This window comes from Rhizobium sp. SL86 (assembly GCF_026672545.1).
Classification (GTDB): Bacteria; Pseudomonadota; Alphaproteobacteria; order Rhizobiales; family Rhizobiaceae; genus Neorhizobium.
Genome location: NZ_JAPPRJ010000001.1, coordinates 2162843 through 2275521, shown reverse-complemented (window position 1 = coordinate 2275521; position 112679 = coordinate 2162843). Strand labels below are relative to the sequence as shown.

The 112679-nt window shown below is 62.1% G+C and carries 115 protein-coding genes (2 of these 115 running past the window's edge); 44 read left to right on the top strand and 71 right to left on the bottom strand.

Annotated elements, in window-relative coordinates; translation table 11 throughout:
* From OU993_RS11205 to lysS, 3 genes are all read left to right on the top strand, one after another.
* Positions 1–1727, top strand: the 3' portion of a protein-coding gene (locus OU993_RS11205) for an SLC13 family permease (protein ID WP_326493830.1). Its footprint begins 46 nt before the window's first position; 1727 of the gene's 1773 nt are visible here — the last part of the coding sequence; its start codon lies off the left edge, out of view; it ends in the stop codon at positions 1725–1727.
* Between the two features lie 114 nt (positions 1728–1841).
* Positions 1842–3299: a glutamate--tRNA ligase gene (gltX, locus tag OU993_RS11200; RefSeq protein WP_268157057.1), complete on the top strand. Its 1458-nt coding sequence runs from the start codon at positions 1842–1844 to the stop codon at positions 3297–3299.
* 161 nt (positions 3300–3460) lie between these two features.
* Positions 3461–4957, top strand: coding sequence for a lysine--tRNA ligase (gene lysS, locus OU993_RS11195; protein WP_268157055.1), 1497 nt, complete (start codon positions 3461–3463; stop codon positions 4955–4957).
* Between the two features lie 86 nt (positions 4958–5043).
* Here lysS and OU993_RS11190 read toward each other — a convergent pair whose 3' ends face one another.
* A complete protein-coding gene (locus OU993_RS11190) occupies positions 5044–6210 on the bottom strand; it encodes a hypothetical protein (RefSeq protein WP_268157053.1) in 1167 nt (388 codons plus the stop codon).
* A gap of 255 nt (positions 6211–6465) precedes the next feature.
* Between OU993_RS11190 and OU993_RS11185 the strand changes: the two genes are divergently transcribed.
* The 4 genes from OU993_RS11185 to OU993_RS11170 are packed head-to-tail and all read left to right on the top strand — an operon-like array spanning position 6466 to position 9935.
* Positions 6466–7350, top strand: a complete 885-nt coding sequence (locus tag OU993_RS11185) for a metal ABC transporter substrate-binding protein (protein WP_268157670.1) — start codon at positions 6466–6468, stop codon at positions 7348–7350.
* A complete protein-coding gene (locus OU993_RS11180) occupies positions 7347–8255 on the top strand; it encodes a manganese/iron ABC transporter ATP-binding protein (RefSeq protein WP_442792907.1) in 909 nt (302 codons plus the stop codon). The genes OU993_RS11185 and OU993_RS11180 overlap by 4 nt, the downstream gene beginning before the upstream one ends.
* Positions 8236–9096, top strand: a complete 861-nt coding sequence (locus OU993_RS11175; protein ID WP_268157051.1) for a metal ABC transporter permease — start codon at positions 8236–8238, stop codon at positions 9094–9096. The genes OU993_RS11180 and OU993_RS11175 overlap by 20 nt, the downstream gene beginning before the upstream one ends.
* On the top strand, positions 9093–9935 hold the full coding sequence (locus tag OU993_RS11170) for a metal ABC transporter permease (protein WP_268157050.1): 843 nt from the start codon (positions 9093–9095) through the stop codon (positions 9933–9935). Before OU993_RS11175 ends, OU993_RS11170 begins: the two co-directional genes overlap by 4 nt.
* A gap of 56 nt (positions 9936–9991) precedes the next feature.
* Here the strand turns inward: OU993_RS11170 and tal are convergent, their stop codons facing one another.
* Positions 9992–10951, bottom strand: coding sequence for a transaldolase (tal, locus tag OU993_RS11165; protein WP_268157048.1), 960 nt, complete (start codon positions 10949–10951; stop codon positions 9992–9994).
* Positions 10952–11117: 166 nt separating this feature from the next.
* On the opposite strand from tal, the gene OU993_RS11160 reads away from it, so the two are divergent.
* Positions 11118–12095 (top strand): sugar-binding transcriptional regulator, encoded by a 978-nt coding sequence (locus tag OU993_RS11160; RefSeq protein ID WP_268157046.1) that lies wholly within the window; start codon positions 11118–11120, stop codon positions 12093–12095.
* On the opposite strand, the gene OU993_RS11155 is transcribed toward OU993_RS11160, so the two are convergent.
* From OU993_RS11155 to OU993_RS11145, 3 genes are read right to left on the bottom strand one after another with little or no spacing between them, the layout of a single operon-like run.
* Entirely contained in the window at positions 12092–12379 is a 288-nt protein-coding gene (locus tag OU993_RS11155; protein WP_268157044.1) for a type II toxin-antitoxin system RelE/ParE family toxin, read from the bottom strand. The two genes, OU993_RS11160 and OU993_RS11155, sit on opposite strands and share 4 nt — an antisense overlap.
* Positions 12380–12385: 6 nt before the next feature.
* Positions 12386–12622, bottom strand: a complete 237-nt coding sequence (locus tag OU993_RS11150; protein WP_268157043.1) for a CopG family ribbon-helix-helix protein — start codon at positions 12620–12622, stop codon at positions 12386–12388.
* A 44-nt stretch (positions 12623–12666) separates the two neighbouring features.
* Positions 12667–13551, bottom strand: coding sequence for a bifunctional helix-turn-helix domain-containing protein/methylated-DNA--[protein]-cysteine S-methyltransferase (locus OU993_RS11145; RefSeq protein ID WP_268157041.1), 885 nt, complete (start codon positions 13549–13551; stop codon positions 12667–12669).
* A gap of 142 nt (positions 13552–13693) precedes the next feature.
* Between OU993_RS11145 and OU993_RS11140 the strand changes: the two genes are divergently transcribed.
* Entirely contained in the window at positions 13694–14347 is a 654-nt protein-coding gene (locus OU993_RS11140) for a uridine kinase (protein WP_268157039.1), read from the top strand.
* Positions 14348–14351: 4 nt separating this feature from the next.
* Here OU993_RS11140 and OU993_RS11135 read toward each other — a convergent pair whose 3' ends face one another.
* On the bottom strand, positions 14352–14846 hold the full coding sequence (locus tag OU993_RS11135) for a DUF2244 domain-containing protein (protein ID WP_268157037.1): 495 nt from the start codon (positions 14844–14846) through the stop codon (positions 14352–14354).
* A gap of 25 nt (positions 14847–14871) precedes the next feature.
* Between OU993_RS11135 and nth the strand changes: the two genes are divergently transcribed.
* Complete coding sequence (gene nth, locus OU993_RS11130; protein ID WP_268157036.1) at positions 14872–15660, top strand: endonuclease III; 789 nt, start codon at positions 14872–14874, stop codon at positions 15658–15660.
* On the opposite strand, the gene OU993_RS11125 is transcribed toward nth, so the two are convergent.
* The 3 genes from OU993_RS11125 to OU993_RS11115 all read right to left on the bottom strand — a co-directional run bounded on the left by OU993_RS11125 (position 15613) and on the right by OU993_RS11115 (position 19548).
* Positions 15613–16359 carry a sulfate transporter family protein gene (locus OU993_RS11125; RefSeq protein ID WP_268157034.1) on the bottom strand — a complete coding sequence of 249 codons (747 nt, stop codon included), beginning with the start codon at positions 16357–16359 and terminating at the stop codon, positions 15613–15615. The genes nth and OU993_RS11125 overlap by 48 nt on opposite strands.
* A gap of 147 nt (positions 16360–16506) precedes the next feature.
* Positions 16507–18354, bottom strand: coding sequence for an ABC transporter ATP-binding protein (locus OU993_RS11120; protein ID WP_268157032.1), 1848 nt, complete (start codon positions 18352–18354; stop codon positions 16507–16509).
* A 30-nt stretch (positions 18355–18384) separates the two neighbouring features.
* Complete coding sequence (locus tag OU993_RS11115) at positions 18385–19548, bottom strand: M20 aminoacylase family protein (RefSeq protein WP_268157031.1); 1164 nt, start codon at positions 19546–19548, stop codon at positions 18385–18387.
* 307 nt (positions 19549–19855) lie between these two features.
* On the opposite strand from OU993_RS11115, the gene OU993_RS11110 reads away from it, so the two are divergent.
* From OU993_RS11110 to OU993_RS11100, 3 genes are all read left to right on the top strand, one after another.
* On the top strand, positions 19856–21559 hold the full coding sequence (locus tag OU993_RS11110) for a peptide ABC transporter substrate-binding protein (RefSeq protein ID WP_268157030.1): 1704 nt from the start codon (positions 19856–19858) through the stop codon (positions 21557–21559).
* A 76-nt stretch (positions 21560–21635) separates the two neighbouring features.
* Complete coding sequence (locus OU993_RS11105) at positions 21636–22646, top strand: ABC transporter permease (protein WP_268157028.1); 1011 nt, start codon at positions 21636–21638, stop codon at positions 22644–22646.
* Positions 22639–23559, top strand: coding sequence for an ABC transporter permease (locus OU993_RS11100; protein WP_268157025.1), 921 nt, complete (start codon positions 22639–22641; stop codon positions 23557–23559). Before OU993_RS11105 ends, OU993_RS11100 begins: the two co-directional genes overlap by 8 nt.
* A 332-nt stretch (positions 23560–23891) precedes the next feature.
* On the opposite strand, the gene OU993_RS11095 is transcribed toward OU993_RS11100, so the two are convergent.
* Both OU993_RS11095 and OU993_RS11090 read right to left on the bottom strand, forming a co-directional pair.
* Positions 23892–24842 carry a sensor histidine kinase gene (locus OU993_RS11095; RefSeq protein ID WP_268157023.1) on the bottom strand — a complete coding sequence of 317 codons (951 nt, stop codon included), beginning with the start codon at positions 24840–24842 and terminating at the stop codon, positions 23892–23894.
* A 352-nt stretch (positions 24843–25194) separates the two neighbouring features.
* Positions 25195–25989, bottom strand: coding sequence for a response regulator (locus tag OU993_RS11090; protein WP_268157021.1), 795 nt, complete (start codon positions 25987–25989; stop codon positions 25195–25197).
* Positions 25990–26156: 167 nt separating this feature from the next.
* Here OU993_RS11090 and OU993_RS11085 point away from each other — a divergent pair, with 167 nt between their 5' ends.
* Positions 26157–26339, top strand: a complete 183-nt coding sequence (locus OU993_RS11085; RefSeq protein WP_268157665.1) for a NepR family anti-sigma factor — start codon at positions 26157–26159, stop codon at positions 26337–26339.
* The gene (locus OU993_RS11080) at positions 26336–26902 is read left to right on the top strand and encodes an RNA polymerase sigma factor (protein ID WP_268157020.1); all 567 of its coding nucleotides are present in this window, start codon (positions 26336–26338) and stop codon (positions 26900–26902) included. Before OU993_RS11085 ends, OU993_RS11080 begins: the two co-directional genes overlap by 4 nt.
* On the opposite strand, the gene OU993_RS11075 is transcribed toward OU993_RS11080, so the two are convergent.
* Positions 26899–27306, bottom strand: a complete 408-nt coding sequence (locus OU993_RS11075) for a hypothetical protein (RefSeq protein ID WP_268157018.1) — start codon at positions 27304–27306, stop codon at positions 26899–26901. The two genes, OU993_RS11080 and OU993_RS11075, sit on opposite strands and share 4 nt — an antisense overlap.
* 65 nt (positions 27307–27371) lie before the next feature.
* On the opposite strand from OU993_RS11075, the gene OU993_RS11070 reads away from it, so the two are divergent.
* Positions 27372–28130, top strand: a complete 759-nt coding sequence (locus tag OU993_RS11070; protein WP_268157017.1) for a Crp/Fnr family transcriptional regulator — start codon at positions 27372–27374, stop codon at positions 28128–28130.
* 38 nt (positions 28131–28168) lie between these two features.
* Here OU993_RS11070 and OU993_RS11065 read toward each other — a convergent pair whose 3' ends face one another.
* The 16 genes from OU993_RS11065 to OU993_RS10990 form a co-directional block, all read right to left on the bottom strand.
* Complete coding sequence (locus OU993_RS11065) at positions 28169–28681, bottom strand: Dps family protein (protein ID WP_268157015.1); 513 nt, start codon at positions 28679–28681, stop codon at positions 28169–28171.
* A gap of 33 nt (positions 28682–28714) precedes the next feature.
* Positions 28715–29107 (bottom strand): hypothetical protein, encoded by a 393-nt coding sequence (locus OU993_RS11060; RefSeq protein ID WP_268157012.1) that lies wholly within the window; start codon positions 29105–29107, stop codon positions 28715–28717.
* 55 nt (positions 29108–29162) lie between these two features.
* Entirely contained in the window at positions 29163–29489 is a 327-nt protein-coding gene (locus OU993_RS11055; RefSeq protein ID WP_268157010.1) for a DUF883 family protein, read from the bottom strand.
* A 142-nt stretch (positions 29490–29631) separates the two neighbouring features.
* A complete protein-coding gene (locus OU993_RS11050; protein ID WP_268157009.1) occupies positions 29632–31026 on the bottom strand; it encodes an amidase in 1395 nt (464 codons plus the stop codon).
* Between the two features lie 26 nt (positions 31027–31052).
* Positions 31053–31871 carry an ABC transporter permease gene (locus tag OU993_RS11045; protein ID WP_268157007.1) on the bottom strand — a complete coding sequence of 273 codons (819 nt, stop codon included), beginning with the start codon at positions 31869–31871 and terminating at the stop codon, positions 31053–31055.
* A complete protein-coding gene (locus OU993_RS11040; protein ID WP_268157006.1) occupies positions 31871–32821 on the bottom strand; it encodes an ABC transporter permease in 951 nt (316 codons plus the stop codon). The genes OU993_RS11045 and OU993_RS11040 overlap by 1 nt, the downstream gene beginning before the upstream one ends.
* 218 nt (positions 32822–33039) lie before the next feature.
* Positions 33040–34572 carry an ABC transporter substrate-binding protein gene (locus OU993_RS11035; RefSeq protein ID WP_268157004.1) on the bottom strand — a complete coding sequence of 511 codons (1533 nt, stop codon included), beginning with the start codon at positions 34570–34572 and terminating at the stop codon, positions 33040–33042.
* Positions 34573–34705: 133 nt separating this feature from the next.
* Positions 34706–35635, bottom strand: coding sequence for a LysR family transcriptional regulator (locus OU993_RS11030; RefSeq protein WP_268157002.1), 930 nt, complete (start codon positions 35633–35635; stop codon positions 34706–34708).
* Between the two features lie 39 nt (positions 35636–35674).
* The gene (locus OU993_RS11025) at positions 35675–36427 is read right to left on the bottom strand and encodes an ABC transporter ATP-binding protein (RefSeq protein WP_268157001.1); all 753 of its coding nucleotides are present in this window, start codon (positions 36425–36427) and stop codon (positions 35675–35677) included.
* Positions 36424–37257, bottom strand: coding sequence for an ABC transporter ATP-binding protein (locus OU993_RS11020; RefSeq protein WP_268156999.1), 834 nt, complete (start codon positions 37255–37257; stop codon positions 36424–36426). The genes OU993_RS11025 and OU993_RS11020 overlap by 4 nt, the downstream gene beginning before the upstream one ends.
* Positions 37254–38183, bottom strand: a complete 930-nt coding sequence (locus OU993_RS11015) for an ABC transporter permease (RefSeq protein WP_268156997.1) — start codon at positions 38181–38183, stop codon at positions 37254–37256. Before OU993_RS11015 ends, OU993_RS11020 begins: the two co-directional genes overlap by 4 nt.
* The gene (locus OU993_RS11010) at positions 38180–39226 is read right to left on the bottom strand and encodes an ABC transporter permease (RefSeq protein WP_442792947.1); all 1047 of its coding nucleotides are present in this window, start codon (positions 39224–39226) and stop codon (positions 38180–38182) included. The genes OU993_RS11015 and OU993_RS11010 overlap by 4 nt, the downstream gene beginning before the upstream one ends.
* 39 nt (positions 39227–39265) lie before the next feature.
* On the bottom strand, positions 39266–40906 hold the full coding sequence (locus OU993_RS11005) for an ABC transporter substrate-binding protein (protein WP_268157663.1): 1641 nt from the start codon (positions 40904–40906) through the stop codon (positions 39266–39268).
* 53 nt (positions 40907–40959) lie between these two features.
* Entirely contained in the window at positions 40960–42015 is a 1056-nt protein-coding gene (locus OU993_RS11000) for a dipeptidase (RefSeq protein ID WP_268156994.1), read from the bottom strand.
* A 91-nt stretch (positions 42016–42106) separates the two neighbouring features.
* Positions 42107–42796, bottom strand: coding sequence for a phosphoribosyltransferase (locus OU993_RS10995; protein WP_268156992.1), 690 nt, complete (start codon positions 42794–42796; stop codon positions 42107–42109).
* A gap of 14 nt (positions 42797–42810) precedes the next feature.
* Entirely contained in the window at positions 42811–43728 is a 918-nt protein-coding gene (locus OU993_RS10990) for a LysR family transcriptional regulator (RefSeq protein WP_268156991.1), read from the bottom strand.
* A 102-nt stretch (positions 43729–43830) separates the two neighbouring features.
* On the opposite strand from OU993_RS10990, the gene OU993_RS10985 reads away from it, so the two are divergent.
* From OU993_RS10985 to OU993_RS10975, 3 genes are all read left to right on the top strand, one after another.
* The gene (locus tag OU993_RS10985; RefSeq protein WP_268156989.1) at positions 43831–45018 is read left to right on the top strand and encodes an acyl-CoA dehydrogenase; all 1188 of its coding nucleotides are present in this window, start codon (positions 43831–43833) and stop codon (positions 45016–45018) included.
* Between the two features lie 193 nt (positions 45019–45211).
* Complete coding sequence (locus tag OU993_RS10980) at positions 45212–46648, top strand: NAD-dependent succinate-semialdehyde dehydrogenase (protein ID WP_268156988.1); 1437 nt, start codon at positions 45212–45214, stop codon at positions 46646–46648.
* Between the two features lie 127 nt (positions 46649–46775).
* Entirely contained in the window at positions 46776–47882 is a 1107-nt protein-coding gene (locus tag OU993_RS10975; protein WP_268156986.1) for a DNA alkylation repair protein, read from the top strand.
* Positions 47883–47887: 5 nt separating this feature from the next.
* Here the strand turns inward: OU993_RS10975 and OU993_RS10970 are convergent, their stop codons facing one another.
* The 7 genes from OU993_RS10970 to OU993_RS10940 all read right to left on the bottom strand — a co-directional run bounded on the left by OU993_RS10970 (position 47888) and on the right by OU993_RS10940 (position 56849).
* Positions 47888–48910: a sulfate/molybdate ABC transporter ATP-binding protein gene (locus tag OU993_RS10970; RefSeq protein WP_268156985.1), complete on the bottom strand. Its 1023-nt coding sequence runs from the start codon at positions 48908–48910 to the stop codon at positions 47888–47890.
* A complete protein-coding gene (cysW, locus tag OU993_RS10965; protein ID WP_268156984.1) occupies positions 48907–49794 on the bottom strand; it encodes a sulfate ABC transporter permease subunit CysW in 888 nt (295 codons plus the stop codon). Before cysW ends, OU993_RS10970 begins: the two co-directional genes overlap by 4 nt.
* A 4-nt stretch (positions 49795–49798) precedes the next feature.
* Complete coding sequence (gene cysT, locus OU993_RS10960) at positions 49799–50620, bottom strand: sulfate ABC transporter permease subunit CysT (RefSeq protein ID WP_268156982.1); 822 nt, start codon at positions 50618–50620, stop codon at positions 49799–49801.
* Between the two features lie 75 nt (positions 50621–50695).
* A complete protein-coding gene (gene cysP, locus OU993_RS10955; protein WP_268156980.1) occupies positions 50696–51682 on the bottom strand; it encodes a thiosulfate ABC transporter substrate-binding protein CysP in 987 nt (328 codons plus the stop codon).
* A 198-nt stretch (positions 51683–51880) separates the two neighbouring features.
* Positions 51881–55033 carry an efflux RND transporter permease subunit gene (locus OU993_RS10950; protein ID WP_268156979.1) on the bottom strand — a complete coding sequence of 1051 codons (3153 nt, stop codon included), beginning with the start codon at positions 55031–55033 and terminating at the stop codon, positions 51881–51883.
* 31 nt (positions 55034–55064) lie between these two features.
* Positions 55065–56201: an efflux RND transporter periplasmic adaptor subunit gene (locus OU993_RS10945; protein ID WP_268156977.1), complete on the bottom strand. Its 1137-nt coding sequence runs from the start codon at positions 56199–56201 to the stop codon at positions 55065–55067.
* 42 nt (positions 56202–56243) lie between these two features.
* Positions 56244–56849, bottom strand: a complete 606-nt coding sequence (locus OU993_RS10940; RefSeq protein WP_268156975.1) for a TetR/AcrR family transcriptional regulator — start codon at positions 56847–56849, stop codon at positions 56244–56246.
* Positions 56850–57030: 181 nt separating this feature from the next.
* Between OU993_RS10940 and OU993_RS10935 the strand changes: the two genes are divergently transcribed.
* Entirely contained in the window at positions 57031–57303 is a 273-nt protein-coding gene (locus tag OU993_RS10935; RefSeq protein WP_268156973.1) for a BON domain-containing protein, read from the top strand.
* Between the two features lie 84 nt (positions 57304–57387).
* Here the strand turns inward: OU993_RS10935 and OU993_RS10930 are convergent, their stop codons facing one another.
* Positions 57388–59733 (bottom strand): glucose/quinate/shikimate family membrane-bound PQQ-dependent dehydrogenase, encoded by a 2346-nt coding sequence (locus tag OU993_RS10930; RefSeq protein ID WP_268156972.1) that lies wholly within the window; start codon positions 59731–59733, stop codon positions 57388–57390.
* Positions 59734–60017: 284 nt separating this feature from the next.
* Positions 60018–60503: a sigma-70 family RNA polymerase sigma factor gene (locus OU993_RS10925; protein ID WP_268157662.1), complete on the bottom strand. Its 486-nt coding sequence runs from the start codon at positions 60501–60503 to the stop codon at positions 60018–60020.
* A gap of 426 nt (positions 60504–60929) precedes the next feature.
* Here OU993_RS10925 and OU993_RS28865 point away from each other — a divergent pair, with 426 nt between their 5' ends.
* Together OU993_RS28865 and OU993_RS10915 are read left to right on the top strand one after the other, a co-directional pair.
* The gene (locus tag OU993_RS28865; RefSeq protein WP_442792946.1) at positions 60930–61298 is read left to right on the top strand and encodes a hypothetical protein; all 369 of its coding nucleotides are present in this window, start codon (positions 60930–60932) and stop codon (positions 61296–61298) included.
* A 175-nt stretch (positions 61299–61473) separates the two neighbouring features.
* Entirely contained in the window at positions 61474–61656 is a 183-nt protein-coding gene (locus tag OU993_RS10915) for a hypothetical protein (RefSeq protein ID WP_268156967.1), read from the top strand.
* On the opposite strand, the gene OU993_RS10910 is transcribed toward OU993_RS10915, so the two are convergent.
* Positions 61657–61989, bottom strand: a complete 333-nt coding sequence (locus OU993_RS10910; RefSeq protein WP_268156965.1) for a hypothetical protein — start codon at positions 61987–61989, stop codon at positions 61657–61659.
* Positions 61990–62162: 173 nt separating this feature from the next.
* Here OU993_RS10910 and OU993_RS10905 point away from each other — a divergent pair, with 173 nt between their 5' ends.
* The 4 genes from OU993_RS10905 to OU993_RS10890 all read left to right on the top strand — a co-directional run bounded on the left by OU993_RS10905 (position 62163) and on the right by OU993_RS10890 (position 63772).
* A complete protein-coding gene (locus OU993_RS10905; RefSeq protein WP_268156963.1) occupies positions 62163–62747 on the top strand; it encodes a cysteine hydrolase family protein in 585 nt (194 codons plus the stop codon).
* A 66-nt stretch (positions 62748–62813) separates the two neighbouring features.
* On the top strand, positions 62814–63035 hold the full coding sequence (locus OU993_RS10900; RefSeq protein WP_268156961.1) for a hypothetical protein: 222 nt from the start codon (positions 62814–62816) through the stop codon (positions 63033–63035).
* The gene (locus tag OU993_RS10895) at positions 63025–63189 is read left to right on the top strand and encodes a hypothetical protein (protein WP_268156960.1); all 165 of its coding nucleotides are present in this window, start codon (positions 63025–63027) and stop codon (positions 63187–63189) included. Before OU993_RS10900 ends, OU993_RS10895 begins: the two co-directional genes overlap by 11 nt.
* Positions 63190–63271: 82 nt before the next feature.
* Positions 63272–63772, top strand: a complete 501-nt coding sequence (locus OU993_RS10890; RefSeq protein ID WP_268156958.1) for a YciE/YciF ferroxidase family protein — start codon at positions 63272–63274, stop codon at positions 63770–63772.
* Positions 63773–63887: 115 nt separating this feature from the next.
* Here OU993_RS10890 and OU993_RS10885 read toward each other — a convergent pair whose 3' ends face one another.
* On the bottom strand, positions 63888–64109 hold the full coding sequence (locus tag OU993_RS10885) for a hypothetical protein (RefSeq protein ID WP_268156956.1): 222 nt from the start codon (positions 64107–64109) through the stop codon (positions 63888–63890).
* A 183-nt stretch (positions 64110–64292) separates the two neighbouring features.
* Here OU993_RS10885 and OU993_RS10880 point away from each other — a divergent pair, with 183 nt between their 5' ends.
* Together OU993_RS10880 and glgA are read left to right on the top strand one after the other, a co-directional pair.
* Positions 64293–64616, top strand: coding sequence for a DUF2934 domain-containing protein (locus OU993_RS10880; protein WP_268156955.1), 324 nt, complete (start codon positions 64293–64295; stop codon positions 64614–64616).
* A gap of 284 nt (positions 64617–64900) precedes the next feature.
* A complete protein-coding gene (gene glgA, locus OU993_RS10875; protein ID WP_268156954.1) occupies positions 64901–66370 on the top strand; it encodes a glycogen synthase GlgA in 1470 nt (489 codons plus the stop codon).
* A 154-nt stretch (positions 66371–66524) separates the two neighbouring features.
* Here glgA and glgX read toward each other — a convergent pair whose 3' ends face one another.
* The gene (gene glgX / locus OU993_RS10870; RefSeq protein WP_268156951.1) at positions 66525–68606 is read right to left on the bottom strand and encodes a glycogen debranching protein GlgX; all 2082 of its coding nucleotides are present in this window, start codon (positions 68604–68606) and stop codon (positions 66525–66527) included.
* 77 nt (positions 68607–68683) lie between these two features.
* Positions 68684–68887 carry a hypothetical protein gene (locus OU993_RS10865; RefSeq protein WP_268156949.1) on the bottom strand — a complete coding sequence of 68 codons (204 nt, stop codon included), beginning with the start codon at positions 68885–68887 and terminating at the stop codon, positions 68684–68686.
* 193 nt (positions 68888–69080) lie between these two features.
* Here OU993_RS10865 and OU993_RS10860 point away from each other — a divergent pair, with 193 nt between their 5' ends.
* Positions 69081–69353, top strand: a complete 273-nt coding sequence (locus OU993_RS10860) for a hypothetical protein (RefSeq protein ID WP_268156948.1) — start codon at positions 69081–69083, stop codon at positions 69351–69353.
* A 222-nt stretch (positions 69354–69575) separates the two neighbouring features.
* Here OU993_RS10860 and OU993_RS10855 read toward each other — a convergent pair whose 3' ends face one another.
* The 5 genes from OU993_RS10855 to coxB are packed head-to-tail and all read right to left on the bottom strand — an operon-like array spanning position 69576 to position 75126.
* Positions 69576–70637 carry a c-type cytochrome gene (locus OU993_RS10855; protein ID WP_268156946.1) on the bottom strand — a complete coding sequence of 354 codons (1062 nt, stop codon included), beginning with the start codon at positions 70635–70637 and terminating at the stop codon, positions 69576–69578.
* Positions 70637–71272, bottom strand: coding sequence for a cytochrome c oxidase assembly protein (locus tag OU993_RS10850; RefSeq protein WP_268156945.1), 636 nt, complete (start codon positions 71270–71272; stop codon positions 70637–70639). The genes OU993_RS10855 and OU993_RS10850 overlap by 1 nt, the downstream gene beginning before the upstream one ends.
* Positions 71269–71652, bottom strand: coding sequence for a hypothetical protein (locus OU993_RS10845; RefSeq protein ID WP_268156943.1), 384 nt, complete (start codon positions 71650–71652; stop codon positions 71269–71271). Before OU993_RS10845 ends, OU993_RS10850 begins: the two co-directional genes overlap by 4 nt.
* Positions 71653–71656: 4 nt before the next feature.
* Positions 71657–74173 carry a cytochrome c oxidase subunit I gene (gene ctaD / locus OU993_RS10840; protein WP_268156942.1) on the bottom strand — a complete coding sequence of 839 codons (2517 nt, stop codon included), beginning with the start codon at positions 74171–74173 and terminating at the stop codon, positions 71657–71659.
* Positions 74170–75126: a cytochrome c oxidase subunit II gene (coxB, locus tag OU993_RS10835; RefSeq protein ID WP_268156940.1), complete on the bottom strand. Its 957-nt coding sequence runs from the start codon at positions 75124–75126 to the stop codon at positions 74170–74172. Before coxB ends, ctaD begins: the two co-directional genes overlap by 4 nt.
* Positions 75127–75412: 286 nt before the next feature.
* On the opposite strand from coxB, the gene OU993_RS10830 reads away from it, so the two are divergent.
* Complete coding sequence (locus tag OU993_RS10830; protein WP_268156937.1) at positions 75413–75610, top strand: hypothetical protein; 198 nt, start codon at positions 75413–75415, stop codon at positions 75608–75610.
* A gap of 23 nt (positions 75611–75633) precedes the next feature.
* The gene (locus OU993_RS10825; RefSeq protein ID WP_268156936.1) at positions 75634–76194 is read left to right on the top strand and encodes a type 1 glutamine amidotransferase domain-containing protein; all 561 of its coding nucleotides are present in this window, start codon (positions 75634–75636) and stop codon (positions 76192–76194) included.
* An 88-nt stretch (positions 76195–76282) separates the two neighbouring features.
* On the opposite strand, the gene OU993_RS10820 is transcribed toward OU993_RS10825, so the two are convergent.
* The 8 genes from OU993_RS10820 to OU993_RS10785 form a co-directional block, all read right to left on the bottom strand.
* Positions 76283–77335, bottom strand: a complete 1053-nt coding sequence (locus OU993_RS10820) for a DNA topoisomerase IB (RefSeq protein WP_268156934.1) — start codon at positions 77333–77335, stop codon at positions 76283–76285.
* A gap of 32 nt (positions 77336–77367) precedes the next feature.
* Entirely contained in the window at positions 77368–79104 is a 1737-nt protein-coding gene (locus tag OU993_RS10815; RefSeq protein ID WP_268156932.1) for a sensor histidine kinase, read from the bottom strand.
* Between the two features lie 207 nt (positions 79105–79311).
* Entirely contained in the window at positions 79312–79506 is a 195-nt protein-coding gene (locus tag OU993_RS10810) for a hypothetical protein (RefSeq protein WP_268157714.1), read from the bottom strand.
* A gap of 195 nt (positions 79507–79701) precedes the next feature.
* Positions 79702–81207, bottom strand: a complete 1506-nt coding sequence (locus OU993_RS10805) for a tripartite tricarboxylate transporter permease (RefSeq protein ID WP_268156930.1) — start codon at positions 81205–81207, stop codon at positions 79702–79704.
* A gap of 10 nt (positions 81208–81217) precedes the next feature.
* The gene (locus OU993_RS10800; protein WP_268156928.1) at positions 81218–81679 is read right to left on the bottom strand and encodes a tripartite tricarboxylate transporter TctB family protein; all 462 of its coding nucleotides are present in this window, start codon (positions 81677–81679) and stop codon (positions 81218–81220) included.
* 150 nt (positions 81680–81829) lie between these two features.
* Positions 81830–82813 carry a tripartite tricarboxylate transporter substrate-binding protein gene (locus tag OU993_RS10795; protein ID WP_268156926.1) on the bottom strand — a complete coding sequence of 328 codons (984 nt, stop codon included), beginning with the start codon at positions 82811–82813 and terminating at the stop codon, positions 81830–81832.
* 209 nt (positions 82814–83022) lie between these two features.
* The gene (locus OU993_RS10790) at positions 83023–84384 is read right to left on the bottom strand and encodes a sigma-54-dependent transcriptional regulator (RefSeq protein ID WP_268156924.1); all 1362 of its coding nucleotides are present in this window, start codon (positions 84382–84384) and stop codon (positions 83023–83025) included.
* A gap of 2 nt (positions 84385–84386) precedes the next feature.
* Positions 84387–86213: a sensor histidine kinase gene (locus tag OU993_RS10785; RefSeq protein WP_442792904.1), complete on the bottom strand. Its 1827-nt coding sequence runs from the start codon at positions 86211–86213 to the stop codon at positions 84387–84389.
* Positions 86214–86399: 186 nt separating this feature from the next.
* On the opposite strand from OU993_RS10785, the gene asnB reads away from it, so the two are divergent.
* The 3 genes from asnB (at position 86400) to OU993_RS10770 (ending at position 88976) form a co-directional block, all read left to right on the top strand.
* Entirely contained in the window at positions 86400–88346 is a 1947-nt protein-coding gene (gene asnB, locus OU993_RS10780) for an asparagine synthase (glutamine-hydrolyzing) (protein ID WP_268156922.1), read from the top strand.
* A gap of 75 nt (positions 88347–88421) precedes the next feature.
* Positions 88422–88637 (top strand): hypothetical protein, encoded by a 216-nt coding sequence (locus OU993_RS10775; protein WP_268156920.1) that lies wholly within the window; start codon positions 88422–88424, stop codon positions 88635–88637.
* Between the two features lie 144 nt (positions 88638–88781).
* Entirely contained in the window at positions 88782–88976 is a 195-nt protein-coding gene (locus tag OU993_RS10770) for a hypothetical protein (protein ID WP_268156918.1), read from the top strand.
* A gap of 71 nt (positions 88977–89047) precedes the next feature.
* Here OU993_RS10770 and OU993_RS10765 read toward each other — a convergent pair whose 3' ends face one another.
* Entirely contained in the window at positions 89048–89554 is a 507-nt protein-coding gene (locus OU993_RS10765; protein WP_268156916.1) for a ferritin-like domain-containing protein, read from the bottom strand.
* 148 nt (positions 89555–89702) lie between these two features.
* On the opposite strand from OU993_RS10765, the gene OU993_RS10760 reads away from it, so the two are divergent.
* Positions 89703–89894 carry a hypothetical protein gene (locus tag OU993_RS10760; protein ID WP_268156914.1) on the top strand — a complete coding sequence of 64 codons (192 nt, stop codon included), beginning with the start codon at positions 89703–89705 and terminating at the stop codon, positions 89892–89894.
* A 149-nt stretch (positions 89895–90043) separates the two neighbouring features.
* Complete coding sequence (locus tag OU993_RS10755; RefSeq protein ID WP_268156913.1) at positions 90044–91462, top strand: phospholipase D-like domain-containing protein; 1419 nt, start codon at positions 90044–90046, stop codon at positions 91460–91462.
* Here the strand turns inward: OU993_RS10755 and OU993_RS10750 are convergent.
* Positions 91436–92377 (bottom strand): UPF0104 family protein, encoded by a 942-nt coding sequence (locus OU993_RS10750; RefSeq protein WP_268156911.1) that lies wholly within the window; start codon positions 92375–92377, stop codon positions 91436–91438. The two genes, OU993_RS10755 and OU993_RS10750, sit on opposite strands and share 27 nt — an antisense overlap.
* A 95-nt stretch (positions 92378–92472) precedes the next feature.
* Between OU993_RS10750 and OU993_RS10745 the strand changes: the two genes are divergently transcribed.
* Entirely contained in the window at positions 92473–93228 is a 756-nt protein-coding gene (locus OU993_RS10745) for an endonuclease/exonuclease/phosphatase family protein (RefSeq protein ID WP_268156910.1), read from the top strand.
* A gap of 57 nt (positions 93229–93285) precedes the next feature.
* On the opposite strand, the gene OU993_RS10740 is transcribed toward OU993_RS10745, so the two are convergent.
* Genes OU993_RS10740 through OU993_RS10730 form a run of 3 tightly spaced genes read right to left on the bottom strand, consistent with a single transcriptional unit; the run spans position 93286 to position 94033 of the window.
* Complete coding sequence (locus OU993_RS10740; protein ID WP_268156908.1) at positions 93286–93531, bottom strand: hypothetical protein; 246 nt, start codon at positions 93529–93531, stop codon at positions 93286–93288.
* 14 nt (positions 93532–93545) lie between these two features.
* The gene (locus OU993_RS10735; RefSeq protein ID WP_268156906.1) at positions 93546–93752 is read right to left on the bottom strand and encodes a hypothetical protein; all 207 of its coding nucleotides are present in this window, start codon (positions 93750–93752) and stop codon (positions 93546–93548) included.
* A 17-nt stretch (positions 93753–93769) separates the two neighbouring features.
* Positions 93770–94033 (bottom strand): hypothetical protein, encoded by a 264-nt coding sequence (locus OU993_RS10730; RefSeq protein ID WP_268156904.1) that lies wholly within the window; start codon positions 94031–94033, stop codon positions 93770–93772.
* A gap of 329 nt (positions 94034–94362) precedes the next feature.
* Here OU993_RS10730 and OU993_RS10725 point away from each other — a divergent pair, with 329 nt between their 5' ends.
* Positions 94363–95808 (top strand): cytochrome ubiquinol oxidase subunit I, encoded by a 1446-nt coding sequence (locus OU993_RS10725; RefSeq protein ID WP_268156902.1) that lies wholly within the window; start codon positions 94363–94365, stop codon positions 95806–95808.
* Positions 95798–96802 (top strand): cytochrome d ubiquinol oxidase subunit II, encoded by a 1005-nt coding sequence (cydB, locus tag OU993_RS10720; protein WP_268156900.1) that lies wholly within the window; start codon positions 95798–95800, stop codon positions 96800–96802. The genes OU993_RS10725 and cydB overlap by 11 nt, the downstream gene beginning before the upstream one ends.
* A gap of 127 nt (positions 96803–96929) precedes the next feature.
* On the opposite strand, the gene OU993_RS10715 is transcribed toward cydB, so the two are convergent.
* Positions 96930–97484 carry a helix-turn-helix domain-containing protein gene (locus tag OU993_RS10715; protein ID WP_268156899.1) on the bottom strand — a complete coding sequence of 185 codons (555 nt, stop codon included), beginning with the start codon at positions 97482–97484 and terminating at the stop codon, positions 96930–96932.
* 101 nt (positions 97485–97585) lie between these two features.
* On the opposite strand from OU993_RS10715, the gene OU993_RS10710 reads away from it, so the two are divergent.
* Together OU993_RS10710 and OU993_RS10705 are read left to right on the top strand one after the other, a co-directional pair.
* A complete protein-coding gene (locus OU993_RS10710; protein ID WP_268156897.1) occupies positions 97586–98947 on the top strand; it encodes an LLM class flavin-dependent oxidoreductase in 1362 nt (453 codons plus the stop codon).
* Entirely contained in the window at positions 98948–100153 is a 1206-nt protein-coding gene (locus OU993_RS10705) for an MFS transporter (RefSeq protein WP_268156895.1), read from the top strand. It begins immediately after the preceding gene.
* Positions 100154–100171: 18 nt separating this feature from the next.
* Here the strand turns inward: OU993_RS10705 and OU993_RS10700 are convergent, their stop codons facing one another.
* The 4 genes from OU993_RS10700 to OU993_RS10685 form a co-directional block, all read right to left on the bottom strand.
* On the bottom strand, positions 100172–100984 hold the full coding sequence (locus tag OU993_RS10700) for an ABC transporter permease subunit (protein WP_268156893.1): 813 nt from the start codon (positions 100982–100984) through the stop codon (positions 100172–100174).
* A complete protein-coding gene (locus tag OU993_RS10695; RefSeq protein WP_268156892.1) occupies positions 100981–101703 on the bottom strand; it encodes an ABC transporter permease in 723 nt (240 codons plus the stop codon). Before OU993_RS10695 ends, OU993_RS10700 begins: the two co-directional genes overlap by 4 nt.
* A 78-nt stretch (positions 101704–101781) precedes the next feature.
* Complete coding sequence (locus tag OU993_RS10690; protein WP_268156890.1) at positions 101782–102564, bottom strand: transporter substrate-binding domain-containing protein; 783 nt, start codon at positions 102562–102564, stop codon at positions 101782–101784.
* Positions 102565–102597: 33 nt separating this feature from the next.
* Positions 102598–103371: an ABC transporter ATP-binding protein gene (locus OU993_RS10685; protein WP_268156888.1), complete on the bottom strand. Its 774-nt coding sequence runs from the start codon at positions 103369–103371 to the stop codon at positions 102598–102600.
* Positions 103372–103558: 187 nt separating this feature from the next.
* Between OU993_RS10685 and OU993_RS10680 the strand changes: the two genes are divergently transcribed.
* The 3 genes from OU993_RS10680 to OU993_RS10670 are packed head-to-tail and all read left to right on the top strand — an operon-like array spanning position 103559 to position 106307.
* Positions 103559–104437 (top strand): dimethylarginine dimethylaminohydrolase family protein, encoded by an 879-nt coding sequence (locus tag OU993_RS10680; protein ID WP_268156886.1) that lies wholly within the window; start codon positions 103559–103561, stop codon positions 104435–104437.
* On the top strand, positions 104434–105078 hold the full coding sequence (locus OU993_RS10675; RefSeq protein WP_268156885.1) for a TetR family transcriptional regulator C-terminal domain-containing protein: 645 nt from the start codon (positions 104434–104436) through the stop codon (positions 105076–105078). The genes OU993_RS10680 and OU993_RS10675 overlap by 4 nt, the downstream gene beginning before the upstream one ends.
* A gap of 14 nt (positions 105079–105092) precedes the next feature.
* Positions 105093–106307 (top strand): pyridoxal phosphate-dependent aminotransferase, encoded by a 1215-nt coding sequence (locus tag OU993_RS10670; protein WP_268156884.1) that lies wholly within the window; start codon positions 105093–105095, stop codon positions 106305–106307.
* A 67-nt stretch (positions 106308–106374) separates the two neighbouring features.
* Here the strand turns inward: OU993_RS10670 and OU993_RS10665 are convergent, their stop codons facing one another.
* From OU993_RS10665 to OU993_RS10635, 7 genes are all read right to left on the bottom strand, one after another.
* The gene (locus tag OU993_RS10665; RefSeq protein WP_268156882.1) at positions 106375–107856 is read right to left on the bottom strand and encodes a pectate lyase family protein; all 1482 of its coding nucleotides are present in this window, start codon (positions 107854–107856) and stop codon (positions 106375–106377) included.
* Between the two features lie 116 nt (positions 107857–107972).
* Positions 107973–108656 (bottom strand): ABC transporter ATP-binding protein, encoded by a 684-nt coding sequence (locus OU993_RS10660; RefSeq protein WP_442792903.1) that lies wholly within the window; start codon positions 108654–108656, stop codon positions 107973–107975.
* Positions 108656–109405 carry an ABC transporter ATP-binding protein gene (locus tag OU993_RS10655; RefSeq protein ID WP_268156880.1) on the bottom strand — a complete coding sequence of 250 codons (750 nt, stop codon included), beginning with the start codon at positions 109403–109405 and terminating at the stop codon, positions 108656–108658. Before OU993_RS10655 ends, OU993_RS10660 begins: the two co-directional genes overlap by 1 nt.
* Entirely contained in the window at positions 109398–110369 is a 972-nt protein-coding gene (locus tag OU993_RS10650; protein WP_268156878.1) for a branched-chain amino acid ABC transporter permease, read from the bottom strand. Before OU993_RS10650 ends, OU993_RS10655 begins: the two co-directional genes overlap by 8 nt.
* A gap of 11 nt (positions 110370–110380) precedes the next feature.
* Positions 110381–111301, bottom strand: a complete 921-nt coding sequence (locus OU993_RS10645) for a branched-chain amino acid ABC transporter permease (RefSeq protein WP_215564919.1) — start codon at positions 111299–111301, stop codon at positions 110381–110383.
* A 9-nt stretch (positions 111302–111310) separates the two neighbouring features.
* Entirely contained in the window at positions 111311–112447 is a 1137-nt protein-coding gene (locus OU993_RS10640) for an ABC transporter substrate-binding protein (protein ID WP_268156876.1), read from the bottom strand.
* Positions 112448–112611: 164 nt separating this feature from the next.
* Positions 112612–112679: the final stretch of an AMP-binding protein gene (locus tag OU993_RS10635; RefSeq protein ID WP_268156875.1), read on the bottom strand. The gene runs 1561 nt beyond the window's last position; the window shows 68 of its 1629 coding nt (coding positions 1562–1629); its start codon lies off the right edge, out of view; the stop codon is at positions 112612–112614.

Sequence of the window (112679 nt, the reverse complement as noted above, 5' to 3'; positions counted from 1 at the left end):
TGGCGGTCTTCATCTGGGACCGTTTCCGGTATGACATCGTCGCCTGCTGCGCGCTCGTTATCGCCGTTGCCCTGGGCGTCGTGCCCTTCGATCGCGCATTTTCCGGCTTTTCCGACGAGATCGTCATCATCGTCGGCAGCGCGCTCGTCGTCAGTGCCGGCGTTGCCCGTTCCGGCGTCGTGGAAACCGCGATCAAAAAACTCTTTCCGAACCTGAGTTCCCTGAAGGCGCAACTGGCGCTGCTGATGATCGTGGTGGCCGTGCTTTCGGCCTTCATCAAGAATATCGGGGCGCTTGCGATCATGATGCCGGTCGCCTTCCAGTTTGCCCGCCGCGCCGGCGTATCACCCAGCCGCTACCTGATGCCGATGGCCTTTTCCGCGCTGCTCGGTGGCCTGATGACACAGATCGGCACCTCGCCGAACATCGTCGTGTCCCGCCTTCGCGCCGAAATGACCGGCACGCCCTTCACCATGTTCGACTTCACCCCGGTCGGCGCCGTTCTGGCGCTGGTCGGCATTACCTTCCTGATGTTCTTCTACTGGCTGGTGCCGGAACGCCGCAAACAGGCGCTCAACATCGAGGAAGCGGTCGAAATCTCCAACTATGCCTCCGAAGCCACCGTCAGCGGGCAATCCACCGTCATGGGCAGGCCGCTCAGCGAACTGCTCAAGCTCGGGGATGGGGAAGTCGTCGCGACCGCGGTTCTGCGCGGCCCGACCCGCATGTCGCCCTTTCCCGATCTCGTGCTGCGCGAAGATGACAGCATCGTGCTGGAGGGGCGCTCCTCGGTTCTCGACCGGGTGATCTCCGGAGCCCGGCTGAAACTCTCCGGCAAGGCGATCCGTGAAGACGGCAAGGCGCAGCAGGACCTGATCTCGATCGAGGCGGTGATCTCCCGCCAGTCTGTTCTGGCCGGCCTGTCGGTGCGCGATCTTGCGCTGTCCTATACGCGGGGCGTCAATCTTCTGGCGGTCAGCCGCCGCGGCGAGCGCCTGCGCGAACGCCTGCGCGACCTTGTGCTGCAGGAAGGCGACGTGATCGTGCTGCAGGGCGGTCGCAAGACCCTGCCCATCGTGCTGCAGGATCTGGCGCTGCTGCCGCTGGCACAGCAGGAGGTGATGCTTGGCACCCAGCGCAAGGCGCTGATCCCGATCATCATCCTGGCACTTGCCATGATCTCGACGGCGCTCGGTTATGCGCCCGTGGCCGTTGCCTTCTTCACCGCAGCGCTCGGCATGGCGATCTTCGGCGCCATTCCCCTCAACGATCTCTACAAATCCGTCGACGGGCCAATCCTGGTCATGCTCGGCGCGCTGATCCCGGTCTCGGACAGTCTGCGCACCACAGGCGGCAGCGAACTGATCGCCGGCTGGCTGGGCCAGGTTGCCCATAGCCTGCCGCCGTTTGGCGCGATCGCGCTGATCATGATCACCGCCATGGCGGTGACCCCTTTCCTCAACAACGCGGCCACCGTGCTGGTCATGGGACCGATCGCCGTCAGCTTTGCGAGTGCGCTGAGCTACAGACCGGAGGCTTTCCTGATGGCGGTCGCAATCGGCGCCGGGTCGGATTTCCTCACCCCGGTCGGACACCAGTGCAACACGCTGGTCATGGGTCCGGGCGGCTACCGGTTTTCCGATTACCCACGCCTCGGCCTGCCGCTCTCCTTCCTGATCGTGATCGTGAGCGTGCCAACCCTCATGTGGTTCTGGCCGCTGCAATAACGCCGCCGCCTCATAATTCTTGACGCTTCCCGCAGAATATGCGCTAAGGCCTGCCAATCCCGAAGATTAAAAACAGCGCATCCCAAGGCGCTTTTCGAGTTGAAGCAGGCCCTCATGAGCACTTCCGGCGTTCGCGTCCGTATCGCACCTTCTCCCACTGGCGAGCCGCATGTCGGCACCGCCTACATCGCGCTGTTCAACTACCTCTTCGCCAAGAAACACGGCGGCGAGTTCATCCTGCGTATCGAGGATACCGACGCCACCCGCTCCACCCGCGAATTCGAGCAGAAGGTGCTTGATGCCCTGCGCTGGACGGGGCTGACCTGGGCAGAAGGCCCGGATGTCGGCGGCCCGTATGGCCCCTATCGCCAGTCCGACCGCAAGGACATGTACCAGCCCTACGCCCAGGAGCTTCTGGACAAGGGCCATGCCTTCCGCTGTTTCTGCACGCCGGAGCGGCTGGAGCAGATGCGCGAAGCACAGCGCGCCGCCGGCAAGCCGCCGAAATATGACGGCCACTGCCTGAACCTGACCGCCGAGGAAGTCACCGCGAAGATGGATGCGGGCGAAAGCTCCGTCATCCGCATGAAGATCCCGACGGAAGGCTCCTGCGACTTTACCGACGGCGTCTATGGCGACGTGTCGATCCCGTGGGATTCGGTTGACATGCAGGTCCTGATCAAGGGCGACGGCATGCCGACCTACCACATGGCAAACGTCATCGATGACCACCTGATGAAGATCACCCACGTGGCGCGTGGCGAGGAATGGCTGGCCTCGGTCCCGAAGCACATCCTGCTCTATCGCTATTTCGGCTGGGAGCAGCCGGTCTTCATGCACCTGTCGCTGATGCGCAATGCCGACAAATCGAAGCTGTCGAAGCGCAAGAACCCGACCTCGATCTCGTATTACTCGGCGCTCGGTTACCTGCCGGAAGCGCTGATGAACTTCCTCGGCCTGTTCTTCATCCAGATCGCCGAGGGCGAGGAACTGCTGTCGATGGACGAACTGGCGGCAAAGTTCGATCCGGAAGCCCTGTCAAAGGCCGGCGCGATCTTCGACATCCAGAAGCTCGACTGGCTGAACGGTCGCTGGCTGCGCGAAAAGCTTTCGCCGGAAGAATTCATCGCCCGCACGCTGACCTGGGCCATGGAAAACGAGCGCCTGACCGAAGGTTTGAAGCTGGCCCAGAGCCGCGTTTCCAAGCTCGGCGAACTGCCGAACCTCGCCGGTTTCATGCTTGCGAGCGATGTCGGCCTGACACCCGCCTCCTTCGGCGGCCTGAAGACCTCTCCGGCCGAGACGCTCGAAATCATCAATACCGTCCAGGCCGATTTCGAAAAGATGCCGGAATGGACCGTCGAGAGCATCGACCAGGAACTGCGTGCCGTGGCCGACAAGCTCGGCAAGAAGCTGCGCGTCGTGACCCCGCCGCTGTTCATCGCCATGTCGGGCAGCCAGCGCTCGCTGCCGCTGTTTGACAGCATGGCGCTGCTCGGCCGCTCCGTGGTGCGCCAGCGCCTGAAGATTGCCGCAACCGTGGTGGCTTCCATGGTGGGTGCAGAGAAGTAATTCTATCAGAGTGCCCCTCATCCGCCTGCCGGCACCTTCTCCCCGCAAGCGGGGAAAAGGGCGCTAGAGGCGCCGCAGCCGTCCCCTCGCCCCGCTTGCGGGGAGAGGGTTAGGGTGAGGGGCTAATCTTCCGGCAGAGACGCCGCGACAGGAACCGACCGATGACCGAACAGAAGACCGAACCCGCCCTCTCCTCCGACGCCACCGAAGTGCGCCGCCAGAAACTGGCACTGCTGCGCGACAAGATCGGCGACGTCTACCCGGCCCATTTCCACCGGACCATGACCAATGCGGAACTGGCGGAAAAATACGAAGGCCTGGAGCCGGACGTCGAGACGCAGGACGTGGTGACGGTCGCCGGCCGGGTCTATTCCTCGCGCAATTCCGGCATGTTCATGGATATCCGTGATGCCTCGGGCAAGGTGCAGATCTTCTCCCACAAGGACACGACCCCGGAGAGCGCCCGCGACATGCTGTCGATGATCGACATCGGCGACATCATCGGCGTGACCGGCCTTGTCCGTCGCACCAAGCGCGGCGAGCTGACGATCAACGCGCATGAGATCACCATGCTGACGAAGTCGCTGCTGCCGATGCCGGAAAAGTGGCACGGCGTCTCCGACATCGAACTGCGTTACCGCAAGCGCCATCTCGACATCATGTCGAACGACGAGAGCAAGCTGCGTTTCCAGCAGCGCTCGAAGATCGTCTCCGGTTTCCGCCGTTTCCTGGAAGGCGAAGGTTTCCTCGAAGTAGAAACCCCGATGCTGCAGACGGTCTATGGCGGCGCGACGGCCGATCCCTTCAAGACCTTCCACAACACGCTGAAGATGGACATGTATCTGCGCATTGCGCCGGAACTGTTCCTGAAGCGCACGCTGGTCTCCGGCCTGTCCGACAAGGTGTTCGAGATCAACCGCAACTTCCGCAACGAAGGCGTCTCGACCCGGCACAATCCCGAGTTCACCATGATGGAGTGCTACTGGGCCTATGCCGATTACGAGGACATGATGGGCCTCGTCGAGCGCCTGTTCGAGACGCTGGCCGTCTCGATCCACGGCACGACGGACGTCACCTTCGGCGACAAGACGCTGTCCTTCAAGGGTCCGTTCAAGCGCGTGCCGATGCCGGATGCGGTGAAGGAAGCAACGGGCATCGATTTCCTCGCGATCAAGACCGACGAGGAAGCCCGCGCCGCCGCCAAGGCCGCCGGTTTCGAAGTGGAGAAGGACTGGACCTGGGGCGAATGCCTTGCCTTCATCTTCGAGGAGAAGGTGGAAGGCACGCTGATCCAACCGAGCCATGTCACGCATTTCCCGAAGGACATTTCGCCCTTTGCCAAGGAAGTGCCGGGCGAGCCGCGTCTGGTCGAACGGTTCGAGACCTATTGCAACGCCTGGGAAGTGGGCAATGCCTTCTCGGAACTCAACGATCCGGAAGAACAGCGCCGCCGCATGGTGGAACAGCTGGAACAGGCCCATTCGCGTGGCGAAAAGGACAAGCAGCTGGACGACGAGTTCCTCGACGCGATCGATCAGGGCATGCCGCCGGCCGGTGGCCTCGGCATCGGTGTCGATCGCCTGATCATGCTGCTGACCAATGCCCCGTCGATCCGCGACGTCATCCTCTTCCCGGCCCGTCGCAACAAGGCGGACTGATCCGCAGATCATCCAATGATTATCGACGGCCCGCTTCGGCGGGCCGTTTTGCGTTCAGCGATGTCAAAGGTTAAAGTCGGCGACGCTCAATGACCGACCTTGGCCGGCGCCTGCGGCTGAGCGGCCTGCGGGGCTGGATCGGACTGAGGTTTGCCATCGGTCGGCGCGGCCACCTTCATTGGATCGATGCCGTCGCCATGTGCGGCCGGTGCTGCACCATGTTCCGCAGGATGACCGTTCGGTCCGGATGGACCGGTGCCCTCGCCGGCCGCCACCTCGGGTTTGTCCGATCCGAAAACCATGGCCTTCAGTCTTGTAAAGATGCCAGGTTCCTCGGTGACCGCCGTATGCTCGGGGCTCGGCACGGAATGATCGACCGCGGCGACCGCATTCGCGCCTTGATCCGCCGGCGCGTGCCCTTCGGCAACGGGTGCCGCCTCGGAGGATTTGCCGAAGATCATGCTCGTCAGCGAGCTGATCAGGCCCTCGCTTTCTGCGCCATGATCTCCCGTTTCCGCCCCTTCGGCCGCGGGTGCTGCATCATGCCCCTTGTCGTCTGCCGGCGCCTTTTCCTCGCCATGTGCATCGCTCTTGCCGTGGCCATCATCCTTGGCGTGGCTGTCGCTGCTGCCATGCGCATCCTTTTTGTCGGTCTTTGCGCCGTGGCCGCTGTCGTGCCCTGCAGCCGCATCGGTGACCGGGGATACGCAATCGGCCGTATCGGTGAGCGATGCCGCCATTGTCTTGACGTCTTCGAGCGGTGGATCGATACGCAAGCCGTAGAAATCGCCGTTCGCAGCAGCCGCACCTTCCACATAAAAGGCCGAATACATCGGGTCGGACGGGTCCGGTGCCTTTGTCGGATCCGGGATATAGACCACCTGGGCGCCGATCGCGCGGCCGCGCATGGCCGCGCGCTGGGTAGGACCGGACTTGTCGAGAACGGTAATCTGCACGAGATCGGCATGTTCAGCCGCCTGGACGGACTTTGCCACGCGCAGCGCCGTCTTCAGCCGTGCCGCCCCATCACCGCCTTCGGTGAAGACGTATTTGCGCACCCAGAACACGTTTTCGCGCTTGATCTTGACGAGCTGCAGGGTTGTGCATTCGAGGCCGTTCACCTCTTCGTAGGAGGGGCCCAGGAGCTTGTCTGCTCCAAAGTAGAGGGCCGCAGCGCCGCTTGCTCCGACGAAGAGAAAGCCGCCAAGCACGATGACGAGAGTCCGTGATAGCCGTATTTTTACGCCCTTCACGCCCGGAACTCCGGCATACGTAACCCCACTCCACGCAAAACATCTCGAGACAGTTCCGCATCCTGCGCGATTACTCTTGAGGAAGCTTTAATTCGGACCCCTGCGCTACCCTTTATTTATGTTTCAGAATGGGACGCCCGCAAGGCGTGCAGCTGAGGAATCAATTGCGAATGATTTGCAATAGCATTGACAACGGCGTTCTGCGCGTTAGCTTAGATTGCGAATGAGTTGCAATAGAGGATAAATTCCGTGCGAATGCGCCTGCTTGCTGCCCTTACCCTTTGCGCCTTCGGCCTTGCCGGTTCGCCGGCCTCGGCTGCCGACAAACCCAAGGTCGTCACCACCTTCACCATCATTGCCGACATGGCGAAAAATGTCGCAGGCGACGCCGCAGAGGTGGAAAGCATCACCAAACCCGGCGCCGAGATCCACAATTACCAGCCCACCCCGCGCGACATCTTGCGCGCGCGTGATGCCGATCTCGTTCTGCGAAACGGGCTTAACCTGGAGCAATGGTTCGAAAAATTCCTCGCCAACATGGGCAAGGTGCCAAGCGTGACCGTGTCGGAGGGCGTGGAGCCGATGGCGATTGCCGGCGGCGCCTATGAAGGAAAACCGAACCCACATGCCTGGATGTCGCCCACGAACGGTCTGATCTACGTGGAAAACATCCGCAAGGCGCTGACCGCGATCGATCCTGCCCACGCCGACACCTATGCCGCAAATGCGAAGACCTATTCCGACAAGATCAAGGCGACGGTCCAGCCGATCCGTGACCTGCTGGCGACGCTGCCGGAGAACCATCGCTGGCTGGTGACGAGCGAGGGCGCCTTCTCTTACCTCGCCCGCGATTTCGGTCTGAAGGAACTCTACCTCTGGCCGGTGAATGCCGACAGCCAGGGCACACCGCAGCAGGTGAAGGCGGTGATCGATGCCATGCGTGCCAACCAGGTGAACGTCATCTTCTCCGAAAGCACCGTGTCGCCCGATCCTGCCAAACAGGTGGCCCGCGAAACCGGCGCCAAATACGGCGGCATCCTCTATGTCGACAGTCTCAGCGATCCGGATGGCCCTGTTCCCACGTATCTGGATCTGTTGAAGGTCACGACCCAGACGATCGCAAAGGGACTGGCAGAATGATGATGGGAAAGGTGAAACCGCAGCCCGAAGGCCTGAAGGTGGAGGACGTGACCGTCTCCTACCGCAATGGCCACACCGCCCTGAAGCATGCGAGTTTCACGATCCCGAAGGGGACGATCACCGCGCTGGTCGGTGTCAACGGCGCCGGCAAATCGACACTCTTCAAGGCGGTCATGGGTTTCGTGCCGCTGTCCGGCGGCTCCGTGGAAATCCTGGGGTTGCCCGCCCGCGAGGCGCTCCGGAAAAACCTGGTCGCCTACGTACCGCAGGCCGAGGAGGTGGACTGGAATTTTCCGGTGCTGGTCGAAGACGTGGTGATGATGGGCCGTTACGGCCACATGAATTTCCTGCGCATTCCCTCCCGCCGTGACCAGCAGATGGTGACCGAGGCACTGCGCCGGGTGAACATGGAAGCCTTCCGCAAACGCCAGATCGGCGAACTGTCCGGCGGCCAACGCAAACGCGTGTTTCTCGCCCGGGCACTTGCCCAGGAAGGCCAGGTGATCCTGCTGGACGAGCCCTTTACCGGCGTCGATGTAACCACCGAAGAACAGATCATCGCGCTTTTGAAGGCCCTGCGCGATGAGGGCCGCGTGATGCTCGTCTCGACCCACAACCTTGGAAGCGTGCCGGATTTCTGCGATCGCACCGTCTTCGTCAAGGGCACCGTGATTGCCCATGGCCGCACGGAAGACACGTTCAACGAACAGAACCTGGAAAAGGCCTTCGGCGGCGTTTTGCGCCACTTCATCCTCGGTGGCGCCGATCTGCATGATGATGACGACACCCGACATGTCCGGGTGATCACCGATGACGAACGCCCCTTCGTCACCTATGGCGACGGCACATCCGGCAGTCTGACGCCGAAGCCGCGGGAAAAGGTCGATGCTCCCGATGCTTCTTGAGCCCTTCACCTACGGTTACATGCTGAACGCCATCTGGGTCAGCACGCTTGTCGGCTGCGTCTGCGGTTTTCTCTCCGCCTATCTGATGCTGAAAGGCTGGTCACTGATCGGCGACGCTCTCTCGCATGCCATCGTGCCGGGTGTGGCCGGTGCCTACATGCTGGGCTTGCCCTTCGCGCTCGGCGCCTTTCTCTCCGGCGGACTGGCCGCCGGCGCCATGCTCTTCCTCAACCAGCGCACCAGACTGAAGGAAGATGCGATCATCGGGCTGATCTTCACCTCTTTCTTCGGCCTTGGCCTGTTCATGGTCTCGCTCTCGCCGACCTCGGTGAACATCCAGACCATCGTGCTCGGCAATATTCTGGCGATCACGCCGGAGGATACGCTGCAGCTGGTGCTGATCGGCGGCATCAGCCTTGTCGTGCTGGCGCTGAAATGGAAGGACCTGATGGTCGCCTTTTTCGACGAAAACCATGCCCGCACCATCGGCCTCAGACCCGACCTTTTGAAGGCCGTGTTCTTCACGCTGCTTGCCGCCTCCACCGTCGCGGCACTGCAGACGGTGGGCGCCTTCCTCGTGGTCGCCATGGTCGTCACCCCCGGCGCGACGGCCTATCTGCTCACCGATCGTTTCGAGCGCCTGATCGTGATGGCCGCCGGCATCGGTGCGGCCACGAGTTTCTCCGGCGCCTATCTGAGCTATTTCCTCAACGGCGCGACCGGCGGCATTATCGTCGTGCTGCAGACCTTGATCTTCCTGATCGCGTTTGTGTTCGCCCCCAAACATGGGCTGCTGGCGGCGAAGCGACGCCGTGCGCAAGCCCTGGAGGAGCCGACATGAGCGAAACCCTGCAACTGCTGGCTCTCCCTTTCCAGCTACCCTTCATGCAGAACGCCTTCCTGGTGACGCTGATGATCGCGGTGCCGATGGCGATGCTCTCCTGTCTGCTGGTGCTGAAGGGCTGGTCGCTGATGGGGGATGCGGTTTCGCATGCCGTGCTGCCGGGCGTCGTGCTCGCCTACATGCTCTCACTGCCGCTCAGCCTCGGCGCTTTCCTGGCCGGCCTCGCCTGCGCACTTGCCACCGGATATTTGAAGGAAAACAGCCGTATCAAGGAAGACACGGTGCTCGGCATCGTCTTTTCCGGCATGTTCGGCCTTGGGCTGGTGATGTTCGTGGCGGTTCAAAGCGACGTCCATCTCGACCATATCCTGTTCGGCGACATGCTGGGCATTGCACCGCAGGATTTGATCGAGACCGGGCTGATCGCGCTCGCAGCCACCCTCTTCCTCGGCATCCTGCGCAAGGATCTTCTGCTGCACGCCTTCGACGCCCAGCACGCGAAGGCCATCGGCCTGCCGGTGCGCCTCCTGCATTACGGTCTGCTGGCGGTGCTCTCGCTGACCGTCGTCGGAGCCCTCACCGCCATCGGCATCATCCTCTCGGTCGCCTTCCTGGTCGCCCCCGGCGCAATCGCCTTCCTGCTGACCCGCCGGTTTCACGCCATGCTGCTGACCGCAATCGCCATCGCCACCGGCTGCAGCCTTTTTGGCATCTATCTCAGCTTCTTCATCGACAGCGCCCCGGCACCGACAATCGTGCTTTTGATGACAGCGGTATTTCTGCTCGCTTTCATCAGGACGACTCTGCAGGCAAAGGCCGCCACGCCGACAGCATAAAAAACGGCCCGCTCTATTCGAGCGAGCCGTTTTCTCATGCGTGACTGTCGCGGAGGTCAGGCGGCAGCCAGTTCCTTCGTCACCATGGTGCGCAGTGCCACGAGATCCTTGGCGAAGGCGCGGATGCCTTCGGACAGCTTTTCCGTCGCCATGGCGTCTTCGTTGAGCATCCAGCGGAAGGTCTTCTCGTCGATCGGCTGGAACGGATCTTCGGTGATGTTGTCGGGCGAGAGCTTGCGCTCCAGCGTGCCTTCGGCCTTGTCCAGTTCGTCGAGCAGCGCCGGGCTGATCGTCAGGCGGTCGCAGCCGGCCAGCGCTTCGATCTCGCCGGCATTGCGGAAGGAGGCGCCCATGACGATCGTGCTGATGCCGTTCGCCTTGTAATAGTTATAAATCTGCCGCACCGAGATGACGCCCGGATCTGTTTCGGACGTATAGTCCTGACCAGTGGACTTCTTGTACCAGTCGAGGATACGGCCGACGAAGGGCGAGATGAGGAACGCCTTGGCGTCAGCGCAGGCAATCGCCTGGGCCTTGGAGAAGAGCAGCGTCAGGTTGCAGTCTATGCCTTCCGTCTGCAGCACTTCGGCGGCCTTGATGCCTTCCCAGGTGGAGGCGAGCTTGATCAGGATGCGGTCGCGCTCAATGCCGCGCTCCTTGTAGGCGGCGATGATGCCGCGTGCCTTGGTGATCGAGGCTTCGGTATCGAAGGAGAGGTCGGCATCCACTTCCGTCGATACACGGCCCGGCACGAGCTCGGCGAGCGCTGCACCGACGGAGATCGCCAGACGGTCGGCAACGGCGGCAACCACCGCTTCGGAAGACCCATTCTGGCTTTTGCCCCAGGTAACGGCTTCCTTGACCCGGTCGGCAAAGACGGGCGTGCCGAGCGCCTTCAGGACGATGGTCGGATTGGTGGTGCAATCCACCGGCTTCAGGCGTGCAACCGCCTCGATATCACCGGTATCGGCCACGACCGTGGTCATGGAACGCAATTGTTCAAGCTTGGAGGCCATGCGGAATTTCCTCAAGGGTTCTGGCAGAAGGAAGATGGTTTCATCCTCCGTTATCCATCATATCTGCGCGCGCCCGCGCGAATGTCAAGGACATTTGCCGATCACATTTGACATTTGTTCCATGGCTCTCGATAGTATCCCCATCGAAAACGAGGATGCATGCGCCTTGGCGAAGCTCAGACGCGAAACCCATATCGCCTATTCCGAAGCAGCCTCCCTGCGCCTGAGGGCGGCCTGGCTCTATTACAATCAGGGCCTGACGCAAAAGGATGTGGCGGAAAAGCTCGGCATCAGCCGGTCCACGGTCATCCGCATGCTGGACGAAGCGGTGAAGCGCGCCGAGGTGCAGATCTGGATCAGCGAAGGCATTGAGGATTGCGTCGCGCTCGCAGTGCAGCTCGAAAAGGCGTTTGGTCTGGATGAGGCGGTCGTTGTGCCCTCACCGGCAAGCGAGGACGCCGCTGCAATTGCCAAGGCGGTAGGCCTGGCGCTGGGCCAGTTCCTGACCGAGGTGGTGACCGACGATATGACGATCGGCGTCGGCTGGGGCCGCACCATGACCGCCTCCCTTTCCGGGTTTCGCCCGCCGCGGCGGCAGAACTGCAAGGTGGTGTCCCTGCTCGGCGGCATCGTCGCCGTACACCAGACGAACCCGATCGACTACACGTGGCGGCTGGCAAGCCAGCTTGGCGCCGAATGTTATATGTTTCTGGCACCTTTGCTGGTCGATTCCGTCGCCACCAAAAGGGCGCTGATCGATGAATGCGGCCTGAAGACACTCTACGATCTGGCGGAAAATCTCGATCTCGCCATCGTTTCCTGCGGCGATATCGGCCCGCACTCCACCTCGCTGTCGGAGGGCTTCATCAGCCATGAGACGCTGTCCGAACTGGTGGAGCGCGGCTGCGTCTGCGACACCATGTTCAACTTTCTCGATGCCGAGGGCCGCACGATCGATCACCCGATCAACGAGCGGGTCATGTCCATCGATCTCGACACACTGAAAAAGGCCAGACACATCGTGCTCTCCTCCGGCGGCGCACACCGGGCAGAGGCGATCCGCGCCACCATCCGCCGCATCGGCTGCAACACGCTGATCACCGATGAAAGTGCGGCGCGGGAGTTGTTGCGGCTGGTAGGCTAAACCTCATCGGGCCATTGCCGGGCACCATGCTGCACGAACAGGACTTCAACGATATCCTCGCGCACCCGATAGGCGACCACATAGGACGTGCCGGAAATCACAAGCTCCCGGGTGCCGTCGATCTCTCCGGCACGACCGAGAAATGGATTCGACGTAAGCAGCGACGCTGTCTTCTGATGGATCGTTTTTGTCAGCCGTGCCGCAGCCCTTCTATCATGTTGCGCGACATAGTCTCCGATGGCCTCAAGCTCGTTCAGATAACGCATGGTCCAAACGAGTTTCACAGCGCCTCACGCAGGGCCGTACTTGTTGAGAACATCCGCGATTTCGGCTTCCGTTGCGAACTTCCCTTCATCGGCATCCGCAAGGCCAGCCTGGACGCCGGCAATCCATCGCTCCTGCCAGTCCAGTGACCGACCGTGGGACAGAGCATCCTCAATGATGGCACTGCGGGAACGCTGGCTCCGCGCCGAAAGACGCTCCAGACGACGGTCGAGATCTTCTGAAAGTTCGATGCTGCTTCTCATGGATGCAGTCTCTCACATTCTCCGAGACACGCCAATATCGTGCCTCACACTCTCCCCGCCTCCCAGCCGAGAATGGCGCGCTTGCGGGTCAGCCCCCAGTGATAGCCGGTCAGCGCGCCGCTTTTGCCGAGCGCCCGGTGGCAAGGCACAACAAAGGAGATGGGGTTGCGGCCGATGGCAGCACCCACGGCGCGGCTTGCCGTCGGCTGGCCGATGTCGCGCGCCACGTCGGAATAGGTGACCGCCTTGCCGAAGGGGATCTTCAACAGGCTCTGCCAGACGCGCACCTGGAAATCCGAACCGATCAGCACGACGCGCAGCGGCTCCTGCGAGGACCAGCGACCGGGATCGAAGATGCGGGCCACATAAGGCGCCGTCGCCTGCTGATCGGCCACATACTCGGCATTCGGCCAGCGTTTCGCCATGTCCTCGAAACAGGACTCGCGGCCACCCTCGTCATCGGCAAAGGCAAGGCCTGCCAGACCGCGATCGGTCGCCATCACCAGCGCAAGCCCGAAGGGAGATGGGTGGAAGCCGTAGCGGATCGTCAGCCCACCACCCTTCGCCTTCCATTCGCCGGGGCTCATCGCCTCATGCGTGACGAAAAGATCGTGCAGGCGGCCCGGGCCGGAGAGACCGATCTCATAAGCCGTTTCGAGAAGCGGCAGCTGTTCGTCACCCAGAAGCCGCTTGGCATGGTCGAGGGTCACCGCCTGCAGGAAGGCCTTGGGTGACAGGCCCGCCCAGCGGGTAAACACCTTCTGCAATTGGGTCGGCGACTGGCCGATTTCGGTGGCGATCCTCTCCAGAGAGGGCTGGTCGCGGTAATCGAGCGTGATCAGTTCGATCACTCGGCTGACGATGGCATAATCCTCGCCGTCCGGCGTGATATCGGTCGCGCAATCTGGCGCGGGTGTGAAGGCATTCATGGGCAGATCCTCGTGGTGCGGAAAATCTCCCATGATGCGTCCAGAGATGCCACCCGATTCTTGCTCCTTCGGCGGTCACCTCGTAGAACCTCTGTGGCCACCCTGAGTAACATTGAAAGAAAGCCTCTTATCGGAGAGAGCGGTGACGAAAGATACACTGTTGGCCGGTCTCGCAGGACGGATCATTGCTGTCGCGCATACACGCACGGTGGTCGCAGTGGATGGAGTCGATGGCGCCGGCAAGTCACATCTGGCCGACCACCTAGCACTCCACATGGAAAACAACGGATGGGAAATCATCAGAGCAAGTATCGATGATTTTCATAATGAACGTGAAGTCCGCTATCGACAGGGGAAAACATCGCCGCAGGGATTTTTCCAGGATTCCTACAACTACCCGGCCCTCAGGCAGGAACTGCTTGAGCCGTTCAAGAGCGGCGCATCTTCAATAGCGGTCACATTCTTTGATCACCGCACCAATGCAAGAACCTCAACCCCGAGACGGCAAATTACAACACCAAGAGCCATTCTCATCCTTGATGGGATATTCCTTCATCGACCCGAGCTACGGGACATGTGGGATGTAAGCCTCTATCTCACCGTCCCATTCAGCGTCACCTACGCCCGCATGGCGCATCGAGATGGATCAAATCCCGATCCGCAAGCGCCCGAGAACAAACGTTATCTGAAGGGGCAGGAGATTTACCTTTCAACCTGCAGCCCGCAGGACCATGCGACCTTTGTGATCGACAATTCGAACTTCCAGCGTCCTGCTCTCACGGAAGACCGTCTCTAATCGCTCAAATCCGCTGCTTCACCGTCGCCAGCGCCCCACGGAACGCCTTGGCAAAACTCTCCCGGTCGTCCGGATTGAGGAAGGAGCCGACATCGGTCAGCCGTCCCTCGCCGGTGACAACCATCGAAGTGATGCCGAACTCCTGGTGCCGGCGCACACGAAAACGAGCCCAGAAAGGGTTGAAATGATGCTCCACCATGCGGCCCGCCGGTGAGAACTTGCGGATCGACACGTCGGTGCGCGACACCGTCACTTCCTCCCTGGCGCGCCCCGACCGGTAGTTCAGCCAGAAGGCGCCCCAAAGCAGAAGAAAATCGAGGCCGAAGAAGAAGACGATCGGCCAGGCGCCGGTCGTGAGAAAGAAAGCGGCATGCAGCAGGCAGAAGATGCCGGTGAGAGCCAGAAGCACATGAAAGCCCTTTCGCCCCAACGACCGGTAGGGCGTCAGTTCGGCGGCAAAAACCGGCGGCTCAAGATCCTTCTCCACGTTGCCTTCCATCCTGTGGCTTGTCATAGAAGTGCATATGGCAACTGATAAAACGCAATCCCACATGCAAAGCTCACAAAAGTCAAATGGCGCGGCGAGAAGCCGCAGGCATGCCCGCAGCGTCTATAGCAAGGCGGAGATGGTAGAGATCTTCCGCCGCTTTTCGATCCAGCGCCCGGAGCCGAAGGGCGAGTTGGAGCATGTGAACCCGTTCACCCTGGTGGTGGCAGTCGCGCTGTCGGCCCAGGCGACCGATGTCGGCGTGAACCGCGCAACCCGCAAGCTGTTCCAGATCGCCGATACACCGGACAAGATGCTGGCGCTCGGTGAAGAGGGCGTCATCGAACACATCAAGACGATTGGGCTTTATCGCAACAAGGCCAAGAACGTAATCGCACTGTCGAAAATGCTGATCGACGAGTTTGGCGGCGAGGTCCCGAAGACGCGCGAAGAGCTCATCCGGCTTCCGGGCGTCGGGCGCAAGACCGCCAACGTGGTCATGTCCATGGCCTTCGGCATCCCGACGCTCGCGGTGGATACTCACGTCTTTCGCATCGCCAACCGTCTGAAGATGGCACCGGGCACCACGCCGGATGCGGTGGAGGAAAACCTGCTGCGGGTTATCCCGAAGGAGTATCTCTTTCACGCCCATCACTGGCTGATCCTGCACGGTCGCTACACCTGCAAGGCCCGCAAGCCGGAATGCGAACACTGCATCATCGCCGATCTCTGTCGCTACCCGGCAAAGACCTGCGACGTGCCGGCGCCGCTCAAAGAACTACCCGCGCAGATGATTGGCGCGGATGCCCTCGCCGAGCGCGAATGACGGATCCCGCGCGCTGATCGCCTTGTGCAGATGCACCATTAGGCCTGCGGCAAACAACGGCGTCAGAAGGTTGACGAAAGGAATGGCGAGGAAACCGGCAATCAGCAGGCCGGCGAGGAACACCGTGCCGCGATGTTTCTGGCGAAACGCCTTGGCCTCCTGCGACGATCGGAAGCGCATGGCGGCGAACTCGAAGAATTCGCGCCCCAGCAGGTAGCCGTTCACCAGGAAGAAGGCGATGAGGTTGACGCCCGGCACCAGAAGCAGCAACAGCGCGATCACGTTGCCGATGATGACCACACCCAAAAACTGAACCGATTCCAGCATGGCGCGCGCCATGGGCATGGCGACACCCGGCGGATCGGCGGGGTAATCGCGTTTTTCCACCACCTCGGCCACATCATCGAGAAACAGGCCGGCGATCAGCGCGGTGACCGGCGCAATCAGCAGTGCAAGCCCGAGTGCGAGCCCGATGCCGGCGATGATGGCAAAAACAAAGCCCAGCCAGCCCGCCCAATCCGGCACGCTCGGCAGAAGATCGGCGACATAGGGCCAGAGATAACCGATGAAGACGCCACGCAGGACAAACCACAGGCCGATCAGCACCAGGATCGTCAATCCCAGCACCTTCCAGAAGACCGAGCGCGTTTCCGGCGCAAACAGATTGGTCAGCGACTGACGCGCAGCATCAAGGATCATGAAAGGTCCGGCCTCCGTGGTGTTTAAAGCAGGATGTAGGTGAGGACGGCACCGCTCACAAGACACGGCCAGCCTTGCTGCACGATGAAACGGAAAAGCCGCCAGCCTTGCGGCCGGCGGCTTTGGACACTCCAGAAGGGCCTCAGACTATTCCGCCTGCACCAGGTGCCCCGGCGAGACTTCGCGATACTGGCGCACCGGTGGCACGTAGCCGGCGGGGCGCACCGGGCTCTTGATCTCGTCGGTCGCCAGATTGCGTTTGATCCGCCGGCGTGACGGGTCCGGCACGGGAACGGCGGCCATCAGCTTCCTCGTATAGGAATGCTGCGGATTGTCGAACACAGCCGCGCGCGGGCCGATCTCGACGATTTCGCCGAGATACATTACCGCCACCCGGTGGCTCACCCGCTCCACCACGGCCATGTCATGGCTGATGAAGAGATAGGCCAGATTGAGGCTCTGCTGCAGGTCGAGCATCAGGTTGCAGACCTGCGCCTTGATCGATACGTCGAGCGCAGACACCGCCTCGTCGGCGACGATCACCTTCGGGTCGAGCATCAGGGCGCGGGCAATCGCGATGCGCTGGCGCTGGCCGCCGGAGAATTCGTGCGGATAACGCCGCATCATGTCCGGCGACAGACCCACCTTGGCCAGAAGATCGGCTGCCTTTTCCTTTGCCTGTTTTTTCGTGCCGAGATTGTGTTCGATGAAGGGTTCCATCACCGCCGAACCGACGCTCATGCGCGGGTTGAGGCTGGCGAAGGGATCCTGGAACACCATCTGGATCGAGCGGCGCATGGTGCGCAGCGTCGATCGGTCGAGGTTCATCACGTCATAGCCGTCGAGCGTCACCTTGCCGCTATTGGGCTGCACCAGCCGCGTCACCGAGCGACCGGTCGTGGACTTGCCGCAACCGGATTCGCCGACCAGCGACAGCGTTTCGCCCTCGAACAGCTGGAAGGACACATTCTCCACCGCATGTACGGCGCCTGTCTGCCGACCGAAAATGCCGGTGCGGATGGCAAAGCGGGTCGTCAGATCCTTCACGTCCAGGATCGGCGTCTTGCCCTTGGCCACCGTATCGGTCACCTCCTCGAGCGCCTGCGCCTCGCCGGATTCGACATCGATAATCGGGAAGCGCAGCGGCAGCTTGCGGTCCTGCATCGAGCCAAGGCGCGGCACGGCCGCCAGAAGTGCCCGCGTATAAGGATGCTGGCCGCGATGGAAGATGTCGCCAGTTTCGCCGGTCTCCACCTGTTCGCCACGGAACATCACGATCGTGCGGTCGGCAATCTCCGCCACCACACCCATGTCATGCGTGATGAAGAGAACGGACATGCCCTCCTCGTCCTGCAACTCCTTGATCAGATCGAGGATCTGGCCCTGGATCGTCACGTCGAGTGCGGTTGTCGGTTCGTCGGCGATCAGAAGCTTCGGTTTGGAGGCGAGCGCCATGGCGATCATCACGCGCTGGCGCATGCCGCCGGAAAACTGGTGCGGATATTCGTCGAACCGACCCTTGGCGTTCGGAATACGCACCTTCTCCAGCAGCCGCAGCACCTCGGCCTTGGCCTCGGCGGCGGAGATGTTCTGGTGCACGGTGAGCGCCTCGGCGATCTGCTTGCCGATCGGGAAGATCGGGTTGAGGCTCGTCATCGGCTCCTGGAAGATCATCGAGATGTCGTTGCCGCGCACCTGACGCATCTGCTCTTCCGGCAGGGACACAAGGTCACGGCCCCCGAGGATGACCTTGCCTTCGATGCGGCTGGTGGTCTTCGGCAGAAGCCGCATGATCGAGAGCGAGGTGACGCTCTTGCCAGAACCGGATTCACCGACGATCGCCACCGTTTCGCGCGGGGTGATCGAGAAGCTCATGTTGCGGACGACCGATTTCCATTCGCCGTTGACACGGAAGGACGTGGTCAGGTTCTCAACCGACAGGACCGGGGTGACTGCACCCCCTGTCTGTTCCGAAAGCGTGGCGGAAAGAAGCATGGGATTCTCCTTAGGTCTATCGCTGTCGGGTCAGGCCGCGAGCGCGGTTTCCGCGAGGTTGACCCAATAGCTGATGCCATAGGGAATGGCTTCGTCGTTGAAGTCATAGGCCGGGTGATGCAGGTTGGCAGTCGCACCGACCCCCAGGAAAATGAAGGCGCCGGGCCGGGCTTCCAGCATGTAGGAGAAATCTTCCGCGCCCATCTTCGGCGGTGCATTCGTTTCGACCCGGGTATCGCCCACCACCTTGGCTGCAACGGAAGCGGCAAAATCGGTCTGTTCCGGATGATTGACCGTCACCGGATAACCGCGGTGATAATGCACTTCGGCGACCGCGCCGTGGGCGAGCGCGGTGCCCTGCGCCACTTCGACGAGCCGCTTGGCAGCCATTTCGCGGATCTCCGGATCGAGCGTACGCACCGTACCGGTCAGCTTTACCTCCATCGGGATGACGTTATAGGCGTCGCCGCCATGCGTCGTGGTGACCGAAACGACGACGGATTTCAGCGGGTCGGTCTCGCGCGAGGCAATCGACTGCAGCGCGATGATCACATGCGCAGACGTCAGCACCGGATCGACGGAAAGATGCGGCTGGGCGGCATGGCTGCCCTTGCCCTTGATGATGATGTCGAAACTGTCGGCCGCCGCCATCAAGCCGCCCTTGCGCAGCGAGAAATCGCCAAGCGCGAGGCCCGGCGCATTGTGCATGCCGTAAACTTCCTTGATGCCGAACTTTTCCATCATGCCGTCCTGCACCATGGCAAGGCCACCGCCGCCGCCCTCTTCGGCGGGCTGGAAAATCACCGCAACGGCGCCGGCAAAACGGCGGGTCTCGCACAGATATTGCGCCGCCCCGAGCAGCATGGCGGTGTGACCGTCATGGCCGCAGGAATGCGCCTTGCCGGGCGCCTTGGACGACCAGGGCTTACCGGTATCTTCCAGGATCGGCAGCGCGTCCATGTCCGCCCGCATGCCGATGACCGGGCCGTCACCCAGCGAGCCCTTGATCAGGCCGACGACACCCGTCTTGCCGATGCCGGTTTCCACGACGTCGCAACCGAAGGCCTTCAGTTTTTCGGCAACGAAGGCGGCCGTGTTGTGGACATCGTAGAGAAGTTCCGGATTTTCATGCAGATAGCGCCTCCACGCGGCCACTTCGTCCTGCATTTCAGCGGCGCGATTGAGTACTGGCATTGATGCAACCTCTTAGATTTCAGCTGTTTCCCTTATGGTTGGGCGGGATATTGCGCCGCCACTGGCGGTTTTTGCAAGCTTCAATTTTCGTTCTTGAACGCAAAATAGGCCTGTGCTTAGATGGCTTAAAATTTGTTCATCCCATGCCGGAACCGCCAAAAAGAGTGGTCCGCTGGCTGCCGTTCGAGGAGCAAGATTTAAGGGAATTCGCCACTTTACTGGGAGGAAACAGTGAGAGTGGCGATGTGGTCTGGCGACCATGGCCGTGCTGGCCGAAACGCAAAATACGTCTCTCAAGGGGAAAAGCATGAGAAAGTTCAAAATCCTGCTGGCGGGCACCGTTGCCGCTTTGGCGATGTCGGGTGCAGCGCATGCTCAGCGTGGTACTGACGGCGATCTGAAGATCCTGTTCTGGCAGGCCGTTTCCACCCTCAATCCGTATCTGTCCGGCGGCACCAAGGAGGTCTACAGCTCCTCCATGGTCATCGAGCCGCTGGCGCGTTACGACGAGACGGGTGCACTCGTGCCGTGGCTCGTGACCGAAATCCCGACCGTCGACAATGGCGGCGTCGCCAAGGACATGAAGAGCATCACCTGGAAGCTGAAGCCGGGCGTCAAGTGGTCCGACGGCTCTGATTTCACCGCTGAAGATGTCGTCTTCACCTGGCAGTATTGCACGGCGCCCGATGGCGGCTGCGCACAAAAGGCCCAGTTCGAAGGCATCACCAATGTCGAAGCCGTTGACAAGCAGACGGTGAAGGTGACCTTCAGCGAGCCGAAATATTACCCCTACGGCGCTTTCGTCGGCGCCCAGCAGCCGATCATCCAGAAGGCGCAGTTCAAGGATTGCGTCGGCGCCAAGGCACCGGGCTGCACCTCGGCCAACTTCGGCCCGATCGGCACGGGTCCGTTCGTCGTCAAGGAATTCAAGCCGAACGACGTGATCACCTTCACCGCCAACCCGAACTTCCGCGATGCTACCAAGCCGGCCTTTGCCAGCGTGACGCTGAAGGGCGGCGGCGATGCTGCTTCTGCGGCACGCGCCGTTCTGGAAACCGGCGAATACGACTACGGCTGGAACATGCAGGTCGAGCCGGAAGTGCTCGCCACCATGCTGAAGGCCGGCAAGGGTGTGCTCGTCAATTCGTTCGGCACCCAGGTCGAACGTATCAACGTCAACTGGACCAACCCCGATCCGAAGCTTGGCGACAAGCGCTCGACGGTCGAAGGCGGCAAACATCCGGCTCTTTCCGATCCGGCCGTGCGCAAGGCCCTGTCGATGGCGATCGACCGCGACATCATCAATGAAGCCGGTTACGGCGAAGCGGGCAAGCCGACCTGCAACATCGTTCCGGCTCCGGACGCCTATATCTCCACCACCAATGACTGGTGCCTGAAGCAGGATATCGAAGGCGCCAACAAGCTTCTCGATGAAGCCGGCTGGAAAAAGGGCAGCGATGGCATTCGCGCCAAGGACGGCGTGAAGCTTTCCTTCCTCTACCAGACCTCGACCAACTCCGTCCGCCAGGGCACCCAGGCTCTCGTCAAGGATTGGTGGCAGCAGATCGGCGTTGCCTCCGAACTGCGCAACGTCTCGGCTTCGGTCTTCTTCGGTGGCGACCCGGCAAGCCCGGACACCTTCCAGAAGTTCTATGCCGATCTGGAAATGTACACCAACAACTTCGACGGCACGGACCCGGAAAAGTACCTGGCAGAATGGCTGTGCGACAAGATCCCGTCGCCCGCCAATGGCTGGCAGGGCCAGAACATTCCGCGTTACTGCAACCCGGACTATGACAAGATCGTCGCCGAACTCTCCAAGACGGCCGATCTGAAGAAGCGTGCCGAACTCGCCATCAAGGCGAACGACATGCTGACCGCCGAAGGCGCGCACATTCCGCTCATCCACCGCGGCCAGATCTCCTCGCATTCCGCCACGCTCGTCGGCGTGAAGATGAATGCCTGGGATTCCGAACTGTGGAATGTCGCAGACTGGTCCCGCAAGAAGTAATCCCTGAACGCCGGTCCCGCACGAAACCCGTGCGGGGCCGGCATTTGCTTCTCGGCGACCGCCCGGAGACCCCTTGATGTTCACCTATACGATCCGGCGACTGATGTTCGCCGTACCGACGCTGCTTGTGATAAGTTTCGTCATCTTTGCGCTGCTCGACCTTGCGCCGAACGACCCGCTTGGCGACCTGCCGCTGACCATTCCCCCGGAAGTGCGTGAGCAGATCCGCGCCTCCATGGGCCTCGACCAGCCCTTCCTGATCCGTTACCTGCTGTGGCTGAAACAGTTCTTCGTCAACGAACCGCTCAACATCATCGAGCAGCTCTTCGGCATCACCATCGGTGATGGAGAGCGCATGCGGGTTCTGTCCTGGGCGACCCGCAGCCCGGTTGTCGACTTGATCGTCCAGCGCCTGCCGCAAACGCTGTGGGTGGTGGGCATGGCCTATGTCTTTGGCATCCTGATCGCCATTCCGGTCGGCGTGATCTCGGCCTATCGCCAGTATTCGATCTTCGACCAGATCGGCACCTTCGTCACCATGGTGGGGTATTCGGTTCCGACCTTCTTCACCGGCGTGGTGCTGATCGTCATCTTCTCCTCTTATCTCCAGTGGTTCCCCTCGATCTATGACACGAACCTCGTGGTCAACGACTGGTCGAGCTTCGTGGCGCAGGTGAAGCAGATGATCCTGCCCGTCACCGTTCTTGCGCTCTACAATGCCTCGCAGATCGCCCGTTTCGTCCGCGCTTCAATGCTCGACAACCTGAGCCAGGATTATGTGCGCACCGCTCGCGCCAAGGGCGTCAAGGAAAAGGTCGTGCTTCTGGTGCACGTCCTGCGCAACAGCCTCATCCCGGTGGTCACCGTGATCGCGCTTGGCGTGCCGACCATCTTTTCCGGCGCCATAATCACCGAACAGATCTTCCGGGTGAACGGGCTCGGGCAATTGCTGATCACCGCCGTCCAGGGCGCTGACATCCCGCTCGTCCAGACGCTCACCTTCATCTTCGCGGTGCTGATCGTGCTCTTCAACCTGATTGCCGACGTTCTTTACGGCATCCTGGACCCGAGGATCCGTTATGACTGATGCGACCATGACCGCTGCTGCGATCAAAAAGGCCGAGGCGGAAACCCCGGCAATGCTGTTCTGGCGAAAATTCCGCCGGCACAAGGGCGGCGTTGCGGGGCTTGCCATCTTCATCGCCATCCTGCTGATCGTTTTCGTCGGGCCCTTCATCCACACGATCGACCCGAACAAGATCGACATCCGTGCCAAGAACCAGGGCCCCTCCTTCGCCCACCCCTTCGGCACGGACAATCTCGGCCACGATATGTTGGCGCAGGTCATGGCCGGCGGACAGATCTCGCTTGCCGTCGGCATGACGGCCATGCTGCTCTCGCTGTTCCTCGGAACCCTGGTCGGGGTCATGTCCGGTTATTTCCGCCGGCTCGACGGCCCGCTGATGCGCCTGACGGACCTGTTCCTGGCGCTGCCGCTGCTACCGCTGCTGCTCGTGATCATCATGCTGTTTCGCGATACGCTGCGCGCCGCCTTCGGTCCGGAAACGGGGATCTTCATCCTGATCGTCTTCGTGATCGGCGTCACCAGCTGGATGCACACCGCCCGCATCGTGCGTGGCGACGTGCTGGCCGTCAAAAGCCAGGAGTTCATCACCGCCGCCCAGAGCAGCGGGATGCGGGAATACCGGATCGTGCTCAGGCACATCCTGCCGAACGTGCTCTCCTCGATCATGGTCTCGGCAACGCTCGGCATTGCCTCCGCGATCATCACGGAATCGGCGCTGAGCTTCCTCGGCCTCGGTTTCCCGTCGGACTTCCCGACCTGGGGACGCCTGCTCTTCGACGGCGCAAACTTCCTGCAGATCACGCCATCGCGCGTGCTCTGGCCCGGCCTTGCGATCTCCCTGACGGTCCTCAGCGTCAACTATGTCGGCGACGCCGTCCGTGATGCGCTCGATCCGAGAAGCATGACACGCTGATCAAACTTCCTCTCGTGTCCCCGCGGCAAAACTGCGGGGACACGTTTGCCGCCATACGGTCGGAAATCACGTTCAAAAAAATCCGAATCTTTTTTCGACGGCTGCGGAACCAAAGTTGCTGCCGCTCGTTCTTATGATATCTGGAAGCGCCCCCGTCCCCCGCCCTTCAAAGCTTCCAGATAACTCTTCATCCCCCTCGAAGAGACCAACGGTCTCGATTTCTCCGGAAATCGAGACCGTTTTTTTGTGTCCGCAGCCATTCAAGGCTGACGGATGTCGAAGCCAGACACCATTGACAGAATGAGCCACGCCGGCAGGAAATCGCCGGCGGATTATTCTGAGATGTGATCGATGGGGAAGACGAGGCTGTAGCTGATGCGATCCGGCGTGATGTGATACCGCGCCTTGCCATTGACGGAAGCCGGCACGACCCGCTCCAGCACGGTGCTGCCGAAATTCGCTTTCAGCGATTCTTCCGTCTGCCCGCTCTCCAGCCCGCCCTCGGCTCTCGGCAGACCTTCGTCCCAACGGATTTCGAGTGAATCCTGTCCGTTCACCTGCATGCGGTGACAGGTGACGGCAATGGCCCGGCCACTCCTGACGAGCGAGCCGTGGCTGACGGCATTGACAATCAGTTCGTGCAGGGCGAGCCCCAGATGCAGCGAGGCATTCGGCGTCAGAAGCACGTTGTCGCCACTGATGCGCACGAGGTGAGCATTCTCCGGCAGGTATTTTTCGGTTTGCTGCCGCACCAGTTCGTAGAAATACGCGCCGCGCCAGCTGGAATCGGTGATCAGGTCCTGCGACTGCGACAGGGAATAAAGCCGGCCGCGGAACTTGTTGAGGAACATGTCGAGCGTGACGGAATAACGCGCCGTCTGCAGCGCGATGCTTTGGATAATGGCCAGCAGGTTTTTCGAACGATGGCTGACTTCCCGCAGAAGCGCCCGCAGCAGCCGCTCCCGGTGGCGCTCTTCCGACCGATCGACGATGGTGGTAACCAGGTAGAGACCCTGGCCGTCGATCTCGAGTGCCTGGATACGGAACTCATAGACCTCTTCGGAACCAACGCTGAACTCGATGTGACCCTTCTGGCCGTTTTTGATGAGGCCGCCCTTCAGCACCGCCAGGCGCTCCGCAATCTCTCCTCCGAAAAGCGAGAGATCATCCGGTCGCTCGGACAAGCCGCCTGCCCAGATGACGGGCAGGTTGGTCACGAAGAGATAGTTCCTATCAAAATCCTGGATGATGACACTTGCGCCGAGATCAACGAGAGCTGGCATGAAAAAATCACGCAACTTGTCGTCACCCTCACCAGCCTGTTGCCATGTCAGCTGATGCGACAAGAAATACACTCCGCCTTTCGATGACCGAATTGTGCGCGCTGCCGACGAGCAAACGAGGTAGCTTGAGACCTTTATAGGGTCGGCATACCCTCTAAACAACCCGGCACCGCGCATTTTGCTGGAAACGCCAGACGCCGCCTGCTGACCTCGTAAAGGCAAGGGAGGAAGGCGAAAGCGCCTGCCCCTTCTCCTAGGTCCGATCAGCAGCGTGACGCATCACGCTTCTTGCGGCCTCCAACGACAAGCCTGCCAAAGATGTTCCCTCACAGGACGGCATGGACGCAGGCCTTTAGGCCGCAGCCTTCACCGCCTCGTTGAAGAACAGTGCCTGACTGATGAGCGCCTTCACCATGTCCGGGTTGAACGGCTTGGTGACGAGGAAGGCCGGTTCCGGACGCTCGCCGGTCAACAGGCGCTCCGGGAAGGCCGTGATGAAGATGACCGGTACGCTGGACGTCTTCAGGATCTCGTTGACGGCATCAATGCCCGAGCTGCCATCGGCGAGCTGGATATCGGCCAGAACCATCTTCGGGCCCGAGCTGTTGAACAGGCTGACCGCTTCCTTATGGGTGCGGGCAATGCCGGTCACCCGATGGCCGAGATCCTGCACCATCTGCTCGATGTCGAGCGCGATCAGCGGCTCGTCTTCGATGATCATGATGTCGGTGGCGACCTGTCTTGAAATCTCGCGGGAGGCCTCGTCCAGAAGACGGGTCACTTCCTCGACATCGACGTCGAGGATCTCGGCCGTCTCTTCAAGCGTGAAACCTTCGACGGAGATCAGCAAAAAGGCATGCCGCGCCTGCGACGGGAGGTTGGCCAGGTTGGCCACGGCGCGCTGCTCCCAGGCAAACGGGGATTCAATCGGACGGACCTCGATGGAGGTGGAACCGAAGATCGCGACAAAGAGTTTATAAAGCGAAACACGGTCTTTGGATGTTTCCGGAAAGATGGAAACGTCGGCAATCAACGCTTCCAAGACCGCAGCGACATATGCGTCTCCCGAGGTCTGCGAGCCGGTGACCGCGCGAGCGTATCGACGCAGATACGGAAGGTGGGACGCAACGCGTGTGGTAAGTGACATTCAGAATCTCCCCTGATGCCCTGCGGGCAATGAACGTGGTATCAACAATAACGAAGAAAAAAAGTTCCGCCCATCGGGAACTTTTTTTGATCCCGAGCATTCTCCGAACAAGACGGTATTGGGCAGCCTGAGTGATGAGTGACGACGAAACCAGAAAAAAAGACAAGATGAACACAGCACAATCGAACACAATCCGGCCGGGCACCACGGCTCCGAATGCGTCGATTTCGCGTAAGCTGCGCGAATTCTACGACGCTGTTCAGGAGGAAGGTATTCCGGATCGCTTTCTTGAGCTTCTGGAACGCCTTGAGGAAGCCGAGAAACGAGCAAAGTCGGTGAATGCGAAATGACAACGACCGAGGACGACGTCAATCGCGCCTTCAAGCGCGACCTGTTGGCATCCTTGCCAAACCTGCGCGCCTTCGCCGTCTCCCTGACCGGCCGTCACGACAAGGCGGATGACCTGGTTCAGGACACGATCATGAAGGCCTGGGCGAACCAGACCAGCTTTACGGCCGGAACCAACATGCGCGCCTGGCTCTTCACCATCCTGCGCAACGAGTTCTACAGCCAGATGCGCAAGCGCGGCCGGGAAGTGCAGGACAGCGACGGCCTGTTCAGCGAGCGTTTCTCCGTTCACCCGGAACAATACGGTCGGCTGGACCTGCAGGACTTCCGCAAGGCACTCGACATGCTGCCGGACGATCAGCGTGAAGCGATCATCCTGGTCGGCGCTGCCGGTTTTGCCTATGAGGAAGCTGCCACGATCTGCGGCTGCGCAGTCGGAACGATCAAGAGCCGCGTGTCGCGCGCCCGCACGCGTCTTCAGGAAATGCTCGGTGTTGCCGGCGAAAGCGATTACGGCCCGGATCCCGGTGACGCGGCCATCACCGCCCGCGCCTTCGGCAGCTAATCTTCTCCGTTCTTCAGAATTTTGCGAACCAGCATCACGAGCAGTTCATCATCGAACGGCTTGGAGATGACGGCTGCGCCTGCAAAGCCGGGAACCCCAGCCAGATGGGCGCGATTGACGGAAGAAAAGATGATCGGACCGCCCGCCTCATGATGCCGCCGGAGCCCAGCGCCGGCGGCACCGCCAGCCAGCGAAGCGTCCGCCAGAATGAGGTCGAAGGCCCGTGCGCAAAGCACATCCGGCGCATCGCGTGGCATGACGATTTCGATCGAGGCGCCCGTCGTGTCCGTCAGGACCTGTTCCGCCTCCAGTGCGACAAGATATTCGACATCGATGATGAGGATCCGCAACAGACTGCCCTGCGTTGACACTTCTGAGAAGGCGTAGACCAGCTTGGCCGACACCGGTCATTTAAAAAAGACATAACATCGGCCCAAACTTGCAAGGACAGTCAAAGGTCGCATCAACGATGGTAGCTCTCAAACCACTGATACCACCAAGGGTTCCCTGCGAATTCTGTCCGTTGCGCCGGCGCGAAAAATTCCGGGATTTTACCGAGAACCAGCTGGCCTTCGTCAGCAGCTTCAAGTTTGGCGAGCTGGCAGTCGATCCGGGCGCCACGATCATTTCCGAAGGCGAGGAGCATCCGCAGCTTTATACGGCGCTTGCCGGCTGGAGCTTCCGCTATAAGATCCTGGAAGACGGACGCCGCCAGATCCTCAACTATATCCTGCCCGGCGATCTCGTCGGCCTGCAGGGCAACCTGATGAAGGAAATGCAGCATTCGGTCGAGGCGCTGACGCGGGTGACGCTCTGCATCTTCGAGCGCGAGAAGCTGGCGACGCTGTTTCGCAATCACCCGTCGCTTGCCTATGATCTTACCTGGATTGCCTCCCGCGAGGAATCCATGCTGGACGAACATCTCCTCAGCATCGGGCGCCGCACGGCGCTGGAGCGGGCGGCCTATCTCCTCTCCTTCCTCGACTACCGCGCCTATTCGACGGGCGTCTTTGGTGACGAAGGATCGACGATCCTGCCGCTCACGCAGCAACATGTAGCCGACACGCTCGGCCTCTCCCTCGTGCACACGAACAAGACGCTGCGCAAGCTTGCCGATATGGGCGCCGTGCGCTGGCTGGATCGGGGATCGGAAGTGCTCAATCGCGAACGTCTGCAATCGATTGCCGGCTGGCAGCCGCTCAACGAAGAACGGCGCCCCTTCATCTGAAGGAGCGCCGCGGAAACGGTTGATGCAAATCGCGTAGGTTATTCGGCGATGATGGCGCGCAGCATCCACAAGGCCTTTTCGTGGAAGGTCAGCCGGTCGGTCAGCATGTCGGCAGTCACGACATCACCCGCCTCGTCGGCCTGTTCGGCGGCCTTTCGCATGGTCTTCACGGCCGCTTCATGATCGGCCACCAGATCATTGACCATCGAGACGGCCGTGAACTTGCCGACATCGCCCGCCTTCGGCGCAAAACCCGCCGCTTCGCCAAGCGAGGCCGGTGCCAGGTGACCGAGCGCGCGGATGCGTTCCGCAATGATGTCGGCTGCCTCGAACAGCGCGCTGTAATGCTCTTCGGTCAGTTCGTGTAGCGGCTTGAAGAGCGGGCCGACCACGTTCCAATGGTAGACATGGCTCTTGATGGTCAGCCGGTAGGTGGCCGCGAGAATCTGCGACAGGCTTTCGGCCATGTCTTCGCGATAGGCCTTCGCAAGCCCGATATTGATGTTCTCGTCGTGGGATTTCGGCTTCAGGACAGCGGAAGCTTGTGCCATGGTCGGTCTCCTTTTTTGAGATGTTCGAGAAAGTCAGGCGTCGGGCGCTCCGGTCTCATCCCCGGAGCCGCCCAGCATACGCAGCGCAAAAAGCGCAATGCCGCCTGTGACGGCCGCCGCCATCAGTGGCCGCGATTTCATCATGACCGGCAGCAGCGAGACCGCTGTCGTCATCAAGAGCGCCCGGTTGTTGGCCGCAGCCTCGCGCCGGCGACGCTCGTCCGCCCGGTTCTTCACCATCACGACGAGGAGAACAACAAGAGCGATCGACAGCGACAGCGCGGCAACGACACCGAGCGCTGCCGCAGCGCTCATCATCGAGGTCAGCCAGACGGCGAGCGCTCCAACCCCTGCCCCATAGGCGGTGAGGAGGAAAAGTGCAGCAATCGCATAAAGAACGACGTTGCGACGCGTCCGCTGAACCATCAGGCTGACATCCACCGATAAGAGCGATGCCAGCATGGGCAGAAGCCGCGCCATGTTAACGGCGCGACAAAAGGGCAAACAGGAAGCCGAGGCCGGCGGCGATTGCCACAGCCTGCAGCGGCTTCGTGCGGATCTGGCGTTCCAGGTCCTTCTCCATCGACATGGCCTGCGCACGGGCGGCGTCCATCATCTGGGCGGAGGCATCCATCGCATCGTTGGAAGCGCGTTTTGCCTTGGACTTCAGGTCATCCGCCTTGTTCGATCCCGCTGCGGCCACCGCCTTCGCGAGCGCTGCGATGTCTTCCCGCAACTGCTGCAGCTGGCGCTCGACATCAGCCTGCGAACCGGACCGCGAAAAATCATTCGGCGAATTCATCGACATCACGTTCTCCTTGAGGAACAGGGCCGGTTTCGGAACCGGCTGGGGAGCGCGGGCCGTCCACCCGCCGCACATTCGCCGGGTCAACGAGGATCGCGCAGTTTTGTTCCATAGCGCGGGAGAAGGGTCCGATCGTTGAGGGAAATCAACCCTTCGGCGGTTCGGGCCAGCGCGCCACGCCGCCGCTCCAGGTCTCGAACGCCTTCGACAGTTTCAACACGAAGGGATCGGCATAACGAGGGCCGACGATCTGGAGCCCGATCGGCATGCCGCTCTTGGAGAAACCACAATTGATGGAGGAGGCCGGCTGTTCCGACATGTTCCAGGGTACGGTGAAGGCGATATGTTCGAAGGGGGCGGCCGGATCATTGGTCGGCGACGCCCAGTCCGCCGGATAGGAGACGACCGGATTGGTGGGCGAGATCACCGCATCGACAGTGGTGAACAGTTTTCCGCAGGTCTTGCGCATCTCGATCGTCTGGTTGAAGCCACGCACCGCATCGACACCGGAGACATGCGCGCCACCCTTTGCCCAGTCGAAGATATAAGGCAGGATGAGGCTCTGGCGTTCCTCGTCCATGCCGGCAATATCGCCCCAGAAGCGCGCACGCCAGAAATTGTCGAGCCCGTCGAGCATCGCCCGGGTGATGACCGGCCCGACGGGCACGATCTCGGCGCCCGCCTGTTCGAAGAGGCGCGCTGCCGCCATCACCGCCTCCTTCACCTCGTCTTCCGCCGCAAGTCCGGTCCCCGCATCCAGCATCAGGCCGATTTTCAGGCCGCGTACGTCGATGTCGAGATCCAGCCAGTCGAAGGCATTCGGCGGCAGCGAGGTGCCGTCGCGCCAATCGGTCCGCGACAGCGGCTCCATGGACAGCGCCGCATCCTCGACGAAACGCGTCATTGGACCGGCACAACGGCCAACATAATAGGGATCGACCGGAATGCGGCCCTGGCTGGGCTTGAAGCCGAAAATGCCGGTCCAGCCGGCTGGAAGCCGCACCGAACCGCCGATATCGGTGCCAATATGCAGAGGGCCGAAACCGGCGGCTGCCGCCGCAGAGGCCCCGGCACTCGATCCGCCGGGATTCTGGCTCAGATCCCACGGGTTACGGCTGAGCTTGTGAAAACTGGAGAGGCCGGAGGAGAGCATGCCGTAATCCGGGCAAGTGGTCTTGGCGAAGATTACCGCCCCATCCTCGCGGCAGCGGGCGGCAATCGGCGCATCCTCCGCCGCCGGGACCAGTTCGACCGCCTTCGTGCCAAGCGGCACCGGATCACCCTTGGTGGCAATCAGTTCCTTCAGCGTCACCGGAATGCCGTCGAGGATGCCGAGCGTCTCGCCTTTCTGCCAGCGCTCGGTCGAGGCCTTCGCCTGGGCGCGGGCGTTTTCCGGATCGTAGAGATAGAGTGCCTGCACATAAGGTTCGAAGGCGTCGATCCGCTCCTCCACCGCCTGCCAGTATTCGAGCGGCGAAAGGCTTTTGCGGGCATAGAGATCCCGGACCTGCCGGATGGTCAGTGTCAGCAATTCATTCATGGCGATGTCTTCGTTCTGGTGAAAAATCAGGATTGGTCACGGGGATCGAGCAGGTCGCGCAAGCCGTCGCCCAGCATGTTGAGGCCCATGACGGCAAGCGCGATGGCAAGACCGGGCAAGAGCGCCAGCCAGGGCGCCTGGCCGAGAAAGGTCTGCGCATCCGAGAGCATGCGGCCCCAGGTGGGCGCCGGCGGCGGCATGCCGAGACCGAGGAAACTGAGGCCCGCCTCCGTCAGGATCGCGAGACCCAGCTGGATCGTCACCTGCACGATGATCTGGTTGGCAATGTTCGGCAGCACATGCACGATGGTAATCTTCGCCCGGTTGCGCCCCATGCCGATGGCCGCCGTCACGTAATCGCGCGTCCAGATCTGCTGGGCGGCCCCGAGCATCAGCCGGGCAAAGACCGGCACCATGAAGACCGCGATAGCGATGATCGCCGTGAAGCGGCCGGAGCCGATGAAGGCCCCGAGCAGCATGGCCGACAGAATGGGCGGCACGGCGAAGATGATGTCGCAGATGCGCATGACGACGCTTTCCGTCAGCCCGCGGATCGCCGCGACGATGACGCCGACACCGGTGCCGAGCGTGGCGCCGATCGCCACCGCCAAAAGCGAGGTGGAGAGCGAGTTCCAGGCACCCACCATCAGCATGGAGGCGACGTCACGGCCGAACTGGTCCGTGCCGAGCAGGCCCTGCGCCATCGGCGGCTTCAGGCGATGGACGATCTGCATCTTTGTCGGCGGCAGTGGCGTCCAGACGAGAGAAACGAGCGCGATGGCAACCAGTGTCAACGTGATCACAAGGCCGATCGAGAAAATGGGACGGCGCAGAAGGAAGCTCATCAGCGCACTCCCGCCCGAAGCCGGGGATCGATGACGAGATAGGCAAGATCAACGAGGAAATTCATGAGGATCACAAGACCGGAAAAGAACAGCACGACATCCTGCATGACGACGACATCGCGCTGTGAAAGGGCCTGGTAGGCAAGCCGACCGAGGCCCGGCAGATTGAAGACATTTTCCACCAGCACGGCACCGGCAATGAGGAAGGTGAATTGCAGGCCGAGCATGGTGACGACCGGGATCAGTGCATTCGGCACGGCATGCCGCCAAAGCGCTGTCTGCTCCGACAATCCCTTTGCTCGGGCGGTGCGGACGAAATCCTCGTTCATCACCTCCAGCACGGCGGAACGGGTAACGCGCATCAGGACACCCGCCTGCGGCAAAGCCAGCGCTACCGCCGGCAGGAACAGCGCCTTGAAGCTCTCGGCGGCGCCGGCATCCCAGCCGGGAAAACCGCCGGCCGGCAGCCAGCCGAGCGTGGTGGAGAACAGGATGATCAGCAGCAACCCGACCCAGAAGGCAGGAACCGCAATGCTGACATGCGAAAAGAGGCCGGAGAACACGTCCCAGGCGCCGTTCTGATGCCGCGCCGCCTGGACGCCGAGCGGAATGGCCAGCGCGATGGAGAGCACAACCGCCATCAGCGCCAGCGGCACCGTCACGGCCAATCGTTCGGCAATCAGCCCGGCCACCGGCACGCCATAGGTATAGGAGCGGCCGAGATCGCCCTGCAGCACCCCACCGAGCCAGGCGACGTAACGCACGACGAGCGGGCGATCGAGACCCATCTCCTTCTGCAGTGCGGCCAACGTATCGGGGCTCGCGGACGTTCCGAGAATGACGGAGGCCGGATCACCCGGCAAAAGATCCATGACCGCGAAGATGATGGCGGAGACCAGGAGCAATGTGACGATAAGACCGGCAAACCGGCGAAAAATAAGCGCAATCATGTCCTGTGCCTTCTGGCTCGCAAGAGCGAAGGATGAAGTGCCGGCAACCGGCATGCAATGAAATTCGAGGACGGGGGTCAGACCCCCTCTGGCCTGCCGGCCATCTCCCCCACAAGGGGGGAGACCACCAGAGGCAACGGCTCGCCCAGCCTATCGGGCTCGCTCGGGGCAGGGTAAGCCCCTCCCCCTTGTGGGGAGGGGATTAGCGCGCAAGCGCCTCACTCCGTCCAGTGCACCTCGGAGAGCACGTTCGACGGGATCGGTTCGTTTTCCCAGAGCCCGGCCACCTTCTTGTCCCACACACCGAGCTTCGGCATGACGAAGAGGTAGAGCGCCGGAACGTCGGTCGCGAGGATCTTCTGCGCCTCGCCGTAGAGCTTTTCCTGCTCGGCCGCGTCGGAGGTGGCTTCGACCTTCTTCAGGAGCTCGTTGAAGGCCGGGTTCTTGTAGGCGAAGTAGTAGGGGTCGCGGGCATAGATATCGATGTCCATCGGTTCGGCATGCGCCACGATGGTCATGTCGAAATTGCCGCCCTTGAAGACGTCGGCCACCCATTTTGCCGGGAATTCGGTGGTCTCGATCGTCATCGTCACGCCGACTTCCGCCAGCATCGCCTGCAGGATCTGCGAGGAACGCTGGGCATAGGCCATCTGCGGCGCCTTCATGGTGAAGGAGAAACCGTTCGGGTAACCGGCTTCGGCCAGCAGCGCCTTCGCCTTTTGCGGATCATAGGGATAGGTGCCCGTCAGATCCACATAACCGCGGTCGTTCGGCGTGTAGTGGCTGCCGATCGGCGTGCCGAAACCGGACCAGGCGCCGTCGACCACCGCCTGGCGGTCCACTGCCATCATCAGCGCCTGGCGCACGCGTTTGTCGTCGAACGGCTTTTTGGCATTATTCATGCCGGCCACGACCTTGAGTTCGGTATTGCCGATGACGGTGGCAAGCCGCGCATCCGTCTTCAGGCTTTCGATCAGTTCCGGCGCGCCGAATTCCGGGAAGGCATCGACATCACCGGCCTTCAAGGCAGCCGCCTGCGCCTGCGGATCGGCAATGAAACGGAAGGTCGCCTTTTCGAGCTTCGCGGCACCCGCCTTGTTCCAGTAATCCGGGTTACGGGCCAGCTCGACGGAGGCACCCTTGGTCCAGCTGACGAACTTGAACGGCCCGGTGCCGATCGGCGTCGTCTTGTTGTCGGCAGCCGATTTCGGCGCGACGATGGAGGAGGACGGCCAGCCCAGCCAGTAGAGCAGGCTGCCGGCCGGCTGCTTCAGCTTCAGCACCAGCGTCGTGGCATCCGGCGTCTCGACCGTATCGATCGAGGCGAAATAACGCTTCTGCGGGTTGACGGAATCGGCGCCGCGCGCCCGGTCGATGGAGAATTTCGCCACCGAGGAATCGAAGGCCTCGCCATTGTGGAAGGTCACGCCCTGGCGCAGCTTGAAGGTATAGGTCAACCCGTCCGGCGAGATCGTCCAGCTTTCGGCGAGCTGCGGCTGTACCTTGCCATTGCGGTCGATGGTGGTGAGGCCTTCGAAAATGTTCTGCCAGGTCACCTGACCAATGGCAACGGGTGCGGCAATCGTCGGATCAAGGCCGGTCGGCTCCACCGCCATGCCGAGCGTAAGACCGGTCTTCGGCGCGGCCTCTGCCGGCATCTGCGTTGCAAGCACCAGACCCGCGGCCATGGCAAGGCCAAACACGGCCCGGCGCGTCAGCGCGGTGGTTGCGGAAAGGAATTGGCTTCCCATGTGTGGCATTCCCCTTGTTTTCGCGTCACCGGGCGGCGAAAATCCCTGGCGAGGCGTGGTTATGCGAAGAGAGTGGCACTTCGCAGGCGCACACACAATTACCATTTTTGTGTTCTCTGTGTAGCCGAAATCGCTACACGGAATTCTTCGGTTTACGTGGCTTCGGCCGGTCGGCGCCGCGCATGAAACCTTCGATGAAATCCACCAGCTTACCGGCGGCAAAAGAGAGCTGTCGGTCGGGCGCCACACAGAGGTCGATCGCGGTGCGCACGCCCTTGCCGGCGGCCACCGGGATCGCCGCCATCATGCCGGATTGTATCTCACGCTGCACGGCCAGCGCCGGAAGAAGCGTCACCGCCGCCTGCTGCAGCACGAGTTCCTTCAGCATTTCCAGCGAGCCGGTGACAAAGACCGGATCAAGCTCCACGCCGATCTTGGCGAACTGTTCCTCAAACGCCTGCCGCGCACCAAAGCTCTTGTCCGGCAGGGCGAGCGGCAACGCCGCGATTTCCTTCAACGTTATCTCCGGTCGCTCCGCTGCCGGATGGCTGGCCCAGGTGATCACGTCATAGGTGATTTCCGAGCGCAGCCGTACCTTCACACCTGGCATCTTGGTGGCAAACAGGGTGACCACCAGATCGGCCTCCGCCGCCGCCAGTGCCTCGATGGCCTGGCGGGCGCTGGTGATCATCACCTCGAAACGCAGCTTCGGATACCGCAGCGAGAACTGTGCGAGCACCGGCGCGAGCAGATTGGCAACCGTCGCGCCATTCGCATAGATCACCACCCGACCCCGCTGCAGGCCCTGCAGGTCATCGATCAACTGGTGCACATGTTCCAGCTCGCGAAAGGTGCGCCCGGCGCGGGCCGCGAGAAGTTCGCCCGCCGCCGTCAGCTTGATGCCGCGGTTCGACCGCTCCACGAGCGCCGTGCCGAAATAATGCTCGAGATTCTCGATCTGCCGGCTGACGGCGGTCGGAGCCACGTTGAGGTTTTCGGCGGCCGCGCGCATCGAATTGGTGCGCACGAGCTCGTCGAAATACATGAGGGCACGAAGCTGCATGAAAAGTCCTGAAGGGTGAGAGGTTCGCCACCGGTGTCGTCAGGTCCGGCGAAAGCCTTCGCTCGCCACCAGCAGCTGGCGCGTATAATCCTGCGAAAAGGCACGCTTTTCCAGAGCCTCGACGGACACGGTCTCGACCATTTCGCCCTTGCGCATCACCGCCAGCCGGTCGCACATGTGGGAGACGACGCCAAGGTCGTGGCTGACCATCACGAAGGTGAGGCCGCGATCCTTGCGCGCCTGTTCCAGTAGGTTGAGGATCTCCGCCTGGATCGAGGCATCGAGCGCCGAGGTCGGCTCATCGAGCAGCAGGATTTTCGGTTCCAGGATCAGCGCCCGGGCAATCGCGATGCGCTGGCGCTGGCCACCGGAGAGCTGGTGCGAATAGCGGAACCGGAAACCGGAGCCCAGGCCCACCTCGTCGAGCGCGCGGGCGATGCGGGCGTCGACATCCGTAAAACCGTGGATTGCCAAAGGCTCCAGCAGCAGCCGGTCCACCGTCTGGCGCGGATGCAGCGACCCGTAGGGATCCTGGAACACCATCTGGACGGTACGATAGAAATCCCGATCGCGCCGGTGACCTTCATACCGCTTGCCGGAGACCGTCAGGGTCCCGCTTTCGAAGACGTTGAGGCCGGCAACGGCACGCAGCAGGGTGGACTTGCCGGAACCGGATTCGCCGACGAGGCCGAAGGATTCACCCTCGGCCACGCTCATGCTGACGCCGTTCAGCGCCACGAACTCATCAAAGACCACGACCATGTCGCGGACGGAGAGAACCTCACGCGTCATAGGGCCCACTCCGGCTTGCGCTCCAGAACCGGCAGGGGATGGCGATGGGAGCCGATCGTCGGCAGGCAATTCAAAAGTCCTTGCGTATAGGGATGTTGGGCCGCAGCGAGATTGGCAGAGGGCAGTTCCTCCACCACCCGACCGGCATACATCACGAGAACGCGGTCGCAGAAGGAGGAGACAAGCCGCAAATCATGGCTGATGAAGATCAGGCCCATGCCACGTTCGGCCACCAGCCGGTCGAGAATGGCGAGCACTTCGAGCTGCACCGTCACATCGAGCGCCGAGGTCGGTTCGTCGGCGATCAAAAGTTCCGGTCCGCAGACCAGCATCATGGCGATCATGATGCGCTGGCCCATGCCGCCCGAGACCTCGTGCGGATAAAGATCGAAAACACGCTCCGGATCGTGGATCTGCACCGCCTCCAGCATGGCAAGCGCCCGCTCCCGCCCTTCCCGCGATGAGACGTTCTCATGTGTCTTCAGGGTTTCGATGATTTGCCGGCCGATCGGCATCACCGGGTTCAGCGAATATTTCGGGTCCTGCAGGATCATCGCCACCCGCTTGCCGCGCAGGCTTCGGCGTTTGGCGGCAGAGGCCGACAAAAGGTCGATACCGTCAAAATTCAGTGTCTTTGCGGTGATCTTCGCGTGGCCGGGTGTGAGCCCCATGATGGCGCGGCCCGTCTGCGACTTGCCGGAGCCGGACTCGCCGACAATGCCGAGCCTTTCCTTGCCGAGCGTAAACGACACACCGCGCACCGCCTCCACCGTGCCGGTGCGGGTGGGAAAGGAAACGCGCAGGTCATCGACCGTCAGAAGCGGGGTCATTGTCCGGCCTCCTTCGGATCGAGCGCATCACGCAGACCATCACCCAGCAGGTTGAAGCCGAGGCTGACGATGAGGATCGCAAAACCCGGCATGGCGGCCACCCACCACTGGTCGAGGATGAAGCGGCGCCCGGAGGCGATCATCGCGCCCCATTCGGGAAGCGGCGGCTGGGCGCCGAGCCCGAGGAAACCAAGGCCCGCAGCCGTCAGGATGATGCCAGCCATATCGAGCGTGACGCGCACGATCAGCGAGGAGGTGCAGAGCGGCATCACATGGCGCAGCACGATGCGGAAGGGCGACGCCCCCATCAGCTTCACCGCAGAGATGAATTCCGAATTGCGGAAGGTCAACGTCTCGGCCCGTGCGATGCGGGCATAAGGCGGCCAGGAGGTCACGGCAATCGCGAGGATCGCGTTCTCGATGCCGGGCCCGAGTGCGGCCACCAGCGCGAGAGCCAGAACGAGCTTCGGAAAGGCGAGAAAGATATCGGTGATGCGCATCAGGATCGCATCCACCCAGCCGCCGGCATAACCGGAAACCGTGCCGACGATGAGGCCGATGGGGGCGGCAATGATCGCCACCAGAACGACGACCATCAGCGTCAGCCGCGAACCGTGGATCAGGCGCGAGAGAATGTCGCGGCCCTGATCGTCGGTGCCGAGCCAGTAACCGGCCGTGCCGGGGGGCAGAAGCCGGGCATTGCGCAGATCGCCCTGGACGGGGTTATGCGGCGCCAGCACATCGGCAAACAGGGCAACGAACAGCAGCCCCAGGATGATGCAGAGGCCCATCAGCGCAAGCCGATTTTCGGAAAACCGCCGCCAGATGACATAGGCACGGCCCAACCGCGCCTGCCGGCGGGAGGTCGGACGATCGGAGAGCAGCCAATCCCGGCTGTAGGGCTTCGGATCAGCAAGCGTGTTCATCGGCTGCGGGTCCTCGGGTCAAGCGTGCGGTACAGCGCATCGGAAAACAGGTTGATGCCGATGAACACGACACCGATGACGATGGTGCCGCCGAGGACGGCATTCATGTCGGCATTCTGCAGCGAATTGGTGATGTAGAGTCCCAATCCCGGCCAGGAGAAGATGGTTTCCGTCAGGACAGACCCTTCCAGCAGGCCGGCATAAGACAGCGCGATGACCGTCACCAGCGGCACCGCGGCATTGCGCAGCGCGTGGAACCAGATGATCCGGGTTTCCGACAGCCCCTTGGCGCGCGCCGCGACGATATATTCCTGGGAAAGCTCGTTCAGCATGAAGGAGCGCGTCATGCGGCTAATGTAGGCAAGCGAAAAATAACCGAGCAGTGAGGCCGGCAGGATGATGTGGCGGAACAGATCCCACAGCACATCCCATTGCCGTTGCCACAGGGCATCGATGAGGAAGAAGCCGGTCTGCGGTGTGAAGGTGAATTCGTAGACGATATCCATGCGGCCGGGATAGGCGACCCAGTTCAGCCGCGCATAAAAGACGAGCAGCGCGAGAAGGCCGAGCCAGAAAATCGGCACAGAATAGCCGATGAGGCCGATGATACGGACGATCTGGTCCGCCCAACTGCCGCGACGGACTGCGGCCAGCACGCCGAGCGGAATGCCGAAGACAGCGCCGATCAGGGTGCCGAGCGTCGCAAGCTCGATGGTCGCCGGAAAGACGCGGGCAATATCCGTCATCACCGGATTGGTGGTCAGCACCGAAGTGCCGAAGTTTCCGGTCAGCGCATCGCGGATGTAGAGGAAGAACTGCTGCCAGAGCGGCAGGTTCAGCCCGAGTTCCTCGCGCACACGCTCCACCACATGCGCCGGTGCGCGGTCGCCCACGATCGCCAGCGCCGGATCGATGGGGATGACGCGGCCAATGAAAAAGGTCACCGCCATCAACCCCAGAAAGGTGGTGATGACGGTCACGATGAAACCGAGGGTCGCGCGCAGGCGCTGACGGGCGCGACGTTTGCCGCGCCCTGCCCTCATTTGTGTGTCAAGCGTGCTCACCGGGATGACCTGACCGGATCAATCCTTGGAGATCGTGTAGACGAAGTTGGTGTCGAAGCTCGGGCCAAGCTTCAGGCCCTTCAGCTTCTTCGAATAACCGGCCACTTCCGTCTGCTGGAAGATCAGCACGAAAGGACCGCTTTCCAGAACCTTTTTCTGCAGGCTCTTGTAGATCTCGGCGCGCTTGGCGCTGTCCTTCTCGATGAGGGCCGACTGCGTTTCCTTCGTCAGCTCCGGCACATCCCAGGCATTGCGCCAGGCCAGCGTCTTGTTCTTGCCGGCATCCGAGTTGTCGTAGTTGATCGTGAAGGTTTCCGCATTCGAGTTCGGGTCGAAATAGTCCGAACCCCACTGGCCGATATAGATGTCGTGCTGGCGGGCGCGGTACTTGGTCAGTGTCTGCTTGCCGTCACCCGGAATGATCTCGAGCTTGATGCCGGCCTGCGCCAGCGTCTGCTGCACGCTTTCGGCAATGCCCGTGACCGGCTGCGTGTTGCGCACGTCCATGGTGACGGTGAAGCCGTCCTTCAGGCCGGCCTTGGCCAGCAGTTCCTTGGCCTTGGCCACGTCCAGCTTGTAGGGGTTCTCATCCAGCGCACCGAGCTGCCCCTTCGGCAGGAAGGTCTGGTGGATCTCGCCGATGCCCTTGATCAGCGTAGCGCCGATCGCATCGTAATCGACCAGATACTTGAAGGCTTCGACCACTTCCGGCTTCGCCAGGTTGGGGTTTTTCTGGTTGAGGCTGAAGTAATAGACCGTGCCCTTCGGGGCCGAGGTGATCGCCAGACCGTCCTTCTTCGACACGGCATCCATGTCGCCGGGTTCGAGGTTGCGGGCAATGTCGATATCACCGTTTTCCAGCGCCAGGCGCTGGCCGGAGCTTTCCTTCATGTGGCGGTAGACCACGCGCTTCAGCTTCGGCTTCTCGCCGTAATAGTTCGGATTGGCTTCCATGATGACGGCTTCATTCGCCTTCCAGCCGAGGATCTTGTACGGGCCGGAACCGGCATAACCGGTCTTCAGGAACTCGTTGCCGAAATCGGTGTCCCACTTGTATTCGGCGGTCGGCGTCACGGCCTTCGCCTTCTCCATCGTCGCCTTCTTGTCGACGACGGAAGCAACCGTTGCGGTCAGCACGTTGAGAACGAAGCTCGGCGCATAGGGCTTGTCGACGGTCAGCACGAAGGTGCTCGGATCCGTCGCCTTTGCCTTTTCCGTCACGTTGTCGCCCTTAAGGCCGAACTGGGTGAGCAGGAAGGCCGGCGACTTGTCGAGCTTGACGGCACGCTCGAACGAGAAGGCCACGTCGTCCGCCGTCACCGGATTGCCGGAGGCGAATTTCAGGCCCTTCTTCAGCTTGAACGTATAGGTGAGGCCATCCTCCGACGTCGACCAGCTCTCGGCAAGATCGCCCACGACCTTCGACGTGTCGCTGATGTCGATCGAGACCAGCTTGCTGTAGGTGTTGCCGGTGATTTCCGCCGTCGACAGTTCGAAGGCCTCGCCCGGATCGAGCGAGATGATGTCATCGATGGCAAAACCTTCCACCAGCGTATCGGCGGGCGTCGCGGCAAAGGCGTGCGGTGCCGAAAGCATGACCAATGACAGCGCAGCACTGGTCGTCAGAATCCGGAGGTTGCGATTGAACGCGGTGATCATGGTCATGAGTTCCCTGTTTTTGTTGTGTTTAGAGCAGGTAGAAAGTGGGTCCGTCAACGCGGCTCGTGCCAGGTTTTTGAAAGAACCCTCAGCCAGTTTTCCCGGCACAGCTTTGCGAGATCGTCGGAAGCGTAGCCCGCGTATTTTAGCGCCGCAACAAGTTTCTGATTGCCGGCTGCGTCTGCAATGTCGTGCGGCACGGTGGCGCCATCGAAGTCCGAGCCGAGCGCGACACAATCGATTCCCATGCGTTCAACCATGTAATCGATGTGGCGAACCATCAGGTCGAGGCTGGTGTTGGCATCGTCACGCGCATCCGGCCGAAGCATCGTCACGGCGTAGTTCAACCCGACAATGCCTTGACGTTCGCGGATCGCATCCATCTGCCGGTCCGTCAGGTTGCGGGCAACGGCGGTCAGCGCATGCACGTTGGAATGGCTGGCGATCAGCGGCGCATCGGAGGTCTTTGCCACATCCCAGAAACCCTTCTCGGTGATGTGGGCGAGATCGATGGCAATGCCCATCCGGTCGCAGGCCCTCACCAGTTCGAAACCGAGGTCCGTCAGGCCGGGACCGGCATCCGGGGACATCGGAAAGGCGAAGGGCACGCCATGGCCAAACGCATTGTTGCGGCTCCAGACCGGCCCGAGCGAGCGCAGGCCGGCCGCATAGAAGACCTCGAGCGCGGCAAGGTCGGCGTCCAGTGCCTCGCAGCCTTCCATGTGCACGACCGCGGCAAAGATGCCATCCTCCATCGCCCGGCGGATCTCGTCGGTCGAGCGACAGATGCGCCAGGCACCGGCCTTGTCCAGACGGTGGGCCAATGCCAGCTTTTCGATCGCGATATCCAGCGAGGGAGCCCGTTCCAACGGCGAGGCCAGTGGCGTGTGGTAATGGCCGTTGGCATCCGGTTCCTTGAGAATCAGGTCACCCGATGGGATGTAGATGGCGCAAAGGCCGCCGGCCAGACCACCCGCCTTTGCGCGCGGACCATCGATATGGCCCTCCCGCGTGCCCATGGCGAACTCCGCCAACGGGTCTGCACCATTGCGCATATTGCGCCACAAACGCAGAAGCACATCATTGTGGCCATCAAAGACGAATTCCATTGGGACGCTTTTCCGAATTTTCGACATGAGACATGTTGCAGCGCGATCCTAGGCCGATCCGGAAAGGGACCGCAAGCTGCAATTTTCCTGATCACAGGGACCAGTAGCCGTCCTTGATTTTCGTCAGCCTGGGCGTGCAGACGGCGCCGCAAACCTGGTTCCACCAGTCCACTCCACAGGATTCGAGGGTGGAATGCCAGCGATCCGATTGCAGCATGGCCGCACCGATGGCGATAGGTTCGACATCGATCGACCGCAGGAGTGACAGGCCGGCGAGTATGGAACTGCCGCTGGAGATCACGTCATCCACCAGCGCCACGCGCCTGTTCTTCAGCAGCGGCAGCATGCGGGGGTCGACGTAGAGCCGCTTCACCTGGTCCGGCGTGGTGATCGACGACAGAGGCACCGACAGCCTGTCCTCGTACCAGAATTTGCGCGAAGTCCCGAGCGGCACGTAGCGGGAATGGCCGAGATGGCGGGCGACGGCGGCGGCGAGCGTCAGCCCCAGTGTCGGCAGACCGACCACAACATCCGGCGAAAAGGCAGACAGCCGCCGGGCCAGATCCTCCGCCAGCACTTCCACAACCGCAAAACTTGCCTGGTTGATGATCAGCGAGGCGAGCGCGTGTTGTCCATCGGGAAGCGGGCGGATCGGCAGGCGGATCTGCCGGCCATCCGCAAGCTCTGCCGGATAGAAGCCGGAAAACGGGCCCGAGGCGGCAAAGGTCCCCGGTTGATGGATTTCCTGCCAGAAGTCATGGGGCTCAATCTCATGCGGCATCAGAAACTCCGGCATCAGGCATAATAGGGTTCGTCCCGCCAGCGGCCGACTTCCTCGATCAGCCAGCTGCGAAACAGCGCGACGGGACGGAATTCCATCCGTGTTATGGGCGCCACGACATAATAGGAACTCGGGCTCCTGACCTGCAGCGGCAGTGCCTGCACGAGATCACCGGCCTTCAGTTCCGCCTCGATCAGGAAGAGCGGCATCAGCGCCACACCAAGCCCGGCGCTGCAGGCCTGGCCGACGCTGGCGAACTGTTCGAACCGCATGCCGGGCGCCGGCGTGCCAGCCACACCCTGCGTCTCGAAGAAGTGCGCCCAGGCCCCGGGACGCGAGGCCATGTGCAGAAGCGGCAGCCCCAACAGGTCCTGCGGCTTTGCCACCGGGTTCTCGGCCAGGAAGGCCGGGCTGCAGATCGGCGCCACCATTTCGTCCATCAGGAAGGTGCAGTCCGCCCCCGGCCAGTTCGGCTGGCCGATGTGGATCGCCACATCGAGCCCGTCCTGCTCGAAATCGAAGATGCCGATGCGGGTGGCGAAGTTCAGCGTGATCTCCGGATGCGCTGCGACGAAACGGGGGATGCGCGGCAGAAGCCAGCGGGTGCCGAAGGTCGGAAGCATCGCAAGATTCAGCGTGTCGCCATGTTTTTTCGTCATGGCCTGCAATGAGGCTGCCCGGATCTGCGAGAGTGCGGCGCCGATCGATTTGGCATAGGCGCGGCCCGGCTCCGTCAGCGAAACACCGCGGCTGCTGCGATCGAAGAGCAACAGCCCAAGCTGTTCTTCCAGCCCGGAAATCTGGCGGCTGATCGCCCCTTGCGTCAAGGACAGCTCATCGGCGGCGGCGGAAAAACTGCCAAGCCGCGCCACCGATTCAAAGGCGGCGAGGGCACTGGTGGAGGGAAGAAGACGGCGGCTCACATTGCTCATGGCGCATTCCTAACGCTCATAACGGCGTGAGTAAACGGCGCTTTACGCGGTGCACCGTATCGCCGATAGTTTGTCCAGCATTTCCGATGGAGGATTTTTGACGTGAGCGACCGTGCCGCCTTTTCCTGGGAAGATCCCTTCCTGCTCGACGACCAGCTGACCGAAGACGAGCGAATGATCCGCGAGGCGGCCGCAGCCTTTGCCAAGGCCGAGCTTCTGCCGCGCGTCAACGAAGCCTACCTCTCCGAAACCACGGCGCCGGAACTGTTTCCGCTGATGGGTCAGGCCGGTCTGCTGGGCGTGACGCTGCCGGAAGAATATGGCGCGGCCAACGCATCCTATGTCGCCTACGGTCTCGTCGCCCGCGAAGTCGAGCGCATCGACAGTGGCTATCGCTCGATGATGAGCGTACAGTCCTCGCTCGTGATCTACCCGATCTACGCCTACGGCTCGGACGCGCAGAAACAGAAGTACCTGCCGGGCCTCGTCTCCGGCGAACTCATCGGCTGCTTCGGCCTCACCGAGCCGGATGCCGGCTCCGATCCGGGCGGCATGAAGACGCGCGCCGAAAAGATCGACGGCGGTTATCGCCTGCGCGGCTCGAAGATGTGGATCTCCAACGCACCGATCGCCGATGTCTTTGTCGTCTGGGCGAAGTCGGAAGCGCACAACAACGAGATCCGCGGTTTCGTGCTGGAAAAAGGCATGAAGGGCCTCTCCGCCCCGAAGATCGGCGGCAAGCTGTCGCTGCGCGCCTCGATCACCGGCGAAATCGTCATGGATGGCGTCGAAGTGTCGGAAGAGGCGCTTCTGCCGAACGTGTCAGGACTCAAGGGTCCGTTCGGCTGCCTCAACCGTGCCCGCTACGGTATTTCCTGGGGGGTCATGGGGGCCGCGGAAGATTGCTGGCTGCGCGCCCGCCAGTACGGTCTCGACCGCAAGCAGTTCGGCAAGCCGCTCGCCGGCACCCAGCTCTACCAGAAGAAGCTTGCCGACATGCAGACGGAAATCGCGCTTGGCCTGCAGGGCAGCTTGCGCGTTGGCCGCCTGATGGACGAGCACAAGATGGCGCCGGAAATGATCTCCATCGTCAAACGCAACAATTGCGGCAAGGCGCTCGACATCGCCCGCCAGGCCCGCGACATGCACGGCGGCAACGGCATCCAGATCGAATACCACGTGATGCGCCACGCGCAGAACCTGGAAACGGTCAACACCTATGAGGGAACGCATGACGTGCATGCGCTGATCCTTGGCCGTGCACAGACTGGCATCCAGGCGTTTTTCTGAGCCTGTTTTAGAAACGTGAAAAATGCGACGGCGGGTTCTCCCGCCGTCAAATTTATTTAATCATACTTTTCAAATCCCGCCGTTGATTGTCGCCGCCAAGTGTCCTACGTCAGGGACCGAACCTTCCAGCCGCGACCCGGGTATTCCCAAGCGCCCGCTCTCTCGCGATCTTTCCGACTGAAACGAGGTCACCATGCATACCTATCCCGACACCCAGCTTTTCATCGCCGGCGAATGGCGCGACGCCATCAGCGGCAAGACCATTCCCGTGGAAGACCCCGCGACCCAGGAGATCATCGGCAAGATCGCCCATGCGGAAAAGGCTGACCTGGATCTGGCGCTCGAAGCCGCGGACAAGGGTTTCCAGATCTGGCGCAACACCTCGGCCTTCGAGCGTTCGAAGATCATGCGCAAGGCCGCCGATCTGCTGCGTGAGCGTATCGATTATATCGCCTGGCTGATGACGCGCGAACAGGGCAAGCCGATCGCCCAGTCGAAGGCGGAAATCACCAACGCGGCCGACACCATCGACTGGTTCGCCGAAGAAGCCCGCCGCACCTATGGCCAGATCATTCCGGCCCGTTTTGGCGGCGTTTCCAACATGGCGATCAAGTTCCCGGTTGGCCCGGTGGCGGCCTTCACGCCGTGGAACTTCCCGATCAACCAGGTCGTGCGCAAGCTTTCGGCTGCCGTTTCGGTCGGCTGCTCCATCATCGTCAAGGCTCCGGAAGAAACCCCGGCCTCCCCGGCTGAACTCATCCGCGCCTTCGCCGATGCGGGCGTTCCGGCAGGCGTCGTCAACCTGGTCTACGGCGTTCCGGCGGAAATTTCCGAATACCTCATCCCGCACCCGGTCATCCGCAAGATCTCCTTCACCGGCTCGACCCCGGTCGGCAAGCATCTGGCAGCACTCGCCGGCAAGCACATGAAGCGTGCGACGATGGAACTCGGCGGTCATGCGCCGGTCGTCGTGTTCAACGATGCCGATCTCGACAAGGCGATCGAAGTCTCGGCAGCGGCGAAGTTCCGCAATGCTGGCCAGGTCTGCGTCGCGCCCACCCGCTTCCTGATCCAGGACGGTGTTGCCGACCAGTTCATCGAAGGCATCGTCAAATATGCGGAAAACCTGAAGGTCGGCAACGGCCTGGAAGCCGACGTGACCATGGGCCCGCTCGCCAACGAGCGCCGCATCCCGGCCATGGAAGACATGATCAACGACGCCGTTTCCAAGGGTGCTGTCCTGAAGACCGGCGGCAAGCGCATCGGCAACAAGGGTCATTTCTTCGAACCGACCGTGCTGACCGACGTCCCGACCTCGGCCAAGATGATGAACGAGGAGCCCTTCGGCCCCATCGCCATCGTCAACCGCTTCTCGACGCTGGACGAGGCGATGGAAGAGTCCAACCGCCTGCCGTTCGGCCTTGCGTCCTACGCCTTCACCTCCTCGGTCAAAACCGCGCACGCCCTTGGCCAGCGCATGGAAGCCGGCATGCTGACGATCAACCACAACGGCTTTGCCATTCCGGAAGTACCGTTCGGCGGCGTCAAGGATTCGGGCTACGGCACGGAAGGCGGTTCGGAGGCTGTGGAAGCCTATCTCGAAACCCGCTTCGTCAGCCAGATGAACTGACGTTCGGTCCGCGTAACCGAGCTTATCGAGACCGGCCGGCAGCCCATGCCGGCCGGTCTTTTTTATGCCCCTTGCCGGGTAGCCGGGAACACGCTACGAAACAAAAGAAGAACAAACGGAGCGTTTGATGACCACCACGGCAGCTGAACCGTCACCTTTGTTGAAGGAGATCTTCAACCGCGAGCGTCTCCAGCATTTTGCCGATGAACTGTGCGGGATCGAACCGGGTTTTGACCCTCAGCGCTTCATTGCACTCGCAAGCCGCGACCTTGAAAACCTGTCGATCATGCAGCGGCTGCGACAGGTGGCCGAAACTTTCCATCACACGCTGCCCGGCGACTATCGCCACAAGCTGTCAGTCCTGCGGGAACTGGCGCCGCGCATCAACCACGGCTTCGCCTCCATAGCCCTGCCGGAATATGTCGCCCTGTATGGACGCACCGACCGGCAGGTCTCCCTGCAGGCGCTGCATTTCTTCACCCGATTCGGTTCGTCGGAGTTTGCCATCCGCCCCTTCCTGCAGGACGACCTGGAGGCGACGCTTGAGGTCATGCAAGACTGGGCCGTGGACGAAAACGACCATGTTCGGCGGCTGGCGAGCGAAGGCTGCCGCCCGCGTCTGCCCTGGTCCTTCCAGCTGAAACAACTGATCGTAAACCCGGACCCGGTCTGGCCGATCCTCGACAGGCTGCGCAGCGATCCGAGCCTTTATGTCCGCAAATCCGTTGCCAACCACCTGAACGACATCACCAAGGATCATCCGGACTGGGTGCTGGAAAAGGTAGGCGCTTGGCCGGCCGACAACACCCACACGAAATGGATCATCCGGCAGGCGCTGCGCACGCTCGTCAAGAAGGGCCATCCGTCGGCTCTGGCGCAGCTCGGCGCAACACAGGCTGCGAAGGTCGAAATCGAGACCTTCGCAGTGACACCTGCGGCAGTACTCTTGGGGCAGACCGTCGAGCTGCAGGCCGTCATCCGTTCGACGAGCGCCACGGACCAGACACTCGTGGTGGATTATGCCATCCATTATGTGAAGAAATCCGGCGAGAGTTCCGCCAAGGTCTTCAAGTGGAAGGAAGTGGTGCTCGCGCCGAACCACGCCCTGTCCTTGTCGATCCGCCGTCCGATCCGCAACTTCACGACACGTGTCCATTACCCTGGCACACATCGCGTGGATCTTCTGGTCAATGGTTCCGCGGTGGCATCAACCCAGTTCGAACTCACCGTCTGACGGGCTCAGGAAAGCGCAAACACCTTCGCCCGGCGCAGCGTCACGAAGCCGGCCTCGCCGGCGGCAATCTCGCGCTCCGGCTCGACGTCGAATTCCAGCACCTCGCCGCTTGCGGCTGAGGCGATCACCCGGCGTTCGCCGGGACGGTCGAGCACGCGCGTGACGGTGGCAGAGACACCCGGTCCCTGCAGCGACCAGTCGAGATCGCGCGGGCGGGCAAAGATTTCCGCCGGACCATCGGCCACGCCCGGCGCGGCAACCTCCGCACCGCCGGCCATCGCCCGGCCTCCACGCACCTCACCCGTCAGGCGATTTGCGTCGCCTAAAAATTTCAGCACGAAGGCATCCTTCGGATCACGGCACACCGCCTGCGGCGTGCCCTGCTGGACGATCCGGCCCTCTTTCAGGATCACGACGCGATCGGCGAGATCCAGTGCCTCCTCCTGGTCATGCGTCACGAAGATCGTCGTGATGCCGAGCTCCTGGTGGATCTCGCGCAGCCAGCGGCGCAGGTCGTGGCGCACATTGGCGTCGAGCGCACCGAAAGGCTCGTCCAGCAGCAGCACCTTGGGATCGACGGCAAGCGCACGGGCCAGCGCCACGCGCTGGCGCTGGCCGCCGGAGATCTGGCCAGGGAAGCGGTCGCCGAGCCCCTCCAGCCGCACGAGCTTCAGGAGTTGCGCCACGCGGGCGGCGATCTCCGCCTTGCTGCGCTTCACCTTCGACACACTCATGCCGAAACCGATATTCTCCGCCACCGTCATATGCGGGAAAAGCGCATAATGCTGGAAAACGAAACCGACGCCGCGGTCACGCACCGGAATGTCCGTCGCGTCCTGATCGCCGAAATAAATGTGCCCGCCATCGGCATATTCGAGGCCGGCGACCATGCGCAGGATCGTCGTCTTGCCCGAACCGGAGGGACCGAGGAGCGCCACCAGTTCGCCGCTTTCGATCTCCAGCGAAACGCCGTGCACGGCGCGAAACGTGTCAAAGGTCTTGATGACGTTGTCGAGGCGGATCTTCATGGGCGGTTTCCTTGAGGGGCGGCGTCAGTGCCGAGCGCCTTGCGGCGGCCGGCGCCACGGCGCTCCAGCGCGACCTTGGCAATGATGGTGAAGACGGCGAGCAGCGCCAGAATGGAGGCCGAAGCAAAGGCGCCGGCCGCCTGATAGTCATGGTAGAGAAGCTCGATATGCAGCGGCAGCGTGTTGGTCTGGCCGCGAATATTGCCGGAGACGATCGAGACCGCGCCGAATTCGCCCATCACGCGGGCATTGCAGAGCACAACGCCATAAAGCAGCGCCCACTTCACATTCGGCAACGTGACGGCAACGAAAGTGCGCCAGCCGGAGGCGCCGAGCGAGGTCGCGGCTTCCTCCAGATCGCGTCCCTGCGCCTGCATCAGCGGGATCAGCTCGCGCGCAACGAAGGGGGCGGTCACGAACATAGAGGCCAAAACGATGCCCGGCAGCGCAAACAGGATCTTCACGTCATAGGCATCGAGCAGCGGGCCAAAAATGCCCTGCAGTCCGTAGACGAAAAGATAAGCGACCCCAGCAACGATCGGCGAGACCGAGAACGGGATTTCGATCACGACCAGCAGCAGGCGCTTTCCCGGAAAATCAAACTTGGTGATCGACCAGGCGGCTGCGATGCCGAAGGCGGTATTGACCGGCACGGCGATCAGCGCGGTGACCACCGTCATCATGATCGCGTGCCGCGTATCGGGATGATCGAGTGTGGCGACATAGGTCTGCCAGCCTTGGCTGAAGGCTTCGACGCCGATGATGACGAGAGGCGCGAGGATCAGCAGCGCGCCGAGGACCAGCACGATGCCGATCAGCGTGCGGCGGAAGAGCGGGGCGTCGCCGACGCGCGGCGGTTTGCGGCGGTGGTTGGTGTCACTCATCGGCCTATCCCTTCACCGTATAACGCAGGGCACGGGCCTGCATCCAGTTGGTGATGGCAAGCATCACGAAGGCAGTGATCAACAGCACGGAGGCAATCGCCGCCGCTGCCTGATAATCATATTCCTCCAGGCGGATGAAGATCAGAAGCGCGGTGATTTCCGTCTTCATCGGCTGGTTGCCGGCAATGAAGATGATGGCACCGAACTCACCCAGCGAGCGCGCGAATGAAAGCGAAGTGCCGGCCAGAAGCGCGGGACTGAGAAGCGGCAGGATGACTTTGCGGAAGATCGTCCAGTCCGAACCGCCGAGCGATTGCGCCGCCTCTTCGAGTGCCGGATCGAGATCCTCCAGCACCGGCTGCACCGTGCGCACGATGAAGGGCAGGCTGGTGAAGCACATGGCAATCATGATGCCGAGCGGCGTATAGGCGACCGTAATGCCCAACTGGCCGAGCACCGAGCCGAACCAGCCATTCGCGGAAAACAGCGCCGTCAGCGAAATGCCGGCCACCGCCGTCGGCAACGCAAAGGGCAGGTCCACCATGGCGTCCACCAGTCGGCGGCCGGGAAAACGGTAGCGTGTCAGCACCCAGGCGAGCGCGAGACCGAAAAACAGGTTGAAGACGGTGGCGGCAAGCGCGGCGAGCACCGTCACCCGATAGCTCGCGACGGAGCGTGGCGAGGAGACGATCGACCAGTATTCAGCCGGCCCGAGGCTTGCGGCCTTCACCGCCAGCGCCGCGAGCGGCAAAAGCACGATCAAGCCGACATAAAAGAGCGTAACCCCGAGCGACAGGCGCAGCCCGGGAAGGACATTGCGTTTCACGGATGCTGTTCCCGCCTTCAACACGCAAGCCCGGCGTTCATCCGCCGGGCTGCAATCCATTCATTGGGGTGGGGATTAGCGGCTGCCATACAGCTTGTCGAGCGCGGCACCCGATGCAAAATGCTCCTTCTGCACCTTGTCCCAGCCGCCGAACACATCCTCGACCTTCACGAGGCGCACCTCGGGAAATTCGCTGGCAAATTCCGCCTTGACCTTGGCATCGTGCACGCGATGGCCGAACTGAGCGGCAACACGCTGGCCTTCCTCGCTATAGAGGAAATCGAGATAGGTCTTGGCGAGTGTCTCGGTCCCGTGTTTCTTGGCGACCTTGTCGACCACGGCAACCGGGAATTCGGCGAGCAGCGAGACGGAGGGGATGACGCTTTCCACCTTGTCGGCGCCATACTGCTTGGCGATGCCGCGGGTTTCGGCTTCAAAGGTGATCAGCACATCGCCGATCTGGCGTTCGACAAAGGTGGTCGTGGCGGCACGGCCGCCGGTATCAAAGACCGGCACGTTGTCAAAAATCTTCTTCACGAAGGCCTCGACCTTCTCCTCGTCACCACCAAAGGCTTCGCGGGCATAGGCGGATGCAGCGAGATAGGTGTAACGGGCATTGCCCGAGGTTTTCGGGTTCGGGAAGACCACCTTCACGTCGTCACGGACGAGATCGTTCCAGTCCTTGATGTTCTTCGGGTTTCCGGCGCGCACCAGGAAGGACGGGAAGGAATAGAAGGGCGAAGCCGCATTGGGGAAGCTCTTCTGCCAGTCCTTCGAGACGAAACCCTGCTTCACCAGGAAATCGATGTCGGTCACCTGGTTGAAGGTCACGACATCCGCCTCCAGACCTTCAACAATGGCGCGGGCCTGTTTGGAGGTGCCGGCATGCGACTGGTCGATCGTGACACCCGGATTGACCTTGATGAAGGCTTCGTTTTCCGCAGCGAACAGTTCGCGTGCGATGTCGTAGGAGGCGTTCAGCAGCTTTTTCGGCTCCTGCGCGAGGGCGGGCCCGGTGATGAGGGCGGCGAGCGCGGTGCCGAGGATCAGGAGGCGTTTCATGGAATTCTCCAGTCGAGTTCAATTGACCGGAGTCTAGTGCCCATGCAGGGGCGAAGCGAGGAACCACACACCTGCCGCAAATGGTCGAACGGGAAATTTCCACTCATTCCGTCAAAGAACGGCGATGCCCATTCCAATGACATGGAATGGGCATCGCATCAGGCCGCAACGGCAGGAGTAGGCGCTCGCCGCCAGAAATCACTCCGCTGCCGGGCTCATCCCGATCGGCGGCTGCTCATGCGGCCTGTCGTCATTGTCTCCCGACGATAGCTTGGCGGCCTTCGGTTCGCGTCCGAAGAAGAGCGCATAACCGGCCGGCAGTACGAGGATGGTCAGAAGCGTCGCGACCAGGATGCCGCCCATCATCGCATAGGCGAGCGGCCCCCAGAACAGACCGCGGGAAATCGGGATCAGCGCCAGAACCGCCACCAGCGCCGTCAGCATGATGGGCCGGAAACGGCGCACGGCGGCCCCGACGATCGCCTCACGCCGCGCCATGCCAGTCGCGATATCCTGGTCGATCTGGTCGATGAGGATGATCGAGTTGCGGATGATGATGCCGAGCAGCGCGATGACACCCAGGATGGCAACGAAGCCGAAGGGTGCTCCGGTAATCAGCAGGGCAGCCGCCGCCCCGATGATGCCGAGCGGGCCAGTGGCCAGCACCAGCATCGCCTTGCCGAAATGCTGCAGCTGGATCATCAGAAGCACCAGGATCACGAAGAGCATGACCGGCGCCTTGGCGGCAATCGACATCTGGCTTTCGGCGGCATCCTCCGCGCCGCCCTGGATCTCGACGGCGTACCCGGCGGGCAGCGTGTTGCGCAGATCCGCCATGCCCTGATACATTTTCAGCGCCAGATCGTTGGGCTCGACGCCATCCGGCACGGTGGCCTTGACGGTGACCGTCGGCAGGCGATCGCGCCGCCATTCGATGCCGTTTTCCTGCACGGGCACCACACGGGCGATCTGCGAGACCGGCACGAAGGCGCCGCTATCGGTCGGGATATAGACGCTTTCGACCGCGGTCAGCAGCTTGCGCGTCTCATCCGGCTCGCGGGCGACGATGGAGACGGTTTCCTCGCCATCGCGGAACTGGCCGAGCTCGGCACCGGACACGGCCGCATACAGCATCTGCCGGACCCGTTGCGAGGAAACGCCAAGAGCGCGGGCGCGGTCCTGGTCGATGACGAGCTTCATCGTCGTCACCGGCTCCAGCCAATCGTCATGTATGGTACCGAGCAGCGGGTTTTCGTGGAAACGTTGCTTCACCTGATCGGCGATCACGCGCACCTCCTCCCGGTCCGGACCGGAGACACGCATCTGCACGGCCCAGCCAACCGGCGGCCCAAGGAACAGGCGATCCACCTTGCTGCGGACCGTGGGGAAGTCTTCCGCCAGGATCTTGCGCAGCTTGAGGATCATCCGTTCCCGCTCCTCAAGCCCGTTCGACATCACGAGAAGCTGGGCGAAGTTCGGATTACGCAGCTGCTGATCGAGCGGCAGGAAGAAGCGAGGCGCACCCTCGCCGATAAAGGTCGCGACGAACTTTTTGTCGGGATCATCGATGATCTTGGCTTCGAGGGCCTTGGCCTGGCGTTCCACCTCCTCGATCGCCGTGCCTTCCGGCAGCCACATATCGACCAGGATTTCCGGCCGCGAAGACTGCGGGAAGAAGCTTTGCGGAATGAACTGGAAGGCCCAGAGGCTGGTGCCGAAGGTCAGCAAGGTCGCCATCAGCACGACGAGCCGGTGACGAACACACCAGGCGACGGTGGCTCTCAGACCACGATAGAAACGGGTATCGTAGACATCGTGATGCGTGCCGGCATGCGCCCGCTGCTTCAGGATCATGTAGCCGAGCCAGGGCGTGAAGTAGACCGCCACGAACCAGGATGTGACGAGCGCGATGCCGACGACATAAAAGAGCGAGCGGACATATTCACCCGCCGTCGAATCCGCGAAGCCGACCGGAATGAAGCCTGCGGTGGTGATCAGCGTTCCCGTCAGCATCGGAAAGGCGGTGGAGGAGTAAGCGAAGGTGGCGGCATCGAGTTTCTCCAGCCCCTCCTCGAGCTTGCGCTCCATCATCTCCACCACGATCATCGCATCATCGACCAGAAGGCCGAGCGCGATGATGAGCGCGCCGAGCGAAATGCGCTGCAGCTCGATGCCGAGTTCGTACATGATGGCAAGCGTTGCCGCGAGAACGAGCGGGATGGTGATGGCAATCACGATGCCGGAGCGCCAGCCGATCGACAAAAGCGAGACGACCAGCACGATGACCAGCGCTTCCAGCAGCGCCTGGGTGAACTCGCCGATCGCCTCGTGCACCACTTCCGGCTGGTTGGAGATCTGTTCGACGGCCACACCGATCGGCAGCGCGTTTTCAAAGCGCTGATAGGTTTCCTCCACCCAGGTCCCGACATCAGTGACCTTGTAGCCGTTTTGCATAACGACGCCGACTTCCACCGCATCCTTGCCATTAAAACGGAACTTGCGGTCATAGGGCTCGATCAGGCCGCGCGAAACGGTGGCGATATCGCCGAGACGAAAGACCTGATTGCCGCTGCGGATGCGCAGTTCGCGCACATCTTCCGGCGTGCGCACGCCGCCTTCGACCGAAATGCGCACCGAACGCGCGGCCGTCTGCACGCTGCCGGCAGGGTCGATCTCGTTCTGGCCGGCCAACGCGTCACGGATATTGGTGAGCGTCAGCTTGCGCTCGGCAAGCGCCTTGGAGGAAATGTCGATATAGATGCGTTCCGGCTGGTCGCCGAGGATGGAGACCTTCTCGACCCCCTTGGTGGCGAGCAGCATGTCGCGCGCCTGAATGGCGAAATCCTTGAGTTCGGGATAGGAATACCCCTCACCGGTGATCGCGTGGAGCGTGATGTAGGTATCGCCGAACTCATCGTTGAAATAGGGTCCGAGGAGATCGCTCGGCAGGTCCTGCTCGATGTCGCCGATCTTCTTGCGCACCTGGTAGAAGGCGTCCTTCACCTCGGCAGCATTGGTATTGCCCTTGATCTGAACCGTCGTGATCGATGAGCCGGCGCGCGTATAGGATTTCACCCAGTCGAGATGCGGGGTTTCCTGCAGCTTGCGCTCGATCTTGTTGACCACCTGGTCCTGCATCTCCTCGATGGAAGCGCCGGGCCACACGGCCTGCACCACCATGACGCGGAAGGTGAAATCGGGATCTTCCTTCTGGCCCATGTTCAGGATGCCAAGACCACCGATGACGATGATCAGCCCGAACAGGAAACGACCGATGCTGGGATGGGCAATCGCCCAGCGCGAAAGGTTGAAGGACTGCTTCTTCGGGGCCGTCTTGTCAGAAGGGCTCATGGCGGCGGTTTCCTGTGCTGGACGGCGTTTTTCAGGATTGTGTCAAAGAGGCGGGAGCCACCGGCTCCTGCGCGCTGCGCACGCCTGCTTCGTAAAGGCGCACCTTCATGTCTTCACGCATGAACTGCGTGCCGGCAGCCACCACGAGATCGCCCGCGGCAATGCCCTGCGTCACCCGCACGCCATCGCCGGCAAAACCGGCAACCGTGACCGGTCGTTGCTTCACCGTTTCCGTCTGGCGGTCTACCAACCATACGACCGCCTGGTCGCCCTGGCGCGACAGAGCCGCAAGAGGCAGAACGAAGGCCGGCTGCGCATCATCCGTTTTGACGGAAACGCTCGCCGTCATGCCCAGAAGAACGTTCGGGTCATCCGGCAGGCTGATCCGAACCGCAAAGGTGCGCGACTGGCTGTCGGCACTGCCGGCGATTTCGCGGACCTTGCCCTCGAGCGCCAGGTTCGCATGGGACCAGAAGCCGGCATTGACCGTCTTCCCGGCACGGAACTCGCCGATATCTGTTTCCGGCACGGCAATCGCCACCTCCTTGGCGCCATCCTGCGCGACCGTGACGACCGGCGAACCGGCGGCAACCACCTGGCCGGCTTCCGCACTCGTCGCGGTGACGATGCCATCGACATCGGAGGTCAGCACCGTATAGGCGACACGGTTTTCCGCCTGTTCCAAGGCAGACTTTGCCGCATCGCGTGAGGACACGGCCTGATCATAGGCCAGCTGGCTCTGTTCCAGCGTCGATTGCGAGGTGATGCTCTTTTCCTGCAGGATCTGCACGCGGTTGAGTGCAAGGCGGGAGATTTCCACCTGCTTTTCAGCCGAGGCAAGCTGCGCTTCCGCCTGCCGGACCGACAGTTCGTAATCGATGGGATCGAGACGGGCGAGAACGTCACCGGGCTTCACCCGCTGGCCCACATCGACAAGCCGCTGCGTGACCTTGCCATCAACCCGGAACCCCATGGCGATTTCGGTGCGCGCACGGATCGAGCCGGAATATTGCAGGACCCGCCCTTCGTCAGGCTTCGTCACCTCGACCACCTTGACGGGACGGACCACCTCCGGCGCCTCGGCCTTTTCCTGACTGCAGCCGGCAAGCCCGATGAGGGCAAGCCCGAGCGCAAGGTTCTTCCAGTGCGCAAACCCTGTGACCGACATAAGCGGCTTCCTCCGAAAGATGGCCACGAGGGCCGATCGTGACTATTTCAATGCTTTAATCACAAAATCCGCCAGGATATCCGGCGTGATGGCTTCATCATATGCGATCTTCTTGGCGACCAGTTGCGGGTGGCAGAGCGAGACACCGCAACACAGGAAACATTCCGCCGCCAACGACGGATCCTGCTCGCGAAACTCGCCGGACCGGATACCGTCACGGATCAGATCGGCCACCAGCGCCCGCATGCGTGACAGATGTTCTTCGATGACCGGCCATTGCTGGTCGAGAGCAACAAGCACCATTTCATGCACCCGCTCTTCTTCGAGCATGGTCTCCACCGTGATGCGATGGACCAAAAGCAGGTGGCTTTTCAGCCGCTCTTCCGCAGACCCTCCACCGCTGGCATTCTCCTTCACCACCTCATACTGGGCATTCAGCATACGCCGTGCCAGCGCCTGATGGATCTCGGCCTTGGAGGAAAAGAAGCGGTAGATGTTGGCGGGCGACATCGACAGTTCGCGCGCAATGTCCGCCACATTGGTCTTGGCATAACCGTAATGCTTGAAGAGACGCTCGGCCGCATCAAGGATCTTCCCGACATTTTCCTGGCGGGCGGCATCGGTCGGTTGTGCGGACACATCGCTCATGGGGGCTGCCGAGTTATGACTGACGAATTTTGAATTTCGTCAGTCATAACTCGGCACTCGGCTCCTGTCAATGCGAAGCTCCGTGGAGACGGCGCGTGAGGCGGTGGAATGGCAGAGCCTCGCGCGAACCTTTGTCCCTCCTGCGGCGTTGGAGGACACACCCACAACAGGAGAACCAGCCATGGTGTTCAAGCCCCAGAGTTTTCACGAGGAAGAGCCGGTCGTGGAGCAGGAATTTCCGCCGGATGCCGTGCTGGAAACCAACGTGGCCTCGGCACTCGCCAGCGCCGGCGGCCTTGATGCGACCGATGTCAGCGTGATCGTCGACGGTTCCGTGGTCACCCTTCGCGGCACCGTGCTGTTGGCCGGTGAGGTCGTGCGGGCGGAAGAAGTCGCGCTTTCCGTCCCCGGCGTCTCAGCAACCGAGCACGACCTGCGCGCCCGCCAGCCGTAGCGTGCCACCAAAACAGCCGATACAGAAAACCCGGGAAGGCGACACCTCCCCGGGTTTTTCCTGCTGATTTGCCGGGCTGACGCGTCAGCGCGGCAGGGCGTAGGCGATGACGTAATCGCCGGGTTTCGTTCCGACCGAACCGTGACCACCGGCAACCATCACGACGAACTGGCGTCCATCATCGACGGAATAGGTCATCGGAGTTGCCTGGCCGCCCGCCGGCAGGCGTGCTTCCCACAGCTGTTCGCCGCTCGTCAGGTTGTAGGCGCGCAGATAGTTGTCGACTGCGGCACCCAGGAAGACGACGCCACCCTTGGTGATCATCGGTCCGCCGATGCCCGGCACGCCGAGCTTGAAGGGCAGCGGCAGCGGCGTCATGTCGTAGACGGTGCCGTTCTTCTTTTTGTAGGCGATTTCGCCCGTGCGCAGGTCGGCGCCCGCGACATAACCCCATGGCGGCGCCTGGCAGGGGATCTGCAGCGGCCCGAGGAAGGGACCCATCTTCACGGCGTAAGGTGCCCCTTCGTTGCGGTTCAAGCCCTGTTCGGAGGCTTTTTCGTCGGCTCCCTTCGGCGGCACATCAGCACGCGGCACAAGCTGCGAGGTGAAGGCGAGATAGGTCGGCATACCGAACATCACCATGCGTTCCGGATCCACCGCGACGGAACCCCAATTGAAGGTGCCGAAATTGCCGGGATAAACGAGCGTTCCCTGCAGCGAAGGCGGTGTGTACTGCCCTTCATATTTCAGCTGCTTCAGGCGGATGCGGCACACCATCTGGTCGAACATGCTGACACCCCACATATCGCGACCTTCCAGCGTACGGGGCCGGAAGGTGAGCGCCGTGATCGGCTGGGTGGGCGCCGTGAAATCCTCCGGGATCGCACCACCCGGCGCCGGAATTTCGCGGATCGGCCTGACCGGCTCGCCGTTGCGGCGATCGAGGACGTAGATATCGCCCTGCTTGGTCGGGCCAACCAGCGCCGGGATCTGCGCGCCGTCCGGCATGGTCAGATCCAGCAGCACCGGCTGGGCCGGTACGTCCATGTCCCAGAGATCGTGATGCACCGTCTGGCGCACCCAGCGGTCCGCACCGGTGTTGATGTCGAGCGCGACGATCGAGGAGGAATATTTCTCGACGTTTTCCGAGCGGTTCATGCCGAGCTGGTCCGGCACCTGATTGCCGAGTGGAATATAAACGAGGCCGAGCTGCTCATCGACGCTGAAGATCGACCAGCTGTTCGGCGAATTGGCCGTATAGGTCTGCCCCTCCGGCAGCGGTGCCGTTTCCGTCGGATTGCCGGAATCCCAGTTCCAGATCAGCTGGCCGGAATTGACGTCGAAGGCCCGGATGACGCCGGACTGCGAGCGGATCGAATAGTTGTCGTTGACCGCACCGCCGATGATGATCTTGCCGGCAGCAATCACCGGAGGCGACGTCGAATAATAATAACCGGCCGGATTATAGGGCATGCCCTGTTCGAGGCGAAGGACCCCGTTTTCGGCAAAACCGGTGCAGACTTGGCCATTGGTGGCGTCAAGCGCGATCAGCCGGGCATCGGATGTCGGCAGGTAAACGCGCTGGGCGCAGGCCTGTCCCGGCTGAGCCGCCGGATCGGCGTAATAGGTCACGCCGCGGCAGGTCTGGTGCTGACGATCCGGGTTCAGGCCGACATTGGGATCGTATTTCCACTGCTCCTTGCCGGTCGTCGCGTCGATCGCGATCGCCCAGTTGTGCGGCGTGCAGAGATAGAGCGAATTACCCACCTTCAGCGGGGTCACCTGATAGGTGGTTTCGCCGACATCCTCCGGCAGCTTCACGTCGCCCGTCTGGTAGCGCCAGACCTCCTGAAGGTTGGAGACGTTTTCAACGTTCACCTGGTCAAGCGGCGAATAACGCTGGCCATAGGGTGTCCGTCCGTACTGATGCCATTCGCCGGGAGGCACGTCACCGCCGAGATTGGGAGCGGCCGCCACCTGTTGCTCCGGCAGACGACCTTCCATGTCCGTGGTGTTGATGAACATCGACAGGACGGCAACGGCGACGGACACGAGAACCGCCGCCGCCAGAGGACCGGCGCTCGCCGCATAACGAAATCCGGTATTCGGGCTCTGGAACCCGAGCGGCTTGCGGATCCAGGGCATCAGCAGCCAGATGCCGAGAACGATGATGACGCCGCCCCGCGGCCCCAGCTGCCACCAGTCCAGCCCGACCTCCCAGACCGCCCAGAGCAGCGAGCCGATGACGATGAGCGCATACAAAAGAAGCGCCATCGACCGGCGCATGTAAAGCAGGATGGCGGTGAGCAGGAAGGCAAGGCCGGTGATGAGGTAATACACGCTTCCGCCGAGCATCAGCAGCTGCGCACCCCCGGCCGCCAACGCAATCCCGATCAAAGCGAACAGGATGGCAGTGATGGTAACGGACATATCAAAAATCCCAAAAACGGACGTTCAGGCGATGGAATGAAAAGGGCTGACTGCAGAACCGTGCACGCAACCCGCGGGGTTAACCGTACAGGTCAGATTTTGTTCCAGGCTTCGAGACGCCGCAAAATCGGGAACCTAGCGCCGAAGGGGCAGTTCGGAGGCAGGAGGATGTGCACGCTCCTGCACGACGGCACCCGGTATGCCGGCCTCCTTGGCGAGACACAGCGGCACGGTTCGCGGGGATCTAAAGCAGACGCCAGTCCTCTGGCCGCAACATGAGCGTTTTATTCCTCGCCGAGCTCCTGCAGGATCTGGTGCCGCGCCCGGTTGAGCCGGCTCTTGACGGTGCCGACGGCACAGTCGCAGATCTCGGCGGCGGATTCGTAACTTTCGCCAAGGATCGCCACGAGCGTCAGGACCTCGCGATAATGCGGCGGCAGCCGCGTTAGCGCCTGCTGAACCTCGCGGGCTCGGGCCTGAACCTCCTGCGTCGCCTCCATCGGCGTATCACCGGACACGCATTCCTCCAGCCCCGGGGCCTCCCGTCCGAGAACCTTGGCGCGGGTATAGAAGGTATTGCGCATGATGGTGAAAAGCCAGGATTTGAGCTTGGTTCCGGGCTCAAATTTGTCGAGATTGGCCAAAGCCTTCATCAACGTCTCCTGCACGAGATCGTCCGCGTCGGACGAGTTTCGGCAAAAGGTTCGGGCGAAGGCGCGAAGGGCGGGGATGAGCTTGACAATATCTGCGCGTGCAGGGTCGCCACTCAACTGTGTATCAGGCACCGTTGCAAACCTCTCCAAATTCCTTGGGTGGATGTCGGTGGCAAACGCAGCGTTTGTCCGTTTGGTTCCGCTTAAAAAGGACGATCGAAAGTTGCTGTGAAAGCTTTCTACGCCTTTGTCCGATAAGGAACAAAAGCTGAGGATTGCGGTTGAATCGCCTCTGATGGTGGGATGTCGATGGCACCGCTGAACGGCGAACTCGTCCTGATGGTTTGCCATGATCGCCTTGGCCTGACGGAAGTAAACGCGGCTGTCGTCCGGCTGCTCAGGGTGTGGAAGCGCGCCCCGTCCTCCGTTCCGGCGGGAAACACGCCAGACCGACCGCCGGTTCCGCTTCTGCGTGCGGCGCGGAACAAAGAGACCGGCCGTCTCGTTGTTGGGGCGACGAACGACAACCGAAAGGCATCCATCATGAGCATTGTTGGCACGCAGGTGATTGCGGAAGGAAGCGGAAACGCCGGTTATACTGTGGAGTTCATCGAAGACAGCGGCGACGTCATCTCGGTCAGCCTGCGGTCTGAGGCTTCCGGTGCAAACCGCACCAATGCGGTGGCCAAGGCAAAGGAACTGCTGAGCCGCGTCGTGGCCAGCGACGCTTTGCCGGACGAGATGATCGACGCCGACAACCAGGATGGGCGCGCAGCCACCATGGCCAGCGCCCGCGGCAATCCCGACGCCATGGAGGATCAGTTGCAGGAAGGTCTCGAAGACAGCTTCCCCGCAAGCGATCCCGTGTCGGCCACCATCACCTCGATCCCGGGGCGTGACGGGCGCGGCTGATATCTCAGGAACGGTCCAAGAAGACACAGCTCGGCTGCAGAACTGCAGCCGGGCTTCTTGCTGTGAAGAGATCTGATTGACAATCGGGACCGTTCTGGTTTTGCAGTAGTTTAGAAGGTACTGCTGCAATCGGAAACGACAGGCGGCAGCGGCAGCCAGGTTCCAAGAGGTCAAAATGGCAGACATGACGGGTTCGAATGTAGATGCGAAGACCGTGCTCGGCAACAAGGTAAGCGGCAAGGTCGCCCATCTTCTTGCTGCAATCGAGAAGGAGCCGGTGCCGGACCGGCTGATGCAACTCGCGCTCGAACTGCAAAAGGCGCTGAACGAAAAGCTGGACCAGCCGGCGCGCGACTGATCAGTCCACCTGCACCGGCACGATCGTGTCGGTCCGCACGCGGCCCTCCACCACCTCTCGTGGTCCCTCGGCACTGAAGCGCCCGCTCACGTCCTCTATGACGGTGTAGAGCTTTTCGCTGCGGAAGGCGCTTGCCATGTCCGTGGAATTGCCCTCTGCCGGCAGGGCATCGACCTCCGTGAAATCCAGCTCCGCTTCGCTCGCCACCAGACGCGCGTCGCCGCTGGTGCGTGCCCGAACGACGATCTCGCCCTGCGGCGGCCGGTCCATCCATTGCGGGTCGTCAAGCGGTGCGTTCGGCACGAGACGATAGATCTTTAACTGTTCTTCCATGGGGCTTCTCCCGGTTTCAGCCAAGCGCCGGTTCTTGTGACCCGCCAGGAACGCCAGCCATGCGCAGATCGTTCCCGTAACCGGAACTCTCAGGAACTCTGCCTCTCAGGAACTCTGGGGGGCGGCGCGCGGTTGCCGCAGGGATGAGACGTGCAAAAGAGAAGGAGAGGTCCATGCAGCCACCCGGCATCTGTTACCATCTCTGTGTCGACATGCAGCGGATGTTTGCCGAAGACACGCCTTGGCGGATCGACTGGATGGCGCGCGTCCGGCAACCCGTGCTGCGGCTGGCATCCGCAAGACCCGAATGGACGATCTTGAGCCGCTTCGTGCCGCCGAAGGATCCGGCCGACGCACCCGGCATGTGGCGTCCTTATTTCGAAAAATGGTCGACCATGACGCGCACGGCGCTCGGCGAGGAGATGATCGACATCCTGCCCGAGCTGAAATCGCTGGTTCCGCCGGCCATCGTCTTCGACAAGCCGATCTACTCCCCCTGGCTCGATGGGCGACTGCACCGGTTTCTGCAGGATCGCCGGGCGGAAACGCTGGTGATTTCCGGCGGCGAAACGGATGTCTGCGTGCTCGCGGCCGTTCTCGGGGCCGTCGATCTCGGTTACCGCGTGATCCTGGTCAAAGATGCCATCTGCAGCGCCTCCGACGAGACACACGACGATTCACTTGAGCTTTTTGCCCGACGCTTCTCCGTTCAGCTGTCGCTGATGGACACCGACGATGTGCTGGCCTGGTGGTCCTGAAAACCGGAACAAAGCCCGGCGACACGGGGTTTGGTCAAGAGAGGCTAAAACCGAGAGGAGAAAGCCATGAGACACCAGCCCAACGACCAGGGAAAGCCTGGCGAAATCTCGCAGTGGCCGCGCTGGGAAGGCCCGGCGGAAAATCGGCCGAGCGGTTACGTGCAGGGTGAAGCCGACATTTTTGCCGACGACCCGATCGGCGAGAAAAAACGCCGCGCCACCGATTACCCCGCCGAAGACGCCGACCAACAGGCGGCCGAGACGAAGGAGGAGCGCAATGATCGATAACCTCTGGTTCGTTGCCGTGGCGATCGGTCCGGTGCTGCTCGGCGCTGCCTTTATCTATGCCATGATGCGTCGCCGGCGGCTGACACGACCGGAAGAGCTGAGACAGGACGCGGCGATCCAGGACCTTTACGAAAAGCCCTCCCGCCGCACCTGAACCCGGGGAACCATGTGAGCCCCCAAGGGTTAGACTGCCGCGGATAAAAAGATCCGGAAGAACATCTAAGGAGAGAAACACCATGGCCGCCACGAAGACGCTGGACGACCTCTTCTACGAGACCCTGAAAGACATTTACTACGCCGAGCGCAAGATTTCCAAGGCGCTGCCGAAGATGGCTCGTGCCGCGCAGAGCGAAGAACTGAAGCAGGCCTTCCAGCTTCACAAGGACGAGACCGACGGTCAGATCGAACGCCTGCAGCAGATCTTCGAACTGATCGGCAAGCGGGCACGCGGCAAGACCTGCGCTGCCATCGAAGGCATCATCGAAGAAGGCGAAGAGATCATGGATGAGTTCAAGGGCACGCCTGCTCTTGACGCCGGTCTCCTCGCGGCCGCTCAGGCGGTCGAGCATTACGAGATCAGCCGTTACGGCACGTTGCGGGCCTGGGCAAAGCAGCTCGGCCTCAAGGACGCCGTGTCGCTGATCGAGGAAACGCTGGCCGAGGAAGAGCGCACCGACGAGAAGCTGACCGGTCTTGCGGAAGACACCGTCAACGCCGCCGCCAAAAAGGCTGCCTGAGGAGGTCTGCCTGCGCCTTTCGGGGCGCAGGCACCGTCTCACCGACACAAAAAAACCAAAAGGGCCCGCAGCGGAGCGATCCGCGCGGGCCCTTCGTTTGCCGTGCAGGTTGCAATTACCAGGGAAGATGATGGGTTGGCCGGGTGACCCGGATCATTTCGCCGCTCACCTCCAGGCGACGGAACACCGGCCGCCGCAGGGTCTCGAGTTCGCGGTCCGCATGCTCGCTGGCCGCCCTCAGCGCCAGGTCGTAACACGGGAACGATGCCGAGGGTTGGCCATCGATCACGTAGATCCAGCCGGTCTCGTGCGGAATGATATCGAAGCGCTTCTCCATGGATCGGGCCCTCCTTGCCCGCGGCCCAAACGGGCGGATCAAGAAGAAGTTCCAGGTCAGTGCAAAAATTCCGGAAAAAATAGGGGATTGCGCCAAAGCGCTGCAACGCACACAATCCTACAAATCCTGCGGGAACCTTCTCAGTTGATGTGCGTTTTGATGCTCGGGCGAATGGAGAGGAAGATGGCGGTCTCAGAAGAATGGATCAAGAACCGGGCCTATGCCCTGTGGGAAGAAGAAGGTCGTCCGCATGGCAAGGACACCGAACATTGGGAGCGCGCGGCGCAGGAATACCAGTCGATGAACGGAGCGCCCAAAAAGGCGGCTTCTGCGCGAAAACCCAAGGCGACTGAAGCAGTTGCGGCGAACGCAATGACCGCGCCGACCGAAGAGGCGCCCACCAAGACAAAACCTGCGGCCCGCGCGAAGGCCGCGCCAAAGGCCAAGGAGGCATCCGCAACCGCGGATGCTCCGAAGAAGCGGACCCGGAAATCACCGGCCGCCTGACACCTCATTTCACTTTTCAATCGGAATTGACCGACGCGGGCCATGCCCCGCGTCGGCGCGTGATCCGTTTTTTCCGGATGTGGTATGTATATTAGATCTGCTGCTGATTCGATTTCCGAGTGCGACTGGAACGCTGACCCCGGCCTGGACGTTGGCCAACACGCTATGAATGCGTGGAGGAGATCGCAATGATGAACGCGCCCTCTGTCTTCGATGATCGCCGGAGCCGCCCAAGCCGTGAGCGCTTCGGTGGTCCCAACCTTCGAAAGAGGGACATGCCGCGGATGAAAGTACTTTCAGTGACGTCGGAACTGTTTCCGTTGGTCAAGACAGGCGGCCTCGCCGACGTGACCGGCTCCCTGCCGAAGGCGTTGGCGCTGAGCGGCGTGGAAACGACGACGCTCCTCCCCGCTTACCCTTCGGTGATGGAGAAGGTCGGGCAGACGTCGATCCTGATGAGCTTCGACGATATTCTCGGCGAACGCGCCTCCCTGATCCACGCGAGAGCGCACGGGCTTGATCTGCTGTTGCTGGACTGCCCCGCCCTTTTTCATCGCGCCGGCGGTCCTTACGTCGATGCGGACGGCCGCGACCATTCCGACAACTGGAAACGTTTCGCCGCGCTGTCACGCGCCGCAGCCGAAATCGCCCACGGCGCACTTCCCGGCTGGCAACCGGATCTCGTCCATACCCATGACTGGCAATCGGCACTCACCTCCGTCTACATGCGCGAGATGGGATGCGATCTGCCGGTGGTGCTCACCATCCACAACCTCGCCTTCCAGGGTCAGTTCGAGCGCGACAAGCTTGCCTCGATCGGCCTGCCGGAACATGTCTTCTCCACTGACTGCCTCGAATATTTCGGGGACATCAGCTACCTGAAGGGCGGCCTGCAGACGGCGGACATCATCACGACGGTCAGCCCCACCTATGCGCGCGAGATCCTGACCAGCCGTTTCGGCATGGGGCTGGACGGTGTTCTCAACGAACGGGTGATGGCGCTACGCGGCATCGTCAACGGGATCGACCTCGACGTCTGGAACCCGATGACCGACCCCTATCTGCCGCGCAACTACGATGCGACCAGTCTGAAGCGCAAGCGCGAGAACCGTAGCGTGCTGCTCGACCGCTTCGGCCTCGACCAGGACAATGGCCCGGTCTTTTCCGCCGTGACGCGCCTCACCTGGCAGAAGGGCATGGACATGTTCGCCGAAGCCGCCGACGAGGTGCTTTACAATGGCGGCAAGATCATCGTGTTCGGTCAGGGCGATGGCGAGATCGAACACGCATTGCGAACCACCGCCGCGCGTTATCCTGGCCGGATGGCCGTGCATGTCGGGTATGACGAACCGACGGCCCACCTCATCCATGGCGGCTCTGACGCCATTGTCCAGCCTTCGCGGTTCGAACCCTGTGGCCTCACCCAGCTCTACGCCCTGCGTTACGGCTGCGTGCCCGTCGTCTCCCGCACAGGCGGCCTGTCGGAAACCATCATCGATGCCAATGATGCGGCCATGTCGGCGCGCGTGGCGACCGGTTTCCAGTTCCATCCCGTCAACACCGAGGGCCTGCGCCTTGCCCTTCGCCGCGCGCTCGACACCTATGCCGACACCCGCAACTGGGCGCGGCTGCAGAACCAGGGCATGAAGACCCGTTTTTCCTGGGAACGCAGTGCGGAAAAATACGCCGCCATCTACTTCAACCTCATCAAACGACGCACCGAGGACGGTCTCCGCCACTCGATCGGCGCCTGATCCGTCCAACGGTTGGACATGCAACAAAACCGCCCGGCCTCAAGGCCGCGGCGGTTTTCTTCTGTCCTCCAATTCTCCTGTCCAATACATCGCCTGAAACGACAATGGCCGGCGCTTTGAACGCCGGCCATTGTCGCAAGAGGATGGAGAGAACTCAGCCGCGCCGGAACACCGCAAGGGTGCGGCCTTCGAGGTCGAAATCCTCTTCCTGATCGATCTCCTGTCCGCGGATGGACGGATCGGCAGTGGTGAGTTCCAGGATCCATTTGCCCTTGTTGAGCGGCGGGATCTTGAATGGAACCTGCCCCTCGAACGGATTGAACAGCAAAAGCACGTCGGACCAAATGCCCTTCTGCCCTTCGAGATCGCGCCGGCCGAGATGCAGGCCGAGCGTCGTGCCCTCCAGCCAATGATCCGGCTGTTGATAACCGCCACCCGCATTGAACCAGTTCACCTCCATGCCATCGCGCCAGTTTTCACGATGGAAGAGTGGCTGGGTCTGGCGCAGCTTGATGATATGCTTGGTAAAGCTGCGCAGCGCCTCGTTGGTCTCGGGCAGATCCTCCCACTGCACCCAGGAAATCTCGCTGTCCTGGCAGTAGCCGTTGTTGTTGCCCATCTGGCTTCGACCGAACTCGTCACCGGCAAGCAACATCGGCGTGCCGTGCGACAGGAACAGCGTGGCGAGGAAGTTACGCTTCTGCCGCTCGCGCGTTGCGTTGATCCCCTCGTCCTCCGTCGGGCCTTCCGCACCGTAATTATAGCTGCGGTTGTCGTTGTGGCCGTCGTTGTTGTCCTCGCCGTTCGCCTCGTTGTGCTTCTCGTTGTAGGACACGAGGTCGTTCAGCGTGAAGCCGTCATGGGCCGCAAGGAAGTTGACGCTTGCCCAGGGCCGCCGGCCCCGCTGGTCGTAGATGTCGCCGGAGCCGAGCAGGCGCGCGGCGAAATCCGGCGCAGTGTTCTGATCACCCTTCCAGTATTCGCGTGTCGTATCGCGATACTTGTCGTTCCATTCGGCCCAGCCGGGCGGAAAACCGCCGACCTGATATCCGCCCGGACCGATATCCCACGGCTCGCCGATCAGCTTGACGCGGGAGAGGATCGGGCACTGGGTGATGGCGTCGAAGAAGCCGCCGCGCTGGTCGAACCCTTCCGGCTCGCGCCCGAGGATGGTGCCGAGGTCGAAGCGGAAGCCGTCGACATGCATGTGCTCCACCCAGTAGCGCAGCGAATCCATCACCATCTGCAGCACGCGCGGGTGGGAGGTGTTCACCGTATTCCCGGTGCCCGTGTCGTTGATATAATAGCGGTGATTGTCGTTTAGCGTGCGATAGTAGGAAAAGTTGTCGATGCCCTTGAAGGACAGCGTCGGCCCAAGCTCGTTGCCTTCGGCCGTGTGGTTGTAGACCACGTCGAGGATCACCTCGATGCCGGCATCATGGAAAGCGCGCACCATGTCGCGAAAACCCTGGATGCCCTTGGGGCCGTAATAACGCGATGCCGGCGCGAAGAAGCCGATCGTGTTGTAGCCCCAGAAATTGTGCAGGCCTTTGTCCAGGAGGTGCTGGTCGTCGGGGAATTCGTGCACGGGCATCAGTTCGACGGAGGTGATGCCGAGGCTCTTGATGTAGTCCACGGTCGCCTTGTGCCCCATGCCCTCGAAGGTCCCGCGCAGATCCTGCGGAATGGCGGGATTAAGCTTCGTGAAGCCTTTGACATGCGTTTCGTAGACGACAGCCTGCGGCCAGGAAACATTGGGCCGCTTGTCCGACGCCCAGTCGAAGGCGAAGGGATCGATCACCCGGCATTTCGGTGTGAAGGGCGCGCTGTCCCGTTCATCGAAGGTCAGGTCCTTGTCGTCGTGATAGATGTCATAGGCGAAGTGGGCGTCGTTCCAGTCGAAATTGCCCACGAGTTCGCGAGCATAAGGATCGATGAGAAGCTTGTTCGGATTGAACCGATGGCCGTTCTCGGGGTCGAACGGCCCATGCACCCGGTAGCCGTAGAGCTGTCCGGGCCTTACCCCCGGCAGATAACAGTGCCAGATCTCGTTGGTATATTCCGGCATCTCGATCCGGGCGGTCTCGGTTTTGCCGCTCGGATCGAAGAGGCAGAGCTCGATGCGATCCGCATGCGCGGAGAAGATGGCAAAGTTCGTGCCCTTGCCATCAAAATTGGCGCCGAGTTCCAACCAGGAGCCAGGGCTCACCGTTAATGTCTGAAGATTTCCGTCCATACCGCACCTTGTTGCTGAATCTCGGCAGACAAAGCGCAAACTGACAAATCGTTCCCTGGCGCGGCGGAAGGCGGTGACTATTCAACCGGCCCTTGCGCCTCATCCGGAATGGCGCCTCCCGTTCCCGTGACCGGTGTGGGGTCGCGATCCGTGGGAGCCGTATTGCCGTCGAGTTGGCTCTGCGGCGGGGTATCGTTGATGGGATCGTCCTGTTCATCCTCGCCGGCGGTACAGCCGGACAGAAAAATAAGGACGGCGGATGCGAGGGCGAGTGCTTTCACGAAAAGATCCTTCTGGAGACTTGCCCCTTCAGAGGGGGCGACCGGCAGAGGCAAGGAGCTGGAATCGAGGCCTGGCATAGGCTTTGGGTTGTGTCCATGTAACTTTGGGCGCCCGCCAATGTTCCCCTTCATCGATACGGCCCTATCTGACGGCGCCATCGTCTCAAGAGTCACATCACCGGAGGATTGACGCATGACCGCACTGAGCCTTGAACAGCTGGAAGGCAAGCTGAACGCGCACCGCGAACTGATGATCGATTTCATCGCAGCCCTGCTCGGCGGCGACGAGAGCCTGCAGACCTTTACCAAAAGACTGGCGGATGACGCGAGCTACAAGGATCACGAGGAGGATCCCGGCGCGGTGCCCGGAGCCGGCATCGCGATCGAGAATGCGGCGGCCACAGAAGTGCGCTCCATCCTTGAGGCGGCACGCGCACGAGCCGGGGCGGCCAAGCGCAATTCTTAACAGTTTGTCATCTCTACGCCAGATTCGGGTCTCATTGTTCACATGTGTGGCGAGACTGTGGAACCGTGGGGCGGCTCATCCGTTGGTTCCGCAGACCACGGGAGAGAAAGACATGACCAGAGAATGGGTTGAAGCTGCCACCGTCGTTCTGACCATTGCAGCCTGCTACATGATGATCGTTCCCGTCTGAGCGGGAACGGTTCTTCTCAGGAATAGGGCATGTCAGGGATCTGGCATGCCGCTGGCAAACCAGGCCGCCAGATTCTCGATATCCGCATCCGTCAGGTGATCGGCAGCCTGTGTCATCAGATGATGCGCACGGGTTCCGCCTCTTTCGCCGCTCCGGAACAGATGCAACTGCCGCGAAAGATAGGGAACGCTCTGGCCGGCGAGACGTGGATAAAGCGGATTGCCCTCCGGTTTTTCATGACAGGTCAGGCAGGCGGGAATGCGGTCCTTCGGCCGCCCCTGCATGGCAAGCTGTCGTCCCGCCGCAACATCCGCGCCACGCGGATTGGCCGCATCGGGCCCGATCGGCCGACGCTCCATCTCTGCGTAATATTTGGCAAATTCCGCCACCTCGTTTGCATCGATCCCCTGAATGGCCGTCTGCATGATGCCGCTGTGGCGCTCTCGCTGAACATAGGCCATCAGGCTTGCCCTCAGATAGGCCTCCGACTGGCCAGCAAGCGAGGGAATGAGGCTTTGCCCGTTCAGCCGCTGCTCGTCGTGACAGGACTGGCAGGTCAGCAGCGTGTCATCGGCACCGCCCTCGTTCGCATGAATACCCGACAGTTCGCGGTACCGCTCCGGCGTCATGCCCGGCATCTGCCGCAGGAAGGCGACCATGGCCCAGACCTCATCCGCCCGCACCTGCGTCGGCCAGGCGGGCATGCCGGTAAACCGTACACCGTGCTGGACGATCTGGAAGAGCTCGGCATTCGTCCAGAGGGGGATCCGCGGCGCAAGGTCCGGCGGCACCGGCAACATGCCGAAGACGACGGCGGCGCGATCGATTGCGGGTGAACCGTGACACATGGCGCAGCCCTGCTCGTAATGGCCGGCAGCCATAGGCAGCATTTCAGGGTTATCGAACGGCGGCACCTCGGTGCCAAGCGCTGCGGTGCGGGTGGAACTGCGCATGGCCCAGTGCAGGAACCAGTCGGTGACCGCCCAATGGCCACTCGACGCGCCGATGCCGATCAAGCCGGACCAGGCCACCAGCAGCGCCAGGAGCGGAGCCGCAACCGCCGCTGCGATGATGTATTTCCAGCGGATGAACATCAGCCCTCCCTCGCCTTCACCGCAACCGGCGCATTGAGTGTGCGGGCGAGCAACATCACGCCGCCCGCCAGATAAACGGCGGCACCCACCATCAGCATCACCACACCGCCGATCTGCTGATCCTGTCCTGCCGACAGCGGCACGCCGAAACAGGTCACGAACCCCTCGCCGTACAGAGGCCTTGGCGCCAACGACAGCAGCGCGCCGAGCAGCGTCATGTGCATGGAGGTAAACAGGAGCCCCAGCGTTCCGCCCAGGCGACGCTGATCCTGCTCCGCACCGGTCCCGCCGAAGCAGGAGAGCCAGAGCACCAGACCGGCGGCAAGAAAGCTCACCTGCTCCAGCACCCGAAAGGCCGGGGCTGATTCCGCCAGCGCGCGAAGCGCCGGCAGATGCCAGCCCCAGACCGTGACGAGTTCGATCATCGAGGCGACAAGCGGCGTCACTATACGGCTTTTCGACACGATGTCATAACGCGTGCCCGAGATCCCGATCGCCAGAAGTGGCGCAACCCCGGCGACCACGGCCATGTGGACGATCATATGCACGGAAAACGAGGCCGGATCGCCCAGCACCAGCAGGGTCCAGGCGATGTTCAGCAGGATGAAGCCGAGGATGAGGCTGATGCGTCTCATGCCTGGCACTCCGCGAGGAAGAGCAGCGGAATGGCGGTGAAGACGACCGCCACGAAGCTGAGGCCGGAAAGCAGCAGCGTCGCAAAGCCCTGAAAACGCCGGCGGTCGAGCGTCGTCGCATCCGCATGCGGCGGTTCCTCTGCGCCAAAACCCCATTGCCGCCAGGCGAGATAGGCGGCAAAAACGATGAAGGCGAGGCAGGCAATGGTGAAGCCCGCAAGCGCCAGCCGATAGCTGTCATACGTTAGGCCCAGGAAACCGGGCTTAGCACAGTAGACGGCCATGACGACGTAACAGATGAGGAAGTGGCCAGCCCATACCACCGGCGCGGTAAACAGGGTCCAGAGCGTTTCCACTTCGCGGGGGATGAAGCTTTTCATCGGCTCACCTCAGGCTCGGGAACAGGCCGATGGTGACGAAGGTGACCACGGCGGTGAACAACATGAAATGCCAGTAGAGCACGACATTGTGCAGGTCCTGGTCGTACGCTCCGGTCAGCCGTCCGGCAAAGCTGCGCGCCAGGCAATAGAGCTGCATGATGAGCGCCACCAGGGCGTGAACGGAGGTCCAGATCACCAGCATCCAGACGATGGCGGGATAGACATGGGCGGTCGGCTCCATGCCGAAGCTGTAGGGTCCCATCAGCCCGGCACCGGTTCCGGCAAGGGTGAGGATAAAGGCGAGGATGAGAAGCAGGCGTGTCGCGCCCTTCCAATCTCGCTCATTGCTCCAGCGGGCCATGACCATGACGAGCGAGGCCGCGACGAACAGTCCGGCAGCCCACATCGGCCAGAACAGGCCCGGACCGCCAAGCCCGGCGGTGAAATCCTCATGGATCGTCCAGTAGAAGAAATAGCCGAAGGCAAGGCTCGCGAAGGCGGTCGCGTCACCCACCATGGTGATGAACATCGCCCACCAACCGACAGACGCAGGACCCGACACATAGAGCGGGAATTTCCGCCCCATGCCCGCGTCCCTGTATTCCGCCTCCGGGATCGGCGCGGTTCCCGTCCACAGCCAGTAGAGGATGGCAAACAGCGTTCCGAAACCGCAGGCAATCGTCACCCACCACCATTCGAATGTCAGCGCAATGAACACCCCGCCCAGCAGGAAAGCGGCAACCATCGTCACATGGGAGGTCCCGCCGACGCGCAGCACCTGCAGTGGTTCGCCATCGAGCACGGAGGTAACGAGCGTCTCGCGATGCCCCGTCTCCGCGTCCGGAAGGTAAAAGCGCCCGTCCTTGATATGCTGCTTGAGCTCGGGCTGGTCCCAGAGCGGATAGCGGCTTTTGATGATCGGGATCGATCGAAGTCCCCAGTTTTCCTCCGGCTCGTTCAGCCATTCCAGCGTGCCGGCATTCCACGGGTTTTCCGGCGCATGCGGCTGCGACTTCTTTGGCCGCACCACATCGATGACGACCAGCGCAAAACCGGCGGCGAAGATGAAGGCGCCGATGGTGGAGATCAGATTGAGCCAGTCCCAGCCCATGTCGGCCGGATAGGTGAAGACACGCCGCGGCATGCCCCGCAGCCCGGTGAAATGCATCGGGAAGAAGCCGACATTAAAGCCGACGAACATCAGCCAGAAGGCGATCTTGCCGATCCTGTCCGACAGCATCTTTCCGGAGAAGAACGGGTAGAAATAATAGATGCCGGCCGTGACCGGAAACAGCATGCCGCCGATCAGCACGTAATGCAGGTGCGCGACGATGAAATAAGTGTCATGCGCCTGCCAGTCGAAGGGCACGAGCGCCACCATGACGCCGGTCAGGCCCCCGATGATGAAGATCGCCAGCCCACCGGCACCGAACAGCATCGGCACGGAAAAGACGACGCGCCCAGCCAGCATGGTGGCGATGAAAACGAAGATCTGCACACCCGTCGGAATGACGACCGCCTCGGAGGCGGCGGAGAAGAAGGCGAGCGAGATCTGCGGCAGGCCCGTCGCGAACATGTGGTGCACCCAGAGCCCGAAGCTCAGGAAACCGGTGCCCACCGCCGCCAGCACGATCCAGGAATAACCGACGATCGGCCGCTGCGCGAAGGTCGGCACGATCATCGCCATCAGCGCGATCGCCGGCAGGAAGATGATGTAGACCTCCGGATGGCCGAAGATCCAGAACAGGTGCTGCCACAGAAGCGGATCGCCACCACGCTCCGCATCGAAAAAGGGCCAGTCGAACATGCGCTGCATTTCGAACAGCAGGTCGCCGGCGATCAGTGGTGGAAAGGCAAACAGGATCATGCCGGCCACCACCAGCAGGTACCAGGCAAACAACGGCATCATGTTGATGCGCATGCCGGGCGCGCGACACTTCATGATGCCGACGATCAACTCGACGGCGGCCGCGATCGATGCGACCTCGATGAAGGAAAGGCCGAGCAGCCAGATGTCTGCGCCGATCCCGCTCTGGTCCTTGTCGGTGGCGAGCGGCGGATACATGAACCAGCCGCTGTTCGGCGCGGCGCCAAAGAAGATCGACCCGCAGACGAAGACCCCGCCGATCGCGAAACTCCAGAAACCGAAGGCCGACAGGCGCGGGAACGGCAGTTCCCGCGAACCGAGCATCGAGGGCAACACGAAGATCGCCACCGCCTCGAAGATCGGCACGGCAAACAGGAACATCATCACCGTGCCATGCAGGGTGAAGGCCTGGTTGAAGAAGTCGGCGGTCAGCAGATCGTTGTCCGGCACGGCCAGCTGCAATCGGACGAGCAGCGCCAGAAGCCCGGCAAACAGCATGAAGGAAAAGGCAGCACAGCCATACCACATGCCGATTTCGCTGTTGTTGACCGAGGTCCAGTAACGCCAGCCGGACGGCGTACGCCAAACGTCCCGCAGGCGCTTTTCCTGCGCGGCGCGCTCGTCTTCGGAAAGCAGCGGTCCGAGCTCGGTCATTCTAGTCCTTTCAGATAGGCGGCAATCGCCGTCACCTCGTCGCGCGGCAGCATGGAAAAGCCCGGCATTCGCACGCCGGGCTTGATGGCATCCGGGTACTGGATGAAACGCACGAGATTGTCGGTGGTGTTGGCAAGCGTTCCGGCAGCGATCGTCGGGCGTGTACCGAACGCGCTGAGGTTCGGTCCGATCTCCCCTTGGGCAGGCGTGCCATCAATCGTGTGGCAGGCGGAACAGCCGTTCTGGAGGAACAGCGAAAGCCCCGGATGCGCCCCCGTGACATCTGCGGCTGCGGTTTGCCGCGGCCCGGCCGAGGCAAGCCATCGGTCAAACTCCTCCGCCTCCATCGCCTGGACGGTAAAGGCCATCAGTGCATGCGAGGTCCCGCAGAATTCCGCGCAGATGCCCCGATAGGACCCGGGCTTCGTCGCCTCCAGCTGCAATTCGTTCGTACGGCCCGGGATGGCATCCATCTTGCCGCCGATCGAGGGGATCCAGAACGAGTGGATAACGTCCTTCGCCTTCAGCAGGAACAGCACCCGCTCGCCGACCGGCATGTGCACTTCGTTGGCAGCCTCGTGCAGCACCGCGCCGGAGGCATCGAGGTAACGAACGCGCCACCAGAACTGCTCGCCGGTGATTTCGATGCGGCGCAGGCCTTCGCCCTCGCCGCCGAACCAGGGGCGCATCGCCGGCATCAGCCAGACCGCATAGGCGAGAAGTGCCGTGAGGACGACGATCGGAAAAATGCCGCCGCCAAACAGGATGACCTTGCCGGCGGTGCTTTCACTCACCGGCGCCTTCTGCAGCCGACTGGCATAGATCACCAGGCCGACGACCAGAAGCCAGATCAGACCGCCGCCCGCCACCATGACCCAGAACAGCGTCGCGACCGCATCGGCTTCCGATCCGGCGGGATCAAGCGCCGACTGGACACCGGCACAGGACGACAAAAGGACAAGCGGAGGCAGTAAAAAAAGCGACCGCACGACACACGGCAAAACGGGTGGTCGATTTGGCCGGCAGTGGCCGGTCAAGCGATCTTCTTGCATTCGTGCCCCTGCGAACGGCGTTAAACGGGACACGCGAACGTGCCCTCGACGCAGCGTCAACTAGCGTCACCGGTGTTTGTTCCAGCCGCACCAACTCTTTCTTCCGGGCCGGAACGAACCGGTCTGCCCGATGGTTGAAGGAGCAATGCTCGGCAAAAACCCGCGAGCGAAGGAACCGGAGGAAGACATGCGCAGTTTTATCAACGTGCTTGGAGGGTTGTTCACTCGCAAGAAGACATCGCCTCCCCCTCATCCGCCGCACCCGCGCGAACGCCATGTGGTTGTTCCCGACAATGTGGAACTGCCCCATCCGCGGGCGCCAAAGGAGGAGATCAGCGTTCCAGCTTCCATCAACGGGCGTGATCTCTCGACCGGTCGTCTGTGACGGCCTATCTGAAAGGACATTTCATGACTGACATCAAATCCGCACGAATCCTGATCATCGCGACCGATGGTTACGAGCGTTCCGAGCTTCGTGTGCCGCTGGAAGAGCTGCGCAAGCAGGGCGCCGAGGTCAAGATCGCTTCGCTGAAGCCGGGCGAGATCAAGAGCTGGGACGAGAAGGATTGGGGCGATAGCGTCTCCGTCGATCTCACCCTCTCCGACGTCAAACTCGACGACTACCATGCGCTGGTCATCCCGGGCGGCCAGATCAACCCGGACATCCTGCGCACGAGCGAGGATGCCGTCCGGATCGTCCGCGAATTCGTCAAGAGCGGCAAGCCGGTGGCGGCGATCTGCCATGGCCCGTGGCTGCTGGTCGAGGCGGATGCGCTTCGTGGCCGTAAGGCGACCTCCTACCACTCGATCCGCACCGACGTGAAAAATGCCGGCGCCACCTGGGAGGACAAGGAGGTCGTCGTGGACCAGGGCATCATCACCTCGCGCTCGCCGAAGGATCTGCAGGCCTTCGTGTCGAAGATCGTCGAGGAGGTTCGCGAAGGCCGCCACGAGCGCCGCGCCGCCTGATCATCGGACCGAGGTTTTCAATCCGTGGCCGCTCCGCAAGGGGCGGCCATTGTCTGTTCGGTGGTGACGGGTGACGGAAACCGCCCGCTCAGGCGCCGACGGTGTTGTGCAGGAATGACAGGAGCCTCTGTTCGTCCGCCCGCAGCCCGGCAAGTTTCGCCTCCGGCTCCATCGGCCGTTCCAGCAGCCGCGCAAGCGGCTCGGTATCCTCCGCAAGCGAAAGAATAGCCGGGTGGATATAGCTGTTGCGGCAGACGGCGGGGGTGTTCTGCAATTCTTCCGACGCCGCCGTCGTCAGGAGCTTCACCCGGATCTTCTCGGATGTCTCAAAGGCACGGCGGGCCGCACAGAAGGCCGCAAGACTGCCACCCCAGGTGCGAAAGGTCTTAGCCGAAATCGAAAGTCCGGAAATTTCCGCCAGATAGGCGTTCAGCCGACCGGAATCGACGGGCCGCACATGGCCTTCTTCGTCCGGCCAGGAGAACAGACGGCGTCCCGGCAGATCCGCGATTTCCTCGAAGATCCGCTGAAGCCGGGGATGGCGGATCGTGTGTTGCACGCGTTTGCCGCCCTTGGCCGAGAATTTCAAGATGACGGAATCGTCAGACAGCGTCATGTGCCGCTTGAGAAGCGTCGTCGCCCCGAAAGTGCGGTTTTCCCTGGCATAGGCCTCGTTTCCCACTCTCAGATGCGTCGCATCCATCAGCGCCACCAGCGCGGCCAGTACCGCTTCCGCGCTGGTGAGGCCGGAGGATAGATCCCGCTGCACCCGCCGGCGCATGCGTGGCAGCACCTCGCCGAAGCGCGTCAGCTGGTCGTATTTCAGCTCGCTGCGGAAGGACTGCCAATCGGCATGATAACGGTACTGCTTGCGGCCGCGCGCATCAAAACCTGTCGCCTGCAGATGTCCGCGCGGATCAAGGCAGATCCAGACATTCTCGTAGGCCGGCGGCAAACCCAGCGAAAGGATACGTTTTTTCTCGGGTCCTTCGCAGACCAGGCTGCCATCCGGCATCCGGTAGCAGAACCCCTTGCCGCGACGCTGCCGACGAATGCCCGGCTCGCGGTCGCTGACATAGGTCAGGCCGATTTCGGCCAGTGTCGAAAGATCCGGGGAGAGCGGGGTGGTGGATACATCCATGGCCGCAGAACGCGCAGCCTGACCCTTCGTTCCTAGGCCATATCCCTCTGTGCGTCGCCGGACTGACGTTCGAACAGCCGTCGCGGCCCGATGAGCACCCAACGGAAGCCCTCTCGACGATAGTCGAGTTCCACCGTGCCGTTGAAGGACGCGGCTGCATGGCGCTGGATGATCGTCGTGCCGAAACCGGTCGAGGTCGGTTCCTCGACGGGAGGACCGCCGATTTCCTTCCATTCGATGCGGACAAGGCGCTCCCCCTCCTCGCCCGTCAGATCGTTTTGCAAAGCGCTCCCCAAGTCGCTCCCCAAATCACTCCCCAAATCACTCCACTGAATCCGCACTTCACCTTCGGGCACCGAAAGCGCCCCGTACTTGACCGAATTCGTCGCAAGCTCGTGCAGGACGAGCCCGAGGTTCTGCACCGCCTCGGCACGCAGCGTGAAGTCCGGGCCACTTGCCCGAACCCGGTCCCGGGTTTCGGCAAAGGTCTCCATGTGCAGCGAAATCACCTTGCTGATCGGCACGCCGGCCCATTGCTCCTGCGCCAGCATCTCGATCGACTTGCCGAGCCCTTGCAGGCGTTCGCCGATCGCCTTCTGAAATTCCGGCATGCTGGTTTCGCGCCGGGCGAGCTGACGCATCATCGCCTGGATCAGCGTCATGATGTTTTTCGTACGATGCACCAGTTCGTGCATGATCAGATGGATACGGTCCTCCGCCTCGCTGCGGTCGAAGGAGGCGTTGGACAGTGCAATCGAGATCTGGTTGGCTTCGGTGATGCGCGTCTCGATGGGCGCCACGATCTCACCCCGGCCGATGCGGTCTGCCATGTGGGCAATGGCGCGGATCGGCGTTCTGAGCTGGCGCGCCACTAGATAGCTGATGGCGATGCTTCCGGCCAGAATGATGAGACTGCCGATGACGAGCGTGCGCCAGGCCGCGAGGATATTGCCCTGCGCGGCGGCGATGGGTCCCCAGACGACCACTTTCCACGTCCACTCCGGCACGCCGGCATAACCGTACATCAGGCGGGGATTACCGCCGACATCCTCGATGGTGCCACTGACGCCCGTCATCAGCGCCAGCGTGTTTTCGCGGACGGGGCTGGGCTCCCCGGCCCAGGCATGGGTGGAGGTGACGACATTGCCGCGCTGATCGAGAACGGCAACCGACCATCCCTCCGGCAGCATATCCGTGTTGATCAGCCGTTGCAGATCTTCGGCATTCTGCGTGAGCACCAGGGCCGCGCCAGCCTGCGAAAGATCCTCCGGCAGCGGCATCAAAAGGTTGAAGACCCAGCGCCGGCTGGAATTGCCGAAAAAGACGTTGGACACTTCGATCTGGCCGGAGGAGAGGACGGAGCGGAGCCCATCCATGTTCGACATCTGCTGCAACGGTACGCCGTAGGAAAAACGGGTGTTCAGCTTTTGCGCGCCGTCCGTATCCGTCAGAAGAATGTAGCGGGAGGAGCCGCGCAGGCTGTACTGGGTGCGCTCATGGAACTCCCGCAGATCACCGGTGCGCAGTTCCGGAGAGCTTGCAATCAGGCGAAGGGTTGTCGCCGAATCCCGCAGCTCTCGATCGATCGCCCGTGCAATCGAGCGTGCGTTTTCTTCGGTGTCGCGGTTGAGGCCCTCACGCTGCTGCGCCTCCAGCCGCAGCATCAGGAAGACCGAGAAGAGGATGAACGGCAGAGCAGTGACGACGGCAAGCGCCACAAGATAGACGCCGAGAGATGCCGTCGGAAAAGCACGCGCGAACCGGAACATCTAGCTGTTCCGTCCACCGGAACGGTGGGGGGCTGGCAAAGCGGCTTCGGCTGCCTTCATCGAGTGTCGACCTCAATTCGCTTCAAACAGGAGTCTCAATCGGCTTCTATCGGAAATCGCTTGATCAACCAAGCCGAATAAACATGGCCTACCGCGCACTCCGACGCCCGACGTGACCGGGCCGGTCAGCCCCCGGTCAATCCCCGGTCAATCGCCATCGCGGCCGGAGCCGCGGTCCGGCGGTGTCTTGTGGGCGGTCGCATCCTCCGAACCGGTGATGACCGTAGGTTTGGCGGAAACCACACCGCTGGCTGAACGATCCGCCTGACTGCCGGCAAACTGGCCTTTTTCATCCTTGCGGACCTCCGTTGCGGCCTTGCTATCCTTCTTGTCCTGCGTCATGTCGCGCTCTTCCCGTATCCGGTGTGCATTCACATGGCATCAATGGAATTTGCACGCTGAGGTTCCGTCCCAACCCCTCGGTTTCCTGGAAGACGAAGCAGTTGCAGCATCGCGATTGAAGCCCGCAAGACACAAAAAACCGGCCATGGCTGCCCCGAGGCAAACCATGCCCGGCATCCCGCATGGCGGGCGGGATCAATCCTCTTCCTGGAAGACTTCCTCGCGCTTGGCGCGAATGCTCGGAAGAAGCACGACGACGAGAACGATGACCGCGATGGCCAGCAGCGTCGCGCTGATCGGACGGGTGAGGAAGGTCGACGGGTCGCCGCGCGACAGGATCATCGCACGCCGCAGATTTTCCTCCAGAAGCGGCCCGAGCACGAAACCGAGCAGCAGAGGTGCCGGTTCACACCGCAGCTTGACCAGAACGTAACCGATGAACCCGAAGAAGGCGACGGCATAGAGGTCATAGACGTTGGAGTTGACGCTGTAGACCCCGATCGAGCAGAAGGCCATGATGATCGGGAAGAGCACGTAATAGGGGATGGTGAGAAGCTTCACCCACAGCCCGATCAGTGGCAGGTTGAGGACCACCAGCATCAGGTTGCCGATCCACATGGAGGCGATGATGCCCCAGAACAGTGCCGGCTGTTCGGACGCGACGTTCGGGCCGGGCACAATGCCCTGGATGATCATCGCGCCGATCATCAGCGCCATGACCGGATTGGCCGGAATGCCGAGCGTCAGGAGCGGAATGAACGAGGTCTGCGCGCCGGCATTGTTGGCCGATTCCGGACCGGCGACACCCGCGACAGAGCCCTTGCCGAACTCTTCCGGTGTCTTCGACACGCGCTTTTCCACCGTGTACGAAGCAAAAGAGGCAAGGATCGCACCGCCGCCGGGAAGAATGCCGAGTGCCGAACCGATGACCGTGCCGCGCAGGACGGGAGCGATCATCTGCTTGAAATCATCCTTCGTCGGCAACAGCCCCGTCACCTTGGAGATCAGCACCGTGCGGTTCTTTTCACCCTCGAGGTTGCGCAGGATTTCCGCAATCCCGAAGACGCCGACAGCCACGGCGACGAAGTTCAACCCATCCGAAAACTCGCGGATGCCGAGATTGAAGCGCGGCGTGCCGGAATAGATGTCGGTGCCGACCAGTCCGAGCAGCAGCCCCAGAACGACCATGGCGAGCGCCTTGACGATGGAGCCGGACGCGAGCGCGATGGAGGAAACGAGGCCGACCACCATCAGCGAGAAATATTCGGCAGCACCGAATTCCAGCGCAATCTTGGTGAGCGGCGGCGCAAAGATCGCCACGAGGAAGGTCGAGACCGTGCCGGCAAAGAAGGAACCGAGCGCGGCAATCGCAAGGGCGGCACCCGCCCTGCCCTTGCGGGCCATCTGATAGCCATCAATGGCGGTGACGGCCGACGAGCTTTCACCCGGCATGTTGATGAGGATCGCCGTGGTCGAGCCGCCATACTGGGCACCGTAATAGATGCCGGCCAGCATGATCAACGACGAGACCGGCTCCAGCTGGAAGGTGATCGGCAGAAGCATGGCGATGGTGGCCGTGGCGCCAATGCCGGGAAGCACACCGATCAGTGTGCCGAGGAGCACGCCGATCAGGCAGAAGAACAGGTTCTCGATCGAGGAGGCCGTCGAAAATCCGAGTGCGAGATTGCTGAAAAGATCCATGTCTTCCCTCCTAGAAACCGAGCCAGGGGCCAAAGGTGCGGAACGGCAGGCCGAGGCCATACGTGAACACCAGCAGCGAGAAGACGGTCAGCCCCGCCGACAGCACGACAGCCATCAGAGGCGTCATGCGGGTGGAAGCAAAGGACGCAACGAAGGCGGCCAGGAACAGGGCGGGGACGAAACCCAGCCCGCGCACGGTAAGGCCGAAGAAGATCGGTGCCGGCAGGATGAAGATCAGCCCGCGCCACGCAATCGTGCCGATCGCCTCGTGCTCCACCTTGAAGGCATGCACCACGATGGTGGCACCGAGCAGGATCAGCGCACCGGACAGGACAAGCGGAAAATAGCCCGGCCCCATGCGGAAGGCGGTCCCGAGTTCGAGATCCAGCGACTGAAGCGCAAAGAATAGCCCGAGGCCGACGAACAGTGCGCCGCAAAGCGCATTGGTTCTGTCAATGCGAATGGATTTCATGGGTTCCCCCGGAAGAAGAAAGACAGGACGCGGCCCCTCGCCGCGCAACGTCGCCCGTTTGGACGAAACGTTTCAGGCTCGACAGTCGCCCGGTGACACAGGCACCGGGCGACTGGAGGAATGCCTTCGATCGGCAGATGCCGGCGCCGATCAGTCGGCGTACTGGCCGGCAGCCTGGATCACCGGCTTCCAGCGGGCAATCTCGCCTTCCAGCTTGGTCTTCAGCGCAGCCGGTGTTGCCTCGGCCTCAGACGACGGCGCCGTGCCGAGTTCGGCAAAACGGGCAGCGACGTTCGGGTCCTTCAGCGCGACCTTGAGCGACTTCGACAGCCGTTCCGTCACGTCCGCCGGCGTACCCTTCGGTGCGTAGATGCCGTGCCAGATGCCAACTTCGAAACCCGGCAGACCGGCTTCGACCGCCGTCGGCACGTCCTTCATCACGTCGAGGCGCTTCGGCGAGGTGACCGCATAGGCCTTGATCGTGCCGCCCTGGATCTGTTTTGTCGTGTTGGTGGTCTGGTCGCACATGATATCGACCTGACCGCCGAGCAGATCGGTCATCGCCGGGCCAGTACCCTTATAAGGCACGGTGACGAGCGGGGTCTGGATGGCGCTCATGAACATCATGCCGCACAGGTGCGAGGCAGCACCGATACCGGCATTGGCTACCGTCACCTTATCCTTATTCGCCTTGGCATAGTCGATCAGGCCCTTCAGGTCCTTGGCGTCCATGTCCTTGCGGGCAACGATCGTCATCGGCACGTCGGTAACGAGGCCGACATATTCGAAGGCGTTCAGCGTGTCATAGGCGAGCTTGCGGTAAAGCGTGGCGCTGGTCGCCATGCCGATGTGATGCAAAAGCAGCGTGTAACCATCGGCTTCGGCATTCGCGACGCGTCCGGCGCCGAGCGTACCGCCGGCACCGCCGACGTTTTCGATGATGATCTGCTGGCCGAGATCCTTCGACATGGATTCGGCAACCAGACGGGCCACCGTATCGGTCGGGCCACCGGCCGAGAAGGGAACCACCATGGTGATCGAGCGCTCGGGATAACCGGCAGCGGCAGAGATCGTGGACGAGAGGGCGACAGCAGCAAAAGCGGTCGCGCAGGCAAGGGCCTTGAAGAATTTCATCGACATCCTCCTCAGATGAACCAAGCCAGTCGCCGCGGCTCCTCCCGGGCGACCTGGTAGCATCATCTGCATCTTCCGGAAGAGCCTGCGCAACGCAGGCGATCCGGCGAGAGTGGCCGTAACGAGAGTTTTGCGCCGCACCATGGGTGGAAATCGAAACATCGACATGCTGGCGCGGGTGGAATTCCACCCATTCCCATTTCTGGGAGTTAGTCCTCAAGCTCGCGTAAACTCTCCGGCGAGAGCAGCTTCTTGTCGAGACCGTATTTCTGCATCTTTTCGTAGAGCGTCTTGCGGCTGATTCCGAGCTGTTCGTAGACGGGTTTCAAGGAGCCGCCATGCGCGGCAATGGCACTCGCCAGGATGTTGCGCTCGAAGGCGGCGACACGATCGGCAAGCCGCCCGCTTTCCGGTTTGACGAGCGCACCGCCATCGCCGGGGCGCATGTCGAGGCCCAGCACCAACCGGTCGGCGGCATTGCGCAGCTCGCGCACATTGCCCGGCCAGTCTTTCTGCGCCACCGAGGCCACCACCTCCTGCGGCACGTCCATGTCCTCGCGGCCATAACGCGCACAGGCCTCGCGCACCAGCTGCAGGAAGAGAAGCGGAATATCGGGCCGGCGCTGGGCCAGCGACGGCACGCGCAACGTCGCGACATTCAGCCGGTAGAACAAATCGGCCCGAAACCGCCCCGCCGCCACCTCCGCTTCGAGATCCACCTTGCTGGTGGCGATGAAACGCACATCAAGCCCCACCGTCTCGTTGGAGCCGAGCCGCGTGATGACCCGCTCCTGCAGCACGCGCAGGAATTTTGCCTGCAGATCGACCGGCATCGAGCCGATCTCGTCGAGCAGGATGGTACCGCCGCGGCCATGTTCGAACTTGCCGTAACGCGGGCGAAGCGCGCCGGGAAAGGCACCGGCTTCGTGGCCGAAGAGTTCGCTTTCGATCAACGTTTCCGGAAGGGCGGCACAATTGATGGCGATGAAGGGCCGGTTCGCCCGCGGGCTCACATCGTGCAGCGCGCGCGCCACCACCTCCTTGCCGACACCGGTATCGCCGATCACCAGCGTATCGGCATCCGTCGCGCCTATGGCGCGGATCTGGTAGCGCAGGTCCACCATGCCCTGGGTGCGCCCCGGCAGCCGCGATTCCAGATCGTCGCGCTTGCCGGCAACGGCCCGCAAGCGCCGGTTTTCCAGCACCAGCCCGCGCCGGTCCATGGCTCTGCGGATCACGCCGGACAGATGTGGCGTGGTGAACGGTTTTTCAATGAAATCATAGGCGCCTTCGCGCATGGCTTTGACCGCCAGCTGCACATCGCCATGGCCGGTCACGAGGATCACCGGGATTTCCGCATCGAGCTCGCGGATGTGCTGCATCAACGTCATGCCGTCGATGCCGGGCATACGGATATCACTCACAACAACACCGTCGAAAGCATAACCGATGAGTTCCAGCACCTGGTCGGCACTCGCCAGCGTCTGCACGGAAAGGCCGGACAGTTCCAGAGCCTGCGCGGTGGAGCGGCGAAGCTCCTCCTCGTCATCCACCAACAGAACCCGCTGCATGCCTACTCCGCCGCCTGTCCGATCGCTCCGGATGCCGCCTGCAGTTCGATCGCAAAGACGGCACCGCCGTCCGGATGATCGCTGACGCTGAGGCTGCCGCCGAAATCCTTGACGATATTATAGGAGATCGAGAGGCCGAGCCCCAGCCCCTTGCCCACACCTTTCGTGGTGAAAAACGGATCGAAGATCCGCTCACGGATGGAGGGCGGCACGCCGGGACCATGATCGCGGATCAGGATCGACACCTTATCCGCCTCCTGGCGGACGCTGAGCGTGATCTCGCGGTTCCCCAGTCCCTCGACCGCATCCGCGGCATTGGTGATGATGTTGACCAGCACCTGCTGCAGGCGCACGAGACCCGCCTCGACCACCGGCGACGGCGCCTCCATCTCGACCGTCACGGTGGCATCGGCAGCCTTGAGCCGCGCCGCGACGATTTCCATCGTATCGCGGATCACCTCGTCCAGCACCACCGGCCCGAGCTTCTCGTTCGGTTTGCGGGCAAAGTTGCGCAAGTGCCGGGAAATCGAGGCCATGCGGTCGATCAGCGCGGAAATGCGGCGGATATTGTCATTGGCCTCCTCCAGCCGCCCGCGCTCGATCAGCACGGCGGCACTGTCGGTATAGGTTTTCGCGGCGGCAAGCGGCTGGTTGAACTCGTGTGAGAGCGCCGCCGACATCTGGCCGAGACCGGCCAACTTGCCGGCCTGGATGAGGTCCGCCTGGGTCTGCCGCAACTGCTGTTCGGTGAGGCGCCGTTCTGCGACTTCCTCCTCGATGCGCTGGTTGACGCGGGCAAGATCGGCGGTGCGCTCCTCGACACGCCGCTCCAGCTCCACCTGCGCGGAGGCCTGCATCTGCAGCCGCTCGGCAAGCCGCGCCCGCCGCTGCATCAGGATCGCCACCCCGAGCCCTGCCAGGCAGAGTAGAAGAAGCCCCGCCACCGTGACCGTCTGTGCCTGCGCGCGGGCAGAGGCCGTATCGATCAGCACGTTGACCGTCCAGCCGGCCTCCGGCATCAGCTGCGAACTGACAAGATACTCCCGCACGCCGTCCCCTTCCGAGACCGCCATCAGGCGATGGCCGGCCTCGTTGCGTTCGGTGATCGACAGTTCCTGCAGCTTTGCGTCGGAATATCGGCGCGAGGCTTCGGTGCGGGCCAGCCGCTCGGGCGTCAGCGGCAGGATGGCGCGGTAGAGCCATTGGGCCGTGCCGGTCATGAAGATAATGCCTTCTGGATCGGACACGAAGATGCGGGAATCCCCGCCCACCCAGGACGCCTCGATGAGATCGATATCCACCTTGAAGACGATGACGCCGAGGATCTTGCCGCCGATCTCGATGGGCGAAGAAAAATAGTATCCGCGTTTCGCCGAGGTCGTGCCCAGCGCATAGAAGCGCGACTGGGCGCCCGCCGCCGCCTCCTGAAAATAAGGCCGGTAACTGAAATTCTGGCCGATGAAGCTGGTCGGCAGGTCGTAATTGCTGGCGGCGATGGTCTCGCCGTCCATCGTCATCATGTAGATATCGGAGGACTTCAGCAGAGCATTGATGCCGCTGAGGTAAAGATTGGTGTCGTGGCGCAGGATCGGATCGTTGGGAGACTGGATCAGCGCCTCGATGGCCGGCTGGTCGGCAATCAGCGCCGGCAGCGGCTCGAAACGCCTCAGATGCCCCTCAAGGGCGGAAACAGCAAGACGCAGCGTCGTTCCACCCTGATTGGCCGCCTCATCGAGGTAACGACGCAAAATCACGTCTCCGCCGTGCAGCGCGAAGAGTACCCCCAGCAACAGGAAGCCGGACAGCGCCAGCAGAAACCGTTTCCTCAAACACAGGTCCTCCCACCTAAAAGCCAGTTCAACCCATCTTTCGGCCAGTGGCAAGCCTGCCCCGCTTGAGCGCTCGCCGGTAACCATTCATTCACCATGGGATCGGCTGATCGGGCCGCGTTTAGAAGCTGAAAGGATGCAACCTCTATGGATGAGGGGACACCCTGTCCATGATGGAACAAGCGCATGTGTGGTTTCGCCGGCTTTTTCAGCACAGACATCCGCCCCGAGCAGGCGCGCGACCTGCTTTACCGGATGGGCGGGGCGATCCGCCATCGCGGGCCGGACGAACGGGGCATCTGGCTGGATGGCGAAGTGGGGTTGTCGCATGTCAGGCTGTCGATCGTCGGCCTGGACGATGGACAGCAGCCGATGACACGGCCGGACAGCGGCCTGTCGATCGTTTTTAACGGCGAGATCTTCAACTATGTGGAACTGCGCGACGAGCTGAAGGCGAAGGGCGAACGGTTCGTCACCGGCAGCGATACGGAGGTGATCCTCGCGCTGTACGAGGCCTATGGCGACGACTGCCTTGCCCACATGAACGGCGATTTCGCCTTCGCGCTGTGGGATGGCCGGAAACGGCGCATGCTGATGGCCAGGGACCGCATGGGCGTGCGTCCGTTGTTTTATACGCGAACACCGGGCGGCGGGCTCGCCTTCGCCTCCGAGGTGAAGGCGCTTCTCGAACTGCCGGGCATGGTGGCGGAACTCGACCCCTTCGCACTCGACCAGATCTTCAGCCTCTGGGCACCGCTTGCACCGCGCACGATTTTCAAGGGCATTTGTGAGCTGGAACCAGGCCAGCGGATGGTCTTCGAGAACGGCCAGTTGGATATCCGCCCCTACTGGACGCTGGATTTTCCCGACGCGGGTGAGGAACCGCCGCGCCGTGAGGACGAGGCGCGCGAGGAGGTGCTGGCGTTGCTCACCGATGCGGTGCGGCTGCGCATGCGCGCCGATGTGCCGGTCGGCGCCTATCTGTCGGGCGGGCTCGATTCCTCGCTCGTCTGCGCCCTGGCAGCCCCCATGGCGGCGGGCGGGCTCAACAGCTTTTCCGTCACCTTCGACAGTGCCGAACACGACGAAAGCGCCTTCCAGCGCGCGGTGGCGGAAGCGCTCGCCACACATCACCACGCTGCCGCCTGCGGGCCGGATGATATTGCCCGCGTCTTCCCCGCGGTGGTGCGCTCTGCCGAACGGCCCATGCTGCGCACCGCCCCGGCACCGCTCTATTCCTTGGCGGGACTGGTGCGCGAGAATGGGATGAAGGTGGTGCTGACCGGCGAAGGCGCCGACGAGGTGTTCGGCGGCTACGATATCTTCAAGGAAGCCAAGCTTCGGCGCTTTTGTGCAAGGCAGCCGCAATCGCACCGCCGACCGCTGTTGTTTCGCAGGCTCTACCCCTATCTGCCCGGCCTTCAGACCCAGACGCCGGATTATCTCGCCGCCTTCTTCGGCATCCGGCAGGACCGGCTGGACGATCCGCTCTATTCACACCGCCCGCGCCTGCGCAGCACGGCGGGCACGAAACTCTTCTATTCGGATGCGCTGGCCACGGAGTTGAAGGGTTATGATGCGGCAGAAGACCTCGTCTCGCGCCTGCCCGACCGGTTTCGCCGCTGGCATCCACTGCACCAGGCGCAATATCTGGAAAGTCGTTTCCTGCTGCCCGGCTATATTCTCTCCAGCCAGGGCGACCGTATGGCCATGGCACATGGGGTGGAAGGCCGTTTTCCCTATCTCGATCACCGGCTGGTCGAGCTTGCCTGCCGCCTGCCGCCCGCCCTCAAGGTGAAGGGACTGACGGAAAAACACATTTTGCGCGAGGTGGCGCGCGATCTCCTGCCACCGGTCGTCGGCAACCGGCCCAAGCAACCCTATCGGGCGCCGGACAGCGCCTCCTTCATGGCGAGCGATGGAGTGCGGCTTGTCGACACGCACATGTCCGGGGAGGCGATCGCCGCGGCCGGCCTCTTCGAACCGCGCGCCGTGGAGAAACTCGTCCGCAAGGCGCGGACGCAACCGCTCGCGGGCTTTCGAGACAATGCCGCCTTTGTCGGCATTCTCTCGACGCAGATCTGGCTCGATACCTTCACAGCCCGCCGGGAGCGTCGGGCACAGTCGGCCTAAAATGCCGTCCGTCGGGATCAAATGACGACCGCACGTGGTTGTGTCTTCGTGAACAAAAACGAAGGAGAACGTCTGATGGCCAATGCCAGCTCGAAACACATCGGCGCAGGCGCCCAGGGCAAACAGAGCGGAACGGGCGCGATGACGGACATCGACAAGGAGAAGCTTCCCGACAACATGGTGCTCTCCAACCGGGACAAGGCGCAGCATTCCCGCGAGCGGGGTCTCGACAGCAAGATGGTCCAGAACGACCAGTACCAGGATCACGAAGCCAACCACCTCGATCAGTAAGGCCTCATATATCAGGCCTTACCGGCCTCTGGCGGTTGCAAATGTCGTCGATAGGCGTAGTCTCTCATTATCGTCGGCTGATGGATCGGGGCGCCGACGGCTGGAAGACGCAAGAGCTTTCGCCCTCCTGGTCAGGAGGTGAACGTGAAGCCTGATACGACCGACATCATACTGGAACCGCGGGACCTTGATGTCCTGCAAGCCTGTTTCGATGCAGTCCGCCGCGAACGCGGCCTTATCAAAGACGACGTCGCTGCGACAATCGCGGCGCAGATGATCGAGCTCTACCAGACCGGCATCCGCGACCCGCGGGAGCTCAGCCAGCGGGTTATGCTGTAAGCCCGTCGTGGTAGAACGGCAGATCAGAGGATCAGACCGCCGGCCCAGTCGGCGGTCTTTATCGTCTGGGCTCAGCGCCTCGCCTGCAGGTCGCGCTCGTCGCGCATCAGATAAAGACGCGTGACGGTGTCAATATGCGCTTCGAGCCAATCCGCCATGGCGATTTCCTCTGTGATGATCTGCTCGAAAACCTGTCTCGCCTCCTGATCGCCCAGTTCATCGGCAGCAGCGATCAGGACCCTGTAGGTGGCAATTTCCGTGTGCTCGAACGTGTAGGCGGTCATGCTGGCCTTCACCACTTCCGCCGCAGAAAAGAGCGTGCCGACGCCTTGCGCGGCCGCTGTCAGCCGGCTGGTGATGTCCTTCAGCATCGAACTACCTTGGGGAGTCCGGTCCAGGAGTGCCTTCAGCGCCTGCTCCTGCGCCTCCGTTTCCGCCAGATGACGCTGCAGACGCGCCTTGAGATCCGGATAGCTCTCGATGCGGCCGATCTGGCTGCGCAACAGGCTGATCGCCTGTAGCTCCATCGCATGCGCATCGCGCAGCCAATCGAGAAAATGATCAGCGGAGTGGGTCATGTCGTGAGCCTCCTTGTGACCGTTGGTCCCCGGCACTGTTGATCGAACGTCTCGGTGGCATGCGGGTTCCCCTTTCGAGAGAGAAGGCATGAACAGGGGAACGTTTGCTGTTCGGGGATGTTGGTAAATCAAGAACAGGGAGATACGTATGACCTCACCCAGAGAACCCAGCGAACAGCCCCCAATGCCGGCACCCGTCTGGACACCCGAACCTCCGATCAAGGAGCCGGAACCCGACAGGCTTCCGGATGAGACACCCGTGCCGAACCCGGACGAGACACGCGAACCGCCGATGCAGGCGGCCGCAAAGCGAACCGGCGGTCGGCACGACCTCGGTTAGCCGCCGGAACCCATTGGCAAGTTTGAACGTTCTGGACTTCATCAGTCTCGATGAGGGTGGAACACGTGGATATGCAGGCTTCTGAAACAATCGCCGCAGCAAGAATTGACCGATCACCGATCATAAGCCCCGGCCGCAACAGCTGGCGTATGGCACGCGCCGACAAGGCAGCTTTCCTCATCGACGGCGCAGACTATTATCGCCGGCTGGACCAGGTGCTCGCAACAGCCCGCCGTTCGATCCTGATTGTTGGCTGGGATTTCAATCCGGACCTGCGTCTCAGGCCGGAAGAACCCGGCGCCCCGACGCTTGGTGAGATCCTCCGTCGGCGGGTGGAAACGGAGAGCGAGCTCTTCGTGCATATCCTCGTCTGGGGCATGGGGCCCATCTATTCCGGCAAAAGTCTGAGGCTCTTTAAGAAAAGCGGCTGGTGCGATCACCCGCGCATCCGGCTGGAATTCGATTTCCGCCATCCGGTGCGCGCCAGCCACCACCAGAAAATGGTCTGCGTCGACGATGCGATCGCCTTTCTCGGCGGTATCGACCTGACCGCGCGCCGGTGGGACGACCGCGAACATGCGCTGCAGAACGATCTCCGCTGCTCGCCGGACGGCACCTGTTATGGCCCCGTTCACGACATCCAGTCGATCGTGGCAGGTGATGCCGCACGCCTGGTGGGCGACGCCTGCCGCAAACGCTGGAAAGCGGCAACGAAGGAGGTGCTGGGTGCAGTTACCAGCGATGGCGAGGGCGCAGAATGGCCGGCGGATCTGCAGCCACACCTTGTGGACTGCCCCTGCGCGCTGGCGCTGACCGAACCTTTGCGCTGGAACGGACGGCGCGGACGCCGAGAGGCCGTCCAGCTGACGCATGACGCCCTGCGTGCCGCAGAAAAGCACATCTACATCGAGTCCCAATATCTCGCCTCCTTCAGCATCGCCCGAACGATCCTTGAGCGGCTGCAGGAGAGAAACGGCCCGGAAATCGTCATTCTGGTGACGCAGGAATCGCACGGTTTCCTGGAAAAGGTGATGATGGGCAACAACCGCAACCGGTTGATCCGCCGGCTGAAACGCCAGGACCGGCATGGCCGCCTTCGGGTCTATTTTGCCGTCAACGGGGATAACGCCGGCACCGAGCGCGAAATCGTCGTACACGCCAAGCTGATCATCATCGACGACCGTTTCGTCCGGGTCGGTTCTTCCAATCTCAACAATCGGTCCGAAGGTCTCGACACCGAATCCGACCTTGCTTTCGAACCGGTGACGGGTGGTGGCCGCAAGGCCCTGCTCGACCTGCGCAACGATCTGCTGGCCGAGCATCTGGCAACGACACCGCAGGAGATAGCTGCCGCCATGACAGAAACCGGCTCGCTGATCCGCACGATCGACCGCTTCAACACGCGGCCTCGCGGTTTGCGTGCCTTTTCGATCGATCTGCACAAGGGAGAGACGGGCTCCATTCCCGGCACCTCGCTTGCCGATCCGCGTCGGCCGTTCTGGCCCTATTGGCAGCTGAAGATCGGCCTGCGCTGGGCGATGTCACGCCTGACGCGAAGCCTCCTGTAACGGCATCGGCGGCTGCCGGCGGAAATAGGCCTCGCTGATCAGAAGCAGCGGCACACCGATCATCAGCGGAATGAAATAATAAAGCACACGGAAGGCCACCAGCGCGCCGATGGAGGCGCTGGCTGGCAGGAGCACCAACATGGTCGCTTCCAGCACGCCGAGCCCGCCAGGAACATGGCTCAGCATGGCGGCGATCGTCGCCGTCACATAGGCGGAGGCCACCTGCATGTAACCGACATCGGTGAAGGTGGTGAGCAACTGGTCCAGTGCGCCGGCGACGCAACCGAAATTGACGGTGCCGACGGAAATCTGCGCGAGACACATCGGCGTCGTCGGCATCTCCATCCGAAACGAACGGATCTTCAGCGGCGGACGCCCCCAGATCGAGCAGATCACATAGGCGACCGGATAGGCCAGAAAGGCAAGACCAAGCCAGAACCGGGCTTCCGGCCCGAGCTGCAACATCGCCTCTCCCGTCGGCGGCATCAGAAGCAGCGTGATGCCGGCCAGCGTGCTGAGACCGAGCAGCACGGTCGCGCCACAGAACAGGATGACCTTTGCCACCTCGTCCGGCGTCAACCCCCAGCGCGTATAGAACCGGTAGCGCACGGCGCCGCTGGAAAGAGCAGCGCCCCCGACATTGTGACCGATGGAAAGCGCCGTGAAGGAGGCGAGCGCCGCGCGCGGATAGGCCTGTGGCTTGCCGACATACCGCAGCGCCAGAAAATCGAAGCCGGAAAGGCAGGCATAAGAAGCCACGACAAACAGCGAGGCGGTGAACAGGCGCAGGCCCGGGATCATTGCCAGCGAGGTCTGTACTTCTTCCAGGCTGTATCGGCTGAGACTGCGATAGACGAGTATGATCGCAACACAGATGATGATGGCAATGCCGACCCTGATGATAAGCCGCGTCACGAGCGCTCCCGATGGTGATGAGCCGGTTGACCGGCTGCTGGTCATGTTCTGGTCATCGAGGGAACGAATGCCGAGGATAAGGGGTTCCCACGCTCATGACCGAACATAACCCTCCTACGCTCTCGCCCGACGGACGGACCATCCGCATCCTCAGCTACAATGTTCACAGTTGTGTGGGCACCGACCGCAAGCTCGATGTCGGCCGTGTTGCCGACATGATCGCGACGCTCGAGCCGGACATCATCGGCCTGCAGGAGCTGGATGTCGGCCGGCGCCGCAGCGGCGGCGTCGACCAGGCCGAGGAAATCGCCCGCCGGCTGAAGATGGATTTCCATTTCCATCCGGCCCTGACCCTTGAGGAAGAGCGTTACGGTGACGCCCTGCTGACGGCGTTTCCGATGCGTATCGTCAAGGCTGGTGCCCTGCCATCGATTGGCGAACCCCGCGGCGCCCTGTGGACGACGGTGGAGGTCGCCGGCAAGGCGGTTCAGGTATTCAACACCCATCTTGGACTGTTGCGCCGCGACCGGCTGAGGCAGACAAAAGCCTTGACTGGCCCCGAATGGCTGAGACACCCTCAGACCGACGGCAAACCGCTGATCCTGATCGGCGACTTCAATTCTATTCCCTCGTCGGCGCCCTACCGGCTGATTTGCGAACGGTTTGCCGATGCGCGGCAGCAGACGGGCCGCCTGCCGGCGCCGACCTTTCCGGCGCGCTGGCCGCTGCTGAGGCTCGACCATGTCTTCGTCAGCGGCGGGCCGAGGATCATCAAGGCCGAGGCAATCTCGACGGCCGCCGCCCGGCGCGCCTCCGATCATCTTCCCTTGCTGGTGACCGCAGAACTCTGAGCCGGCGCGCAAACGTCGCGCCGGCGCTCTTCGCTGAAAAGCCAGGTGGAACGACGGTCAGTTGCCGCTGCCCTTGTTGTGTTCGCTTTCCTGATTCACCCCGCGCACGATCGAGGGATCTTCAGTCAAAGAGACGTCCGCCACGCGGGGATTGATACTCGCCTCGCCCTGACGGAACGCCTCGCGCGCCGCGGGATCGCGATCGAGATCGGCGCGCGCATCAAAGTCCGGCGGCGCATTGCTGGTATCGATCCGCTTCTCGATGATGTTGCGCTGCTGCTGATGGGTCTTGTTGCCTTGCATCATATTCTCCTCTGTCAAGGGTGCGAGCGACCACGCTGATCGGGGTCGATGCCGCCCTGTGGCGTCGTATCGTTCATCACATCGCCTTCGAGACTGTTTTCGCCTTCGACAAGATCGTTTCCTTCGCGACCGTTCAGGCCCGGCGACTGCCCGATGCCCGGATCATGATCGAGGTCGCTATCGCTGGGTCGGCTTGGCTTGAGGTGTTTGTTGCCCGACATGGAAATCTCCCTTGTCGTTAATGCTTTGCGACGAACTTGTTGAAACGGCTGGTCTTCCCGTCCTTCGTCTCGTCCTGATAAAGGAAGGACAGATCGTTCTCGTCGAAGATGGAGAAAAAGTCCTCCCATTCGATCGCCTCCAGATTGTCCTCCGGCTTGCCGAAATCGACGCGAAGGATACCGCCCTCCTTGGCGCCCTTCACCCGTGCCGGGTGGCCGCCGCGCTCTTCGATCCAGCGCTTGATGGTCTTGTGGTCTGTCGTTTCAACGGCTTCGCTCATGGCCATCCTCCTTTCTGTCTGAAGGTCGAACCGCGCCACCACAACGAAGGTTCCGCATTTATGACACTGCGTTTGGAACGATTGCCGGCCGCCCCTGTTCAGCAGAGGTTGTCAGCCTGTGCCATAGCAGCGACAGCGTCCAAGAACCTCCCCGCCTTGGCGCCTCCTTTGACAAGGAGGCGCCCTTTCTTTCTGCTGTGACAAATGGCCTGCTACTCTATATTCGGCTGCGGCAATCGCCCTCATTGTGCCTTGCACGGTCGACCGCCAATTTGTCTTTCATCAAGGTTTCGGCTGCGGCCGGAATGGCAAGAGAAAGCGAGTGCGCCATGTTCGAGAGTTTCGACGCCACGATACTGGCCCGGATCCAATTCGCCTTCACGGTCTCCTTCCACATCATCTTTCCGGCCTTCTCCATCGGTCTCGCCAGTTATCTGGCGGTGCTGGAGGGCCTGCATCTGTGGACGAAGAAACCGGTCTACATCGAGCTTTTCGATTTCTGGAAAACCATCTTTGCGCTCGCCTTCGGCATGGGGGTCGTCTCGGGCATCGTGATGTCCTACCAGTTCGGCACCAACTGGAGCGTCTTTTCCGACAAGGCCGGCCCAGTCATCGGACCGCTGATGGGTTACGAAGTGCTCTCCGCCTTCTTCCTGGAAGCGGGTTTCCTAGGGGTGATGTTGTTCGGCCGCAAGCGCGTCGGGCCGGGTCTGCATTTCTTTGCGACCCTGATGGTGGCCTTCGGCACGCTGATGTCGGCAACCTGGATCCTCTCGGTGAATTCCTGGATGCACACGCCGGCGGGTTTTGCCATGAACGATGTCGGTCAGTTCGTGCCGACCGACTGGTGGGCGGTGATCTTCAATCCCTCCTTCCCCTATCGTTTCACGCATATGGTGTTGGCGGCCTATCTGACGACCGCGCTCGTGGTCGGCTCTGTCGGCGCCTATCACCTCCTGCGGCGCACCGCGCCCTTGCGGGCCGGCACCATGTTCTCCATGGCCACGGGCATGATCGCCGTCGTGGCGCCGCTGCAGATCGCAGCCGGTGACGCGCATGGCCTCAACACGCTCGAACACCAGCCGGTAAAGGTCATGGCGATGGAAGGCCATTTCGACAGCCATCCGGACGGCGCGCCGTTGATCCTCTTCGGCATCCCGAACCAGGCGGAGAAGCGGGTCGATTACGCGATTGAAGTTCCGAAACTGTCGAGCCTCATCCTCAAACATGACCTGAACGCCCCGCTGAACGGCCTCGATACGGTGCCGGACGAATTGGAGCCGCCGGTCGAGATCGTCTTCTTCTCCTTCCGCGTCATGGTGGCACTCGGTTTTGCCATGCTGGGCCTCGGACTCTGGAGCCTCTACTGTCGGTTCAAGGGCACGCTTTACAGCAGCGACTGGCTGCATCGTTTTGCCGTGGTGATGGGGCCTGCCGGTTTTGTCGCCGTGCTTGCCGGCTGGATCACCACCGAGGTCGGCCGTCAGCCTTACACCGTTTACGGGCACCTGATGACGGCGCAATCCATCTCGCCGATTTCGGCGCCTGCCGTCGCCTCCTCGCTGATTGCCTTCATCATCGTCTATTTCCTCGTCTTCGGCGCCGGCACCTTCTATATCCTGCGCCTGATGGGTCGGCTGCCGCGCGATCCGCACGGCCATCTGGGCCAGGGTCCCATCCGCACCGCCGGCATCACGCCGGCACCCGGCCTGCCCGACAGTCCGGGCGGCGCCCACCATCACAGCGGCCACGGAGGTGCCCATCATGGCGCTTGATCTTCCCTTCATCTGGGCGGCCCTCATCGCCTTTGCGGTTCTGGCCTATGTTGTGCTCGACGGTTTCGATCTCGGCATCGGCATTCTCTTTCCCTTCTTTCGGGAAAAGCGCGACCGGGACGTGATGATGAATTCGGTGGCACCGGTCTGGGACGGCAATGAAACCTGGCTGGTGCTCGGCGGCGGCGGGTTGCTCGCCGTCTTTCCGCTGGCCTATGCGACGATCCTGCCCGCCCTGTACGCGCCGATCATTGCGATGCTTCTGGCCCTGATCTTCCGCGGCGTGGCCTTCGAATATCGCTGGCGCACGAAAAAGGCAGAGCGCCTGTGGGACTGGGCTTTTGCCGGCGGATCGAGCGTCGCGGCCCTGATGCAGGGTATTGCGCTCGGCGCGCTGGTGCAGGGCATCGACGTTCAGAACCGCGCCTATGCCGGCGGCTGGTGGGACTGGCTGACGCCGTTTTCGCTGCTGACAGGCCTTGCCCTGCTGGTCGGTTACGCGCTGCTCGGCGCGACCTGGCTGGTCATGCGCACGACGGGCGAGTTGGCCGAGCGGGCAAGGCATTACGCGCTGCTGGCAGCCATCGCGACGATTGCCGCCATGGGTGCCGTCAGCCTCTGGACGCCCTTCCTGAAGCCGGACTATCTCGACCGCTGGTTCCGTTACCCGACCGCGCTTTATACGGTGCTCGTGCCGCTGATGGTGATCGGCTGTTTCCTCGTCATCGTCAACGGGCTGCAGAACAAACACGACACGCGTCCCTTCCTCGCAGCGCTCGGCCTGTTCGTCATCGCCTATATCGGTATCGGGATCAGCTTCTATCCCTATATCGTGCCGACGTCGGTGACGATCTGGGAGGCGGCGGGGCCGGATGAGAGCCTGCTCTTCCTGCTGATCGGTGCCGCCGTGCTGATTCCTGCGATCCTCGCCTATACCGCCTATGCCTATTGGGTGTTCCGCGGCAAGATCGATCCGGAGGAAGGGTATCACTGATGCTCCCGCCCAAGGCTAGACAGATCGGCTGGTTCATCCTGCTCTGGTGCGCGGGCGTTGGCGCCGTCGGCATTATCGGCCTCATCATCAAGATCTGGCTCGGTGCCTGACGGCCAAGACCTGATGCTCAGCGCCGCGTCAGCGCCACGAGATAACGGGCGCTGACCTTTGACGGGTTGAAGAACACACAGGCCTGCGGCGCGCCGAGCTCCAGACAGTCGCCAGCGGAAAGTTCGTGAATGACCTCGCCTTCCGTGAAATCGAGGCGTCCTTCGAGCAGCAGGATCTGCTGGCGCTGAAAGGCAAAGGCCGAGGCCGGATAGGGAACACGCACGCCGGCGGGAAGCGTCACCTCGATCAGTTCCAGTCCGCCACCATTCGCCGGCGAGACGGCGCGGCGCGTATAGCCGGTTTCCGGATCGGTCCAGACCGGCTGGTCGGCTGCTCTTGCCAGCCGCTCCTCCGCCCGTTCCGCCAGCGCCAGAAGCACGGAGAGCGGCAGGCCGAAGGCGCCCGACAGGCGGCCAAGCACGGTTGCCGTCGGGCTCGCTTCGCAGCGTTCCACCTTGCTGATCATCGCCTTCGACACGCCGGAGCGCTCGGCAAGTTCCGAGAGAGACCAGCCGCGGTTTTCCCGCTCCAGCCGGATCCGTCCGGCAATCGCATCAGCAATGACATCCATTCTTGCAATTCCTCAAAATCGTCTCCTATAGTAGACGAAATACAGCTTATAAGAAACAGCATCGGCCTGTATCATTTAACCGGGAGAACCGGAGGGGAACAATGCGCCAGATTCACTTCAACGCCTTTGACATGAACTGTGTAGGCCACATCCAGCACGGGCTCTGGGCCCACCCGCGTGACCAGTCGCATCGCTTCAATGAGATTGCCTACTGGATGGACTACGCCAAACGGCTGGAGGCGGGCCTGTTCGACGGGATTTTCCTGGCCGACGTGGTGGGCGTGAACGACGTTCTGGGAGGCTCCCCCGATGCGGCAATCCGCGGTGCGGTGCAAGTTCCGGTCAACGATCCGATGATGCTGGTGCCGGCGATGGCGGCGGTGACGACCCATCTCGGTTTCGGCGTCACCGCCAACCTGACCTACGAGCCGCCCTTCCTGTTTGCCCGGCGCCTGTCGACGCTCGATCACTTGACCGGCGGCCGCATCGGCTGGAACATTGTCACCGGTTATCTCGATAGCGCCGCGAAAGCCATCGGCCTCGATGCGCAGGCCGCCCATGATGATCGTTACGATCTGGCCGACGAATACATGGAGGTCGTCTACCGCCTCTGGGAGGAAAGCTGGGCGGACGGTTCGGTCCTGCTCGATCGGGCAAACCATCTCTATGCCGATCCGGCCCGCGTGCGGAAGATCAGCCACGCCGGCAAGCAGTACCGCCTCGACGCCATGCACCTGTCCTCCCCCTCGCCGCAGCGCACGCCGGTGCTCTATCAGGCCGGCTCCTCCACCCGCGGACGGCAGTTTGCCGCCACCCATGCCGAATGTGTCTTCGTCAATGGCCAGAAAATCGAGGGCGTGAAAGCAATCGTGGATGACATCCGCGCCAAAGCGGTGAACTATGGCCGCCAGGCGGACGACATCAAAATCTTCATGGGGGCAACGATCGTCACGGGGAAAACGGAAGCGGAAGCCCGCGAGAAATTCGAGGATTATCGCCGTTACGTCAGTTCCGAGGCGGCCCTGGTGCATGCTGCCGCCTCCCTCGGCATCGATTTTTCCAAGTACGATCTCGATGAGCCAATCGAAACCGGCAAGAGCAATGCCATCGTCTCGAATGTCGAGGCGGTGACCCGCAGCGCCGGCCCCCAATGGACGAAGCGCAAGCTTTTGGAGCAGATGGTGCTCGGCAGCCGGCAGGCCCCGATGATCGGCTCGGCAGAACAGATCGCCGATCAGCTCGCCAACTGGAGCCGCGAGGCTGGTATCGACGGCTTCAACCTGTCGCGCACCGTGGTGCCGGAGTGCTTCGACGACATCATTTCGCTGGTCGTGCCGATCCTGCAGGAGCGCGGGCTCTACAAAACGCAATATGCAGACGGCCCGCTGCGCCAGAAACTGTTCGGCGCGCCGCGCCTGCCCGACCGCCACATCGCCGCCGGTTTCCGGCAGAAGGCGGGTTGAGTGGCGGACAACCAGGTCACGGGGAGCGGACGGTGGCAGATGCTGGGCTGGCTGTGCCTCGCCGTCGTTCTGTCGCTCTCTTCGTGGTTTTCCGCCACCGCCGTCGCACCGGAGATGATCCGCGATCTGTCGCTTGGGGCCGGTGCCGGAGCCTGGCTGACGAATGCGGTGCAACTGGGTTTCGTCACCGGCGCGCTGCTCTCCAGCCTCGTCAACCTGCCGGACATCGTGCGGATGAACCGGCTGGCCGCCGCATCGGCAGCCCTTGCCGGGCTGGCGAATGCGGTCCTTTTTTTGGAACCGGGGCTTGCAGGCGCCGTCGCCTGCCGCTTTGTCACCGGCTTTGCGCTGGCCGGCGTCTATCCACCGGCGATGAAACTCGCCGCCACCTGGTTTCAGAAGGGACGCGGGCTGGCGCTCGGTTTCGTCATCAGCGGACTGACGGCGGGCTCGTCCCTGCCGCATCTGTTCCGGGCCCTGACCGCCACGCTTGACTGGCGGGCGGTGGTGGCGCTTGCCTCGCTATCCGCGCTCGTGGGTGCCGGCTTGTTTCTCATCGTCGTGCGCGAAGGCCCTTATCCCTTCTCGCGCGCGATGTTCGATCCGCGCCAGATCGGCCAGGTCTTCCGCAACCGCAGCCTGATGCTGGTGAATGCCGGTTATCTCGGCCACATGTGGGAGCTTTATGCGCTCTGGGCCTGGCTGCTCGCCTATCTCTCCGCAACGCCCACCGTCTTCACGGGCAATATCGCGGGCACCGGATCGCTCGCCACCTTCGCAGCACTCACCGCCGGCGTCATCGGCTGTATCGCGGGCGGTGTCCTCTCCGACCGCTTCGGCCGGGCCGTGACAACAGCTGGCATGATGCTCGCGTCAGGCACCTGCGCGCTTTTGGTTGGTTTCGTTTTCGACGGACCGGTGATCCTGCTGATGCTGGTCGTCATCGTCTGGGGCATGACGGTGATCGGTGATTCCGCCCAGTTTTCCGCCGCCGCCACGGAGCTGTCCGACCAGCACCTGGTCGGCACCGCGCTCTCCCTGCAGATGGGGCTCGGCTTTGCGCTGACAACGATCAGCATCTGGCTGATGCCGCAGCTCGCAGAGCTGCTGGGCAGCTGGCGCTGGTGTTTTGTCTTCCTCGCGCCCGGCCCCTTCCTCGGGGCCTGGGCGATGCTTCATCTGCGCCGCAGCCGCCGGCTGTCTTGAGACCGTTCAGGCGTCGCCTTAAACACCCCGCGTCGGAATGCGCTTTTCGAGAAGCCGGAAGGCGTAGACCAGCATGCCGGTGAGGCAGAGATAGATCAGCGCCAGCAGCAGCAGCGGCTCATAGGTGAGGAACGTCTCCTGCCGCACCCGGGAGATGATGGCATAGACATCGACCACCGTGACGGTCGCCACCAGCGGCGTCGATTTCAGCTGCAGCACGGTCTCGCCCGTCAGCGTCGGCAATGCCCGATGGATGGCGCGTGGCAGCCAGATGCGGCGAAACAGCGTGAAGCGGCTCATGCCAAAGGCGCGGCCGGCCTCCAGCTCACCTTTCGGCACACCGGCGAAGGCGCCGCGCATGACTTCGCCTTCATAGGCGGCAAACGAGATCATCAGCGCGGTGAAACCATAAGGCCAGGCCTGGCGCAGATAGGGCCACAGGAAGGACGAGCGGATTTCCGGAAACTGGGCAAACAGCGATCCCAGCCCGTAATAGAGCAGCCAGAGCTGCAGAAGCAGCGGCGTGCCGCGGATCAGCGTACAGAAACCGCGCGCCAGAAGCGCCAGCGGCTTCGGCCCCGTCACCTGCACAAGGCCGAGCGGCACGGCAAACAGGAAACCGACGATCGCCGTCGAAAACAGCATCAGCAGCGTCTGCCCGACGCCATAGACCAGCCGTCCCTGATAGCGTGGCAACCAGTCCCAGCGCATGAACCAGGCGACGCAGAAAATCAGACCGGCAAAGATCAGCATCAGAACGATGCGATGCGGCTCGAACAGGCTGCGCGCCTTGGGCGCCACATAGGCCGCGGGTGCCTGCACCTCGCTCATGTGGCACCTCCCGGTCGGACCATGCCGCGCAGCGCCCGTTTTTCGATCAGTCCGATGACGAGGTTGGAGATCAGCGTCACGGCGAGATAAAGCGCACCGGCGGCCAGGAAGAAGGTCATGTAGGCTTTGGTCGTGCCGGCCGCCTGGCGGGTCACGAGCGTCAGTTCGGCAAAACCGACAACGGCGAGAAGGGCTGTATCCTTCGTCGCGATCAGCCAGAGGTTCGACAGGCCCGGCAAGGCAAAGGGCAGCATGGCCGGTAACGTGACACGGCGAAGCGCAAGCAGCGGCGACATGCCATAAGCGCGCGCCGCCTCGATCTGGCCCGGCGGAATGGACTGGATCGCCCCGCGCAGCACCTCGGTGGAATAGGCGCCCTGCACCACGCCGATGACGAAGATGCCGGCGGCAAGTCCGCTGATATCGACGGAGGGCAGGCCCAGCAGTGCCATCACCTCGTTCACCACATCGGTGCCGGCATAATAGAGGATAAGGATCAAAACGAGTTCCGGCACGCCGCGCACGACGGTCGTATAGACCTCGAGCAGGTCGCGCAGAACCGGCCCGCCCCACAGCTTGCCGGCAGCACCACCGGTGCCGATCACAAGCCCGAGCAGGAAGCCGCCAAAGGCCACCTGCATCGATGCGGCAAGGCCGGCCAGCAGCACGCCGCCCCAGCCGGGCGAACCGATGGATAGAAGTTGGAGCGTGGCGTCCATCAAAACGCTTTCGTAGAAACAGGTCGGCCGAGCCCTGCCGCAGCAAGGCTCGGCTCAAACCTCAAGGACCAGACCGGATCAGCCGCCGTAGATGTCGAAGTCGAAATACTTCTTCGAGATCTTGTCGTAGGTCCCGTTGCTGCGCACGGTCTTGATCGCCGCGTTGAACTTGTTCATCAGCTCGGTATCGCCCTTGCGCAGGCCGATGCCGATGCCCGTGCCGAGGATTTCCGGATCATCCTTGACGTTGCCCTTCAGGTCGCAGCAGGCCTTGCCCTGATCGGACTTGAGGAAAGCGTCGAGCGTGATGAGGTCGGCGATGACCGCGTCGACACGGCCGGCCGCCAGATCCTGGTTTGCTTCGTCCTGGGTCTGGTATTCCTTGATCTCGGAGGCGACGGGAGCGAAGTACTTCTTCGCATAGTCAGCCGAGACGGTGGAGACCTGAACGCCGATGATCTTGCCCTTCAGGCTGTCCGGAGAGGCGTCAAACTTCTCGCCCTTCGGCCCGATGACGGAGGCCGGGGTGTTGTAATATTTGTCGGAGAAGTCGATCGTCTTCTTGCGCTCGTCGGTGATCGACATGGAGCCCATGATGGCGTCGATCTTCTTGGAGGTCAGAGCCGGAATGATACCGTCCCACGCAACCGGCGTCACGACGCAGGTGACCTTTGCCTCGGCGCAGACCGCGTCGATAAACTCGATTTCCCAGCCGACCCACTTGCCGCTCGCATCAGGCGAGGAGAAGGGCGGATAGGGTTCGGCAGCGACACCGATCTTGAGGTCCTGAGCCGAGGCGGCGCCGAACGCGGCAACACTCACCGCAAGCGCCAAGGCAGCGGTCTTCAGCAGGTTTTTCATGATTTTTCCCCTTTCGACATTGTCGTGTGTTTTTCAATGGATGGAGCTGATGAATTTCTTCAGCCGCTCCGATTGCGGGTTTTCGAAGATTGCCTCTGGAGGCCCCTGCTCTTCGATCACCCCGCCATGCAGGAAGACCACATGGCTCGCCACCTGACGGGCGAATTTCATTTCGTGTGTCACCAGGATCATCGTGCGCTTTTCCTGCGCCAGATCCGCGATCACAGACAGCACCTCTCCGACGAGTTCCGGATCGAGCGCCGATGTCGGCTCGTCGAACAGCATCACGAGCGGCTGGATAGCGAGCGCTCGGGCAATGGCCGCACGCTGCTGCTGGCCGCCGGACATGAAGGACGGATAGGCATCGCGCTTTTCGTAGAGGCCGACGCGGCGCAGAAGCGCCTCCGCCACTTCAACCGCCTGCTCACGCGGCTGGCCAAGCACATGCACCGGCACCTCGATGACGTTCTGCAGAACCGTCATGTGCTGCCACAGGTTGAAGCTCTGAAAAACCATGCCAAGCTTGGTGCGGATCCGCTGGATCTGTTTGCGATTGGCTGGCATCAGACCGCCCTGCCCATCGGACTTCATCTGGATCGTTTCGCCATGGATCGTGACTTGACCGGCCGTTGGCAGTTCAAGCATGTTGATGCATCGGAGAAAGGTCGATTTGCCCGATCCGCTGCCGCCGATCAGTGCGATGACATCGCCCTGCCCTGCGCTGAGCGAGACGCCCTTTAAGACCTCAAGCGGACCAAAACGCTTATGGAGATCCCGAATTTCAATGGCTTGCGCCGATTCCGCCATGTTACCTACACCGCCGGCACTGGCATCGCCGGTCTTCTGTACAGACTTTTCCCCCAGCAGTTTTGTTGGCATACGGTGCTGGAAACGCATGCCTTGGGGAGAGTTTTGCACTTGTCCGCCCATTGCACAAGCGTATAATAAAAATATGAATTTTGACCATTTAAACCATGAATAAGAGGAAACCCTAATGGATGGTTTTGGCTGCCAGGCGATGGCGACACCCCTATTGCGTGTCCTGATGCGGCGCCCCGGTGAAAGCCTTCGTTCGGCCAACGCCAAGGAGTGGCACTACGGCCCGACATTCGATGCGGAGAAAGCGATTGTGCAGCACGCGCGCTTCGCCGAACTGGTGGCGGAATCGGGTGCCGAGATCCTCTGGCTGGAAGACAATGGCGACGGTCTCGCCGATTCGATGTTCACCCACGACCCCTCGCTGATGACGGATGCGGGTGCGGTCATCCTGCGCATGGGAAAACCGCTTCGCGCCCGCGAACCGGATCTGCATGCAGAACGGTACCGGCAGGCGGGCATCCCGATCCTCGGCACCATCGAAGCCCCCGGCACCGTCGAAGGCGGCGATTGCGTCTGGGTCGATGACAAGACGTTGGCGGTCGGCCGTGGAGTGCGCTCCAACCAGGCCGGCATCGAACAGCTCTCGGCGATCCTCGCCCCGATCGGCGTGACGGTTCTCGGTTATGACCTGCCGCTCTGGCAGGGCGAAGAGGCCTGCCTGCATTTGATGTCGGTGATCAGCCCGCTTGCGGAAAAGATGGCGCTGGTTCACGCGCCGCTAATGCCAGCCGCCTTTTACCTGATGCTGCGCGAGCGCGGTTACACGCTGATCCACGCACCCGAGGCCGATTTTGCCGCCAGCAACGGATTGAACCTCAACGTGCTGCCGACCGCCCTCGGCAAGGTGATCATGGTCGAGGGTTTTCCGGCCACGAAGGCCGCCATGGAAGCACATGGCTGCGAGGTGAAGACCTTCGAGGCCGATGCTTTGTGCATTGCCTGTGAGGGTGGCCCAACCTGCCTCACGCGGCCCATCCTCAGGCAGGCGACGTGAGCCGGCGGACCTATCAGAGAGCCCCGGAAGCCGTCAGGCGCGATGACCTCATCACGGCGACGCTGGATTGCGTCGCCGAGTTCGGCATTGCAGGAGCGACCGTGCGCCAGATTGCGGCCCGCGCCGGCGTGACCGGAGGCCTGATCCGTCACTATTTCGACGGCAAGGACCAGATGATGCAGGCGGCCTATCGCCAGCTGATGTCGGAGATGTGTGCGCCGAGCCACGCGATTGCCCGTGAAGAGGGCAAAGCGCCGGATTGTCTTCGCCGGTTCATCCTTGCCAATCTTTCGCCGCCGATCGCCGATGCCCGGACGATTTCTCTTTGGGCGGCCTTTATCGGCCACATTCCCATCAACCCCGAATTTGCCAGCATTCACCGCGAACACTACCTCGCCTTTCTCACCTCGCTCGAACTGCTGATCGTCCGCTGTTTCGAAGAATTCGGCAGGACGATCGATCCGACACACAGCCGAAGACTTGCCGTCGCCATCAATGGCCTGATCGATGGCATGTGGCTGGAAGGCTCGCTGATCGACGACATGTTTGACACGGATGAGATTGCCGGTATGGCACTACGGTCCGTCGAACACATGCTTGAGTTTGCGCCTGGCACCCTGACTGCCATAGCCGACAGCTGAACTGGAGATTTCATTTGCGTTACGCCACGATCACCGATCGCCTTGCCGATCTTGGCTCCGGCCGCTGGGCTCTGCATCTGGCCGCCCGTCGTATGGTCGCGGCCGGCGAACCGATCATCGAACTGACCATCGGCGAACCGGACCTGCCGCCGGATCCGGAGCTGCTGGAAGAATGCTCCCGCGCCATGTATGCCGGGCGGACACGGTATTCCAACGGCCGCGGCGAACCGGGCGTGCTGAAGGCGCTGGTCGCCAAATATGAAAAACGGCGCCCCGGCGTGACGGACAAGAACTTCCTGTGTTTCCCCGGCACCCAGACCGCGCTTTACGCCGTGATGACCGGCCTGGTCGAAGCCGGCGACGGCGTCATCGTCGGCGATCCTCTCTATGCGACCTATGAAGGCGTCATCGCCTCGACCGGCGCGCACCTCATCCCGGTGCCGCTGCGTCCGGAAAACCGCTTCCACCTGCAGGCGGAGGATCTCGAACGGGCGATCACGCCGGAAGCGCGCGTGCTGCTCCTCAACACGCCGCACAATCCGACGGGCGCGGTGCTGACCGAGGCGGAGATCGCCGCAATCGGGAAGGTCTGCCGCAAACACGATCTCTGGATCGTCTGCGACGAGGTCTACGAACAACTTCTGTTCGGCGGCGAATTCGCTTCCCCCTTCGACATGCCGGAGCTCGCAGAACGCACCATCGTCGTTTCATCGATCTCCAAATCGCATGCCGCTCCCGGCTTCCGCAGCGGCTGGGCCGCCGGGCCGGAGGAGTTCTGCCTGAAACTCCTGCCAGTCTCCGAAACCATGCTGTTCGGCGTGCAACCCTTCATCTCCGACATGACGGCGCTTGCCTTGTCGCGGGACTTTCCGACCGCCGGAATCATGCGTGACAATTACCAGCGCCGCGCGACCGTGGTGAAGGATACGCTTTCCGGCAGCAATCTTCTGAAGCCGATGATGCCGGAAGGCGGCATGTTCGTCGTGGTGGACGTGAGCGCAACCGGTCTCGACGGCGCCGATTTTGCCTGGGAACTGCTGAACACCGAGAAAGTGGCGGTCATGCCCGGCGCCTCCTTCGGCCATCAGGCGGCCGGCTTCATTCGCATCTCGCTGACCGTTCCGGACGATGTGCTGGAAACGGCGGTGCGCCGCATGGCGGATCTGGCTGGCCGGCTGGCCGCCCGCCCCGCCGACCAGAAGTTGTCGTCCGGCCGACTTGGCGCCTGACAATCAGGGCGTCGACCCATATGAACTGCCCCGCCATCACGGGGCAGTTCCTGTTTAAAGGTTCAGATCAGAGTTTTCCCGCGCCGGCATTCGCCTTGACATAGGCGGGCACATCACCCGCCGGCATGGGCGGTTTTGCATAAAGCGTCGGTTTCCAGCCCACGTCGCTGGCTATCGGCTTTTTCGGATCCTTGTTGAGGACGGCGGTGAAATCGGCGGGCGCGCCGTTCACAAGCGAGCCCTGATCAAAGAAGCGGGTTCCACCCTGGACCGCCACGGCATCCCCCACGCCGCCATTGCGGATCTCGAAGACATTGTTCTCCGAGTAGATGGCCGACTCCTTGCCGATGCCGAAACCACTGCGGAAGACCGGTGCCTCTCCCTTGGCCTTCAGCGCCATGGCATGTTTTTCGCGAAGATCCGCAGCGCCCTTGATCGGCAGAGCCGCTTCGCCTGAAAAATAGTTGTTGTAGCTGTGTACCTTGCCGAAGCGTACGCGCGGCATCCGCTGCCCGGCATTGTCGAACCAGTTGGCCCGGTAGGTGACGTTGAGCTTCCCCGCATCGTCAGTCCGGCTGTCGCTGCCGCCGACCAGCGATGTCTTGTCGTGACCCTGGAAGTGGTTGTAGGTCAAGGTCACCAGGTCGGCACCGTTGGTGATGTCCACCTGGCCGTCATGATGCTGCACCTTCTGCTCCAGCATATTGTGCGGGAAGGGATAGACCGGCGGGAAAAGATGGTCGGGCCGATCCCCATCGGTGAAGGTGCAATGATCGATCCAGACCCGCTTTCCGCCACTGATCGAGATATTGTCATACTCGGAATTCCAGCGGCCACCGGGGCATTGCTGCGGTCCGGTCGTTGCATCGACAAAATTCTCCTGACAACCGGGATAACTCGTATCGACCTTCCATGAGTCGCCCGGGTCCCAGGCCGGGAAATAGTCAAAGGAATCCTCGAAGGTGATATTGCGGATGATCACGTTTTCCGTTCCCGCGCCAATCACCAGGTTGCCCTTGACGATTTTCGCATCACCACCGATCCCGATCAGCGTGGTGTTGGACGTGAGCCTGATCACCACGCGCTCCTTCTGCCGCGCCGCGGAACGCTTGCGGGCTTCTTCCAGAGGCCCCGTCAGCTCTCGCTCCGGCCGCTTCTTGTCAGTGAGCTTCACGTTCCACACCGAAGGCGCATAGGCCTTGCGATAGGCTTCGACGTCATAGGCCGGATCGGCATAATCCTTTTCGGTCAATTCCTTACCGGAATCGTCGGTCGACAGATTGACCACACCCTTGACCCGGATGATCTTCGCCACGGTGGGGTTTCCGCCCGCCTGCAATGCCTGAACCAGTTCGGCGCGATTGGTGACCGTATAGATATTGGCCTCGACTGCCCCGGACCCGCCGTCGGTACCAGCCGCCCAGCCATCATTGTCCGCGATTGTCTGCCGCAGCAGATCCGGCTGCGCTGCAACGGCCGGCACATAAACGACAAAACCTGCCAAGAGCGCGGCAGCGACGCACGAGATCCCTCTCAATCCAGTGTTCATGATTTCTCCTCCCATGAAACACGCCAGCGCGATCGCAACCGGCGCCATGGAAATCTATAATACATGATCGGGAAAAGTCATATTACAAATACAACAGACAGGTAGGATAGGCCTGACTAGACTCCCAGGTATCGATCCTGCAGTTCGGCAGAGAGCAGATCCGCTGTCCCTTCCCAGACATTGCGGCCGTTTTCCAGCACCACACAGCGGTCCGCCACCGGAAGCAGTTCGGACAGCGTCTTGTCCACGACCAGGATCGACAACCCGTCGGCCTTCAGCGCCCGGATCGCCCGCCAGATATCCTGGCGGATCACCGGCGCCAGCCCTTCGGTCGCCTCGTCGAGGATCAAGAGCCGCGGATTGGTCATCAGCGCCCGACCGACCGCAAGCATCTGCTGTTCGCCGCCGGAGAGCGAGCGGGCCATCTGGTCGCGCCGTTCGGCAAGCCGCGGGAAGAGGTCGTTGACACGTTCGAGCGTCCAGCGGCCCGGCCGCGCGGCGGCGACGAGGTTTTCGTAGACGGTGAGATTGGGAAAACAGCGCCGCCCTTCCGGCACAAGCCCGATGCCGAGACGCGCCACCTTGTGCGGAGGCTGCCGGTCGGTCGGTTTGCCATCGAAGACAATACGGCCGGATTTCGGCGGCATCAGATTGCAGATCGACTTGATGGTGGTCGATTTTCCCATGCCGTTGCGGCCCATCAACGCCACGACCTCGCCTTCGTCCATCTTGAGCTGAACGCCGAACAGCGCCTGGCTGCCGCCATAAAAGGTCTGGATGTCCTGAACGTCGAGCAGCATCAGGCATGGTCTCCGAGATAGGCAGTGCGCACAGCGGGATCGTTGCGGATCTCGTCGACCGTCCCGGTGGCGATCACCCGGCCGTAGACGAGTACCGAAATGCGGTCGGCGAGCGCAAAGACGGCGTCCATGTCGTGCTCCACGAGCAGGATCGGCGCCTCCTGGCGCAGGCGATCGAGAAAACCGGTCAGCACCTTCGAGCCCTCCGGCCCCATGCCGGCCATCGGCTCATCGAGCAGGAAGGCCTTCACATCGAGCGCCAGGGCAATCGCGATCTCCAACTGACGTTTTTCGCCATGCGAGAGTTCGGAGGCCGGCACATGGGCGCGGGCCGCAAGCCCCACACGCTCCAGCCGCTCCATCGCAGCCTCCGTCAGCGCGCGGTCATGCATCACGGGTTTGAAGAAACGGAAGCTTGAGCCTTGGCCGGCCTGTACCGCCAGCATGACATTGCGCAAAGCCGAGAATTCACCGGCGAGCGATGAGATCTGGAACGTGCGCCCAAGGCCAAGCCTCGCGCGTTCCGCTACCGTCCGGGTGCCGATCTCCTGGCCCGCCAGCCGGATCTGACCGGAATCCTGCCGTAACGTGCCGCAGATCTGGTGGATCAGCGTGGACTTGCCGGCACCGTTCGGCCCGATCAGCGCATGGATTTCGCCCGGATAGAGGTCGATGGATACACCGTCCGTCGCCTTCAGCGCGCCAAAACTTTTGCGCAGGTCGCGGATGGCAAGAACCGGCTCAGCCATGACGTTCCTTTCCGGCAAGAAGCCCGATCACGCCGCCGCGGGCAAACAGCACCGTGGCCAGCAGGATAAGACCGAGGAAAAACTGCCAGCGTTCGGTAATGCCGCCGAGCCAGAATTCCAGCACCACGAAGAGGGCAGCGCCGGCCACCGGCGCCATCAGCCGGCCCGTGCCGCCAAGAATGATGAGGACGATCAATTCGCCCGACATGTGCCAGGAGAGCATCGAGGGGCTGACGAAGCGGTTGAGATCGGCATAAAGCGCGCCGGCCACGGCCGTGATCATCGCCGAGAGCACAAAGGCCGTCAGCCGGATCGGCATCGGGGAAATCCCGATCGAGGCAACCCGCACCTCGTTCTGCCGCACCGCCTGAAGAGCCGCCCCGAAACGCGAGCTGCGCAGCAGCGCGGAGAAGATCAGGGCCGCCAGCAGCACACCGAAACAGACGAGGAAGAACTCCATCGGCCGCATCGTATTGACGCCCGGAAAGGCATTACGCAGCACGATGGACAGCCCATCCTCCCCGCCATAGGCCGGCCAGGAGATGGCGAAATAATAGACCATCTGCGCGAAGGCGAGCGTGATCATGATGAAATAGACACCGGAGGTCCGAAGGCTGATCGCCCCGATCGCAAGACTGACGACCCCGGCGGCGATCGCCGCAGCCAGCCACACCACAGGCATCTGGTTCGAGCCTTCGAAACCGAACAGCATCGGCTCCCCGGACATGGCATGCGAGGCAAGAATGCCCGCCGCATAACCGCCGATGCCGAAGAAGGCGGCGTGGCCGAAGGAGACGAGCCCGCCAAGGCCGAGCGCGATATTGAGGCCTACGGCCGCCAGCGCCAGGATCGTGATGCGCGTGACAAGCGTCACCGTAAACGTTTCGCCCATCGCCTGCGCGATGAAAGGTGTCGCCAGCAGCGCCAGCAAAAGCACCAGATTAATGGCATCTTCCCGCTTCATGGCATAGGTCCTCATGCCTGCGCCGGGAACAGCCCGCGCGGTTTGACCGCCAGGATGATCGCCATCAGGATATAGATGAGCATGGAGGCGAGCGCCCCGCCGATCAGCCCCGCCTGGTCGGGCGGTACCATCAGCGCCAGCGCCTGCGGCAGCAGGAAACGACCGAGCGTATCGACCGAGCCGACGAGCAGCGCACCAACGAGCGCCCCCTTGATCGACCCGATGCCGCCAATGACGATCACCACGAAAGCGAGGATCAGCACCGGCTCACCCATGCCGACCTGAACGGACTGCAGCGCACCGACCATGGCACCGGCGAGCCCGGCAAGTGCTGCACCCAGCGCAAAGACCAGTGTGTAGAGCGTGCGGATATCGACGCCGAGGGCCGCGATCATCTCGCGGTCGCTTTCGCCGGCGCGGATGCGCATGCCGAGCCTGGTCTTGGAAATCAGCGCATAGAGGCCGAAGGCGACAAGCGCGCCGGCAAGGATGATGGCCAGCCGATAGACCGGATACTGTGCGCCGCCCGGCAGCCCGACCGCACCCTGCAGCAGTGGCGGAATGTCGAGATAAAGCGGAAAGGAGCCGAACAGCCAGCGCGTGCCTTCGGAAAAGATCAGGATCAGCGCGAAGGTGGCGAGCACCTGGTCGAGGTGATCACGCTGATAGAGTCGCCGGATCACCGTGATTTCGATCAGCGCACCGGCCGCGGCCGCCGCCGCGAGGCTGGCGACAAGGCCGAGCCAGAAGGACCCGGTGAGTGCCGCAACACTGGCGCAGGCAAAGGCGCCGACCATGTAGAGCGAACCATGAGCCAGATTGATCAGGCCCATGACCCCGAAGATCAGGGTCAGCCCGGCCGCCATGAGAAACAGCATGACGCCGAGCTGAACCCCGTTCAGCAGCTGCTCGATGAGGAGAGCAAAAGTCACGAACGCGCCTTACTTCTTGCAGTCTTTCGCATAGGCATCGCCGTGATCGGTGAAGATCTTCTCGACGATCTTGTTGGTCAGCGTGCCGTTGTCCTTCACCACTTCGGTCAGGTAGATGTCCTGGATCGGGTGACGGTTGGTGTTGAACTTGAATTTTCCACGCGGCGATTGAATATCGGCCTTGCTGAGTTCCGTCGTGAAGGCCTTCACATCCTTGACGCTCGCCTTGGAGGCAGCTGCCAGGATCAGCTGTGCCGCATCATAGGCCTGCACGGCGTAGATCGACGGCAGGCGGCCATATTCCGCCTGGAAGGCCGGCACGAATTTCTTGTTGGCGGCGTTATCGAGGTCCTTTGCCCACTGGCCGGAGGCCTTGGCACCCAGCGCCGCATCGCCGATCGCCGGTAGCACGTCCTGGCTGAAGGAGAAGCCGGGGCCGATGACCGGGATCTTCACACCGGACTGTGCATACTGCTTCATGAAGGCAATGCCCATGCCGCCCGGCAGGAAGACGAAGGCCGCATCGGCGCCGGAAGCGCGGATCTGGGCGATCTCGGCGGCGTAATCCGTCTGGCCGACCTTGGTGTAGACCTCGTTTGCCAGCTCACCCTTGTAGTAGCGCTTGAAGCCGGTCAGCGAATCCTTGCCCGCCGGATAGTTGGGCGCCATGATGAACATCTTCTTGTAGACCTTGTTGGCATATTCGCCCATGGCCTCATGAAGATTGTCGTTCTGATAGGCGGCATTAAAATAGAGCGGATCGCACTTTTCGCCGGCAAGCGCCGCCGGCGCGGCATTGGTCGAGACGTAGATCTTGCCCTGGGCCACAGCGCCCGGCACGACCGCCATCAAAAGGTTCGACCAGACGATGCCGGTCAAGATATCCACCTTGTCGCTCTGGATCATCTTGTCGGCGATCTGCACCGCCAGTTCCGGCTTCTGTGCATCATCTTCGGTCACGACCGTGATGTCCTTGTTGCCGGACTGCTTGATGGCCAGCATGAAGCCATCACGCGTGTCGACACCGAGGCCGGCACCGCCGCCGGAAAGGGTGGTGATCAGTCCAATCTTGATCGGCTCGGCCATCGCCATCGTCGAGGCACCAAGCGTCAGGGCCAGCGTTGCGGCCTTCAGAATAGTCTTCATGTCATGCACTCCCGTTTTTTGTCCCACTCATCTTGTTCTGGTGCGGCCTTGCGGCCGATCGTCCCGAGGCTGACCATAGCCTTATGGAAGACCATTTTCATAGTCGAAAGCAGACATTCACACGCAACGACTGACGTCCGCCCTGGCACGCCGACGCGCAGCCCTTAAGCCGCGCGATCCGGTTTCAGACGGAAGCGCTGGATCTTGCCGGATTCCGTCTTCGGCAGCGCAT

Bases quoted from the DNA above. Each gene is read 5' to 3' on its own strand.
- OU993_RS10745 (WP_268156910.1), top strand. From the start codon at position 92,473: ATGACCGAACATAACCCTCCTACGCTCTCGCCCGACGGACGGACCATC.
- OU993_RS10970 (WP_268156985.1), bottom strand. From the start codon at position 48,910: ATGAAGATCCGCCTCGACAACGTCATCAAGACCTTTGACACGTTTCGC.
- OU993_RS10950 (WP_268156979.1), bottom strand. From the start codon at position 55,033: ATGAGCCCTTCTGACAAGACGGCCCCGAAGAAGCAGTCCTTCAACCTT.
- OU993_RS10890 (WP_268156958.1), top strand. From the start codon at position 63,272: ATGGCCGCCACGAAGACGCTGGACGACCTCTTCTACGAGACCCTGAAA.
- OU993_RS10980 (WP_268156988.1), top strand. From the start codon at position 45,212: ATGCATACCTATCCCGACACCCAGCTTTTCATCGCCGGCGAATGGCGC.
- OU993_RS10665 (WP_268156882.1), bottom strand. From the start codon at position 107,856: ATGAACACTGGATTGAGAGGGATCTCGTGCGTCGCTGCCGCGCTCTTG.
- asnB (WP_268156922.1), top strand. From the start codon at position 86,400: ATGTGTGGTTTCGCCGGCTTTTTCAGCACAGACATCCGCCCCGAGCAG.
- OU993_RS10725 (WP_268156902.1), top strand. From the start codon at position 94,363: ATGTTCGAGAGTTTCGACGCCACGATACTGGCCCGGATCCAATTCGCC.
- OU993_RS10880 (WP_268156955.1), top strand. From the start codon at position 64,293: ATGGCGGTCTCAGAAGAATGGATCAAGAACCGGGCCTATGCCCTGTGG.
- OU993_RS11065 (WP_268157015.1), bottom strand. From the start codon at position 28,681: ATGGCACAAGCTTCCGCTGTCCTGAAGCCGAAATCCCACGACGAGAAC.
- nth (WP_268157036.1), top strand. From the start codon at position 14,872: ATGGCAACTGATAAAACGCAATCCCACATGCAAAGCTCACAAAAGTCA.
- OU993_RS10830 (WP_268156937.1), top strand. From the start codon at position 75,413: ATGCGCAGTTTTATCAACGTGCTTGGAGGGTTGTTCACTCGCAAGAAG.
- gltX (WP_268157057.1), top strand. From the start codon at position 1,842: ATGAGCACTTCCGGCGTTCGCGTCCGTATCGCACCTTCTCCCACTGGC.
- OU993_RS11175 (WP_268157051.1), top strand. From the start codon at position 8,236: ATGCTCCCGATGCTTCTTGAGCCCTTCACCTACGGTTACATGCTGAAC.
- OU993_RS11035 (WP_268157004.1), bottom strand. From the start codon at position 34,572: ATGGGAAGCCAATTCCTTTCCGCAACCACCGCGCTGACGCGCCGGGCC.
- OU993_RS11060 (WP_268157012.1), bottom strand. From the start codon at position 29,107: ATGGTTCAGCGGACGCGTCGCAACGTCGTTCTTTATGCGATTGCTGCA.
- OU993_RS11170 (WP_268157050.1), top strand. From the start codon at position 9,093: ATGAGCGAAACCCTGCAACTGCTGGCTCTCCCTTTCCAGCTACCCTTC.
- OU993_RS10805 (WP_268156930.1), bottom strand. From the start codon at position 81,207: ATGGATCTTTTCAGCAATCTCGCACTCGGATTTTCGACGGCCTCCTCG.
- OU993_RS11040 (WP_268157006.1), bottom strand. From the start codon at position 32,821: ATGATTGCGCTTATTTTTCGCCGGTTTGCCGGTCTTATCGTCACATTG.
- OU993_RS10815 (WP_268156932.1), bottom strand. From the start codon at position 79,104: ATGTTCCGGTTCGCGCGTGCTTTTCCGACGGCATCTCTCGGCGTCTAT.
- OU993_RS10695 (WP_268156892.1), bottom strand. From the start codon at position 101,703: ATGGACGCCACGCTCCAACTTCTATCCATCGGTTCGCCCGGCTGGGGC.
- OU993_RS10975 (WP_268156986.1), top strand. From the start codon at position 46,776: ATGACCACCACGGCAGCTGAACCGTCACCTTTGTTGAAGGAGATCTTC.
- OU993_RS11080 (WP_268157020.1), top strand. From the start codon at position 26,336: ATGACAACGACCGAGGACGACGTCAATCGCGCCTTCAAGCGCGACCTG.
- OU993_RS11020 (WP_268156999.1), bottom strand. From the start codon at position 37,257: ATGACCCCGCTTCTGACGGTCGATGACCTGCGCGTTTCCTTTCCCACC.
- OU993_RS11030 (WP_268157002.1), bottom strand. From the start codon at position 35,635: ATGCAGCTTCGTGCCCTCATGTATTTCGACGAGCTCGTGCGCACCAAT.
- OU993_RS10995 (WP_268156992.1), bottom strand. From the start codon at position 42,796: ATGCCGCATGAGATTGAGCCCCATGACTTCTGGCAGGAAATCCATCAA.
- OU993_RS11180 (WP_442792907.1), top strand. From the start codon at position 7,347: ATGATGATGGGAAAGGTGAAACCGCAGCCCGAAGGCCTGAAGGTGGAG.
- lysS (WP_268157055.1), top strand. From the start codon at position 3,461: ATGACCGAACAGAAGACCGAACCCGCCCTCTCCTCCGACGCCACCGAA.
- OU993_RS10730 (WP_268156904.1), bottom strand. From the start codon at position 94,033: ATGAGCGAAGCCGTTGAAACGACAGACCACAAGACCATCAAGCGCTGG.
- OU993_RS10640 (WP_268156876.1), bottom strand. From the start codon at position 112,447: ATGAAGACTATTCTGAAGGCCGCAACGCTGGCCCTGACGCTTGGTGCC.
- OU993_RS10915 (WP_268156967.1), top strand. From the start codon at position 61,474: ATGGCAGACATGACGGGTTCGAATGTAGATGCGAAGACCGTGCTCGGC.
- OU993_RS10800 (WP_268156928.1), bottom strand. From the start codon at position 81,679: ATGAAATCCATTCGCATTGACAGAACCAATGCGCTTTGCGGCGCACTG.
- OU993_RS10910 (WP_268156965.1), bottom strand. From the start codon at position 61,989: ATGGAAGAACAGTTAAAGATCTATCGTCTCGTGCCGAACGCACCGCTT.
- OU993_RS11005 (WP_268157663.1), bottom strand. From the start codon at position 40,906: ATGATCACCGCGTTCAATCGCAACCTCCGGATTCTGACGACCAGTGCT.
- OU993_RS11015 (WP_268156997.1), bottom strand. From the start codon at position 38,183: ATGAACACGCTTGCTGATCCGAAGCCCTACAGCCGGGATTGGCTGCTC.
- OU993_RS11050 (WP_268157009.1), bottom strand. From the start codon at position 31,026: ATGAATGAATTGCTGACACTGACCATCCGGCAGGTCCGGGATCTCTAT.
- OU993_RS10680 (WP_268156886.1), top strand. From the start codon at position 103,559: ATGGATGGTTTTGGCTGCCAGGCGATGGCGACACCCCTATTGCGTGTC.
- OU993_RS10845 (WP_268156943.1), bottom strand. From the start codon at position 71,652: ATGAAAAGCTTCATCCCCCGCGAAGTGGAAACGCTCTGGACCCTGTTT.
- OU993_RS28865 (WP_442792946.1), top strand. From the start codon at position 60,930: ATGAGCATTGTTGGCACGCAGGTGATTGCGGAAGGAAGCGGAAACGCC.
- OU993_RS11085 (WP_268157665.1), top strand. From the start codon at position 26,157: ATGAACACAGCACAATCGAACACAATCCGGCCGGGCACCACGGCTCCG.
- cydB (WP_268156900.1), top strand. From the start codon at position 95,798: ATGGCGCTTGATCTTCCCTTCATCTGGGCGGCCCTCATCGCCTTTGCG.
- OU993_RS10790 (WP_268156924.1), bottom strand. From the start codon at position 84,384: ATGCAGCGGGTTCTGTTGGTGGATGACGAGGAGGAGCTTCGCCGCTCC.
- OU993_RS10690 (WP_268156890.1), bottom strand. From the start codon at position 102,564: ATGAAAAACCTGCTGAAGACCGCTGCCTTGGCGCTTGCGGTGAGTGTT.
- OU993_RS11055 (WP_268157010.1), bottom strand. From the start codon at position 29,489: ATGTCGATGAATTCGCCGAATGATTTTTCGCGGTCCGGTTCGCAGGCT.
- OU993_RS10855 (WP_268156946.1), bottom strand. From the start codon at position 70,637: ATGTTCATCCGCTGGAAATACATCATCGCAGCGGCGGTTGCGGCTCCG.
- OU993_RS10795 (WP_268156926.1), bottom strand. From the start codon at position 82,813: ATGAAATTCTTCAAGGCCCTTGCCTGCGCGACCGCTTTTGCTGCTGTC.
- OU993_RS10990 (WP_268156991.1), bottom strand. From the start codon at position 43,728: ATGAGCAATGTGAGCCGCCGTCTTCTTCCCTCCACCAGTGCCCTCGCC.
- OU993_RS10685 (WP_268156888.1), bottom strand. From the start codon at position 103,371: ATGGCGGAATCGGCGCAAGCCATTGAAATTCGGGATCTCCATAAGCGT.
- OU993_RS11100 (WP_268157025.1), top strand. From the start codon at position 22,639: ATGACTGATGCGACCATGACCGCTGCTGCGATCAAAAAGGCCGAGGCG.
- OU993_RS10775 (WP_268156920.1), top strand. From the start codon at position 88,422: ATGGCCAATGCCAGCTCGAAACACATCGGCGCAGGCGCCCAGGGCAAA.
- OU993_RS11045 (WP_268157007.1), bottom strand. From the start codon at position 31,871: ATGAGCTTCCTTCTGCGCCGTCCCATTTTCTCGATCGGCCTTGTGATC.
- OU993_RS10930 (WP_268156972.1), bottom strand. From the start codon at position 59,733: ATGTCCGTTACCATCACTGCCATCCTGTTCGCTTTGATCGGGATTGCG.
- OU993_RS11070 (WP_268157017.1), top strand. From the start codon at position 27,372: ATGGTAGCTCTCAAACCACTGATACCACCAAGGGTTCCCTGCGAATTC.
- OU993_RS10895 (WP_268156960.1), top strand. From the start codon at position 63,025: ATGATCGATAACCTCTGGTTCGTTGCCGTGGCGATCGGTCCGGTGCTG.
- tal (WP_268157048.1), bottom strand. From the start codon at position 10,951: ATGGCCTCCAAGCTTGAACAATTGCGTTCCATGACCACGGTCGTGGCC.
- OU993_RS10735 (WP_268156906.1), bottom strand. From the start codon at position 93,752: ATGTCGGGCAACAAACACCTCAAGCCAAGCCGACCCAGCGATAGCGAC.
- OU993_RS10765 (WP_268156916.1), bottom strand. From the start codon at position 89,554: ATGACCCACTCCGCTGATCATTTTCTCGATTGGCTGCGCGATGCGCAT.
- OU993_RS11135 (WP_268157037.1), bottom strand. From the start codon at position 14,846: ATGGAAGGCAACGTGGAGAAGGATCTTGAGCCGCCGGTTTTTGCCGCC.
- OU993_RS10660 (WP_442792903.1), bottom strand. From the start codon at position 108,656: ATGCTGCTCGACGTTCAGGACATCCAGACCTTTTATGGCGGCAGCCAG.
- OU993_RS11120 (WP_268157032.1), bottom strand. From the start codon at position 18,354: ATGCTTCTTTCCGCCACGCTTTCGGAACAGACAGGGGGTGCAGTCACC.
- OU993_RS11115 (WP_268157031.1), bottom strand. From the start codon at position 19,548: ATGCCAGTACTCAATCGCGCCGCTGAAATGCAGGACGAAGTGGCCGCG.
- OU993_RS11185 (WP_268157670.1), top strand. From the start codon at position 6,466: ATGCGCCTGCTTGCTGCCCTTACCCTTTGCGCCTTCGGCCTTGCCGGT.
- ctaD (WP_268156942.1), bottom strand. From the start codon at position 74,173: ATGACCGAGCTCGGACCGCTGCTTTCCGAAGACGAGCGCGCCGCGCAG.
- OU993_RS10715 (WP_268156899.1), bottom strand. From the start codon at position 97,484: ATGGATGTCATTGCTGATGCGATTGCCGGACGGATCCGGCTGGAGCGG.
- OU993_RS10905 (WP_268156963.1), top strand. From the start codon at position 62,163: ATGCAGCCACCCGGCATCTGTTACCATCTCTGTGTCGACATGCAGCGG.
- OU993_RS11145 (WP_268157041.1), bottom strand. From the start codon at position 13,551: ATGAATGCCTTCACACCCGCGCCAGATTGCGCGACCGATATCACGCCG.
- OU993_RS11025 (WP_268157001.1), bottom strand. From the start codon at position 36,427: ATGACGCGTGAGGTTCTCTCCGTCCGCGACATGGTCGTGGTCTTTGAT.
- OU993_RS10945 (WP_268156977.1), bottom strand. From the start codon at position 56,201: ATGTCGGTCACAGGGTTTGCGCACTGGAAGAACCTTGCGCTCGGGCTT.
- OU993_RS10650 (WP_268156878.1), bottom strand. From the start codon at position 110,369: ATGAAGCGGGAAGATGCCATTAATCTGGTGCTTTTGCTGGCGCTGCTG.
- glgX (WP_268156951.1), bottom strand. From the start codon at position 68,606: ATGGACGGAAATCTTCAGACATTAACGGTGAGCCCTGGCTCCTGGTTG.
- OU993_RS10755 (WP_268156913.1), top strand. From the start codon at position 90,044: ATGGCACGCGCCGACAAGGCAGCTTTCCTCATCGACGGCGCAGACTAT.
- OU993_RS11090 (WP_268157021.1), bottom strand. From the start codon at position 25,989: ATGTCACTTACCACACGCGTTGCGTCCCACCTTCCGTATCTGCGTCGA.
- OU993_RS11105 (WP_268157028.1), top strand. From the start codon at position 21,636: ATGTTCACCTATACGATCCGGCGACTGATGTTCGCCGTACCGACGCTG.
- OU993_RS10700 (WP_268156893.1), bottom strand. From the start codon at position 100,984: ATGAGCGAGGTGCAGGCACCCGCGGCCTATGTGGCGCCCAAGGCGCGC.
- OU993_RS11110 (WP_268157030.1), top strand. From the start codon at position 19,856: ATGAGAAAGTTCAAAATCCTGCTGGCGGGCACCGTTGCCGCTTTGGCG.
- OU993_RS10860 (WP_268156948.1), top strand. From the start codon at position 69,081: ATGACCGCACTGAGCCTTGAACAGCTGGAAGGCAAGCTGAACGCGCAC.
- OU993_RS10885 (WP_268156956.1), bottom strand. From the start codon at position 64,109: ATGGAGAAGCGCTTCGATATCATTCCGCACGAGACCGGCTGGATCTAC.
- OU993_RS11000 (WP_268156994.1), bottom strand. From the start codon at position 42,015: ATGGAATTCGTCTTTGATGGCCACAATGATGTGCTTCTGCGTTTGTGG.
- OU993_RS10850 (WP_268156945.1), bottom strand. From the start codon at position 71,272: ATGAGACGCATCAGCCTCATCCTCGGCTTCATCCTGCTGAACATCGCC.
- OU993_RS10940 (WP_268156975.1), bottom strand. From the start codon at position 56,849: ATGAGCGATGTGTCCGCACAACCGACCGATGCCGCCCGCCAGGAAAAT.
- OU993_RS11125 (WP_268157034.1), bottom strand. From the start codon at position 16,359: ATGATCCTTGATGCTGCGCGTCAGTCGCTGACCAATCTGTTTGCGCCG.
- OU993_RS10740 (WP_268156908.1), bottom strand. From the start codon at position 93,531: ATGCAAGGCAACAAGACCCATCAGCAGCAGCGCAACATCATCGAGAAG.
- OU993_RS10820 (WP_268156934.1), bottom strand. From the start codon at position 77,335: ATGGATGTATCCACCACCCCGCTCTCCCCGGATCTTTCGACACTGGCC.
- OU993_RS10760 (WP_268156914.1), top strand. From the start codon at position 89,703: ATGACCTCACCCAGAGAACCCAGCGAACAGCCCCCAATGCCGGCACCC.
- OU993_RS10710 (WP_268156897.1), top strand. From the start codon at position 97,586: ATGCGCCAGATTCACTTCAACGCCTTTGACATGAACTGTGTAGGCCAC.
- glgA (WP_268156954.1), top strand. From the start codon at position 64,901: ATGAAAGTACTTTCAGTGACGTCGGAACTGTTTCCGTTGGTCAAGACA.
- OU993_RS10900 (WP_268156961.1), top strand. From the start codon at position 62,814: ATGAGACACCAGCCCAACGACCAGGGAAAGCCTGGCGAAATCTCGCAG.
- OU993_RS11150 (WP_268157043.1), bottom strand. From the start codon at position 12,622: ATGAGAAGCAGCATCGAACTTTCAGAAGATCTCGACCGTCGTCTGGAG.
- cysP (WP_268156980.1), bottom strand. From the start codon at position 51,682: ATGAAACGCCTCCTGATCCTCGGCACCGCGCTCGCCGCCCTCATCACC.
- OU993_RS10825 (WP_268156936.1), top strand. From the start codon at position 75,634: ATGACTGACATCAAATCCGCACGAATCCTGATCATCGCGACCGATGGT.
- OU993_RS10810 (WP_268157714.1), bottom strand. From the start codon at position 79,506: ATGACGCAGGACAAGAAGGATAGCAAGGCCGCAACGGAGGTCCGCAAG.
- OU993_RS10655 (WP_268156880.1), bottom strand. From the start codon at position 109,405: ATGGCTGAGCCGGTTCTTGCCATCCGCGACCTGCGCAAAAGTTTTGGC.
- OU993_RS10935 (WP_268156973.1), top strand. From the start codon at position 57,031: ATGGTGTTCAAGCCCCAGAGTTTTCACGAGGAAGAGCCGGTCGTGGAG.
- OU993_RS11010 (WP_442792947.1), bottom strand. From the start codon at position 39,226: ATGAGGGCAGGGCGCGGCAAACGTCGCGCCCGTCAGCGCCTGCGCGCG.
- cysW (WP_268156984.1), bottom strand. From the start codon at position 49,794: ATGAGTGACACCAACCACCGCCGCAAACCGCCGCGCGTCGGCGACGCC.
- OU993_RS11095 (WP_268157023.1), bottom strand. From the start codon at position 24,842: ATGCCAGCTCTCGTTGATCTCGGCGCAAGTGTCATCATCCAGGATTTT.